The sequence below is a fragment of the Phytoactinopolyspora mesophila genome (assembly GCF_010122465.1).
In the GTDB taxonomy this organism is placed as follows: Bacteria; Actinomycetota; Actinomycetes; order Jiangellales; family Jiangellaceae; genus Phytoactinopolyspora; species Phytoactinopolyspora mesophila.
Genome location: NZ_WLZY01000010.1, coordinates 1 through 115,343, shown reverse-complemented (window position 1 = coordinate 115,343; position 115,343 = coordinate 1). Strand labels below are relative to the sequence as shown.

Genomic DNA, 115,343 nt, shown 5'->3' with positions numbered 1-115,343 from the left:
GACCCACCGCCGTCTCGGCGTCGCCCTCGCCGCGACGACGTCGTCACCTACCGCGTCCGCGTCGACGTCAAGGGCACCAAGCCGCCACTGTGGCGCAGGCTGGAGCTCGCGTCCGACCTGTTTCTCGACGACGTGCACGACGTCATCCAGTTCGCGTTCGGCTGGACCGACAGCCACTTGCATCGTTTCGCCTCCGGGCCGACGTTCCACAGTCCCGAGACGGAGTACTACCTCTGCGAGTTCGAGGTGGACGAAGGCGAGGTCGGTGTTCCTGAGGGGGACGTCCGTCTTGACGAGGTCTTGGTCGAGCCGGGCGACAAACTCCTCTACAACTACGATTTCGGTGATGACTGGGAGCACGTGGTCAAGCTCGAAGCGATCGCGCCCAGGGACGACGACGCGCCGCGGGCGTTGTGTACCGGAGGCAAGCGGCCTGGTCCCGCTGAGGATTGCGGTGGCGTGCACGGCTACGAATTGTTCGTGGCAGCCAACGAGGCATCGAGCCCCGAACGCGAGCGGGCCATCGCCGAACTCAACCGGATCTACGGCGACGACATCGACTTCAGCTGGCACGCCCCGACACCGTTCGACATCGCTCAGATCAACGACGCCCTGGCCGAGCTCGGGGTAGACAGCGCTGGCGAGTCAGATGTACCCGGGCCGTTGGCTGAGGTTGTCGACGCTGTGCGCACCACAGCCGGCCGGCGGCAGCTGCGTACGCTGCTCGCTCAAGCGGCGCTGGACGAGCAGGTTAAAGTCGACCCGGAGACCGCGGCGCGAATGTCGCGGGGATATCTCTGGCTGATGAACCGCGTCGGGGACGACGGCATCAAGCTGACCGAATCCGGCTATCTGCCGCCGTCCGTGGTCAAGGCCGCGCTGAGCGAACTGGAACTCGAGGACGAGTGGCCGGGCTCCGGCAGCCGCGAGCACCAGACCGCTCCGGTGTTGTACCTCCGGGAATCGGCGCAAGCGGCTGGCCTGGTGCGCAAGTACCGCGGAAAACTGCTGCTGAGCTCCCGTGGACGTGCCCTGCGCGACGATCCCGTCGGCCTGTGGTGGCGACTGGCCGAGCAGACACCGTCGCCGAAGTTGAAGGACCCGGCCGAAATGCACGCCGGGCTGTTCTTCTTGCTCGTTGTCGCTGCCGGTGTCGCGGAGGATCGTGAGGAGGTCGTGGCTGATCTGCTCGGAGCTGTCGGCTGGCGGAATGCCGACGGCACGTTGCTGACGCCGTTCATGGCCTCCGATGCCGCCTTCGAGACCAAGGCCATGCTCCGCCGCGTCGGTGGTTTCGCCCGGGCACCGGGCTCGCCGTTCGGGCGGGTGACGCCGGAGGGAGTGTTGTTCGCGCAGGCGGCGCTGCGCACCTGGCCCTGACGGCTACCGTCGGGTGAGTTGCGTCCTGCAGGGCGTGGCTTCCGGGGCACGGTGTGCAGGACGCACGGGCGGCGGCGCTGTCACGCGGGTGGGCGTAGAGATTCGAGCATCCTGGTGAGCGCCGTCATGGTCTCCTCGAGATCGGCGTCGCGGTTCTCCGACCGGGCGAGCCAGAGCGCGGCCTCGTTCATGGCACCGGATAGCAGGTGCACCAGGGGCCGTACCGGCTGCTGAACGATGATGCCCTCGGCCATCAGTTGCGTCAGCCCCATCTCCAGTTGCTTCATGGATGTGCTCGCGTCCAGCTCGCGCCAGGCGCCCCACCCGAGCACCGACGGGGCGTCGACCAGCATGATCTGGTGAATACCGGGCTCGGTGCTGGCGGCCAGGAAGGTACAGCAGCCGGCGACGAGCTGCGTCCACGCGTCGGCGTCCGCCGCGGCGTCGGCGACCTTCGCGGCCACCTCTTCATGGATCTGCAGCAGCACGGCACGGAAAAGATCGTCCTTGCCGGAGAAGTGGTGGTAGAGCGCGCCCTTGGTGACACCGGTGGCATCGACGATCTGGGCCAGGCTGACGTGGGCGTATCCGTGCTCGGCGAACAGCCGGCGGGCCTCGGCGACGAGCGCGCGGGTGGTCGCTTCACGTTGCTGGGCCTTGGTGCGAGTGGGGCGTCCAGTGCTCGGCATGGTCCTGATTCTAGCCTGTTGACATACCGACGGTACGCATCTACAGTTGGGGGCATCGCGAACACATACCAACCGTAGGTATCGTTCTAGTCCAAGGAGTGCACCATGAAACTCACCGGCTTCTACCCCGTCATCCAGACCGCGAAGCTCGCCGAGACCACCGCCTTCTACGTCGAGCACTTCGGCTTCACCGTGGTCTTCGAGGCCGACTGGTATGTCAGCCTGCGTCGTGAGGGCGATGACGACGGCCCGTCCTACGAGCTGGCGATCCTGGACCACACCCACCCGACCATCCCCGACGGCTATCGCAAGCCGGTGGCCGGCATGCTGCTGAACTTCGAGGTCGACGACGTCGATGCAGAGTACAAGCGCCTGGTGAAGATCGCCGGGCTCGAACCCAAACTCGAAATCCGCACCGAAACGTTCGGCCAGCGCCATTTCATCGTCGCGGATCCCTCCGGCGTGCTGGTCGACGTCATCACCGAGATCCCGCCTGGTGAGGAGTACGCCGAGAACTTCGTCGAGTAACCGAACCGACCTCCACAAGCGTGACGCAGAAACGAACGAGCCTGCTCCCGGGTCGTTGTGCTAGCCGGGAACAGGCTCGTCGAGGTTTGGTCCTACGCGGCCAGAACCGCAGGGGAGTCGAACCACAGGTCGGCCACCTGTTGGCCATGTTCGACGAATGAGGCCACGTAGGAACGTACTTCGGTTGCGAACTGAGAGATCTCCTCGGAATCGAAGCCCGCGATCATCGCCAGGGCCTCGATGTCGGGAACCTCGGCATCGATCAGCGATTCCTTCATGTGCTCCACGTCGAGTCCACACGCTCGGGTCACCGTGGCGATGGTCTCGCCTCGTTCCAGCGCCGCCTCGAGGGCGTTCGGCGTCACGCCGAGGATCTCTGCTGCTGTCGGAATCGCGTACATAGTCACTCCTTCTCCGGGAGGGTCACTCCCGTCGTCATGAGGTCAATTCTCCGTCTCCGAACCTGAGAAGAGCCGGAGAAAAGCCTGATAGTCGGGTGTGACTTCGGCCTCGTTCGACCGCCGCCCGCCCGGTGATCGTCAGTACGAAATGGCTGTAGAGCGGCAACCACGGCGTACTGATGATCACCAAATCGCGACCACAGCGTACTGACGATCACCGAGTGGTTGGGCGGCGTCAGGTGAGGATCGGCCCAGGGGCAGATGTGGTTCAGGCAGGGGCTGGTTCACGTCAAGAAGTAATGACATGCTGATGGCTAGCACTGACCGGTAGTCAACGTCGCCTGCACCGGGAGGAAGATATGAACCGACCATCGCGAGCACTGCCGCTCCTGCTGGGCCTGGGGCTGCTGGTCGCCGCGTGTGGAGGAGAGACGGCCGATCCCTCGGCGCCGGAGGAAGTCGATCCGGAGGAAGTCGAAGACGTCGAGGAAATCGAGGTCGACATCGACGACGACTCACTGGTCATCTACGGTGCGCTGCACGAGGAAGAGATCGCCCGGCTGGCCGCGGCGTTTGAGCAGGCCACCGGCATCGACACGGAGTTCATCCGGGGTAGCGCGGGTGAACTGGCCGCCCGTATCCAGGCTGAAGGTGACAACCCGCGGGGCGACATCGTCCTAGGCGGGCCGAGCGAGATCCACGAGGCGTTGGTGCCGGAGATGCTCCGGCCCTATGAGTCGCCCGTCGCGATCGAGGAGTACGACGCCGAGTTCTACCACTCCGAGCATTACTGGCACGGCTTCTACGTTGGCGCGCTGGGGCTAGCCATCAATACTGAGCGCTGGGAGGACGAGTTCGGCGACCGGGAGTACCCGTCGACGTGGGACGACCTTCTGGATGACGACTATGAGGGCTCGCTGGCCATCGCGCTGCCGGCATCGTCTGGAACCGCCTACAACTTCCTGGTGACACAGGTCTTCCGGCTCGGGGAGGACGAGACCTGGGACTGGTTCGAAGACTTCAACAACACCGTCGGCCAGTACACCACCAGCGGCGCCGCGCCCGCCCGCATGGCCGCCGCCGGCGAGTTCCTGATGGGGATGACGTTCGGCCACGACGTTCTCAAGCCGATCGACGCCGGCTTCCCGCTCGAGCTCGTGTACCCGGAAGAGACGGGGTTCGAGATCGGCGCCGTGTCGATCATCGAGGGCGGGCCCAACCCGCAGGCCGCGGAGGTGTTCGTCGACTGGATGCTCGGCCAGGAGGCCAACCAGCTGCACACCGATCTGAGTATGCGGGTGCCGCTGCGTGAGGATGTCGCCTTGCCGGAGGCCGCCACGGACGTGAACGAGCTCAGCCTGGTGGAAGGCTTCGACGCCGAATGGGCCGGCGAAGAACGCGACCGGTTGCTGGACGAGTGGGAGGAACGGATCGGCGGCTGAGGTGAACGGCACGGATCTCACATCTGAGGTGTTATGACCACCCCCTTGCTGCCGCCTCGACGGTCGCGCACGTCGCGGGAGATCGGCCGTGCTCGCCAGGATCCGTCGTCGTACATCATCGCCTTCCTGCTGGCCGCCGCGCTGTTGATCTTCGTGCTGTGGCCGATGCTCAGCATGTTCCTCGAGCCCTCGGGTGCGGACTGGCAGCAGTACCTGACCAGCGACCGGCTGCGCGGCGTCACCTGGAACACGGCCGTGATGGTGATTCTGTCCACCATTACGGCCACCGCGATCGGGTTCGTGTTCGCCTACGGACTCACCCGCGACGATATCCCCGGCAAGCGATTCTTTCGGCTGATCTCGCTGCTGCCGCTGATCTCGCCACCCTTTGCGCTGGGCCTGGCGCTGATCCTGCTGTTCGGCCGCAGCGGCCTCATCACCTCTGACCTGCTGGGTCTCAGCGTCGATGCGAGGGGCCTGATCGGGTTGTGGGTGGTGCAGACGTTCACCTTCTACCCGGTCGCGGTGCTGACCATGGTCAGCGTCTTGCGCAACCAGAACCCGGCGATGGAATGGGCGGCGCGGGATCTCGGGCAGAGCTGGTTCGGCATCATGCGCACCATCACCGTGCCGCTCGCGCTGCCGGGCATCCTGGGTGCCGCGCTGCTGGTCGCCATGCTGGTTCTTGCCGACTTCGGCAATCCGCTGATCATCGCCGGCGACTTCCGGGTGCTGGCGGTCGAGGCCTACATCCAGGTGATCGGCCGCTTCAACTTGGGCCTGGCCGCTGTACTCGCGATCATGCTGCTGGTGCCCGCGCTGCTGCTGTTCCTGCTGCAACGACGCTTCCTGGGCCGCCGCTCCTACATCACCGTCACCGGGAAGGAAAGCACCTTACGGCCTATCCCGACGCCGCGCGGTGTGCGCTACGCACTGGTGACGTTCATGAGCTTGGTGGCGGCCTTCGTCATCATCACCTACGCCAGCATCTTCGCCGGGGCGGTGACGCGGGTATGGGGCGTGGACTGGTCGTTGACGTTCGAGCATCTGGAGTTCGTCGTCTTCCGCACCGGCGACCTGCGTAACAGCGCCGCGTTCGCCGCGATCGCGGCCATCTGCTGTGCGGTCATCGCGACGACAGCCGCGTACTTCCTGCACCGGCGGCCCGTGCCCGGGCGGGGTGCGCTGGACATTCTGGCTGTTCTCCCAGCGGCGCTGCCGGGCACCATGGTGGGCATCGCCTATGTGGTCACGTTCAACCAGGCGCCCCTGATCTTGACCGGCACCGGCGCGATCATCGTCATCTCCATGGTCGTGCGCGCGCTGCCGGTCGGGTATCGCGGCAGTGTCGCCGCCCTGCACCAGATCGGGCCGTCCATCGACGAGAGCGCCGCCGACTTGGGAGCCGGAGCGACGCGCACCTACCGCACCGTCATGTTGCCGCTGATGAAGGGTGCGTTCACCGCGGCGTTCATCTATGCGTTCGTCGAGTCGATCAATACCGTCAGTGCGGTGATCTTCCTGGTCAGCCCTGGCAACCAGCTCGCGTCGGTCACCATCATGGGCCTGGCTGAGCACGGCTATTGGGGTGAGGCGACCGCGATGTCCGCGGCGCTGATGCTGGTCACCTTCGCCGCACTGGGGATCTTCCGGCTGGTGACGCGTGGCCGGGTCCGTCTGTTCGAACTATGAGAGGTCGTGCGGACCTCGTAAGGAGGCGTCATGGCGCACGCGCATCTGCGGCTCGCCGGGCTGCGTAAGACCTACGGCGACGCCGTGGCCGTCGACGACGTGAGCCTGGACATCGAACGCGGCGCGTTCACCTGCCTCCTCGGACCGAGCGGCTGTGGAAAGACCACCACGTTGCGGATGATCGCCGGATTCGTCGAGCCTGACGCCGGAGACATCCTGATCGACGGGGTGTCGCAGCGCGGCCGCTCCGCGCACCGCCGGCCCACGTCCATCGTGTTCCAGGACTACGCCCTGTTTCCGCACATGAAGGTCTTCGACAACGTCGCCTACGGGCTGCGCGCCAAGCGGTTCAAGGCCGGTGAGGTGACACAACGGGTCAACGCCACACTCGAACTGATGGGCCTCGACGAGCTGGCCGAACGTTTTCCCCGGCAATTGTCCGGTGGTCAGCAGCAGCGGGTGGCGCTGGCGCGCTCGGTGGTGACCGAACCTGAGGTGCTGCTGATGGACGAGCCGTTGTCCAACCTCGACGCGAAGCTGCGGGTGCGGCTGCGCACCGACCTGCGGGCGCTGCAGCAGCGGCTCGGCATCACAACCGTGTACGTGACCCACGACCAGGAAGAAGCCTTGGCCATGTCCGACGAGGTCGCGGTGATGCTCGACGGCCGGCTGGAACAAGTCGGCCAGCCGTACGAGCTCTACGACCGCCCGCGTACGCCGTTCGTCGCCGACTTCATCGGGTTGAACAACTTCCTGCCGGCGACGGTCCGCAAGGTGGCCGAACAGGCCGTCGTCGTCGAGCTGTCCGATGGTCAGGCGCTGGAAGTGTCGCGGGAGAAGACGGTCGAGGACGTGTCGCAGGGCGACGACGTGGTGGTGGTCGCCCGCCCGGAGGCGCTCAGGGTGCTGCCCATGACTGCCGATACCGGCGCCGCCTCGCCATCCGAGCAGAGCGTCGCCGCATCGCTGATCGACAGTCAGTTCCTGGGCCCGCTGCGGCGGCATTGGGTGCACGTGAGCGGCACGGACGTGATCGTCGACGAGCACGACCCGGATCCGGCGCCGATCGCCGCTCCAGGTGCGGACGTGAAGTTGCGGATGCCCCGCTCGCGGCTCACCGTCATGCCACCGCGCTGATTCATGGTTGAGGGATTGGTGTCGCCAGGGCTACACCAATCCCTCAACCACCCTTCGCGCAAGAAGCGGGGGTTAGCTGGCGCGGTCCATGCGTGCTTGGTAGCGGGCCCGTGCTTTGGCGGCTTCGACCTCACGGTCGCGGGGCGGTGCGTTGGTCACCAGCGAAGCCAATAGCTTCCGGGTGGACGCCGTGATTTCTTCGACCGCCTGGTCGAAGGCCTCCTGGTTCGCTTGCGACGGTTTGCGCGTCCCAGCGATCTTGCGCACGTACTGCAGCGCGGCGTCGCTGACTTCGTCCGGAGTGGCCGGCGGCGCGAGGTTGTTCAACGGTTTGATGTTGCGGCACATACCTTCGAGGGTAGGCGAAACGCGCACGGATCGGCAGCGCAGCAGGGCTGACCGCCTGCCCGGACAGTCGGTTGAGCCCGTCAGAGCGGGGGCCTACGAGCCGGCGCTCAGCTCGCGTTCCAATGGGGTTCGGAAGCTGGGAACGACGGACGCGGCGTCCAGCCGTTCCTGCAGCCCAGCAGCTACCGACGCTACCGCCGTCTGCGCTTCGGAGCCGACGTCTTCGAGGAACCGCCAGACGATCTCGGGACCCTTCATCGCCCAGCCGCCCACGATCCGCCCGTCCCACCACACGGTAGGGCCGATGTTGCCGTTGCGGTCAAAGAGTGGCTCGCGGTGCGGGCCCAGATAGAAGGCGCGCTCCTGCCAACCCATAGGGGTGGGATCAAGGGCAGGCAGCAACGCCGCCGACGGCTCGACCGGGGGATCCGGCTCGGTGTCGTCGGCCAGCACGATGCCGGGCACACCTTCGAGGTCAGCGGCGACGACGTCGAGTTTGGCGACGACCTGACGGGTGGCGCCCAAGGTCCAGCCGGTCCACCACTTGAGGTCGGCGACGGTGGCCGGACCGAACGCCCGGAGCCAAGCTCGGGCCAGCGTCACGCGGGCGTCCAGCTCCGCAACCTCCGGCATGCCGTCGGGCCAGACTTCTTGCGCCGCGCGCCATCGGTGCATCCGGGATAACCACGTTCCCGCAGGCCGGCCACGTACGATGCGCCCGTCGGCACCCATGAGGGTCAGCACCTGGCTGGTGATGTTCTGCTTGACATCCCATTTCTTGTCTGACGTCGGTAGCAGCGCGGTGCGCAGCCGCGGCTCAGCCTTGGCCAATTCACTGGCCAGCGATTCACCGCGGGCGAGCAGCACCTGCTCAACGCTGGCCTCTAGGTCAGCGAGCCAGGTACCTACGTCGCCTTCGACGGCCGGCTCGGTGGGAATGGTCTGCAGCTCTTTGATCAGCCGACGACGCAGCCGGGCGGCGATCTCGAGGCCAGCGGCGCCGTGCACCACCGGCGCGAGCTCGGCAGGAGCCACGAACATGGTCCGGCGCATCCCGATCATCTTGACCAGCGCTTCGTCGTGGTAAATCGCGGCGGAAACGTCATCCAACGACGTGCCGGGGCAGCGGGCGAGCACCGACAGATACACCGTGGCGGGATCGGTGGCATGCAAAACGACGACGCTGGACGTGGCCTCCACCGGCGACGACGCGGCATGACCTGCCGCCAGTCGGTGCCGCCGCACCAACCGGGCCCGGCGCTGATCCGTGCTGAATCTGACCATTGCCTCACATTAATGGCTCGCTACGACAACGTCGTCCTTGATCATTGTGCGCTTTTAGGTGCCAGGGCACCCAAAAGTGCACAATGATCATGAGGGCCAGGGGCTCAGCGGTCGCTGCGCCGCCGCTCGGGCGACTCGGGTAGCTCTTCTTCGAGCTCGGTGTGGCGACGCACGGAGTCGAGGTAGATCTTGTCGGCCCGCTCCTGCATACGCTCATCCGCCTCGATCTGCAGGCGGGCCCGCTCGGTGGCCTCGCGTTCGCGCAGCACCTTCAGCTCGTGTGCGCGCTGGCGGCTTTGGATGACGCCCCACACGATCCAGCCGCCGCTGCTGAGCAGCACGATGAAGAGCAGCCCGAGGATCAACTCCAGACCCACTTTGCCTCCTCAACTCGTCCGGGCAACCGGCGTTCGGGTCGGGCGGCGCGCCGCCTCATGCCGCCTGCTTGCGACGCTGCTGCCAGCGTATGGCCCACGCGATGAGCAGCGCGACCAGAATGGCTTCACCCACCAAGATCGCCACCGCCCCCGTTGCCCCCACCAGGTCGGCGAGCGTCTGGTACCAGAGCCGCACCAGGAAGACGAGCGCCGTGCCGATGATCCCGATGGCCAGCGCGGCGTAGCCGACATAGATGACTCGAGCGCGGGAGGGGTACGTCGAGACGCCGGCCGGCCCGCGCCGCAGGAAGGCCCCCACGAACCGGAACGCCTCGCCCTGCAGGTTCATGGCCGAGAGCGCGTGTTCGAGCATGTGGTAACCGTCGAGCCGGAACACCGGCACCAGGTTCGCCGCGGTGGCCACGGTGCCGATCAACAGCAGTGCCCCGGCCAAGCCGTGCCACCAGCCGGATTGCGGGCCGAGCCACCACAATGCGGCGAAGGGCACCAGTGCGATCAGGTTCACGTAGACGCCGGCGAACGCTGTTGCCACCCGATGCGAACGACGACGGAACGTGACGGCGTCGTCGGCCTTGCAATACAGCGCGATCAACGGAAACCGCCACATGATGCCGATCTCGGTGGGCCGCCCGCCATAGCGGTAGCAGGCCACGCCGTGGCCGAACTCATGGCAGGCGAGCACCAGCCAGATGACGACGAACGCGACGACCGACACCGACCACCGCGTGGGTGAGGCCGCCAGGGCGTCGTACATCGAGGACCAGTTCAGCGCGGTGAACACCGCGATCGCGATGCCGAGCAGGGTCAGCGGCACCGCGACGCCCGGGTGCAGGAGCCAGCTGGTCCGCCGGGCGACGGCGGGTACCCGGCCGGCCAGGCCACGAGCCGGCATCCGCCACAGCAGCGGTGATCGTCCGCTCTGATGCCGCGCCTCGGCAGCTCGTTCCCGGATGGCGTCGAGCTGATCGCCGGTCGCCGGTTCGATCAGGCCGCGCTCGTACAACATGCCGAGGAGCTGTTGCCAGTGTTCGGCGGCGAGACGTTTGCCGAACTGCTCGGCGTATACGGCACCGATGTCGGCCAGGCTGCGCCGCCCATCGAGGTGCCGCATCAGGAACGCCTCGCGCGGCCCCACTCGCAGGTACGCCTGGGTCTCGCGGTCGCCGACGACGTGCACCCGCGCGTCACCCTTCATGAGGGCGGGACCGACGTACACGGCATCGCGGATCTTCGGCCGGGCTTGATGCAGCCAGTCCGCCGTGGGGCTGGGGTGGCTGACGGAAGTCATGCCGTCTCCATCAGCTCTGACTCGCTTGCCAGCGCCCGTTCTACCAGGTAGGACAGATAGATCTCGTCCAGGATCGCAACCCCGAGCCGGTTGTTGGTCATGTGGATGTACGAGCTGAGTAGCACCGTGGCCAGTGCCTCCGGATCGTCGATGGCCGCCCGGCCATCGCCCTGCCGGGACGGGAACACCAGGTCACCGCGGGCGGCGGCGTCGAGCACCCGCTGCCGGAGTTCGGCGCAGTGCGTGAGCCAGCGCTGTTCGATATTCGACAGCCCGGCCCCGGCGTCGCCGGCCGCGCCGGTGATCGCGCGGATCCGTTCGATCCGTGGCGCCAGGGTGTCGCGGGTGCGGTCGAAGCTCTTGTCGAACGAGCCGTGGTAGTCGTCGGAGGGTTCCTGGTACGACGTCTCCCAGAAGGTGCGGTAGCGCTGGAAGAACTGCCGCACGGCGTCGTCGGTGGGAAGGAACGTGTAGGCGGTCATCAGCGACAGCTGGGTCGCCAGCCCCAGCAGCACGGGGCGAACGTGGGTGTTCGAGGTCGCCAGCAGGGTGGCCACCATGTCGCTGGAGTGCTCGAAGTGCCATTCGGCTATCTCGAGCCCGCCAGGGCCGCCGTACCGGTCGTGCTCGGGTTCGTACGGCATCAGCACGACGCTGTTGTTCGGCCGGAAGGGCATCTCGCCGTCGCCGTAGCGCTCGTTCCAGCTGTCCTCGCCGTATTCGGCCAGGTACATCCGTTTGTACAGGTCGCTGAGGCCGTCGATGTCGGTGTCGTACAGCGCGGGCCGGCGGCGCAGGAACTCTTCGAGTGCGCCGGTTGCGCGCTGGGTGACCTCCTCCCGCAGCTCCGGCGACGACGGTTTGAACCGGACCCGCACATGCGGGCCTTCCATCCAGTACTTGATGAAGAACCAGCCGCTGATCAGTTGTTCCTCGCGCAGCTGCGCCACGAGCGGGCGCACCGCTTCCACGATGATCGGGTTGGCGTCGCTGGCGTAGAAGACGTGCAGCGCGACCCATCGGTCGTCAGGCATGGTCATCCCTCCCGGTGTGGTACAGCTCGACCAGCAGTTCGCTGACGTGGGGCCGGCCGTGCTCGTCGTGCAGCCACAACCCGTCGAGGTCCGGGTACGGCTCGGTCAGCACGATGCGCGACGACGCCCCCAGCGCCATCTGCTCGAACAGCTGGAGCGAGGCCCAGCTGCGGAAGTCAACCGGCAGCGGTTTGCGGCCGCTCTTGCGTTCCGGCCCGCCGGCACCCGCAGGGTCGTCACCGGTGTCCGCCGCGTCGCCGTCGTCGGCGGTGGTTCGGGCGGCAGCGGCGTCTACCTGGGCGAACAGCCGCTCCGGGAGGCCGTGGCGGCGTCGCCAGCGGTGCAGTTCGAGGAAATGCTCGGCCTCGGAGCGCTGCGGATCCCGGAAGGGGAAGGCATCGGTGCTCAGCTTCCACATCCGCCGCTGCAGCACGAGTTCGCCGAGCAGCAGCCGCGGATACATGGTGATGCCCTCGGCCGGCACCGGTTCTCCGGTTCCGGCCCACAGGTCTATCTGCGCCATCCCGGTGGGGGACAGACACATGAGAACCTGCTGCACCTCGGGCAGTGCCATCGGCATCAAAAAGCCCAGGTAGATCGGGATGACCTCGCAGCCGAGCCGGTCGGACACCAGAGTCAGCCGGTCCGTCTCGGCGTCGTGCACCAGCGCGAGATCCTCCAGGGAGATCAGCTCGTCCGGTGGCCGGGTGCTGGCGTCCCCGGGGCAGACGATCTCGTAGCGTGTCACGCCCGGGTGCACGTTGAGGTTGGTGGTCTCGTAGCCACCGCGCAGTTCAGCGAGAACGGCACCGTCCGGAGCGTAGTCGTCCAGGACCTCGCGGATGAGCTCGCTGGCCCCCACCCCGGCGGCGTCGAGGCTGTGGGCGAACCGGGAGAACATCAGCGTCATTCCGGCGTAGGCCTGGTTGAGCACCAGCCGGCCCGGCTCCGGCCCGGATTCTCCGGTGGCGAGCTGGACGAAGAAGGACCACGGCTGGGCCACCCGCTCGTCGGGGGGCAGGTGCCGGGTCACAGCGTCGACGAACTCCGGCCCCAGCCGGATCTCATCGGTGGCTCCCGACGACGCCTGCAGGTCGCGCAGATGGAGCGACGCGGCCTCGCGCGCCTCGTCTACGGCGGCGATGTCGGGCAGCTTGAACCAGTTCTCCTGCGGCACGAAGGCGTTGTCGTCGTCGAACTGGCGGCGGCGCATCGCCCGCTGGGTGTACGGCGAGAAGAAGTCGCGCTGGAACTCGTGGCAGAAGCGCACGACGTCGTCGCATCTGCCGCCGGCCCCGTAGCGGGCCCGGAAGAATCCCGTCGCGGTCAGCCGCCGGGGCAGATTGAGGTCGAAGGCCGGGAGGATACGTGCGACGTCGGCCAGATCGGGCAGGATCGATGCGTCCCACGTGTCGCGACTGACATCCAGCCCGTCTCCGGCGATGACTGTGTCCTCGTAGATCACCGTGCGCGGCACCAGCGCCGGGGTGGCGCCGACACCGGCGAAACACTCGGTCACGAGGTCGCGGATGCTGGTCAGCACGTCACGCCGCTGCCGGGCGGTGATCCGCGGGTAGCGCTCCACCAGCGCCTGGACCTCTGCCAGCTGCGCGCCGACGTCACGCAGCACCGGGTGTGGCTGTGCCCGCAAGGATTCCACGAACGGCACGGCCGGATCGGCCGCGCGCAGGTCGATCTGCAGGTCAGGCGCCAGCAGGAAGCCCAGCCGCAGGAGGTGGCCGAGGAGTTGGTCCACCTCCTGCGGGGTCCGGGTGGCCGAGGCCGCGGTGATCTGGCCGGCGAGCTCGCTCAGCCGTGGCCGCCGCTCCCGGGTGAAGCCGACGACGTCGTCCAGTGCCGGGCCGCTGGGCAGGAAGAACAGGTCTTCGTGGACGCTGTCGATGGCGACGACGGCGTCCGGGTCGGCACCGGCCGACGTGCGCCGCCGCACGTAGCGCATCGCATCGCCCTCGGCGCTCGCTCCGGGCGCGAGGGTGACGTGCAACGACGAGCGCAGCTCCGGATCGGCCAGGATCACCGCTGCCAGCCGGGCCAGTACGGCGACGTTCAGCCGAACGGTGGGATGCTGGCGCAGCGACGCCGGTTCCGGGCGGACCCGGTCGGTTTGCGACGAGAATCGGCCCATCCCGACCGATGTCAGGGTGCTGAACGGGCTGGTTTTCAGCGCCGCCCGATAGAGCAGCTCGAGGAGGGTCCGCTCCACCTGCCGGCCGTGTTTGTCCAGCTTGGCCTTCTTGCCAGCGCGCTTGGCGTCGACGTACCGGTCCATGTTCTTCTCCAGAACCTCGGACTGGAGAAGGACAGCGCTGCGGAGATCGTCACCGGCGACGGCGGCACGGGCACGCTCGCGGGCGGCGGTGATGTCGGCGCCCAGGATCTCGCCGCCGGCGTCGAGGGTTTCGCGCAGCGTGGCCACGGTGGCGGTCCACTCGTCGAACAAGACCTTCGTGTCCGGCGGCAGGAGCGGATCGGCTTTGGCGACGGTGCCGGCGCGGGGGCGACGGGCGTTGAAGACATCGCGGCGCAGGTTGATCAGGCCCACCCGCCCGGGATCGGCGGCTCCAGTGGTGGCGATGAGCTCTTCGAGCCTGGCGCACAGGTCGGCGGCTGTCGTGTCCCGGGCGGCCTCGAGTTCGAAGACCCGCTCGGCCCATTCCACGGCGTTCTCGGTACGCAGCGCGGCGACGCTGCCGGCCGGCTGGCCGGCGACCCGAACCAGATAGCCCTGGCCGAAGCGCCAGACCGACGTGCCGGATGCCCGGCTGCTCGCGGCGCGATCGAGAAGTTCAGTCATGAGAGACGGCTCCCTTGCTCGGGGAATCTGTATGCGCCCTGGCCGGGTACCGGATGGCATGGTCGTAGCCGGCTCGTGGGCCTCGCTCGTGGCCGAGCAGGATGAACAGCATGCTCGTCTCGTCGGTGCCGTCGATACCGAGCATCGCGTCCACCGCAAGGTTGTCGATTCCGAGCACCGCTCCCACACCCAGCCCGCGAGCGGCCGCCGCCAGGTAGAGAGCCTGCGCGCTCTGCCCGACCTCGATGCTGAGCATCCGGTAACCGCGGCCGCCGTAGGTGCGCACGAGTGGCTTCAGCTGGCCGGTGACGACGACGACCACTGCCGCTTCGCGCAGGTTGTAGTTGGTGAGGGCGTAGTAGCGCTGGAGTTCGGCGCCGTCCACCGGTCGGGCGTCGGACAGCCGGTGCCGGTGGCCGTCGTAGACGTAGCCGCCCTGCTCCAGCCCGTCGACCTGGTTGGCGATGATCCGCAGCCGGATCCAGGGATGTGCCCGCGGCGCGGGGGCGACGTCGGTGCCGGTGCCCGCCAGCCGGTTGGTCATCGCCAGCATCCAGCCGAGATCGGCCGGGTCCAGCGGGCGGCTTGCGGAGAGTGCGCCGAAGCTGGACCGTCTGGCGCCGAGGCTCGAGGTGAGATCCAGGTCGCCGTCCTGGCTGGTAGCCGCTGGCAGCGTGACCACGGTGGAACCGTCGTCGCTGGTGACGGCGTGTAGGGCTCCCGCGACAGCGTCGGCGGGACCGGGGCGAGGCAGGCTGCCGACCAGCGTGGCCGCGTGGACCTCTTCCACCAATGGGAAACTGCGCACTCGCCGGGACTTCTCCCACACCTGATGTGGTTCGGACCTGCGGGTATCGCGGCGGATCAGTGGTTCGAGCGGGGTGGCTCGAGTGCCGGGCGTCGTGACATCTTTCGCCTGGGCGATGGGCCCGAGCGGAACGACGACGAACGGCGCTTCCGCGACCCCGTCGATCCCGATGAGGTCGCTGACCGCCGCTTCGTCGAACCACAGCAATGGCTCGACGGCGATCCCGTGCGCGCCGAGGACCAGCCGCCACGAGGCGAGCAGCGCACCGATGTCCTGGGTGACCACGTGGTAGCTGAATGAGTTGTACTTGAACGCGTTCTTCCAGAATCGCAGTGAAGCGACCAGGTACATCCCGGCGGCAACGCCGCTCGCCTGGGCGAGTTCCTCGACATGCGACCCGACGGCGAGCCGGTCGAGGCCGTGGTGCGCGGTGGCGTAGTGGTAGACACCGGCCGGCAGCGTGGCGTCGTTCCCGGTCACCAGGTAGGTCTCGGCTGGATACATGCCGCCGCCGGAAGGCGTCGGCCGCGCCCAGACGGCGTTCTGGGTCTGGAGCTTGCGGCGGCTGTCCTCGTTCCAGTTCGGCTGGGTACGGCGTCCCGTCAGGCCGTAACAGGCCAGCGCGGCGGCTAAGACGTCGAGGCTCGGGAGGAGGTCGCCGTGGGCCGCGCGGCTCGCCGTCACCGCCGCGTCGAGGCTGACCCGCGGCATCCGGTCGAACGGCGACGGTAGCGGCACCCGGGTCACGCCCTGGTAGAGCTTGTGGCGCGACGGCTGATCGGACCAGTCGACGGTGAAGCCGTAGGGCGGCAACGGAACCCGCTGCCGTTCGAACATCCGGCGTGCGTAGTCGAGCACGATGTCCGGCTCGGCCTCAGGGGTCGGGTTCGCGGGCGGGTTGTGCGCGGGTGTGTGGTCATGGTGATGCCCGTGGCCGTGTTCGTGGATCTGGTCCGTGGTGTTCACCGGCGCTCAACTCCTACGGGAAGGGGTGCGGCACGAGGTGCAGCTGGTCGGAGGTCAAGGGCCGCGTCGCGTGCCCGGCCCGGTAGGGCGCCCAGCGGGTCCGCGGCAGGGTCAGGGCGCGCTGACGGGCCCAGCCGAAATCGATCGGCACCAGCCCGGGCACCACCGTCGCGACCGTGTGCAGACCCATGTCCTGCTGTTCCGGCGTGGTCTGGTCCACCACCACGGTGTCGTGCCCACGCTCGGCCAGCAACGAGACGATCTCCGATACCGGCTGCCGCAGGTCGGTCACTGGCGGGCGCCCGGAAGTCCAGTCGGCGTACAGCTCATCGATCGCGACCTGTTCGGCCTGGCGCAGCCAGTGCTGTGCGTGTGGTGCCATCTCCGGCATGCCGAACAGCAGCGCGTGGTGGGACAGCTCGGTCACGTGCCGGTAGTCGGTGGTCATGAGTTCCAGGTGCTCGCGTGAATCGGCGACTCGATCGGCGAAGCCCGGCACGTAGGACGCGACCTCACAGACGGCGGCCCGGACCGCGTCCTCGGGATCCAGCGAGGCGCCACCGGCGAAGCACAGGGTGCCCAAGCCGTCGTCGCGGCGCACGGCGACGGCGCCGACGGCGGGAACCGGCAGGTCTTGGCGGATGTCGAAGCAACGTAGGTCGAAGCCGAGAAGATCTACCTGGGCCCGCATCTGCCGCACGAGCGGATGAGTCACCGTGTCGAGATCGATCTCGTCCGGGGTGAGCCCGCTGTACCAGGAGATCAGGAATGCGTCCCGCTCGATCAGCTCGAGCAGCCCGTGCAGCACCGCCTCGGTGGCGGAGCTGCCGGAGGCGCAGCCGTTGGAGCACTCTTGGACCGTGTTGCGGTGGTCGGTGCGGTGGTCGAGGTAGTAGACGATCTGCTCGGGGAGCAGGAGGGACCGGCGGTCGCGCAGCGACCATCCCCATACCCACGGGATGCTCGGGTTATCCGTCCAGGGGACGTATTTCTCCTGGTGGCGATCATAGAAATCGGACGTGTACAGGCCGCAGGTCTCCATCTCGACGTGCGGCACATCGAGGTCGGTCACCGAGGCGACACGGGCGATCCCGGTGCGTCGGGGTCGCTGCCCGGCGTCGCGCTCCAGTCCTTCCAAAGCTCCAAGGAGTTCGCTGAGGTGGTAGTTCTCCGCGTGCCCGCTCCACCACATCTCGTGCAGTCCGTACTTGCTGCGCACGTGGAACCGGCCGCTGACCGGAGCGGTGGCGGTGGCGTGGTAGGCCCGCATGGCGGGGGCGCCGAGCATCCCGCACACCGGATTCGCGAGGGCGTCCATGGGCAGTCGCAAGTCGTCCGGGGTCTTGGTACGGCTGGCGCCGGGTTTCACCGGTGGCGCGGGCCGCAGCCGGATCTCGGCGTCTTCTGCGGTGTCTGGCAAGGGGTCGGCGCAGTCCGGGCACGACGAGTCCCGGATCAGGCCGAATGCCTTGACCGACGAGGTGCGGGTGTCGATCTCCCAGACCGGATATCCCGGACCGCCGGGCTCGGCGGCGACGGCCGTTTCGGCCAGCCGAGCCGCGATGGCCAGCACATGTGGACCCGGCGGCGAAGCGTCCGTGGCCACCGCGCCGTAGGGATCGTCGAGGATACGTCGTTCGAGCATGGGCCGGCAGACTGTCCACCGGCGGTCCAGGCAACTGGGGCACGGGCCGGGTGCGCCGGGCGTGGCGGCCACGACGACGGTGCCCGCATACAGCCGAACGCTGACCCGGCTGGCACCTGTAGCGTCGTCGCCGGTATCCGTGGCCAGCGGGTGGTGAGCGTCCGCGGTGGGCACGGTGAGCCGAGCCGATCGCCCTGGAGTGCCGAGCATCGCGACGTCGAGCGCGCGGCACGCGGCGGCCGCGCGCGGCGAAAGCTGCATGGCGATCTGCTGGCCTACGTCGCTGAGCAGACTCTTCGTCCCCGGGTCGAGCTGCGCGTCGAGTGTCGTCAACGTCGTCATTCGGCTTACGCCTTTCTCACGCCGGATAGGGGAAACTGGGAGGGGATGCTGCGGGCCAGATCCGGTGGCCCGCAGCATCCTTCTTCAGCGGCTCAGAGGTTCGCGGAACCCCTCAGCCGCAGCTGGATGTGCTGGTGCTGCAGCTGCAACAGCTGGACGTGCTGCAGGACGAACAGCTGGAGCACGAGCACGACGACGAGCTGGCCGCCATGTCCATGGACGGGTCCGCGAGCTCCTCGATCTCGAACGTGACCGCTTCGAGATCGCGTAACTCCATGCCGAGTGTCTTGGCCGACATGTTTCCTCCTTTCGTTTCGTGCGACGGAGTACTTTGCGGTGCCGGCGATCAGCCGCCGCCACAGCCGGTGCTGGTACTCGTGGAGCAGCAGCTGGATGTGCTGCACGACGAGCAGCTGGAGCAGGAGCAGCTAGAGCTGCACCAGCCGGCTGCGTCTTGGCCGACATCGGTGATGTCTTCGACCTCGAACGTCGCTGTTTCTAGATCGAGTAGTTCGTCGTAGAGAGCCACGGTGGTCACCTCCTTCCCGATGAGTGCGGGTCCGCCGCGGGGGTGGCGGCGGAGCACGGGAGTCCCGCGAACTGCCGGGAACTACGCGTGGACGGTGCGGTAGTGCGGTGCCGTTGTCAGCTCGTGCTGCTGCAACTGCAGCTCGAACAGCCGCAGCAACTGGACGTGCTGCACGACGAACAGCTCGATGTGCTGGTGCTAGAGCTGCACCAGCCGGCCGCGTCCTGGCCGACGTCGGCGATCTCCTCCACTTCGAAGGTGACCGTCTCCAGCGCCAGGAGTTCGCTGCTCAGGCTGGTCGCGGTCTGCGTCATGGACATCTCCCTTCACTCGTGGGCCGGCCCGTGGCGATACACCAGGACCCGGGCGACCGATGTGATGCCGGCCAGATCCGGTGGGGTGAGATCCACGAGCGCGGCCCTCCTGCCCTGCTCGTTGAGGGCGAGCAGGATTCCGGTGGGGGCAGCGGGTTCGGGAAGTTCGATCGCCGGGCCGCCGACCATGGCGGCACCGAGGTCGATGCCTGTCAGCTGGCGGCTGGTGGGCCCGGCCGGTGGCTCACTCCGGTGGCCGTACCGGGGATCAGCCGACGCCTCGGCCAGTTGGCGGGCACCGGCGATGGTGAGCAGGGCGTCATGGATCGCCGTGAACCAGGAGGTCGATGCCCGGGCGACGGCGTGGTCCTGGCCGTCGCGAAGACGCACCGCCGCCACCGGGAGCACACTCCGGCCGGTGAACAGGTCCACCTTGGTCCCGTCGAGTTCGATCTCATTGATCAGCAGACGCAGGTGTTTGCGCTGTTCGGGCTCGAGCTGGCTGAACACGTCCGGACCGACTGGATGCAGTGGGAGCTCACCGCGGGCGACGGCGCCGACAGCTATCCCGGCCACCGCGTCCACCAAGGCACGTCCGGCCGCATGGGCCGGCGATGGCCCAGCGGCCAGCCCGGTCAGCGCCGGCTCGAAGACCGCGGCATCGGCATCCCACGGTCCGGCCAGCACGGCAGCCCGCTCGACGGCCAGCGGGACGCCCGCGGTCAGATCGACTGCGGCTACCGAGGCCGGCCGGGCCGGTTCCGCGCCGAGCCACGTCTGGACAGCTTCGGTGCGCACCTTGGTGGCGCCGGAGACCGGCGCTGGCAGAAGCTGGACGCGGCGCTGGATCGCGAGCGCGTAGCGGGCCGCGGCTTCTTCCAGCGCGGCCAGCCGGGTTTCGAGGACGGTCGCGGAGCCGAAAGTCACAATAGGCTCGGTCGCCGCCGACGGGCTGTCCAACCGGGCGACCTTGACCGGGATCTGCGCCACGGCATCGTCGTCGAATTCGCGCATGATGCCGACCGTGGCGGAAACGGCCCGCTCGAACCGCTTGTAAGCCTCCTCGACATCGACGGCGCCCAGATCGTCGAGTTCTTCCACGTCCTCGAAACCGACCGGCTGGCCCGCCAGCACGCGTGGGGTGTCCGCGCCGGTGACGGCGGGGTGAGGGAGTACTGGCTCGGTCGACACGGTCAGCCGGTGCGGATCCACGATCACCGCCGAGCCGGTGAGGTCGCTGGGGATCACCTTGGTGAGGATCTTGAAGATCTCGAAACCGGCGACACTGAGCGCGATCGGGGCGGCGTTACCGGGCAGCGCGGGCCCGGGCACACTGTGCTCGCTGCCCAGCCCCGCCGCCTGCCAGATCGCCTCGGTGCCGGCGATGCCGTTGTCGCTCATGCGGAGCAGGGCGGACGAGACGCCGGCCGTCGTCGTGGCGTCGTCGTGGGGGCCGAGCACGATCTGGTCGCCGACGCGGACCACGGAAACGAAATCCGCGCCGTGCCAGTGTGCGGTATCGCCGACGGTGAGCAGGCTCGGGTGCGGCCGGTCGATGGCCACGAGCACAACCAGATCGAGCCCTTCGACCAAGCAGTCCTTCACATCGATCGTGTCGACGACGCGGACGAATCCGTCGCCGCCGCTGCCCACGCCGTTGGCCGTGAGTGCCTCGGCGAGCATGCCAGCCGCCGCGTGGTCGTCGCACACGAGCGCGACCCGGGCGTTCACGGCGCGCGCGAAGCCGGTGCCGTCGTCGCCGTGATGATCGAGCAACGCGAGCTGGCTGGCGTATCGGCTGCGGGTCTCGGCGTCGTACAACTCCCGCAGATCCGGGCCGTCGGCGATCACCCCGCGGGCCGCGAGCGTGCCGAGGAGCGAGCGCACCGAGGCGCCGTGCCCTTCGGGCAGCCCGGACACGAGATCGTCGAGTGTGGTGGATCCGTCGAGGTGCGGTAGCAGGGCCGACAGGTAGCGATAGGCGCCGGCGCCGCGCAAGACGAATGCGTTGTCCGGGCTGCGCACGTACACACCGTCGAGCGTTTCGAGGAATGCCACGTCCTGACGCACCCGGGGGCGCGTCGTTGTTGGTACCGAGGGTGCGGTGGTCTGAGCAGTCACGGGGGCTCCCAGGGGGTGGGGGTTCAGGTGACGTCGCGGCGCCGGATGACGGCGACCGCGACCGTGGTGCTGAGCGCGATGTAGGCAGCCAGTACGAGGCAGGCGACAGGCGCGCTGACGTAATCGACGACGCCCGGGGTTCCGCCGTCGCCCTGGGTGCGGGCGCCGAGGCTGGCCACCAGCGATCCGCTGGCCGGTCCCAGAAGAACCGCTCGCAGCGGCTCGAGCATGCTGAACATCCCGGCCAGCCCGGAGACGGCGTTCTCCAGCCCGAGTGTCCACAACAGGCCGACAGCCAGAGCGACGGTGGTGCCACGGAAGATCACCCCGAGCGCGGCCCCGACGGTCATCCAGGCTGTGGAGATCAGCGTGGCGGCGCCGACCGAGGCCAGGACGTCACCCGCTGGTGGCAAGATCAGCGATTCGCCCTCGATGGTGGCGATCAGCATCGATGCGGCCGCCGACGCCAGAACTACAACCACCGCGATGACGAACACCGCGACGGTTCCGGCGGCGACCTTCGCCAGGATCACCTGCGTGCGGCTCGGGCCCTGGGTGAACCGGGCCGTCCACGTGTTCCAGCGATACTCGGGCCCGGTGATCAGCACGCCCAGGATCAGCATGAGCGCGCCGCCGAACAGCGGATAACTGCTGGCCGACGTAGCGTCCAGCGATGCTGGCACCAGGGCGTCGAGCAGGTCGGCACGATCCGCTTGCGCGTCGACGGGGTCCAGCGTGGAGTAGACGATGTACGGCACCCCGAAGGCGAAGGCGAGCACCATGGCGACCCATCCGCCGCCTACGACCAGCGGCATCGGACGGTTGCGCAGGAGCGTGGTCTCGGAAGCGAACGCGTTGATCACGGCTGGACTCCTTCCGGCGGCACGCTTGCGTCGGTGGTCTCGTCACGCGTCAGGCCGAAGAAGACGTCTTCGAGGCTGGGGCGTTCACGGCGGACTTCGTAGACCGCGATCCCAGCCTTGACCAGTGCGTTGACCAGTTCAGGGACGGTCTCGGGTGTGGTCTCCAGCCGCCAGTACGGATCATCGCTGTCTTCGACCAGCGTCACCCCCGCCTCGCTCGCGTGTTGATCAAGGACCTGGCCGGCCTGTTCAACGGGGGATACCCACACCTTGAGAACGGTGGTGCCTGAGTGGTCGCGCAGTGCGGTGACTGTGTCGTCCGCGATCACTCGCCCGCGATTGATGACGACCACGCGGTCGCAGATCTGCTGCACCTCGCTGAGCAGGTGGGAGGAGAGCAACACCGTGGTGCCGTCTTCGCCGAGCCGGCGGATGAATTCCCGCATCGAGGCGACGCCTTGGGGGTCGAGGCCGTTCGTGGGTTCGTCGAGGATCAGCAGCGGCGGATTGCCGAGGAGTGCGGCGGCTACACCTAGTCGCTGCCCCATACCAAGCGAGTAGCCGTGGAAACGTTCGTCGGCCCGATCCTGCAGATCCATGACCCGCAGCACGCGGGCTACCTCGTCGTCGGGCAGACCGCGGGCGCGGGCGAGCACCCGGAGGTTGGCTCGGCCGGACAGATGAGGGACGAAGGCGGGCGACTCGATGAGCGCGCCGATATGAGCCAACGCGCCCGGCTGCCCGGGACGGTGGCCGAGCACCGTGACCGAGCCGGCGTCGGGGCGGACCAGGCCGAGTACGACGCGCAACAGAGTGGTCTTACCGGCACCATTGGGACCCAGAACGCCGTAGACGAGTCCGGACCGCACCCGCAGGTCTACCTCGTGGAGTGCTTGGACGGACCCGAACTTCTTGCTGACGCCGGTGAACTCCGCGACCGAGCGACGGGCCGGTGCCGGAACGGATGACGTGGGGGAATGCGTACCTTCCCTCGCGTCGTCAGTTTCGGACTCTTCGGGCCTTGTCGCTGATATTCGCACGGTACTCACCTCCGGGTATATCTCAGGTCATGAGTCAACCGGGGCCGCTGACGGTCTCCGTGGTTGGGAGCGTTGTTTCGTTGTGAAAGCCGCTATTGCGCGATGCGGCAGACAGACCTGGTGAGAATTATTTTCTTGCCAGTGTGGCCAAGCCACTGCCGATCTCCGTGCCCTGGACGGCGCCTCAGATAACGACCTGACCAGGCATGTTGAGGGCAGCAGCGGACTGCGAGCCCTCCTCCCCTTGCTTCGTGACGGGCATCCCATCTCTGAGTAGAGATGAACATAACGGCTTGAAACGTTGGAAGCAACCCCTTCGACCGAAAAGAATTTTGAATACCCGGTGAATCGCCGCAGGATCTTCATGGCTGGGTCGGGGCGATCGAGAAAACATCGAATAGGGACGGGCTCAAGGAGTACATAAATCTGCGGTGGTCAAATAGCATGCAAGCCCTTTCCGCCTTGGTGTTGCTGGTGGCGGCATCCATGGCCAGGGCGCGCGCCGGGGCCGGTTGCTTGTACGGCGAGTGGGTGCGGCTACCGGATTCGCATTGCTACAGGTGAAGCGGATGGCGTGAGCAGGTGATCGGGTGAGTAAGCGCCGCGGTCCTGAAGGCGTTGTGGGGGCGGGGCCGGTCTCGCCGCGTCGAGTCATTGACGCAAGGCGCACCTTGTGCCGGGCCGCGCCATTTGTCGATAGGTGGGGCCATGGGCGGCGGGCACTAAAGCGTTGCCGAGCGCGCTCAGCCTCCTCGTGGGCGAATGCGCCCTGTGGCAATACGGGGCGAATCACCCGGCCGGCGACAGCCCGATATCCATTTTGTGACGCCTGTGGACAAGCCGATGGCGTCCGCATGCCGCAGCGTTTACTCTCCGTGCATGCATGATCAAGAAGGCGCCGCGGCTGAACCGGGCAACCGCAGGGTGCAGCGCGGTCGAATGGTCCGGTCCGGGTCGGGTATGCCGGTATTCGTCGCTGCCGCGCTGGCCGCCCTGTTGCTTTCGGGGTGTGCAGGGGGCGACGATTCCGCCGCCGCTCCGACCCCGACGTCAACACCCCAGGACACGGCCACCCCCGAGCCGACTCCCACGCCCGAGACAACCGCCGAGCCGACTGTTGATCCCACGGAAGCGCTGGAAGCCGAGATCACCGAGTTTTTCGAGGAATACATCGATCTCGTCAACGAAAGCTGGACCTCAGAAGAGGCGCTGGTGAGAAGTCGAGACTATTTCAGCGAGACATGTATGTCCTGTGCAGCGGTTTATGAATTGGCTGAACGCGTGCATAAGGATGCTCTAACGTACGAAGGTGACTTAGGAACGCTGGATGGCGTCGAGCTCTTGACCGTAAATGGCAATGTCGTGATTTTTGTTGCCACAACCTCTTCTGCCGACGCGAGGTTGCTCAACGAGGATGGCGTTTCCGTTCAGCGCTTTGAGAGTACCCAAGAACTGCAGGTAATCTACCACGCTGTGGATGATGCGCCGAATGGTTGGGTGCTAATTAAGGACGAGGTGCTTCCTTGAATAAGCATCTCTGGGGTGTGCTATTAGTTATAGCGTTTATATTTGCAGCTGCACCGGCCAGCCGGGCGGTGGATTGTGGGACCGATTCTTTCGGGCGCCCCCTGCCCTGTCCTGATGGTGGGGGTGTGGGATACAGGTACGACAGCGCGACACGCACGTTCTACCCGGAGGCTTCGAGCAATGAGGCGACCGAGGTGCATGGAGGCGTGGTGTGGACGGTTCGCTATGTGGTGACGTGCGGGAGGAACCATCCGGATCGGCCGGAGGACGACGTCTTGTGCGTCGATGCGTTGTGCGAGGCCGGCGATTCGATGGGGTATGACACCTTGGTGTTCAGGCGGCAGAGTGTTGAGGACACGTGGGAGCCGTGGCCCGGCCGGGAACGGATCTGCCGGGTGAGTACGGTGGGCGATCCGATTCCGCTGGCGGACTTCGAGGCGGAGATTACGACGATCATCGAGGAGCATTACGAGAATATCGCCCGCCCGGAGATCGATGTCGCCCCGGCGGTGAACGCGGTGGTGAATCTTCCGGTGCTGGCAGCCACCCCTGATCCGGGTGCGGTGGGGTTCGACATCGAGAATCCACTGCCCGGGACGGTGGACGCGGTGCCAAGTTTTGGCTGGCAGTGGAGCAATGGCGAGGCCGGCAGCGGCCCCGGGCGGGGCTACGACGGCACCGATCCGGTGGCCACTCCCGACCACTACCCGGTGCGCGCCGTCTTCACCGTCGCGGGGGAAGGGCGGGTGGAACTCACTGCGACCTGGACCATCACCCTGACCGTGGAGGGGATCCCGCCGATCACCGATATCGAGCCGCTCGTCTACGAAGCATCGGAGGGCTTCACGGTGCGTAGCGCCAGAACGGTGCTGGTGGACTGAACGGCACGGATTGCCGCCCGGGTCAGGACGTGTACGGCGCGCCGGACCAGTTCTTCTTGCTGAGCAGCCACTTGGCTTCGTCAACCGCTTGCTCCGGATCGAGGTCGGTGCCGAGGCTGTGACGTTCGGTGACCTCCTCGGATTCTGGGTCGAGGATGTGCAGGGTCCAGGTTTTGTCTTTCTCCGTGCAGGTGACGACTGGCAAGTTTCGAGGACCGGGCGGCTTCTCACCCGCATCGTCGCCTGCATTCGCCACCTGAACGGCCGGCTGGGTGGTTTCGGAGAAACACCGCAGGCACAGCCACCCGTATTTCGGCCCGCGCCATCTTGTGTGTTCGCCCAGGCAGCCGTAACAGAGATTCTGCATGTATGTGTGCTCCCTACCCGCGCCTCAGGGCGGTGATGCTGATGAACCGGAGTTGCGGAGAGCCGGAAAACGCCGTGGCTAGCAGTGGCCCCTCCCACCATCGCTTCGTGCCCGTAAAGTTCACCCCTGTGCCGCCCGCTGAGTGTTGACGCAAGTGCCCCTGCCGTCGGGTGACGACCATGATCCAAGTATAAGCTTTGCATAAGTCCGCATAGCTCCTATGACGTCTCTTAACGGCCAGACTCTAGAGTGAGCACATGAGTGACGTGCCAGTGTTCGGCCCGGAGCGCCACGAACTGCTCTACGTGGCAATTGCGGACCATCTCGCTGCGCGAATCAAGGGCGGCGAATTCGACTCTGGCTCCCGGCTGGCATCGGAACGGGTCCTTGCCGACGAGTACGGCGTCGCGTACCTGACCGTGCGGCGAGCGATGGTGGAATTGCGAGAGCGCGGCCTGATTCTGACCGTGCACGGCAAAGGAACCTTCGTGGCGCCCGGCCAGGGCTTGGGGTGCGGCAACGACGGCTGACGGAGCGGCGCCCGGCCGGACGCCGATGGGTTTCACGGATGCAGTCTCCACTGCGGCTCCTTCATGAGTTGATGAGCTGGTGCGCGCGCTGGAACGAAATGCCGAGGACGGTGCCGATGTCGCGAAGCGACAGCTGTGCCTCGGCCAGTGCCCGCGCGGCGGCGCGGGACTCCTCCGCCGCGGCTCGATTGGCCCGCGCCGCGTCGGCCCGGAGTTCACGAGCCCGGGCCATGTGTTTCTCGGCGCAAGCCGGCAGGATCGGCCGGACATCGACGCTGATACGAGCCTCCGGCACGCCGAGGAGTGCGGCGATGGCGTATCGCTGATGACGTACGCCCTGCGCCAGCAGCCGAACCTTGGAGCGCACGGACGGGTATTGGTCACACTGGACCATCCAGAACACGCCGTCTCGGGTGGCGGTGCTGGTGAAGGTGTAGGCGGGTGGGTTGTGCTGCACGTCCCTGCCTCCCTGTCAGGTTCCGTCGGCATGCTGCGCCAGGCATGCGATCCTGGCAAAGTAAGCCCGTGTGGAGAGCCGTTCTTAGATCATGTGTTCGAATCATGCCAGGTGGGTCTGACAGCGTTGAGATGATCCGAGAACTGCTCCGGGAGGCTGGATAAGGCTCCAGCTCAGCTGAATTGCCTCTTATTCACCCTGTTGGCGGCCAAGTGCCTGCTTTTGCTCGCATAGGCTCAGGCCACGGTCATTCGAACCGGAAACGTGCTGTGTGGATGCCTCCGTCGTCCGTGGTGAGGGTCAGCTGGCGGCACGAGCCGGACCACGAGCGGTCGGTGAGCCAGACGTATCGATACGTGCCGCTGCCTGTGTCATAAGGGATGCGGTACGTGTGCGGGCTGCGGGCGGGTACCTGTGCGCCGTTCGGGGCGCCCGATGTGCAGACGGCAACGGCGATGGCGACGTGGCGGCCGGTGATGCCACGCCGCTTGAGATCGTGGCGTTCCAGCCGCCTTCGCTCGGGGCATTTCTCCCCGCGGTGATCGCCGACCAACGCTTCGACCTCGAGCACGGACTGGACATCAGCTTCGTCCAGCGCCCACCGGACTCGTACAACACCGAGTTCGATACCGGACAATTCCAAGTAGGCGGCAGTGGTTCGCTGATGAGTGAGGCGGTGCGCCTCACCGAGGGTGTGCGGGCGGGAGCCAGGATGCGGTCATCACGTTCGATGACGTCAGCAAGGTCTTCGTCACCGGCGACGGCACCCGGGTGCAGGCGCTCGACGGGCTGAATCTGGCCGTGTCCCGCGGTGAGATGGTGGCCATCGTCGGGCAGACCGGCTGCGGGAAGTCAACGGCGTTCAACCTCCTTCTCGGACTGTTCGCCGCGTCGTCGGGAACCGTCAGCGTTCAAGGTATGGATCCGCACGGTGACTTCGAAGCTTTGAAGGGCCGGATCGCGGTGGTTTTCCAGGACGGGCGGTTGCTGCCCTGGCGCAATGCGCAGGACAACGTGGCCTTGGGCCTCGAGTATCAAGGCGTTTCCAAATCCGACCGCGCAGCGATCGCCCGCGACTGGCTGGCCCGGCTGGGGCTGGAGGGGCGCGAGAAGGCCTACCCTTACGAGCTGTCGGGGGGCATGCGCCAGCGGGTCGGAATCGCACGCTGCTTCGCACTCAACCCGGACATCATCTTGTGCGACGAGTCGTTCAGCGCCCTCGACGAACTCACGGCCGAACGGCTACGTGGCGAGTTCCTCCGGCTGGTCAAAGATGAGGGCAAGACCGGCGTCTTCATCACCCACTCGATCGAGGAGGCGCTGACCGTCGGCGACCGGGTCGCGGTCTTCCGGGCGCCAGGGCATGTCGCAGCCGAGTTCGAGCGGCCCGAAACGCTGTCCGAGGCGGACCTATCCCGCATGCGCAAATCGGTGCGCGACGTGATGGCCACCCACCCTTCCCCATGATCATGAACACTTCATGACCAATGTGGTCACGAAGTGTTCATGATCATCGGTGAGTTCTTGTCCCGGAACCGACGCCTACCACCAACGCGGCGAAGACGGCCGTCGGCCAGTACCAGCGCCTTGCCGGTGATCTGCTCCCATCCTGCGGTTCCGGTCTCGGTGGCTTGTATTTATGAACCACCGATCTCGTTGTCTGTCATGGCTCCGCCCTGAAGAACGATGACGTCGGGCGAGCCTAGGGGGAGTAGCGGGCCAACGGAAGGGACGAAGGTCCCTCGTTTCCAAAGCGTTTTCTAGTTCCCGCCAAGGCGTGATCGTGATGTGCCATATGTGCGACGGCTAATGGCGGCCGGTGGCGAGCCCTATACGGTGGGTGCGGCAACGGGAGCGTCGTCGTATGGAGGGCCGAAGATGACCGAGCCGGTTCGGTGGGGAGTGCTGGGCGTCGCGGCGATCGCCACCAAGAAGGTGATCCCCGCGATGCAGCAAGCGCAGAACTGTGTGATCCACGGCATCGCGTCCCGAGATGGTGATCGTGCCGCCGAGGCCGCGGCGCAGCTCGGCATCCCTCGTCACTACGGGTCTTACCAGGCACTGCTGGACGATCCCGAGATCGAGGCGGTCTATATCCCGCTGCCCAACAATCTGCACGCGGAGTGGACGCTTCGCGCGGCGGCGGCGGGCAAACACGTCTTGTGTGAGAAACCGCTGGCGATGAGCTCCGAGGAAGCCGTCAAGATGGTCACGGCCTGCGCGGATGCCGGGGTCATGTTGATGGAGGCGTTCATGTATCGCCACCATCCTTCCTGGGTGCGGGCCCGGGAGCTGGTGGCGGAGGGGCGCATCGGTGAGCTCAAAGCCATCCAGGGCATCTTCGCCTACAACAACACCGACCCGGCCAACATCCGCAACGTCGTCGAACTCGGCGGTGGGGCATTGATGGACATCGGGTGCTACCCGATCAACGTGGCACGGATGATGTTCGGCGGTGAGCCGAGCGATGTGCAGGCTGCGATCCATCGTGACCCGGTCTTCCAAACCGACGTCCTGACCTCGGCGGTGTTGACCTTCGGCAGTGGGCAGACGTCGTTCGTGTGCTCTACCCAGCTCGAGCCTGATCAGCGGATACATCTGCTGGGCTCGGAGGGACGGCTACTCGTGGAAGTGCCGTTCAACATCCCACCCGACCAGCCGACCCGGCTCATCCACACCGCGGGCGGGAACCCGCCGATGTCGCCCGGTATCGAGGTCTTCCACGTTCCCGCGGCCGATCAGTACCGCATCCAGGGTGAGTTGTTCGCTACCTCGATCCGCGAGGGTGTGCCGCAGCCGACGCCACCGGAGGACGCGATCGCGAACATGAGGGTGATCGAGCAGGTGTTTGCCGCGGGTGAGCGGTGAGAACTGCCTGGACGGGCATGGCGCGCCGATCGCTGCCGGCTCGGTGGTGAGCTGAGGTGCCGGGGAGTTCCGGGCCGCGCGACCTAGCGCACCATGCCGCCGGTGATGGTGTTGAGCAGGTCATTCACTGCGAGTCTTGACCGGTGATTTCAGCTCGACGGTGCGGCTGACGGTGCACAGGCGATCGTGCGACTTCGCGATCGCGTCCGGTAGCACCTTGCGCGCCTCGTCGCCGCGCTCACCCTCGGGGAACTCGACCTTGAACACGATCTCGAGATTCTCCATCCGGTTGCCGGAGTCGTCTCGGATCTTGTCACCGGTGGCTTCGATCGTGAACGAATCCGGTTCGGAACGTCTGCTGGTCAATGTGTCGACGTCGATCCCCGCGCAGCCGGCAAGTGCGGTGAGCAGCAGCTCGACGGGGGTGAACTCGCTGTCCCGGCCTTCGCCGAAGGTGATCATTCCACCCCGTGTGTTGGTGGCGATGAATTGCTTCTCGGCTATTCGCTGGACGGAAACGGATCTGTGGGTGTCTTCAGCCATGACTACACCCTGCCAGACCGGTCTTCACGCGGTATACACGTGGTGATCGTCTAGGTTGTCTCCGTCATCCGGTGATCATGGTCGCGCTGTTGCCCAGCGGGAACGTCCGGGCGTCCGGGCTGATCTGTCTGATCCGGCCCGGCCGGGTGAGCCGGCTGTCCGCCAGCCGGACGAATATGACCGCCGGCCTGAACCGTGACGAGGTTGGCCGCGGCTGTCAGGCACGCGGTGGCGCCGACGGCGAGAGCCGGCCCGAGGAAGGACAGGATCTCGTATCCATAGCGACCGGTGGCCGGCAACGAACCGGCGTGCCACTGGACCATCAGGACCACGGCTGTCGCGCCCGCCGCCAGGCCGAAGAGCACCAAGACGAGGACACCGACGGCGGTGTTCGCCTTACTCGCAGGTGGGCCCTCTGGGGCGGCTAGGTTCAGCCCTCGGCGCCTGGCGATGGCCGTACCCGCGACGACGAGTCCGGTCCACGTGGTGACGACCAGCAGCGCCATGATTCCCATCGACGGCCGTTGCGCGTACGACACGAGCTGAGCCGCCGTCAGGACGCCGACGAGACCCGCGCACAGCACCGCGACGACGGCACGGTTCGCGGGCCGGGTGGCCATGATGACGGCCACCGCCGCGGATGCGAACAATACGGTCATGAGGTCGACGGAGTCGGTGAACGGGAAGGACGTCAGCGCCTGAGGCTGGAAGAAGTTCGGGCTGAACTGGCCCATGAGCGAGCCCGTGGCACTAGCCCCGACCACGACGGCGACCACTTGCGCCGCGACCAGCCAGTGCCGCCGCGCTATCACGAGCAGCGCGGCAGCCAGGAGCAAGATGAGCGTAGCGAGTATCCGAAGGCTGCCGAGTAGTGTTTCGATCCCTCGTAGATCGTTCTGCTGCAGGAAAGTGATCAGGCCTTCAAAGGCCATCCAGTCCGTCAGCTGACCGTTGTGAGTTCGCAGCGCGAACCACCAGATCGTGAACGTGAGCGCGGCGCCCACCGCCGCGGTGCTGATCCCGACGGAAATGGCAGGGGGCATCGATCCGCGGCCGGGCATCGGATAAGTCTAGTTGCCGGTTTCCGCGATGCCGGGCCGGATGGAGCTTCTAGCGAGGTTCGGCGACGTCGTGAACACGACATCGGTCCCTGGCCGGCAACGGGCGTGCCGGGTGCGACACGTGCGTGCTCGGCGCGGGTGGGTAGCGTGTTAGACGCGACTACCCACTGTGTCCTGCAAGACGAGCGCTATGAGCCACGGTGTGCAGGACGCTGGCACAAAGTCCACGGAGACCAAAGGGGTTGAGACCGTGTCCGACCAAGAACAGGCAGTGCTGAGCCAGGTTCCGACCGGGTTGTTCATCGCGGGTGAATGGCGGGAGGCTCGTTCGGGCGCACGGCTCGACGTCGAAGATCCGGCCACGGGCAAGGTGTTGACCACTGTTGCGGACGCCTCGCCCGAGGACGGTATGGACGCATTGGCCGCGGCGGTAGATGTGCAGCAGTCGTGGGCCGCGACACCGCCCCGTGAACGAGGGGAGGTGCTACGCCGCGCCTATGAAGCGATCATGGACCGAATCGATGATCTGTCCCTGGTGATGACCTTGGAGATGGGGAAGGCGATCGCCGAGTCCCGGGCGGAGATCAACTACGCCGCGGAGTTCTTCCGGTGGTTCTCCGAGGAAGCGGTCCGGATCGCTGGGCGTTACTCGGTTGCTCCCGCGGGTGGCAGCCGGTTGCTGACGATGAAGCAGCCGGTTGGTCCATCGCTGTTCATCACTCCGTGGAACTTCCCGATGGCTATGGGCACCCGCAAGATCGGCCCAGCGGTAGCGGCGGGTTGCACGATGGTGGTCAAACCCGCGGCTGAGACGCCGCTGTCGATGCTGGCGCTGGCGTCCATCCTGGCTGAGGCCGGATTGCCGGCCGGTGTCCTGAACGTGGTTCCGACCAGTTCAGCGGGTCAGGTCTCCGAGCCGCTCATCCGCGACCCGCGGCTGCGCAAGCTCTCGTTCACCGGATCCACGCAGGTGGGACGCAAGCTGATCGAGCAGTCGGCCGAGCAAGTGCTCAAGGTCTCCATGGAGCTTGGCGGCAACGCTCCGTTCCTGGTGTTCGACGACGCCGACCTCGATGCCGCGATCGAGGGCGCGTTCAAGGCCAAGATGCGCAACGTCGGCGAGGCGTGCACGGCGGCCAACCGGTTCCACGTGCACGAGTCGGTCGCCGGGGAATTCGCTTCACGGCTGGCAGCGCGCTTGTCCGAGCTTCGGGTCGGCCGTGGCACCGAGGAGGGCGTCGAGGTGGGGCCCCTGATCAACGCGAAGCAGCGGGACGGGGTCGAGGACCTCGTGGGTGACGCGGTCAGCCGTGGTGCCCGGGTGCTCACAGGCGGATCCCGGACCGGGGAAGCCGGCTACTTCTTCGAGCCGACGGTCCTGGGCGATGTGCCCGCGGAAGCGCGCATCCTGGCCGAGGAGGTCTTCGGGCCAGTGGCTCCCGTCACGACGTTCTCCTCCGATGACGAGGCCGTGTCCATGGCGAACAACACCGAGTACGGCCTGGTCAGCTACGTGTACACGAAGGACCTGGAGCGCGCGATCCGGGTGTGTGAGCGGCTCGAGACAGGCATGATCGGGTTGAACGCCGGCATCGTCTCCAACGTCGCCGCCCCCTTTGGTGGCGTCAAAGCCAGCGGTTTCGGCCGTGAGGGCGGCTTCGAGGGTATCGAGGAGTTCCTGGAGACCAAGTACGTGTCTATGGCCTTGTCGTCTTGACCATCACGGATCCGGTGAGAAACCGGCGGAACAACGCCCGCTCCATGGCCGTCCACGCTGTCGTGGTCAACAGGTAGAGGCCGGCGGCCAGCGGGACGATGCCGGCGATGAGCATCGTCGCGTAAGGCAGGTATCGAACCACGGCACCGCCGGGCATGTCGGGCGATGCCGCTTGCGCCGCGGTGGCGAGGCGGACGCTGGCCCAAGCGACCACGCCGAGAAGAATGATCAGGAGCGCGAAGATCATCATGTCCGGGGTGCCGGCCGCGTCGGCGAACCGGAGACCGAGCGGCACACCGGCCAGAGGTGCCTCGAGTAGGTCGTTTGGCCGCCCGTGGATGTCGTCGGTGAGGAAGAGGCCGTAGACAACCGTGAACACGGGTGCTTTGGCCAGCGTCGGCAGGCAACCCGCGAGCGGCGAGGTGCCTGCGGTGGTGTAGAGCTTCGTGATCTCCTGCTGCAGCTTCTGGCGGTTGTGCTGATACCGCCTTTTCAGGTCACGAACCTGCGGGGCAAGCCGGAGCCGGTGTTGTTCGGCGCGTACCTGCGCGAAGCCGAACGGGGTCAGAATCAGGCGGATGGCGATGGTCAGGACGATGATCGCGCCTGCGGCGCTCCCCGTGCCGAGGAGCGGGGTGAGCAGCGTGATCAGGCCGGTCACGACGGTGTGGAGCGCGCCGATACCGGCGGCGAGAGGAGGAAACGAGTACACGGAACGAGCCTTTCGTCGGCGGAGAGATGGCGACGAGAAGGACCGTGGTGTTGCTGACAGTTGTGCCCGGAAGAGCGCGTCAGAGGATTCTGACTGCCGGTCCGAAGGGCACCGTCGATCGCGCGCCTCGGGAACAGCAGTTCACGAGACGTTCAGCGCTACCCGGCCCAGGCCGGGGTGGACGGTGCTCTGGGCCGGGGACGTCCTGGCGCGTCGGGATCACTCAGAGGGAGATGCGCGACGCGAGCTGATTGCTGGCGTATCGCCGAGGCGACGAAGGTGGTGTCATCCGGCAGCGGAACGGCCCGCTGTACGAGGACCAAGACGCACAACACCGCCGCGGCGGCGATGGTGATGGCCGCGAGGCCGGAGGGATCGGTAAGCGTGCTGACGGTACCGATGAGAACGGCGAGTCCGCCGAGCAAGCTGGGCACCGACATGACCACAGCCTATCCGTACCCGCGCCGGTACGGCCGCAGAGGACTGCGGCCGTACCGGCGGCGGAGTAGCGGCGCTGCCGTCAGAACCGGGTGATCCGTACTGCGTCGGCGACGACGTATCCGCTGGCGGCGCTCCATCTGCTCACACCCACGACGTTCCCGTCACCGGCGGGGAGCCGGAACGTGCCGAGGTCGACCCAGCGGCCTCCGTTGGTGCGCTGATCCACGGTGACTGTCTCGTTTCCGCTGGTGGTGGCGATGAGGTAGGGCGTGGAGCTGTTGTAGTCGGCGTGTGACGGATACCAGACTTCGACCCGGTAGTCGGCCGTCGCCGGGATCTCGGCCCGGAACCAGGCCGGGTCGCTCGCCGACACCGGCTCGGCGAACCGGTAGCTGTCGCCGAATCGCTCGGACGACCACGACGACGATCCCCAGCTCTCGCTCGCGGTGAAGGCGGCCGAGGTGGTGTCGACCGTGGCCGACCACGTGTCGCCGGCGCCGGCCGGTACCACCACGGCGTCGCTTGGTTCGCTCTCGAGGTGATTCCGGCTCAACGCTGTCGCATAGTAGGTGTAGGTCTGGTCTCCGGCCGTCGTATCGGTGAATGTCCCGACCGACCCGTCGGCCCGGGTGGTGCCGACCAGGTTGGACGCATCCGCGAAGTCACATGGATCGGCTGTCGTATCGCCATCCAAGCGGTAGATGGCGTACGAGCTGCCGGCCCCGTCGATCGTCAGCGAGACGCCGTTGCCGGTGCGGGTCGCATCGCTGATGGTGGGCGTGTTGGGTGCGCTGCTGCCCAGGTGCGGCATGGCCGGGGAGATCGCCGGCCGGGAGTAGTGGTCGTTGACGAGGCGATCGATGGCGCCGTGGCGGTTGGCCCGCACGTCGTTGGCGCTGAAGTAGACGTCGCCGAGCACCTCGGAGTGGTTCCGGTTCAGGTTCAGGTGGTCGCTCAAGACCGAAGCACTGTTCCACGGGCCGCCGCTGCCGATCTTGTAGGCGCCTTGCCCGACGTAGAGATGCACGTCAGTGCCGCTGACGACGTCGGACCACCACGGGACCAGCACCGCGTAGTCGGCCGCTGAATGGCCGATCTCCCAATAGATCTGCGGGGTGACGTAGTCGAGCCAGCCTTCGAGTACCCACTTGCGGGAGTCGGCGTAGATGGCGTCGTAGGACTGCAGGCCGCTGGTGTCTGAACCGTTTGAGTCCGTGGAGCTGTTGCGCCAGATGCCGAAGGGGCTGATGCCGAACTTGACGTGTGACTTCGATGCCTTGATCCGGTCACTCATCTGTTCGACGAGCAAGTCGATGTTGTTGCGCCGCCAGTCGTGGATATTGTCGAAGCCTGACCCGTATTGGTCGTACGTGGCCTGGTCGGGGATGTTCTGACCACTGGCCGGATACGGGTAGAAATAGTCGTCGAAGTGGACGCCGTCGATGTCGTATCCGTCGACCGCGTCCATCATCGCGTCGATGACGAACTCACGTACCGTCGGGATGCCCGGGTTGTAGTAGAGCTGGCCGTTGTAGGCGAAGGCCCAGTCCGGGTTCTGCCGCACCGGGTGGCTCGCGGCTAGCTGGTTCCGGTTGGTGTGGGTCGCGACGCGATACGGATTGAACCAGGCGTGGAATTCGATGTCGCGGCTGTGGGCTTCGGCGACCATGAACCCCAACGGGTCGTAGCCAGGGCTGTTGCCCTGGGTGCCGGTCAGCCAATGGGACCAGGGTTCGTGGTCGGACGGCCAGAATGCGTCGGCTGTCGGCCGGATCTGGACGACCACGGCGTTCATATTCCGTTCCTCGGCGAGGTCGAGCCAGGCTCGGAACTCCGACTGTTGTTGAGCGGCGCTCAAGCCGGTGTTGCTCGGCCAGTCGATGTTGTAGACCGACGTGATCCACATGGCCCGGAACTGCTGTTTCGGGGTGGCCGGATCCGGGGTGCATTGCTGTGGAGTGGCTTGTGCGGCCGAGGAGTTGTGGTGGGTGGTGGCGTTCGAGGATGCTGCGGCGCCGACCAGGCCGGTGGTCAGCAGTGTCGTAGCGGTCACGGCAAGAATGGCACGTAACGAGGCCATTGGCGTGCCTCCTCATTTTCGGGGATCGTCAATTTTGGCTCGCCTGTGAAAATGAGTCCTACCGACAGATCTTGTCTTGGCAATGCCCGATGGCATGACTTTTTCCGGTGACTAGCCGAGATGGCGGCAACATCGCTGAGTGATGCGATTGGTCGTGTGCGGTCTACGCAGGACCTACGCCGACGGACGGGGGACCGCCTGGACGCCGCGGCCGGGAGAGTTGTCAGCCGAGGATGTCATGCTCGAGGTATGTACGCCGAACGGCCTTCTCAGGTACCTCACACCGTTGTGTGGACGGGCCGGGCAGACACCCACCGGCAAGAAGTGCGGGTGCTGCCGGACGGTTGTATGGATCTGATCCTGGCCAGGGATGCGCTGTATGTGGCCGGGCCGGACACCACCGCGCATGTCACCACCTGGCTGCCGTGCACTTTTACCGGTCTGCGTTTCGGCAGCGGTGTTGGGCCCAGGGTGATAGGCGCGCGGGCACATGAGCTGCGCGACCAGCTTGTTCCACTTGCTGATCTGTGGTCCGCGGCCGAGGTCAGACACCTCCTCGAACGGGTGCACGACGCGCCTGACCCAGCTGGTGTCCTGGAGTCGCTGGCGGCGGACCGGTTGCGTCAGGCCGAGCCAGCGGACGCCCTCGCCGGATATGCGGTGCGCCTGCTCGAGCAGGGGAGCAGGGTCGACCAGCTGGCGGACGCAGTGGGATTGAGCTCGCGCCAGCTGTATCGGCGCAGCCTCGACGCCTTCGGATACGGGCCCAAGACCTTGGCCCGTATCCTCCGCTTCCATCGCGCGCTGCGCCTCGGCCGGGCTGGTCGTGCACCGGCCGAGGCAGCGGCGCTGAGCGGCTACGCCGACCAGGCGCACCTTTCGCGGGAGGTGAGATCCCTTTCCGGCGTGACGTTCGGTGAGCTCATGGCGTAGCTGGAAGCGGGGCGAAGAGGTCGACGTGGTTGCCGTCCGGGTCGGTCACCGTGGCGTAGCGCTGTCCCCAGAACGCGTCCCATGGAGCACGTTCGCCCTTGTACCCGGCGTTGGTGAGCTCGGCAAAAATTGTGTCGACGCCGTCCGGGTCTTCGCACTCGAAAGCGAGCGCGATCTGGCTCACGCCTGGCTGTTCGTAGTCCGGATCGAACGAACGGATCGTCTCCACCGAATCCCACGCCAGTTTCAGCCCACCGGGCAATGCCACTTCGACATGTGGTTCCGAATCCGCGTCAGCGGGGATGTCGAGCCCGAGCCGGCGGTAGAACGCGAACGACCTACCCATGTCTTCAACAACTAGTTCGATCACGGCGATACGTGGTGTCATGCCGTCAACGTTAGGCACCGCTTCGGCCCTGTGTATTGAATGAATCGGACATCGCAGCCGTGGATTGATTGCCGCCCGGCATGCCAAGGCCCTGTGCTCAGTGTCAGCTGGACCGCGTTGCTTGCTCTGAGCGCCGGAGACGTAGCGCCAGTGCTCCGTCCACGGCAGTCAGGGCCAACATTCCCATCGCACCGTATCGCGCGGTGGAATCACCGCTGGGCTGACGAGACTCGTTGAAGTAATGCCGAGCGATGACGAGATTAAGCGCGGTCCGGGCGGCCACCCATGGCCATCGAGGACGCCCACGGAATAGCCCTGGGGCGAGCACCAGATCGGCCACTCCGATCCCGCGGGCGAATCGGGCATGATCGCCGAGGCCGAGCCAGCGCGCTGTGCGCCGTGGGGCCACCGTCAAGGCGGCGCCCATCGCGAAGGTCACCGACCCGACGACGTCGGTGGCACGGTCCACGTCGAGACGCGTCATGTGATCATCTTGGCGCACGGAGTCCCAGGCTGTTCCCGCGGGTGGCGATTCCGGACGTGTGATGTCAAAGCGCCAGGTCCAGATTGGCGCGGCCGCCCTCTGGCGATGACGCGAGTGCTTCCTCCCTGCGTGGTATCCGGCCGGCCAGGTGTGCGTCCCGGCCTGCTTGGACGGCGAGTCGCATGGCGCGGGCCATCCGCGCCGGATCAGCCGCGCGGGTCACGGCGGTGGCGAGCAGGACCGCGTCGCAGCCGAGTTCCATCGCGAGCGCCGCATCGGAGGCGGTGCCGATCCCCGCGTCGAGGACAACCGGCACCGGTGCGTCCGCCACGATCGCGGCGATGTTGCGCGGATTGAGCACCCCCAGGCCAGTACCGATGGGAGCGCCCAGGGGCATGACCGCGGCACACCCGACGTCGGCGAGTTTGCGTGCCAGGATGGGGTCGTCATTGGTGTAGGGCAGCACGGTGAAGCCGTCGTCGACCAGCGTGCGCGCGGCGGAGACCAGCTCGATCGGGTCCGGGAGCAACGAGGTGTCGTCGGCGATCACCTCGAGCTTCACCCAATCGGTCTCGCATGCTTCGCGACCCAGCTTGGCGGTCAACACTGCTTCGCTGGCCGAGAAACAGCCGGCGGTGTTCGGCAGGGCGCGGATTCCGTTGCGCTGCAGCAGATCCCAGATCGAACCTTCAGCACCGGTCTGGACGCGGCGCAGCGCCACGGTGGTCAGCTGGGTGCCGGACTCGATCAGCGCTGTTTCCAGGCCCAGCAGGCTCGGCGCGCCGCCGGTACCCATGATCAGCCGGGAGGAGAACGTCTCTCCGGCGATGACCAGCGGATCTTCGACGGCTAAGCCAGGCTCGGACATGTTCATATCAGCCTCCCTGGGTGGCGGTGAGGATCTCGATGCGGTCTCCGGTGCGCACCGCTGTGCTCGCCCAGGTGCCGCGTGGCACTACTTCCTGATTGACGGCCACGGCGATGCCTTTACCACTTGGCGCGGCGTCTGTGCCCTGCAGCTTGCGCGCTACGACGTCGTGGAGCGACGTGGGCCCGTCGAAGGCGGCCGGTTCACCATTGATGGTGACTTCGGTACTCATGCGGCGTAGTCCTTTCTCCCTCCCATGATCGTGAACACTTGCCGGGTCACACGGCCGAGTGTTCATGATCATGGGTGTGGGTGAATCGTGATGGGTTCGCGGCGGCGACGGAGTCCGGGAACGTGCCCTCGAGCACGCGGCTGGTCACCGCCCCGGCGGTCAACGGGGCCAGCAGGATCCCGTTGCGGTAGTGCCCTGTCGCCAGGATCAGGCCGTCGACACCGGACTCGCCGATCAGCGGCACATTGTCCGGGCTGCCCGGGCGGGCCCGAGCGGTCAGCTCGGTGATCGGCAGTTCGTCGATGCCCGGCACCAGCGCGCGTGCGTCGCGGAGGAGTGAGAACACGCCCCCGGCGGTGACGACCCGGTCGTCCGGCTGTTCTTCACTGGTCGCGCCGATGATGATCTCGCCGTCGTCTCGTGGAACCAAGTAGACCTGCCGGGCCTGGACGAATCCGCGCACGACCCGCGTCAACCGGAATGCGGGCTCGTTGCTTGAGTCGAGGCGGACGACCTGGCCCTTGACCGGGCGGGTAGCCGGTGCCGGGGGCTCCGGCTGGACCCGGCCAGCGTGCGGGAGGAATCCGGCGGTGGGAATGAGCTGACGACTGTTCCAGCCGGCCGCCAGAACAACAAGACCGCCATGGTGTGCCTGGCCGGAATCGTCAACGACACCGGTGACGGTGCCGGCGTCCGCGTCGTCGTGCTGGTTATCCGTCATCAGCCGGACGACGCGACGATGGACGATGTCAACGCCGCGGGTGCTCAGGGCCGCAAGCAGTCCTTTCTGAACGGCACGCGGGTTCACCTGATGGTCGCCGGGCGCCCAGACCGCGCCGGCGATCCGAGGTCCTAACGACGGCTCCTTGCGGCGGGCCTCGTCGGGGGTGATCGTTTGGGCGTCGAGGCCCCATTGGTGCTGCAGATCCCGCAGCCGGTTGAGTTGCTGGCGGTCTCCGCCGTCGAATGCCACGGTCAGGGTGCCCGTCCGCCGGAGGCCGGGTGACCGGCCCGTCTCCGCCTCCAACTCGGCGGCGAACCCCGGCCACAGGGCAGCGGACCGGACATTCAGGCGCATCAGGTGGTGCTCGCCGAACGTGGTCTCGGTGACCGCCGCCAGCATTCCGGCTGCGGCATACGTGGCGCCACTGCCGGGGGCCGGATCCACGCAGCGGACCCGGAGACCGTGGCACGCCAGCTGCCAAGCTATCGACGCCCCGATGATTCCGCATCCCACGACGAGGACGTCGGCGGCATCGCCCTCGTTCACCACTGAGCGCTCCCTCCGCTGGTATGACCCAGGTCAGGTACGACGGTCGGCCCAGGGGCGATTCCCCTGTTCTGGCCCTCTCAGCCCCATGGGCAGGGCTCCCGTGCACGGTTCCAGACTACGACGCACCCGGTCGATGCAGCTCATGGGCGTGGCACACTCGTCGTCGTGAATTCGAATCCGACCGAGCCCAGGCGCGAGCAGCTCGCGGCCGCCCAGGTGTATCTCTGCACTGACGCCAGGCGAGAGCGGGGTGACCTGGAGAGCTTTCTGCACGCGGTGTTGAGCGGAGGCGTCGACATCATCCAGTTGCGCGACAAGACCCTGGACGTGCGCGACGAACTCGAGTTGCAGCCGCTGGTCTTCGAGATCGCGGCGGAATACGGCGCCCTGGTGGCCGTCAACGACCGAGCCGACGTCGCCCGGCTGACCGGCGCGGCGGTCTTCCACACCGGGCAAGGCGATCTGCCCGTCATGGCTTCTCGTCAGCTTCTGGGCCCGGACGTTGTTCTTGGTCGCTCGACGCATTCGGTCGAGCAGGCCGCAGCCGCGGACGCCGACCGGAACGTGGACTATTTCTGTGTGGGCCCGGTCTGGCCGACCCCCACCAAACAGGGCCGGCCAGCGGTGGGGCTGGACACGGTGCGCGCTGTTGCGCAGACCCAGCCGACGACGCCGTGGTTCGCCATCGGCGGTATCGATCACCAGAACATCGCGCAGGTCGTGGCCGCCGGCGCGCGGCGCGTGGTGGTGGTCCGGGCCATCACCGACGCCGCCGACCCACACGAGGCCTCGCTTCGGCTACGCGAAGCCCTCCCGGCCTGAACAGCACCCACCCCTCCGGTGATCGTGAGCGGATTTGGTCGTGAATCCGGGTGATAAATCGGGCATTTAGGTGCTGCTGGCCACCGAAATCCGCTCACGATCACCGGGGTGGGGCTACTCGCCGAGCGTGAGCGACTCCACCGGTGACGAGTTCCAGGCCGCGTCGATCGCGCGGTACTCCACGGTCTGCCCGTGGCTCAGCCGGACCGGGCGGGCATACGTCGTCCACGTGCCCTCGTCGATCCGGTAGTGGATGGCCGGTGCCGGATCGACGTCGTCCGTAGCAGTCAGCCGGACGGTGACCGCTTGTCCGGGCCGCGCGGAGGGCGGGTGGACGGTGGCCGTCACCTCGGGGGCGGTGCGGTCCTCGGGTAGCGCGTACTGGACGAGCCGGGTGCTGGCACCGACGACGTACAAGTCACCATGGCGATCCTGGGCCAGCTCCTGCACCCGTTGTGCCGGATCGCCGCTCGCGCCGCCGTGCAGCGTCGTCACGTCCCCCGTGACCTGGTCGACGACGAACAGCCGGTTGGCGGTAGACCCGAACAGCCGATCATTGTCGAACAGCAATCGGCTGCTGTTGCCATACCGGTCGGCGGGGAAGTCCGGATCGATCTCGATGGTGCGGACGGTCTCGCGTGCCTCCAGGTCGAACTCGAACACCGTGGTGCTGCCCGCGATGCCCCACAGCCGGCCCTCCTCGCTCAGGGCCAGGCCGGAGACGGTGGGCAGGCCCGGCACCGGCGCCGTCTGCCAGAGCGTCTCCGCGGTAGCTGGGTCCCAGCCGAAGAGCAAGCCCTCCTCGGTGACCGGATCGATGCCGTACCCGCCCTCGATGGACGTTCCACCGATCAGGATGCCCTCGTGCTCGACGAGGGACACGGGTGTCTGGTTCTCAACGACGTGACGATGGACCTGATGGGTGCGCTCGTCCGGCTGCCACAAGGTGATGGCCCCGCCGTGCCGGCCACCGGTGGCCACGGAGGCGACGGCGACCGTGCCGGGGACGGAGTCCAGCTCGACGAAGGCTTGCGGCCGGCTCTGCTCGTCACCGATCTCCAGCGGTGTGGCCGGGTTGCTGCCTGTCTGCCAAGGGCGCGACGGGTCGTAGCGCCATAGCGAGCCTTGCGGGTACCGGCCGAACACCAGGTCGTCGCCGAAGGTGCCGTAACCCTCGATCTGGCCGGAGCCGGGCAGCAGGTCGAAGCCCTCGCCGTCCGGATCGAAACGTCCCATTCCCGGCGGGCTCAGGTACGCGCCGGTGTAGATGTTGCCGTCCGGGCCGGTGCCGAGACTGATGATCTGCGCGCCGGCGCCCATCAGACCAGGCACCTGATAAGACGTCTGGCCGGTCTCCGGGTTGTAGCCGTAGGTCCGGCCCTCGTTCCAGAACGTCATCGCCAGCCACGGCCCGCTCCCGTCGCGGTCGATCCACGACCACGATTCGGGCGTGGCATTGGGCCGCCACCCGGTGGGTGTGCGCTCGCCGGTCCGGAGGTCGTAGCGGTTGATCTCGCCGCCGAGACGGAGGTAGACCGCGTCTGGGTCGTCCGGGGAGATCGGCGAGACTCGTGCGCTCGCGTTGGTGAACCGGTCTACCCAGTCACCGGTCTCCACGTTGAGCACGTGCAGGTTCGCGGTGCTGACGAAGAGAAGATCGTCGCGTAGGTCGAGTGCGACGATGTTGTTCGCCGAGTGTCCGGCCGGCATCGCGATCTCGGTGAACTCGCCGTCCGCGCGGCTGTAGGCGGCCAGCCGGGCGTTCGACTCGGTGCCGACATAGACAGTGTCGCCGGCTGGTTCGATCGACTTGATGTACTGCTCGCCCGCGACGGCTTGCCCGTGATCGGTTATTTCCGCCGTGTCTGGATCCATGGAATACAGGCGTCCGCCTGGATAGGTGCCGAACCAGACGGTGCGGTCCTCGCCGACCGCCATCGACCAGACTCGCTGATCGTCCGGTGCCGCGCCGTAGTGCACGATGTCCGCGGCACCTGGTGTGTAGCTGTAGAGATGGCTGATGTCCGAGGTGGCGAAGTAGACGGTGCCGTCTACCGGTGACATGCCCATGGTGCGCTGGCTGGCGTTGCCGTGCGGCACCCGGGTCTGGAAGACCGTGTCGTTCGACCGCAGGTCCGTCACTGTGAACTCGGCGTTCGTGGTCGGATTGCCCTCGACGACGTAGAAGCCGAGCGGTTCGCCGTCGGGGCCTTCGCCGACCGCTGAGCTCAGCGTCTGCACCTTGTGCACGGGCTCGCCGAGGTCGGTGATCGGTGTCGCGTCGGAGCCGCCGGTTGGCTGGATAGCCGGTCCGGCCGCTCCTGCTCCCGTGGTGAGTAGGCCGCTCGCGAGAGCCATTGAGGCTGCGAAACAAAGCAGTGTCCGGGTCGATCTCGTCATGTAGACCCCTTTTCGACTAGCTACGGAAAATAATTCCGTCTCGTCCGAAATTATTGACGAGTGTGCTCGGATCCGGCGCTGCCGTCAATCCCCACCCTCGGTGATCGTCAGTGGGATGTGGTCGCTGCAGGCGCCAATTTGTCCGGTTTGTGGCCGGGGGTAACGACCACAACCCACTGACGATCACCGAGGGTGGGGGGTGGGTGTCAGAGGTGGGCGGTGATGTCGGCGAGGATGCTGACGGGAGGGATCAGTTGCTCGTAGGGCATCGGCGGTGTGCCGGACCGGGCGGCATCCACGAAGCGGTCCAGGCCGGTGCCGTGGTCCAGAGTCGACGTGGTGATCTCACGAGCGACGACGCCGTTGCGCGCGGCTACCGTCGCATGCCAGGGGATGGAGCCGTTGCCGTTCTTGCGGATGAACGCCAGGACCAACTGGACACCACCCGCCCGCACGAACGCGGTCACGGCGTGCTCGGCTGCATGAACCGAGACGTCGCTGTCGAGGCCCGGGTTGCCGAGGATCTCGAGGGCGGGCTCGACGATGTGTGGCCCGTAGAAGAACAGCCCGGCGTGCGGGTCTGCGGGGTCCGCGGGGCCCACCACCGTAACCACCGACGGCTCCTCGAGTCCGGCAGCGGCCGAGCGCAGTTCTTCGATCCCTGGGGCGGTGCGCAGGATCGACCAGGAAGCCAGGACTGCGCCACCGGAACGAGCCGCATCGATCATGTCTTCGACGTCGGACACCGAAGTGGCGGTGGGCTTGTCGACGAAGACGTGTTTACCTGCCTCGAGCAAGGGCACGGTGTGCTTGCGGTGCTCGCCGCCTTGGCGGTGGCAGATGATGGCCGCGTCGATTTCGCCGGCGAACTCCTCCGGGGCGTCGACGATGATGTCGATCTGCCCTCTCTCTGCCAGCGTGCGATTGCGTTCGGTGGCGCCTCCCGCGAGGGCGACCACCCGTGCATCCTGACGGTTCTGCTCGATGTTCAGGTGGCGGATGAAGTGGTCCGTGTGGCTGTTCTCGGTGCCTGCGATGCCTATCCGTAGCACGGGCGCCCTCCTGGATCGCGATTGTGCAAGCGGTTGCAGTCACTCTACTGTATCGCTACGGTAGGGGCCTGGGGTCGAAGGAAGGAGCGCTCGTGACCGAACCGATCGGCGTCGGCTTGGTGGGCATGGGCAGCATCGGGCTCCGGCACGTTGAGGTATTGGGGGAGCTCGACGGCGCTGTTCGGCTGGTCGCCGTGAGCGGCGGGACCGCTGCGGAGCTGGTCGAAAGCGGCCAGTCCGACGTGCGACACGGCGCGCCGGAAGAGGTCATCTCCCACCCGGACGTCGACCTCGTCGTCGTGTGCACGCCTAGTGGGCTGCACGGCCACAACGTCCTGCGTGCCCTGCACGCGGGTAAGGACGTGGTGGTGGAGAAGCCGCTGAGCGTCGATGTCGAGTCGGCCGAGGAGATCGTCCGGGTCGCGGATGATCTCGGCCGGTTCGTCAGTGTGATTTCACAGCGTCGGCTGGAGCCACAGAACCAGCATCTCAAGCGGCTTCTGGCCGAGGGCCGGCTCGGCCGGCCGGTGCTGGGAGAGACGTTCTGCCACTGGTACCGGGATGACGACTACTACAGTCAGGCCGGGTGGCGCACCCAGCAAGACCAGGGTGGCGGCTCGTTGATGAACCAGGGCTTGCACAGTGTGGATCTGCTGGCCTGGCTCATGGGACCGGTGACACACGTGACAGCGGAGTGCGCGACGCTCGGTCGCGACATGAATGCCGAGGACACGACCGTCGCTACCCTGCGCTTCGCCTCGGGCGCCCTGGGCTTGGTCGCGACGTCGACCGCGACGCCACCGGGGCTGCCGGCAACCATGTCGGTCTTCACCAGCAAGGGTACGGCCGAGCTCAACAACGGCACCGTCGTCCGGTGGGAGTTCGCCGGTCAGCCGGCGCCGGCTCCCGCGTCAGAAGGCAGCGGTCCAACCGGAAGCGGAGCCGCCGACCCGCTGGCCATTGGGCAGGCGGGTCACCTGGCCCAATGGCGTGACATCGTCGAGGCGTACCGGACTGGTCGTGCCCCCGCCGTCACCGCGCGAGACGGCTTGGCCACGGTCAAGCTCTTGTGCGGGATGTACGAGGCGGCGCGGACCGGGCGCCAAGTCCGGTTGGGTGATGGGTCGTGATCCGGCTGGCCGTGGCTGGCATGGCGCACCAGCATGTGCTGTACGTCCTTGACGAGCTGGCTTTTCAACCGGCTATTCAGCTGGTCGCCGCATCCGAGCCCGACCCGGCCTCGCGAGCGCGCTACCAGAACCGGACCGCCGGCATCGCGGTCTACCCGGACCACCTGGAGATGCTGGCCCGGCACGACGTCGACGTGGTCGCCGTCAGTGGTGTGTACGCCCAGCGCGCCGACGTCGTCGTCGACGCCCTGAACGCTGGCGCCGACGTGCTGGCCGACAAGCCGTTGTGCACCTCGCTGGATCAGCTGGCCGCGATCGAGGAGGCGGCGGCTCGTACCGGGAGGGTCGTTTCGGTGATGTTCGAGAAACGCGGCTACCCCGTCACGCTGGCCGCGCGGCGGCTCGTCGCCGATGGTGCTCTCGGTGAACTCACGTTGATCGCCAGTACTGGTCCCCACAAACTGCGCTACCCCGAACGGCCGGCTTGGTTTTTCACCGGGGATTACGGGGGAATTCTCGGTGACCTCGCCGTGCACGACGTGGACATGGTCCTCGCGCTCACCGGTGCAGCCAGCGGCTACGTCGTGGGCTCGGCAGGCAACCGGGCCTATCCAGAACGCCCGGCATTCGGCGACCACGGCGCGATGCTGCTGGTCGCCGGCGGGGTAAGCGCGACAATCGACGCCCATTGGCTCGCGCCCGAAGCGGCGGCCAGCAACGGCAAGTACGTCATGCGTCTCGTCGGTACCCAGGGGACGGCGGAGATGAGGTGGACCGACGCCGAACTCGAGGTGTGCACACACGAGCGTGATACCTGGATGGAGAAGCTCCCGGCCGGCATGCGGCCGGCGCAGGACTTCTTCGACCAGCGGCTGGCCGGTGCTGCGCCGGAAGTCGGCACTGCCGAGTCGGTACTGGCCACGCGCGTCGCGTTGCTGGCACAACGCAGTGCTGACAACGGGGGCGCTGTTGAGTATTGGAGGCGAAGGTGACGTCCTGCCGTGGAGGTTCCGATACAGGTCAAGCGTGATATGGACAGTGCATAACCTGATTTAAGTCGTCAGATTTTGATGGGACTCGTCTCGATGGTGCTCACGTTGTCAGCGTGACGAGATGCCCAGAGTCCCTTTTTCCAGCGTCAATGCGAGGCCGTGCCCACGGCTGTGGCGTTTGGCGAGCGGAGCGGCACACGATGACGAGTTTCAGACAATCAACTAATTGACTTTAAGGCTGTCGTAAATCAGAATCGAAGAACTGCTCGAGTCGAAACTCTCGACCAGCGGGTCCGCGCCCGGCATGACTCCGTCGGGTGAGACAGGAACGAAAGGGGCATGGTGCGTACGGTCGAGGAGCTTGAAGAACGCCTCTCGCGGCCGAGAGCGGCGCTGATCGAGGACTTCCGCCGCCTCGAAGGCGACATCGTCGTGCTGGGCGCGGCCGGCAAGATGGGGCCGAGCCTGGTGCGGCTGGCTACTCGCGCCATCGCCGAAGCGGGCACTGGCGCCAAGGTCACCGCGGTGTCGCGGTTCTCTCAGCCCGGATCGGCCGACGCCATGCGCGCCACGGGTGCCCATGTGCACCCGGCTGATCTGTCCGATGACGCCGCGATCGCGGGCTTGCCGGCCGCAGCCAACGTGATCTTTCTGGTGGGAGCAAAGTTCGGCACATCGGGCCATGAATCCGCTACCTGGGCGACGAATGCGTATCTCCCCGGCCGGATCGCTCAGCGATACCCTGGATCCAACATAGTGGCGCTGTCCACGGGCAACGTCTATCCCCTGACGCCTACCGGATCCGGTGGCCCCACCGAAGAGCATCCGGTGGGCCCCGTCGGTGAGTACGCGATGTCGTGCCTCGGCCGGGAACGGATATTCACACATTTCGCCGGGCTGACCAACACGCCGCTGGCCTTGATCCGGCTGAACTACGCCGCCGAGCCGCGGTACGGCGTTCTTGTCGACATCGGCCTCAAGGTCCGGGCCGGCGAGCCGGTGGACGTCACCACGGGGTACGCCAACGTGGTCTGGCAGGGGTACGCGAACGAAGTGGTGCTGCGCAGTCTGCTGCATGCCGGCACGCCGCCGTTCGTGCTCAACCTGACCGGGCCGGAGACCGTCTCGGTCCGCGGCGCCGCCGAACAGTTCGCCAGAGCTTTCGCCACCGACGTGACGTTTTCCGGCAGCGAAGCCCCAACAGCATTGCTGTCCAACGCGAGCCGGTGTCACGGCCTCTTCGGCTATCCCGATGTGCCGCTCGCCGAGCTGGTGCAGCTCACCGCCGGCTGGATCAGCGATGGCCAGTCGCTGCTCGGCAAGCCAACCAAGTTCGACGTCCGGGACGGCCAGTTTTGACCACCACCTTGATCCCCGCCCCCTCGACGATCGGTCAGCATTCGATGGACGCATTCCGAACCGGAACCGTGATCCCCGCGCATCCGCTGGCGCTGGATGCCGAAAGACGTCTGGACGAACGCCGCCAGCGGGCATTGACGCGTTACTACCTGGAAGCAGGGGCAGGCGGTGTCGCTGTCGCCGTGCACACCACTCAGTTCGGCGTTCACGAGCCCGAACGTGGCCTGCTCGCTCCCGTGCTCGAACTGGCTGCGACGACGGCCGCGGAGTACACCGATAGATCGCCGGTGCTGGTCGCGGGGGTATGCGGTCCCACCGAGCAAGCGGTGGCAGAGGCTGAGCTGGCGGCTTCGCTGGGTTACCAGCTCATTCTGCTCGCTCCGTACGGCGCCACCCACCTCAGCGACGAAGAGCTCCTCGACCGCACGCGCGCCGTGGGTGAGATCCTGCCCGTCATCGGCTTCTACTTGCAGCCCGCTGTCGGGGGACGGGTGTTGCCCCGCGCGTTCTGGCGGCAGCTCGCGGACATCCCGTCCGTGGTCGGCGTCAAGGTGGCGCCATTCGACCGGTACGCGACCCTTGACGTCGTACACGGTGTGGCCGACTCCGATCGCGCCCGCCAGGTCGCGTTCTATACCGGCAACGACGACCACATCGTCGGCGATCTACTGGCCACGTACCCATCTGGGACGGAGTTCGTGGGCGGCCTGCTGGGCCAGTGGGCAGTGTGGGCGCGTAACGCGGTTGACCTGCTGGAGCTGGCCCGGAAGGCGAAAGCGGGCGACGACGACGCGCTGCGGCGCCTCGTTCAGACCGACACAGCGCTCACCGATGCCAACGCCGCGATCTTCGACGCCCGCAACGGGTTCCACGGTTGTGTTCCGGGCATCCACGAAGTGCTGCGCCGGCAGGGTTTGCTCGCCGGGATCTGGTGCCTGGATGAGAAGGAGACGCTGGGAGCGGGGCAGCTCGAAGAGATCGACCGGATCTGGGAAGCCTACCCGTACCTGCGTGACGACGCGTTCGTCGCGGCGAACCTGGACCGCTGGCTCGGATGAGGGGCGATCAGCGGCGTCCGCGGGGTCCGGCGACACTGGGTCCTGGCTGACCGGTTCCTTCTGACCAAGACGGGTCCCTTCCGAAGGAGGTAGTGGTGATCGTCGTGACCGGCCGCCTCGCCGACGGCGCCGCGGTTCGAGTCGGCTTGGAACAAGAGCGCATCAGCTTCGTCGAGCCGGCTGATTCCGCGGAGCAGGCGGCCGATGCGCGGGCTACCGGTGAGTCCGGTGCGCTCCACACCGCCGGCCAGCAACTGCCATGGATATTGCCCGGCATGGTGGACCTCCAGGTCAACGGCTATGCGGGCCTGGACATGAACGCCGAGAACCTGACCACCGACGTCGTTCATGAACTCGTTCGTGCCCAGTGGCAACGCGGCGTCACGGCCTTCTTGCCGACTCTGATCACCGCGCCTCCTGAGCGGATCACCGCAGCTCTGCGGGTAGTCGCGCGGGCAAGGGCGGAAGATCCGATGACGCGGCACAGCGTGCCTGGCGTCCACATCGAAGGCCCGTACCTCTCGATCGACGACGGCCCGCGGGGCGCGCACGAGGCCGCGCACATCCGCCCTCCCGACCCGGATGAGCTGGCGCGCTGGTGCGAAGCGTCGGAGAACGGGGTGCGTGTGATCACCCTGGCACCTGAGACGGCCGGCGCCATCGACTACATCCGAGCCGCCGTGAACAGGGGGATCGTCGTCGCGCTGGGCCACACCGCCGCCACCGCCGATCAGATCCGCGCTGCCGCCGACGCCGGCGCCACGCTCTCGACGCATTTGGGCAACGGCTGCCACCAGATGCTGCCCCGGCATCCGAACCATCTGTGGGCGCAGCTGGCGGACACCCGGTTGTCCGCGAGCTTCGTGGCCGACGGCTACCACCTGCCCGCTGACGCCTTCGTCGCTATGGTGCGAGCCAAAGGCACCGGCTCGGCGATCATCGTCAGCGACTCGGTGACGCTTGCCGGTTGCGCTCCCGGCAACTACACGACCCCGGTAGGTGGGTCGGTGACGTTGCATCCCGACGGCCGTCTGACCATGGCCGGGTCCGAGTTGCTGGCCGGCGCGGCGGCTTCGCAGGCCGAATGCGTCACCTGGGCGGTGTGCTCGGCCGGACTCGACCTGCCCACGGTAGAAGCCATGACGTCGGCCAACCCGGCCCGGCTGCTGGGGCTCGGTGACAGGGGCCGGATCGAGGCAGGAGCGCTCGCGGATCTGACGGTGTTCTCGCCCGACGTCACGAGCGTGCACGCCACCGTGGTGCGCGGCGACGTCGTTCACTGGGAACAGCCTCGCTCTTACCCGCCGGCGCTCGACCCGCCCGTGGAACGATCCGCGGCACCGAACGGCCGGGCAACATCCGAGAGAGGACTGGGGCATGACAGCTGAGCGAATACCCGTAGGAATCATCGGCCTTGGCCGCAGTGGCTGGAACATCCATGCGGCCGGTGTGGCTGAGCTGGATCGTTATCAGGTGGTCGCCACGGCTGACCCAATGGCCGAGCGCAGCGCCGAGGCGGCGGAGAAATTCGGCTGCGCCACCTATGCGACTCCGGAAGAACTCATCGGCGACGCCGCCGTGGAACTCGTGGTGGTGGCCACGCCGTCGCACACCCATGTGCCGATGGCCGTGGCGTCGCTCGAGGCGGGTAAGCACGTGGTGGTCGAGAAGCCGTTGGCTCAGAACACGGCCGAGGTCGACGTGATGATCTCCGCGGCGGACAAGGCCGACCGGATTCTCACGTGTTTCCATAACCGGCGGTTCGACCCCGAGTTCATGCTCATTCAGCGGATCATCGCCTCCGGCCGGCTCGGCGACCTGGTTCAGATCCGCCGCTCCGTTCACCAGTTCACCCGGCGCAAGGATTGGCAGACACTGCGCAGGCTCGGGGGTGGCGAACTGCCGAACACCGCCTCGCACTTCCTCGACCAGCTACTCCAGCTGATGGACGACGGGCCCGTCGAACTCTTCGCTGACCTGCGGCACACGGTTTCTGCCGGCGACGCCGAGGACCACGTGAAGCTGTGCCTCAAGGGCCGGACGGGGCCTACGGCCGATCTGGAGTCCAGCTCGGTGGTAGCCACTCCGCAATCGGGCTGGCTGATTTCTGGTACCACGGGCGGCCTGGCCAGTGATGGCAGCCGACTGACCGTGCGCTGGTTCGATCCGGCTGGTCTTGCCGAGATCGAGCCCGACGACGGCGTCGCGGCCGGACGGCGCTACGGCTCGGACGAGCAGATCGACTGGTCCGAGGAAGTCATCGACGTGGAACCAGCCGGCGGCGACCGTACGCTGCACTTCTATCGACACCTGGCCGAGACGCTGCGAGACGGTGCGGAGTTGTTCGTCACCCCGGAGAGTGTGCGCCGCCAGATCGAGATCATGGAGCGTGCGCGGGAACAGACCGGATTCCGCTGACGCGGGCGAGCCGGGGCGGCCGTCGGAACTGGAAATCGGCTACGTCGCGTTGCGGGTCGGCGGCGGGCACACCAATTCACCAGTGATTGAGCACCCGCCCGAGTAGAAGAGTCGCCGCTCGCGGTACCAGGCCTCCTGGCGAGGGGTTGTCGTCGGCCGACGACAACCCCAGCGCGACTACATCCTCCGCCTTCGCGGAAATTGGCCCGATCGTTGATGACTTCACGCCTGAATGTGCGCGAGTTGGGCGATAACTTGTCGTTTCCTGACCCTTGACAGGACATTTCAGGCGAATAGAATCATATTCAAACATTAAGAAAGTTTCTTTAATAAATGAACGCGCGATCCATTAGCTCATACCGGCAACCCCCTGGAGGGACCATGTTGGGTAAGCGATCCGTGTCCGTTCTCCTCTTCTCCGTGCTGGTGATGTCAGGCCTTGTGAGTGTGCCGGTCGCCGCGCAGGTGACTGCAGAGCCGGAGGACCTGAACTCCACCTTCGCGGAGCTGTCCGCGGGTGATGAGTTCGAGAAATTGCTGCTGACGCCTGATGTCCCGGAGCCGATGGCCATGGACATAGCGCCTGATGGCAGGGTGTTCGTGGCCAGCCGCGACGGTGTGCTCCGGGTGTATCACCCGGAGACCGAACAGGTGACCGTGGCCGCCGAGATGAGCGTGTTCGACGACCATCCGTTGCCGCCGAACCCTGATTTCGAAGGATCGAAGAACAACGAAGGCGGGCTTCTGGGGCTGGCGCTGGATCCGGACTTCGACTCCAACGGCTGGGTGTATGTCTATTACACCAGCCGAGACGAGGACAACCATTTCCTGTCTCGGTTCGCGGTTGAAGACGACGAGCTTGACATGTCCTCGGAAATCGTCATGTTGAAGGTGCCATACAACAAGACGCACTGCTGCCACGTGGCGGGGGACCTTGAATTCGATTCCGCGGGTAACTTGTACCTGAGCACCGGTGATGAGTCGCCGCCAGATCTGAACAACCAGTATTCGCCGCTCGATAACCGCCCGACTCATTGGTACAACGATGACCGGCGGACGTCGGGTAACACGAACGATCTGCGTGGGAAGGTACTGCGGATAACACCGCAGCCGGACGGTACCTACACGATCCCTGACGGCAACCTGTTCCCGCCGGACGAATACGACCCTGACCTGACCCGGGCCGAGATCTTCGCAATGGGTTTCCGAAACCCGTTCCGGATCTCGATCGACCCCGAGACCGACCGGCTGCACATCGGCAACTATGGCCCTGACCGCTTAGGTGAATGGACCGAGCGCGGTCCGTGGGGATTTGATCTGTACCACGCGACGTCGGAGGCGGCCAACTTCGGGTACCCGTTCTGTATCGGGAACAACTACCCGTACCGCCCTTGGGACTACGAGACGAACGAGCCGCTGGGCGATTTCTATGATTGCGACAACGGTCCGATCAATGACTCGCCGAACAACACCGGGCTCGAGCAGACCCCGCCGGTGAAGCCGGCGACGATCTATTACCCGCGGAGCTGGGCGGGTTGGCCGACAACCTGGGTCGGATGGCCGGATCGTGAGATCAACCCGATCCCGGAGCCGTTCCTGAACATGGGGTCCGGTGCTGGTGGTCCGATGTCGGGTCCGGTGTACCGCTATGACGAGAGCCTCGACTCCGAGACCAAGTTCCCTGAGCACTATGACGGACTCTGGTTCATTCTCGACCTTCACCGCGGCCACGTGAAGACGGTCGAGCTCGACGAGGATGAGACCGTGACCGCGATCAACGATTTTCTTCCCGGGCAGAGCTGGGTGCGCATGATGGATGGCGACTTCGGCCCGGATGGTTCTCTGTATGTGCTGGAGGGAGGCGCCTTCGGGCCCAGCCCGAGCGCAGGGCTCTACCGGGTTGATCACGTGAGCGACGACTCTCCTCCCCTTGAAGAGTGCGTGTTCGACGAGTTCGCCGGGACCGAGCTTGATCGGGAGATGTGGCCGACGATCATCCGCGAGGATGCCGACGGCTACCGGGTCACCGACGGCGCGCTCGAGATCGACATGCTGCAGGGCGACATGATCAGCAACCATATGAGCGGCAACATCAACACAGATGGGCAGAACCTGATCCTGACTCCGGTTCCGGATGAACGTTGGGTAGCCGAGGTCACGGTCGAGCTGCCGGAGGAATCGGTCAGTCATGACCAGGCCGGGTTCATCATCTACGCCGACGACGAGAACTTCACGAAGTTCGCGTTCTTCCCGCCGTACATCGGCCAGGCGAATGGCAGGTTCGAGTACCTCTATCACGAGAACGGGGAGATTCGCTTCCAGAGTGGCGTCGACAACCGCACGCTGACCAATGCGCCACACACGCTCAACCTGCGGTTGTCGAGCAATGGCTCGGACGTCGCCGCCGCGTATTCACTGGACGGCGAAAGCTGGATCAATGCAGGTAGGCCGGCGCCGATCTCGCAATACGACGATCCCGAGTTCGGCTTCTTCGCGGTGCATGGTCCAAATGAGATCGATATCCCGCTGACCGCGATGTTCACCGATTTCTCGCTGTGCGTTGGGGAGGACGACCCGATCGAGGAGTGCGAGGCACCGTCGGTCGACGCGGGATACCGGGCGCTGTGGGACGGCGCCACGCTGGACGGCTGGAACCAGGCTGGTCCTGGCGGGTTCGCCGTCGTCCCGGACGAGGACCGTGAGGGCGCATGTGCTCTCGAGTCGATCGGTGACCCAGCGGGGCTGGGGATGCTGTGGCACGAGGACGAGTTCGAGTCCTACCGGCTGCACCTCGACTTCAAAGCAGTCGCTGAGGACGACAACTCCGGCGTGTTCGTCGGGTTCCCCGACCCGGGCAACGACCCGTGGGTCGGCGTGAACGAAGGCTTCGAGATCCAGATCGACGACTCCGGCGGATTCCCCGGCGCGGGGGATGAGCATAAGACCGGGGCGATCTACACCTTTCAGGGGCCGACCTCGTTCCCAGCCGTAGCCGGCGAGTGGAACAACATGGTGATCGAGGTCGAAGACCCGATGATCCGGGTGTGGATCAACGAGGAACTGGTCAACGAGTTCGAGAATCCCGATGATTCGGGCCGTGACTTGTCGTCCGGCTACATCGGACTCCAGAACAACCGCGTGTCCGACAACGTGTTCTTCCGTGACGTCTGGGTCCAGGATCTGACCGATCCCGGATGCCCGGACCCGGCGACGCCACCGGAGGGCTACGAGTCATTGTTCGATGGTGAGACGCTCGACGGCTGGACCCACATCGGTCCTGGCGGCTTCGAGGTCGACGAATGCGGCTTGCTCCAGCCCCATGGTGGGATGGGTCTGCTGTGGTATCACGAGCAGACGTTCGATGACTACGTGATGCAGGTGGACTTCAGGGTCCAGGACCCCGCCGACAACTCCGGTGTCTTTGTCCGATTCCCGGATCCGCAGGGCGATCCGTGGAACCCGGTCGACGAAGGGTACGAGATCCAGATCTACGAAGCCACCGACGATCCGTTCACCAGGACCGGAGCGATCTACACCTTCGCCCCGGCCGAGCCACTCGCCACCAACCCCATCGGTGAATGGAACACGATGGAGATCGAGGCGATCGGCCAGGACTACCGCGTGATCCTCAACGGCGTCGAGGTCACCACATACACCGGTGACGGCAGTCGGCCTCTCGACGGTTACGTCGGCCTGCAGAACCATGCCTCAGGGCAAGCACCCGGCGAGAACGTCGAGTTCCGCAACGTGTGGCTCAAAGAGCTGGATGACGATCCGGGGGATCTGACGGTGGAGGCATCGTTGGACCCAGCGGAACCCGACGGCGCCAGCCCCTGGTACGTCTCGCCAGTCACGCTCACCCTGGAGTCGAACCACCGCGATGCGGTGTTGCAGTGGCGTCCAAGGACCGATGAGTCCGAGTGGCACACGTGGACCGAGCCCTTGCTGTTCGACGAGGACGGCATCTACAACATCGATTACCGGGCAGTGCTGCCGGGCAACGGTGAGCCGTCCGAGAAGGAGATCCTTGTTGGGGAGAACGGATTCGATTTCAGTGAGACCGAGTTCAGTGTCCAACAGGGCGATGTGATCAAGTTCCAGTATGTTCCTCCGTTCCCACACGATGTGGTGATCACGGATGAGAACGGTGTCGAATTGGCCTCTCGCCCGGTTGGGTCCGATTGGGAGGATGATCCGTTCTACTTCGAGGCGGTCGATGAGGGCACGTTCTACGTGTACTGCACCCCGCATACGAACCTCGTGGATCCGGATGATCCGACGACGTGGACCGGGATGGTGTCGACGTTCGAGGTGACGCCGTCCAGCGGTACGCCGCCGATGGAGACCGGGATCGAGGAGATCGAGTTCCTGATCGACCAGACGCCGCCGGCGACGGAGGCCTCCTTGGCGGGCGACCAGAGCGGCGACGTCTTCACTGGCGAGGTGACCGTCACTCTCACGAGGGATGATGCCACCTCGGGCGTCGCGGCGACGCACTACCGGATGGCCGGCGACGACGAGCACGACGTCTATGCCGGGCCGTTCACCGTGACGGACCCAGGAGAGCACGAAGTGGAGTTCCGGTCGGTCGATGTGGCCGGCAACGTCGAAGACTGGCAGTCGGTCGAGTTCAGCATCGGCGACGGCGATCCCGGTGCGTGCCCCGAGCCGGATCCACGAGAGAACGTCGTCATCGGTGACATCGACAGCGGTGTGCCCAACTACACACTCGAGGACGGTTGCACCATCAACGACCTCATTCTGGATGAGGACGACTGGCCGAACAGGGGAGCGTTCCAGGGCCATGTCCGGGACGTGACCCGTCAGCTGGTGGAGGAGGGCGTCATCACTGCGCGGGAACGTGCTGCCATCACCCAAGCCGCCGCACGCAGTGGTGTCGGCGGCCCGCAACGAGGTGGCGGCCCGCGAGCAGGAAGCGTAGTGATGATCTAGAACATGCCGGCTGGCGGATCATCGGGCGGCGGCTCGAGGTATGGGGCCGCCGCCCATTGTTCCTGTCATCTCGCGGGCGGGCCCGGTGATCTTTTTAGCCGGGGATCTTCTCGACGAGGAGCTGGTAGGGCCGCGGCGGCCGGCCGACCTTGCTGGACCGGGCCGGCGGCATCGGCCAGGCCAGTCCTTCGTCCACCAGCGTGTGCAACGTACGCCGGGCGGTGCGTAGCGTGACTCCGAGCAGTTCGGCGACCCGCTCGGCGTCGACGATTCTCTCGCCGTCTTGCTCGTCGTCCAACTTTTCCGCGAGCCGGCTGAGAACGTCGATCGCCTTCGAGTCTTTCGCCATCGAGGGCGCCGGCTGGACGTTGCCATGCCGGTCGGCCGGCAGCTGGAGCACGGTGTCGCCAGGCCCCACCAGGAAGGCGGTGCCACCTCCGGCCGCCGACGCTTTGTCGACGGCGGACTGAGCATTGAGCTCGGCTTCCCGGGTGGAGCGGCCCAAACCGATGCCGACCTCCAGCTGCAGGCCCAGCTCCGCGGTGATGCGCCCGAGGAACGGCGCCACCGTGAGCTCGTCGGTGGCGATGTTCAGCGATCCCATGGTGGTCACCACGAGGTAGCTGTGCTCGTCCCGGGCCAGTACCGCTGCGTCCATCGGCCGGGCGTCGCGGAGGAGTTCTCGGTGCAGCGAGAGTTTCAGCTCCTGATACCAGTAGTTGCTGGGGCTCGCGTGTGCCGGGAACGCCCCGCTGGGCACCCGCACGATCATGGTGACGATCCGCGACTCTTCGAGCTTGGCGCCGCTGCCGATCAGGGCCGCGGTCTGCAGGGTGTGCCGGATGGTGGTGCCGGCGGCGGTCATCTTCAACGACGGGATGCCGGCCTCGGCCAAGGCTGCCGCCACCGTCGGCACCGTCGTGACAGCGCCAGTCGTCTCGCCACGGTCGTAGAGCTCTCGATGGAAGCTGAGGAACTCGTCCGCCGATTCGGGTTCTGTATAGGGTTTGACGTGCACGTGGGACGGATCGAGCCCGACCTCGCGATAGGCGGTGCGGACGTCATTGGTCGGCACCGAGTCCACGCTCACCCGCAATGGATCGAAGATCTCGTCGAGCGCACCACGGAGCAAGGTGCCATAGAGGGCTGATCCACCAACTGGCACGTAGGTGGCCGGAACCGGCAGGTCGCCAGGGCGGGTGGCGATGTCGTAGGGCAGGGGACCGGCGAACAGGCAGACATCGATGCGAGAGGCGATCTTCATCGCCTGAGTGTGTGCTTCTTGTTCCACTCCATAGACGGAGGCGATCAGCCGCCACGAAGGATTCCCGGATTCGCGGGCGACCGACACGATCCGGCGCACGATCTCGTCGGCGCCTACCACTCCGATCGTGATCTCCTCACGGGTGCCGTTGCCTGGCTGATGCATGATCTGCTCCCGCGTTCGAGATGCCGTCGACGAGTTAATTTTGACCGGTACCTATTATGCCCGTTGACCGCCATAATTCGCGCTCATGCGCCGAGCCGGTTCAGAACCCGGTGAGCGATCATGCTGACCTTGTCCGAGAGCACCACTTCCCCAGACGCGTGCGCGTCGAGCAGAGCGTGGGCTTGATCAGCTGTCGGCCCGGTGAAAACCTCACGTATGGTCACGCCGTGCGACGGCCGTCGGCTGACCTCTATCCGATCACCCGCACGGACCAGTCCATTGCTGACCACACGCAGGTAGGCGCCGGTGGCTGCCACCTCGGCGAAGCGTCGCACCCAGCGTTTCTCCCCGATGCGCCGGGCGAATGTCGCGCAGGGTGTACGCGGCATGGTGGCCTCGAGTACCAGGCCGTCGGCCCCGATCGTCCACTGCTCACCGACCACGGCGTCGCTGGTCGGCAACCCCGTCGTCCGCAGGTTCTCACCGAACAGCCCCGGCGGGACATCTCGGCCCAGCTCGGCTGCCCACCAGCTGGCGTCCTCGTCGGCATATGCGTACACCGCCTGGTCGACGCCGCCGTGATTCTCCCGGTCGGCTTGGATGTCGGAATAGAGGCCCAAGGAACGAACCCGGACGGGTTCTTCCACGGGGCGTTTGTCGATGGCCGTGATGCCGACGGTTCCGGCATCCGGCATGAGCCGGTGGACTCGGCACACGGCTGTCACCTGGGGCATACACGCCATTCTGCCCGAGGTTAGGGCAGCCTGACCGATTGTCATCGAGTGGAGGCTGCGACGATGCGTGTCATGCGGCTCGATCACGTCTCTTACGCGGCAGGACCAGATGGACTCGACGCGACAGCGGCCCGCCTCGCTGATGAGCTTGGCGTCCCGTTCGGCGACGGTGGCATTCACCCGCGGTTCGGCACCCGGAACCGGGTGCTGCCTCTGACCCGTGGCCACTACCTCGAGGTCGTCGCCGTCCTGGACCACCCGGCAGCAGACACCGTGCCCTTCCGGCAGGCGGTGCAAGCTCGCTCCGATTCCGGTGGCGGATGGCTCGGATGGGTCGTCGCGGTAGACGAGCTCATGCCAGTCGAGCGCCGGTTGGAGCGCCCTGCCGTGCAGGGTAACCGGAAGCGCCCGGACGGCTTCGAACTGTTGTGGAAGCAAATCGGCATCAAGGGTCTGATCAACGACCCACAGCTGCCCTTCTTCATCCGCTGGGAGTCGGACCCGGCTGAGCACCCGTCCAAAGGCGGCCACGACGTCGAGCTGGTGGGTCTTGAGATCGCGGGCGATCCGCACCGGGTGGCCGATTGGCTCGGTGAGCCGGAATCGCATCCGCTCGAGGACGTCAACGTCGTCTGGACCAATCCCAACGGCCAACCGGGTCTGCAGTCCGTAAGTTTCCGCACACCCGGCGGCCTGGTCACCATCTGACTCTCGGCCGCCCCTCACCTAAATGATCATGTTTGGTGGGTTTTCTCGTGCGTCACCATGCCTGCGGGCATCGTGAGGCCCGAGAAAACAACGTAACGTCTGGCGGCGTCGGCAGATGGTCACCTGGTTCGGCGGGGCGGGCACTCGATGCCGGCCGGAGTTATCCACAGACGGGCCGGGTTCTCTCGCAGTTATCCACAAACCAGGGCACCGCGCTTCCGTCGTTGGTCCGGGATCGCGACGATCGTACGTATGGATCCTCAACTGCAGGCACTAGCCGCACAGCAAGGCAACGTCATCCTCCGCCCGCAGTTGATCGAGGCCGGTTTTACCGACGACGAGATCATGCGCCTGCGGCGCAGCGGCGTCCTGACGGCCATTCGGCGCGGCGCATACGTTGAGACGCCGGTCTGGGAGGCGCTCGACGATGTGGGTCGTCATCGATCCATGACGTCCGCAGTGGTCCGGCAACTCAAGGTACCTGCCGTGCCCAGTCATGTGTCGGCAGCGGTCATGCTAGGCCTGCCCACCTGGGGCGTGGATCTTTCCGTAGTGCACGTCACGCGTGCTGACCTGCACGCTGCCAGGCTCGAAGCCGGTGTGATGCACCACGCGGCCGCGTTGCCGGGCGAAGATCTTTGCGTCGTCGATGGCATGACGTTGACGGCGCCGGCGCGCACGGCCGTCGACATCGCACGCGACGTGCCCTTCGAACAGGGTGTCGTGACGGCTGACGCCGCCCTCGCGCGGTTCGGAAATGATCACGATCGGTTGCTACGGACACTTGATCGCATGCGCACCTGGCGTGGTGCACGCGCTGCAGGGCGTGTCGTCGCATTTGCCGACGGGGCCGCGGAATCTGTAGGTGAGTCGCGGGCACGTGTGCAGTTCGAACGGATCGGCCTTCCCCGGCCGCGGTTGCAGGTGGTGATACCTGGTCCCGATGGACAGATATTCCGGCCGGACTTCCTGTTCGAGGAGGAAAGAACGCTCGGCGAGTTCGATGGAAGGTCGAAGTACGAGCGTTCACTCGGCCCGGATGACGATCCCGCAAGCGTGGTATGGCGCGAGAAACAACGCGAAGACCAGCTGCGCCAAATGGGCTACGAACTCGCCCGGCTTGTGTGGCGCGACCTCGGCCGAGATGTTTCAGTGCGGGATCGGTTTCAGGCCGCGTTCGGCCGCGCACGGCGTCGTCGTGCTGTGAGAGCGGCGTAGCGTCGTACGAGAGTTTCGATGCTGGTTGGACCACTGGCCGGAACCGGCGGCGCGGTTGAGCCGCGCGCATCGCATCACCAGGGCCTCCCGTGCGTCACGATGCCTGCAGACATGGTGACGCACGAGAAAACCCACCAAACATGATCATTTAGGTGAGGGCGGGTGGGTCAGGCGTCGCGCTTTTTGAACAGGAACCACGCGACCAGCAGGATGATCAGCGTGAACCCGGCGAACACGCCACCGGAGGCCCACCGGTCCAGATAGTCGAAGTCGGGCCCGCCCATCGGGTCGTAGTCTTCCATCGCGATCAGCCGCTGCCCGGCGCCGAACGGCAGGAACTTCAGGACCGGCTGCAGCCAATCCAGGGCGTCGACGGTCGACAACCCGGCGACGAGCGACTCGACGACCAACGGGACGACGAACAGCACGACGATGGCCGACGGGATCCCCCGGAACAGCTGAGCGAGAGCCAGTCCGAGCACGCCGTAGATCATGACCATGATCACGTAGCCGAACAGCGCCTCGCTGAGCGGACTGCCGGTCAGATCCGGGATCTCGCCCCAGAAGATCGAGCCGACGAGCAGGTTGATAGCTATCGACAGAACGGTGACGATGACGGCGGTCACGAGAATCAGCGCGATCTTGGCCGTCAGGATGGTGGAGCGCTGCGGGATTGCCAGCAGAGTCGGCTGGATGGTGCCGTGCCGGTACTCGTGGCCGGTGGCGAAGATGCCGATGATCGCGATGAAGATAGGGATGAACGTCGCGAAGTCGCCACCACCGGTGAGTACATCACGCACGAGTACGTCGTCGAGCGTGTCATCCCTGGTGGCAATGGCGATGATGAGTGCCACGCCAGCCGTGAGAATCAACCCGAGGCCGATCAGCCAGTACGTGGACCGAAGCGTGCGGATGCGGACGGACTCGAATCGCAGTGCGTCGGTCATGCCGTACCTCCGGAGGGCTCGTTCGCGTCGGTCCGCTGACCGCTTCCGGTGCTGGGTTCTTGCTCCCGGCCGGCCGCGGGCGGACTGGAATCGACGCCGCTCGATTGGGTGGCCTCCGGCGCGGTGAGCCCGTGAGCCACGTACTCTTCGGAGGCCCCTGTTGCGGTGATGAAGGCCTCTTCGAGTGAAGCGCTCTGAGTGGCCAGCTCATGCAGGATGATGTTGTCGCGGTGGGCGAGCTCGCCGATGACGGACGCGTCGGCGCCCGAGACCAGCAGTCCGCCTTCTGGAGCCGGATCGATCGTTGCCCCCATGCCTTTCAGAGTCTCGGCGAACTCGCTCGCGGAAGGCGTCTTCACGAGCACGGTCGACTGGGTGAACTGGCGGACGAAGGTGTCGACGTCGCCATTGAAGATCATCTTTCCGCGACCGATGACAACAAGCTCGTCGGCCATGAGCGACATCTCGGAGAGGAGGTGGCTGGAGACGAATATGGTGCGCCCTTGGGAGGCGAGAGTCTTCAGCACATCCCGCAGCCAATGGATACCGTGTGGATCGAGTCCGTTGGCGGGTTCGTCTAGGATGAGCGTGCCCGGCTCGCCGAGCAGCGCCTGTGCCAGGCCGAGGCGCTGGGCCATGCCCAGCGAGAATCCACGCGGCTTCTTCGATTTCACATCGGATAAGCCGACGAAATCCAGGACCTCGTCGACGCGTTTCCTCGGTATCCGGCTGCCCGCGGCGAGCATCCGCAGATGGTTGCGGGCCGTCCTGGTCGGGTGGAACGCCTTCGCCTCGAGGACCGCGCCGATCTCGTGCATGGGGTGGCGGATCTCGTCGAAACGGCGCCCGTCGAACCGGGTCTCGCCGGCGCCGTGGTCGAGATCGAGCATGAGCCGCATGGTGGTCGACTTGCCGGCCCCGTTCGGGCCGAGGAACCCGGTGACCACACCGGGGCGAACGTTGAACGAAAGATCGTCTACGGCCGTCTTGTCCCCGTAGCGCTTTCGCAGGCCTTGCGCGGTGATCATCGATAAACTCCTGTGCTTGTTGTGGGCAGCGCAATAAACCGCCCCCGCCGAAAATAGCGGTTCTCCGGGCGCCGTGTGGTCATTCCAGGAAATGGATGTTGGCCTCCTCCGCAAGGTGGAGACTGGCCTCAGTACAAGCCGCCGGCTGCGCTCGGCCGCGGACGTTATCCGCTTAACGCCAGCCGGGCCAGCTGTCCGGCTCGCGGGCCGTACGAGCCTCCGAACAACACCGCATGGACCAGGATCGGGTGCAACTGGTGGACAGGCACGCGGTCGCGCCAACCATCGGCCAGTGGTGATGCCTCGTGATAGCTGGACAAGACACGTTCGAGGTGGGGGAGGCCGAAGAGCGTCAGCATGGCCAGATCCGACTCCCGGTGACCGCCGTGCGCCGCGGGGTCGACGAGCCAGCATCGTCCGTCCTGGCCCCACAAGACATTGCCTGCCCACAGATCCCCATGGATAAGTGCAGGCGGCTCCGCCGGTCCGGCCAGGTGCGAGATGTTGTCGATGACTCGGCTGACGTCCGCGGCGTCTCGTTTGCTGACCGAGCCGTTGTCGCGCGCCGCGCGAAGGTACGGTTCGAGGCGACCGGCGGCCCACATCGTTGGCCAGTCAGGCCACGGTCCACCCGGCAGGTGCAGAGTGCCGATCCAGCCATCGCCGGTGTCTGAGCCGAAGACTGCGTTGCCGCTGCGATGAGTGGCGGCAAGTGCGCGGCCGAACCGTTCGGCGGCCAGGGCTGACGGCGGTTCCGGCGCGATCCACTCGAGCACCAGGCATTCAGTATTCGCGGCCAGTACCCGCGGGACAGGCGCGCCGCCGGGCGCGGAACCAAGCCTAGCCAGGCCGTTGGCCTCGGACTCGAAGAATCCCTCCGGTGCTTGCGAACGAGTCTTGACGAACACCGCTCGCCCATGGCCCATGCTGGCCTTGTGTGCCTGGCAGATATCGCCGCCGCCTACTGCCTCGACATTGACGACCTGCTCGCCGAGAAGGTCACTCAGCCTGGTTGGGTCGAGAGAATCGACAGGCAACATCGAGGCCTGCTTCCTGCGATAGTTGTCGGACGACGTTCACGGGGCCTTCGGAGAGTCTGTTCGGCTCGCTGGATCCAACTCAGCCTTGATTTGGGCGGTGAATCCGGCGCCCGCGGCTTCCACAAGCCGAAGCACGTGCTCGAAGCCGGAATCGTCTCCGTAGTAAGGGTCTGGCACATCAAGATCGGAGGTACCGTGCGCCGCGGGGTCGTAGCTGCGGAGCAATCGGATCTTGTCTCGGGCGGATTCCACCGGAGCGAGTCGGCGCAAGTCAGCAGCATTGGCGCGGTCGAGCGCAATGACAAGGTCGAAGTCGTCGAACCACGAGGCCTGGAATTGTCTGGCGTGGTGCCGGGAGGCGTCGTAACCGTGGGCACGCAGCGTGGCAAGCGCACGAGGATCGGCCGGCTCACCGACGTGCCAGCCGCCGGTGCCGGCCGACTCGATCCGCACGTATTCGGCCATACCGGCGGCAGCCAGATGTTCGGTGAACACCGCCTCCGCTATGGGAGAGCGGCAGATGTTTCCGGCACAGACGACGCATGCCCTGATATGCGTGTCCGGCCGTGTTGTTGCCACGACGATGTGATCCGATCAGCTCTGTTGCCGCGCCAGTTCACCGACGGCCAGCGCGAGCTCGGTCGCCAGATCGAAGGAGCGCTCGTCATTCGGATGGCTGCGCATCCACAGACAGACGGTTTGGACAACCGCACCGGCCCACGACGGGTCGCGGCGTAGCGCGAACCGCACCGTGACAGGCCGTGGAGTGTAGGAGGTCATGTCCCACCATTGGCCGTCAGTGAACGCCAGTAGCGGGCGGCCCTCGGCGTCGTCATACACGACCTCGTACTGCTGGTGAAGAGCTGAGTTTTCGGCGGTATCGCGGTGCGAGCGAGACTGTCGCGGAAGCTGCCCGATGAGATGCTCCTCAGGCGGGCGCTCTGTCAGCAGCGACGCTACGGGGGCGTGGCCAATTGTCATGTCGTTGTCCACCATGCTCATAAGGGAATGAGAACTGGCACTACGACCCCCGCGGCCACCGGCGCGGCAGCCATCGTCGTGCGTTGTCGGACACCAACATACGCGACGGTACAGGGGTAACGGAAGGCCTGGCGTCAGCCGTTTGGTTCCTATTTCGGCAACAAAAGGTTGAGGATCCAGCTGACGAACGAGACAACCAAAGCGCCCAGCACAGCGGACCAGAAGAAGTCCGTGACTTCGAACGGAACGTTCAGTTGATCCGCTACCCACCCGGTCAGCCACAGCATCAGCGCGTTGACGATGAACGTGAACAAGCCCAGCGTCACGATGAACAGCGGCAGCGTGAGAATCTGCACGAGCGGTTTGATGAACGTGTTGATCAGGGCGAAGATCAGCCCGATCACCAGCAATGTCAGGACTCGGTCAGTGGTGGAGTCTGCGCCGGTGACGTTGACGCCCCCGACGAGCTCGGTGGCCACCCACAGAGCCAGGCCGTTGATGACGATGCGTATCAGGAAGGAGAACACGGGGGCTGAGCGTATATCGTGCGTCAGCATGACGCCATCGAATGACTCCGTTAGCAACGAAGCCGGCCCCGATTCGAGGCGCGTCCGGCTGCGCTCGGCGCTAGACGGCTTGCCGTCGTACCGCCCTGGGCGTTCGGCGACGGGAGGTGGCGCCCCCGCGCCGTTCAAGATCTCGTCGAACGAGAACCCGTATCCACCGCTGCCGGGGGTCGAGGACGCCGTCGTCGCGGCCGCTAGATCGATGAACCGTTATCCGGACATGTTCGCCACCGAGCTCGTGGCGGCGTTGGCGGATCGGTTCGAGGTGCCGGCTGAACACATTGCCACCGGTACTGGCAGCGTTGGTGTGCTGCAGCAGATAGTGCAGGCGTGCGCATCCGAGGGCGACGAAGTGGTCTACGCCTGGCGCTCGTTCGAGGCCTATCCGATCGTGGTCGGAGTGTCAGGAGCCACGTCGGTCCGGGTACCGCTCGACCAGGACGCCCGGCACAACCTCGACGCGATGGCCGATGCGATCACGGAGCGCACCAGGCTGGTGCTGGTCTGCAGCCCCAACAACCCCACGGGGCCGGCGGTGTCCAGATCCGAACTGGACGCGTTCCTGGAGCGAGTGCCACGGGACGTACTGGTGGTTCTGGATGAGGCCTATCGGGAGTTCGTGCGAGATCCGGAGGCCGCGGACGGGCTCGAGGTGTATCGGCGGCATCGGAATCTGTGTGTCCTGCGGACCTTTTCGAAGGCCTACGGTCTGGCCGGGATGCGGGTGGGTTTCGCGATCGCCCATGACGAAATCGCCGACGCGCTCCGGAAGACGGCTGTGCCGTTCGGCGTGTCGGCACTGGCCCAGGTGGCGGCTGTGACATCCCTGGCGCAGGAAGAGCACCTGTTGGAGCGGGTGGAGGCTCTGGTGCGGGAGCGAGACCGGGTGGCCGTGGCGTTGCGGGATCAAGGATGGAACATTCCTCGCACCGAGGCCAACTTCGTCTGGCTGGATCTAGGTGACGAAACGGACGAATTCGCGCAGAAGTGTGCGGAATCCGGAATAATCGTTCGACCTTTTAGTGGCGAAGGATGTCGAGTGACTGTTGCCGAGCCTGAAGCCAACAACATTGTCATCCGGGTTGCCGCCGAATGGATCAGGCAATAGGCAATGCGACATAGTCACTGAGTGTGAGTAACTGGTGACAGTCAGTGAGAAAGTACTGAGGTCACAGGGCGCAAAAAGGCACGGACGACATACCTGCGTTCGGGGGGCGAGACGCAGCTAGTCGTCCGTGCGTCTTCAATGCTACTGCTAGCAGCACATAGTTGGCCAGTTGGGCTCGATCGTGTCAGCAGATGCCGGTGCGGCAACTGTTGCAGCAGCCGCCGTCAGGGTAAGTGCCGCGAGTGTGACAGCCAGTACGCGCCTGAGACGGGCCACCGAGATCGACCTCCTGGTCACTAGGACTAGCAAAAAATGACTACCTGTAGTGCAATAGTGTCATGACAGAGCAGCCACAAGCAACACTTGACGAGGCGCCGGTCCCAACGCCCGTCGGTCAGCGTATTCGCACACGGCGGGTGGAACTGGGCCTTTCCCAGGCGGATATCGCCGAGGGAATGTTGTCTCCCAGCTATGTTTCGCTCGTCGAGAGCGGTCGCCGTCAGCCCGCTGCTGCCGCGCTGGCGCATATTGCGGAACGCCTGCGCATTGATGTCGAGTATCTGCGGGACGGTGTCGACGCCTCGGTTCGTACTCGTGCCCGCCTGGCTCTTGGCCGGGCCGAGAAGGCGCTTTACGACGGCCGGGCCGACGACGCATACGACGGCTTCACGGCGTTGATCGGTGACCCCGGCCTCAACGACGAGCAGAGCCGTCAGGCTCGCCTCGGGCAGGCGCAGGCGCTGGAGCGCAAGGGCGACATCGAGGGTGCCATCGACCTCCTGGGTGGGCTGGCCGACGAGGCCCGGCAGGCGCCCGAGGTTCAGCCGTGGCTCGACGTCGCGTTGGCAATGTCTCGCTGCTACCAGAGCGCGGGCGACCTCGACATGGCTATCCAGATCGGCGAGGAAGCAATGCGTTCGGCCAGCGAGATGGGGCTGGAGCACACCGACGAATACGTCCGGCTCGGTTGCACGGTGCTCAGCGCCTATCACGGCCGCGGTGACATCGTCCGTTCGCGGACGCTCGCGGCCGAGCTGGTGCGGGCCGCTGATGAGATGGGCGCGCCTCACACCCGGGGAGCTGCCTACTGGAACGCCTCCGTGATCGCTGAATCCCGTGGTGACCTCGCGCAGGCGCTCAATCTGGTTGATCGCGCACTAGCGTTGTTCGGCGAGGGTGACGACCGCCGCAACCTGGCGCGGCTGCGGATGGCTTACGCCTGGCTACTCCTGCAGGGAGACGAACCCCGGGCCACTGAGGCCCTTGATCTCCTCGACAGCGTTCGCCGCGAGATCACCACGCAGGGTGGCGTGGACGACATCCGGCACCTGGACAGCACTCGCGCGGATGCGCTGCTGACTCTCGGACGGCTGGACGAAGCTCATGAAGCCGCGCAGTCGGCCCTGCGTGATCTGGATGACCAGCCGCGGATGGAGGCGGCTCGGGCACGTTTGGTTCTCGCTCGGGTACTCCGTGCTGAAGGTGACGTCGACCAGAGTGCGCGCGAAGGTGCTCTGGCGGCCTCCATGCTGGAGGCCATGGGTGCGTCCCGGCGGGCCGCCGCGGCCTGGCGCGAGCTCGGTGATCTCTACCGGGATCTCGGCCGGACGGACGAGGCGCTCGAGGCATATGATCGCGCGCTTCAGTCCATGCGGATCATGCACTCGGTCGGTGCCGGCGTGGTGCTCGATGCCCCGGCGCAGGAGCATGAACTCGCGCTGAACTGAACAACTCAGCACGCTACGTGGCGGGACGGCAATACCGCCACGTAGCGTGCGGTTGAACGTGGCATGGATGATCAGCCTTTCGCTGGCAGATAGGCCTCAGCCGGTGCGTTCGCTGGCCAGGTCGGCCTGTCCCGGCGGGGGCTCCTCGTCGTCCTCAGGTGTCGGCCGGGCCGTCCTCTCGGACGTCATGACCAGTGCGACGCCGCCCACGAGAAACGCGCCGCCGACGACGACGATGCTGGTGACCGGCTCGGCGAGGATCGCCCAGCCGAGTAGTACGGCCACAACCGGATTGACGTACGCGTAGGTGCCCACGAGAGACAACGGGGCGTGTGCCAGTGCGTATACGTACGCGGTGAACCCGAGCAGCGATCCGAGAACCACCAGGTATGCCAGGGCGATCCAGCCCCGTGCGGGTACAGCGCCGACGTCGAGGCCGCTCGCCTCACCGGTGATAACCGAGATGGTGACCAAGATGACGCCCGCCGCGAGCATCTCGTAGGTGGCGGCGGCGAATCCGTTGCGGGGCAGGCCCAGACGTGGCGAGATGAACGAGCCGAACGCCCACGACACGGTCGCGCAGAACAGAAGCAGCACACCCCAGGTCTCGACGCCGTCGATGCCACCACGAGACAGGCTGATGACGGTCAGCCCACCGAGCCCGACCAACACTCCCAGCCAGGTCAGAGAACCGGGGCGCTCGCCTGCCAGGACTCTGAGGAGTACGAACCACAGGGGGATCGCGCCGATGATCAACGCGGTGAGTCCGCTGGGGACGGTCTGCTCGGCGATCGCGACCACACCGTTGCCGAGGACGAGCAGCAGTACACCCATCACGGCCGTGGCGCGAAACTCCCGCGCCGAGATGCGCCAGATAGGGCGGGAGCCCTCGACCCGCGGACGGCGGCTGAAGAGGAGCAGGATTCCGAGGAGTAGCAGTCCGGCGATGAGAAATCTGATACCCATGCCTAGGAACGGCGGGATGCCGGAATCCACGACGACTCGGATCGCGAGATAGGTGGAGCCCCACACGATGTAGACCGTGCCCAGGGCGGCCCAGATCATGGCCGATCTCGGCGCCGTACGCGTCATGAATGTCTCCGTATGTGAGTGATGTACGCAGACATTCTCGTGGCGCCGGGTATCCAACCGATAGCGAATAACGGACGACTAGCACTCACTTCCCGCCAACGTGCGACACGCCACAACATATAGGTGACTTGCATCGTCGTAACTACAAGATAGTGTGGTCAGATCAGCTGGTGCTTCAGGTCATCCAGAGTTGGAGCGGCAACAGGGAACCCGGTGAGAGGCCGGGACTGCCCCGCAGCGGTGTACGGGAACGAACCCCGTCAGAAGCACTGGGTCGGCAGGCGTTCGATCTTCACGAGATCGGCGACGCCGCCAGCCTGGGAAGCGACGGTCAGTAGGCCGGCGTCCTCGGTATGAGGGGCGTCATCGCCCGTGAGTCCGAAAACCTGCCAGCGCGTCGCATTCAGTGGTGCGACAGTCCGTGGTCTCGAGGGAAGGCCAGGGGACGAGACTGCCAAGCTACCGGCGGCTGAATCTGCCACCGGCGGTATCTGCCGTCGCGATCCCTTGCCCTGCCTCGAGTTCTACGACCCTGGAAACGACGAACTCGCAAGGAGAGCGCATGAACATCACCGTCGTCAAGCGGGACGGATCGGTGGAGCCGTACGACGGCTACAAGATCGCCCGGGCCATTGAAGCGGCCAGCACGGGTCTGGACGACCGAGTAGTTCGAGTCACCCAGCTTCAGTCGGAGCTGGAGATCACCCTCTTCGACGGCGTGACCAGCGAACAGCTGGACGAGGCGGTCATTCAGGTAGCTCTGCAGAACGTCAAGGATGACCCGGCCTTCGACACGGTGGCCAGCCGGTTGCTGCTCAAGACCGTGTACAAGCGCGTTCTGGGCGACTACGAGAGTGGTGATGAGCTGGTTGCTCTGCACCGCCGGCATTTCGCCGGTTACGTCCAGAGCGGGGTGGCCGCCGGGATGCTCGACGCCCGTCTGGCCAGCCGATTCGAGATGTCGCGGCTCGCGAGTGCGCTGGATCCTGGCCGCGACGACCTCCTCCGCTATATCGGTGCCGTGACCATATGTAACAGGTACCTGGTACGTGGACCGGCCGGCGAACTGCTCGAGGTGCCGCAGTTCTTCTGGATGCGGGTGGCCATGGGCTTGGCACTCAACGAGCCCGACCCGACGACGTCGGCTCTGGAGTTCTACGACAAGATGTCCCGCCTGGAGTATCTCGCTGCCGGATCGACTCTGGTCAACGCCGGCACGTCCTACGCGCAGCTGTCGAACTGCTTCGTCATGGAGATGCACGACGACATCGATCACATCGCGAAGAGCGTTCGTGACGTGATGTGGCTGACGAAAGGCACCGGCGGTATCGGGCTCTCGGTCACCAAACTTCGAGCTGAAGGGTCGCCGATCCGCAGCAACAACACCACGTCGACGGGACCGATCCCGTTCATGCACACGATCGACTCCACCTTGCGGGCGGTGTCTCGCGGCGGCAAGAAGTTCGGTGCGCTGTGTTTCTACATGGAGAACTGGCACCTGGACTTTCCACAATTCCTCGACCTCCGGCAGAACGCCGGAGATCCGTATCGGCGCACCCGTACGGCGAACACCGCGGTGTGGATCTCCGACGAGTTCATGAAGCGAGTCGCCGACGACGATGACTGGTATCTGTTCGATCCGCTCGAGGTCCCCGATCTGACCGAGCTTTACGGAGCGGACTTCTCCCGGCGTTATGCGCAGTACGTTGCCGCTGCTGAGGACGGTGAGCTCCGCACGTATCAGAAGATCAAGGCACGGGAGCAGTTCAAGGCGATCCTGATCAGCTTGCAGACGACGTCGCATCCGTGGCTGACCTGGAAAGACACGATCAATAACCGGGCTCTGAACAACAACACCGGGACCATTCATCTCTCGAACCTCTGCACCGAGATCTGCTTGCCGCAGGATCGGGACAACGTCGCGGTGTGCAACCTGGCATCGATCAACCTGGCCCGGCACGTCCGGCCCGACCCAGGCGGTTCGATCGACGACGCCATCGAATGGGACCGGCTGCGGCAGAGCGTCCGGCTCGCGGTCCGGCAGCTGGACAACCTGATCGACATCACGATCTCGTCGGTGCCGGAGGCTGAACGGTCGAACGAACTCAACCGGGCTGTCGGGCTGGGAGTCATGGGGTTCACCGATGTGGTCGAGCGGCTGGGATGGTCGTATGAGAGCGAACCGGCCTATGAGCTGATCGACCGGTTGATGGAGTTCGTGAGCTGGCACGCCATCGATGCGAGTGCCGACCTGGCTCGTGAACGCGGCGCCTATGCGAACTTCCAGGGCTCTCGCTGGAGCCAGGGCATGGTGCCGTTCGACACAGTGGGGATCACCGAGAAGCGACGTGGCCGGCCGCTGACGGTGGACCGCACGGCGCGGCTGGACTGGGACTCGTTGCGGACGAAGGTGCGTGGCGGCATGCGTAATGCGACCCTGCTGGCAATCGCGCCGACCGCATCCATCGGATTGGTCGCGGGCACGACCCCCGGCCTCGACCCGCAGTTTTCGCAGATCTTCAGCCGGGCGACGAGTTCCGGCAAGTTCCTCGAGGTGAACCGTAACTTGGTGAGCGACCTCAAAGCGCGTGGCCTCTGGGAATCGGTTCGGGAAGATCTGCTGCGCGCGCAGGGTGACGTGTCCGCCTTGAAAGACGTCACCGACGATCTCAAGGCTGTGTACAAGACCTCGTTCCAGCTGTCGCCGTACGCATTTATCGAAGTGGCGGCTCGGGCTCAGAAGTGGATCGACCAAGCGATCAGCCGGAATATGTACCTGGAGACCCGTGACCTCGGCGACATGGTGGACATCTACTCCGAGGCGTGGGCCAAGGGCCTGAAAACCACGTATTACCTGCACATGAAGCCACGGCATTCGGCCGAACTCAGCACGGTGCGAGTCAACAAAGCAGAGACCTCGCCGGGTGCGGGTGGTCATGGTCCGCGGCCCGCGGTGGCGACGGCCACCGGACACGGGCCGGTAGCCGGATCGGGGCGGCCGTCAGCCGTGGCTTCCGGTGCACATGCCGGTCCGGGCTCGAGCCGACGTCGCGGGTTCGGCTTCGCCTCCGCGGTGAGCCGACCCGCCGAGGACGCCAGTTCCGGCGCGGAGGCGCCTGCGCACGAAAGACAGGAAGTCGTCGAACAAGAGGTAGCGGATGTGGTCGGTGACGTCGCATGCCCGGTCGATCCCCAGGAACGTGTCGAATGCGACTCCTGCCAGTAGCCAGGACCCCGGACTACTACGACGAGGAGCACAACTATGACGCAGACGATTCTCGGTACCGGTATTCAGGAAGGGCTGCTGCTCAAACCGGTCGCCTACCCGTGGGCATATGAGCTGTACAACCAGGCCGTGGCCAACACGTGGTTTCCCCACGAGGTGCAGCTCGGCGAAGACTTGGCGGACTTCAAGAAGATGTCCGACGAGGAACGTCATGCCCTGACCTTCCTGATGAGCTACTTCAATCCCAACGAGCTCCTGGTCAACAAGGCCCTCGCCTTCGGCGTCTATCCGTACATCAACGCGGCTGAAGCGCATCTCTACCTGGCCAAGCAGATGTGGGAAGAGGCCAATCACGTCATGGCCTTCGAGTACGTGCTCGAGACCTTCCCGATCGATCGCCAGCAAGCGTACGAGGCACACGTGAACGTCGCCTCGATGGCGGCAAAGGAAGAGTTCGAGGTCCGGTACATCCGCCGGATGACCGAGCAGCAACTGGACATCACCACGACCGAGGGCAAGCGTGACTTCGTCCGCAACCTGGTCGCTTACAACATCGTGCTGGAAGGCATCTGGTTCTACAGCGGCTTCATGGTCGCGCTGAGTTTCCGGCAACGCAACCTCTTGCGCAACTTCGCCTCGCTGGTCGACTGGATCGTCCGGGACGAGAGCCTGCACCTGAAGTTCGGGATCAACCTCATCTTGACCGTTCTCGATGAGAACCCCGACCTGCAGACGGCGGACTTCGCCGCCGAGATCAAGCAGATGATCATCGACGGGGTCGCGATGGAAGAACGGTACAACCGTGACCTGCTGCCACGCGGCATACTCGGCATGAACGCGGAATACATCAACCAGTATGTGAAGTACCTCGCGGATCGCCGTCTGGAGGAGCTGGGCTTCGAGCCTCACTACAGGGTCGCCAACCCGGCGAAATGGATGGCGGCGGCGAATGACACCCTGCAGCTGGTCAATTTCTTCGAGTCGATCAACACCAGCTACGAGGTCGACGCGCGGGCACACTGAAGATCGGGGCGCAAGAAGGTCCGGTAAAAACGTCCGGCAATCGGGCAGTCGGGTGCCGCTCTGGATGATGCCCCTCCTCGCCCGCGAAAGGCTCGGATTCCGCCCGAAGGAGTTCCTCGCTGGCGCTCGGATGTTTCTCGGGGGCTGGTCCTCGCCTTTCGATGCCCACCGCACCATGGAGGGGCATCATCCAGAGCAGCACCCGACCACCTGAGTGCCGGTGCCCGGCTCTTGCTCGCCTCGTGCCGGGCGCGAGCATGGCCGGTGGTGCGCGGTACATTGGAGCCAGCTCGGGCGTCCGGCGAATTGGCAACGGGAGACGTGGTGGAAGCTAAGTTCGGCCGACCGAACTACTATTTTCGGGTGAGCGTACTCGCGGTCTCAGGTCTGGTCCTTGCGGGATGTGGGGGCGGAGCGGCCGCGAGCGGTGACGACGACGGCCGGCCCACGGTCATGACGACGTTCACCGTGCTGGCCGACATCACGCGCAACGTCGGCGGTGACGCCGTCGTCGTCGAATCGATCACCAAACCAGGTGCGGAGATTCACGGCTACGAACCCACTCCGGGCGACATCCGCCGAGTCTCCGACGCGGACCTGATCCTCGAGAATGGCCTAGGCCTCGAGTTGTGGTTCGACGACTTCATGGCCAGGGTCGACGCGCCACGCGTCGTCGTCAGCGAGGGCGTCGAGGTGATGGCCATCCAGTCCGGGAACTATGCCGGGGACGCGAACCCGCACGCCTGGATGTCGCCACTCGAGACGATCGTCTACGTGGAGAACATCGCCGAGGCGCTGAGCGAACTCGACCCGGACAACGCCGAGCTCTTCGACGCGAACGCCACCGCATACGCCGAAGAGCTACGCGACGCTCATGACGAACTCGTGGCGGCAGTTGCCGGCCTGCCGGAACACCAACGCGCGTTGGTCACGTGCGAAGGCGCGTTCTCGTATCTCGCGCGTGACGCCGGGCTTGCTGAGGCGTATCTGTGGCCGGTCAACAGCGACGCCGACCCGACACCCCGGCACTTGGCCGACACCATCGATCTCGTGCGGGACAACGAGATCCCCGCCGTGTTCTGCGAGTCGACGATCAGCGATGACCTTGCCGAGCAGGTGGCCCGGCAGTCCGGCGCGCAATACGGCGGCGTCCTGTACGTCGACTCGCTGTCCGAGCCGGACGGCCCGGTCCCCACATATCTGGATCTGATCAGGCACGACATCGATACGATCATCGCCGGGCTGACCGATGAAGCGGGCCAGGGGCGGTAGCTATGGGATCGCCGGTTGAGATCGAGGACGTCACGGTCCGTTACGGGCGCGTGCTGGCCTTGGAACAGGCGTCGCTGGTGGTGGGGCCGGGGCGGATTTGCGGGTTGATCGGGATGAACGGATCCGGCAAGTCGACGCTATTCAAGGTGATCATGGGCTTGGTGCGGCCGGAATCGGGCAGCGTCCGCCTCTTCGGTGCCGACCCGTCGAGGAGCCGGCAAGTGGGCCAGATCGCCTACGTCCCACAGTCGGAGAACGTCGACTGGAGCTTTCCGCTGCGGGTTCGCGACGTGGTCCTGATGGGCCGGTATGGCCGCATGACTATGCTCCGGCGGGCCGGCCGGGAGGACCGTTCAGCCGTCGACGACGCCCTGGAACAGGTCGAGCTAACCAGCCTCGCGGGCCGGCAGATCGGCGAGCTGTCGGGCGGGCAGCGCAAGCGCGTGTTCGTAGCACGGGCCATCGCTCAGGACGCGCGGTTGCTCCTGCTCGACGAGCCGTTCTCAGGAGTAGATCAACAGTCGGAAGCGACGATCTCCAGTCTGCTGCGCCACCGCGCGCAGAATGGCAGCGCGGTGCTGATCGCCACCCATGATCTGCAAGCCCTGCCTGAACTCGCGGACGAAGCGGCGCTGCTCTACCGGCGAGTGTTGATGCACGACACGCCAGACGAGGTGTTGCGCCCGGAGAACCTGGCCCGGGCCTTCGCTGCCGGCGCTGACCGGGTTGGTGGGGGCCGGGGACCGTGATCGAGTTCTTGCTGGATCCGTGGCAGATGGAGGCGATGCAGCGCGCCTTGTTGGTCACCGTCGTCGCGAGCGTGGCATGTGCGATCCTGTCGTGCTGGCTGGTGCTCATCGGATGGTCACTGATGGGCGACGCGGTCTCGCACGCGGTGGTGCCGGGCGTCGTCCTGGCCTACGTCGTGGGGGCGCCATTCGCGGTAGGGGCCTTTGTGTTCGGCTGCTTCGCGGTCTGGCTCATCGGTACCGTCCGGGCGACGTCACGGGTGAAGGAGGATGCGGCGATAGGGGTGGTGTTCACCACGCTGTTCGCGCTCGGGCTGGTCCTGATCTCGGTGACGCCCAGCCACGTGGACTTCGGTCACATTCTGTTCGGGAACGTGCTCTGGGTATCCGACGCGGACATCATCCAGGTGGTTGTCCTGGGGGTCGTGACGGTCGCTGTGTTGCTGCTCCGGAACCGGGACCTGACGTTGTACGCCTTCGATCCGGATCATGCGCACACGATCGGGATCAGTCCCCGGCGGATGCAGATCATGCTGCTGGGATTGCTGGCGTTGACCGTCGTCGTCGCGTTGCAGGCCGTCGGGGTGATCTTGGTTGTGGCGATGGTGATCACCCCGGGCGCCACCGCGTACCTTCTCACCAACCGGATGGAACGGATGCTCGTCATCGCTCCGGCGCTGGCTGTGACGTGTGCGTTCACCGGTCTTTACGTGGCGTATTACGCCGACGTCTCACCCGGTGGCGCTGTTGTGTTGTCTCAGGGCACGCTGTTCTTCATCATTTACCTGTTCGCCCCGCAACGCGGCGTCGTTGCAGCTTACCGGCGTCGTGCAGGCGCCATCCGGAGAGTCTCGGGGCCGGTCGAGTGACCACTGCGCGCTGTGCGCGCAACACTGCCTGGCCGATGAGCCCTGGCACGCACTGTTCACGCTCCGTGCGGCTGCTGGCGCCGTGATCGTTACCGGGACGGAAATGTGACTGCCCATGCTCAAAACCGTCATTGAGGACGGTCGACGAGAGGCGGGCATATCGTGAGTGAGAGTCCTCGGCAGCAAGACGGTCTGGACAAACCGGGCATTTCCCGGCGAGCATTGCTGCGTACTGGTGGCGGGGGCGCAGCGGTTGCGGCGATCGTGGGTCTGGGCGGCGGCTCGGCCCTGGCCACCAGGGAACAGCCCACCCGAGCGGTCAAGCGGACATCGGCGGAAGGTCTGCTCGACGCCGATCCACACGCGCACACGGCGCGGACGGCAGCGTCCAAGGCGCGTCGCCCGTCGTCACCACAGATTCGGATTCTGCCGATCGACCGCGCGAAGTTCTTGGCCGGCGCTCGATTCGACCTGCGGGTAGAGGCGAGCGGTGTCGACCCGCAGACCGCCCGGATCGACATCTCGGTTCAAGGGCCGAACGGACCGGCGCCGGTCCTGATCGGCGAGCCGGTGCGCACCAGCATCGAGGAGGACAGCCTCGAAGTCACGTACGAAGGTGTCTCCTACGAGGAGCCCGGTCAGTACAAGGTGTGGGTGAACGTGCGTTCACGTGGACGTACGGCTCGCGCCGAGGCCGGGCACGAGGTCGTTGTCGCCAAGGCCGGTGAGAAACAGGCCAAGAACATCATCTTCTTCCTGGGCGACGGCATGGGCTCACCGGCCATCACCGCCGCCCGCATCCTCTCGAAGGGCATCAGCGAAGGGAAGTACCACGGTCTGCTCGAGATGGACCGGATGGAGTATCGCGGCCTGGTCGGTACCTCCGGCGTGGACTCGATCGCGACCGACTCCGCCAACTCCATGTCGGCATACATGACCGGCCATAAGTCGTCGGTCAACGCGATGGGCGTGTACGAAGGCAACGAGCCGGATCCGAACAAGCACCCACGCGTGGAGAACATCGCGGAGCTGCTGACGCGCACCCGCGGGATGTCGATCGGCGTGGTGGCTACCTCCGACGTCCAGGACGCAACGCCGGCCGCCGTGTTCGCCCACACGCGCCGGCGCGCCGAGTATCAGGTGATCATGGACCAGTTCCTCGAGCAGGAGCTGGACGTCTGGATGGGAGGGGGTGCGTCGTTCTTCTGGCCGCAATCCGAGCCAGGATCCAGCCGCGACGACGACCGCGACGTCGTCAAGGAGTTCGAGCAGGCTGGATATACACACGTCGGGAGCCGCGCCGAGCTCAAGTCCGCGGTGCAGGGTGGTGTTCCGGACAAGCTGCTGGGGCTGTTCCATCCGCGGAACATGAACGTCTATGTGGACCGCCAGCTGATCAAGCAGCCGGAGGTCCTCGGCGAGTGGGACGATCAGCCGACGCTGATGGAGATGACCGAGGCAGCGCTCAAGGTGGTCGAGCGGAACGAGAACGGCTTCTTCCTGATGGTGGAGGCTGCCTCGATCGACAAGATGGAGCACCCGCTGGATGGGCCCCGCGCGACGTACGACACCATCGAGTTCGACCAGGCGATCGGCGTGGCGAAGGCGTGGGCCGAAGGGCGCGACGACACCTTGATCGTGGTCACCGCCGATCACAACCACTCGATGAGCATCGTCGGCACCCACGACCGTCGTAACGCCGAGGGCCGCAATGCCAACGGTGTGTACGGCGACGCCGGATTCCCCACCTACTCCGACGATGACGGCGACGGGTTCCCGGACGATCCGAACCCCGACGTCGGCCTGTTCTTCGGCTGGTCCAACCACCCCGACCACACCGACGACTTCCAGCACAACACCGTGTTCCAGGCCCCAGCCTTGATCGATCCGGACACCGGCGAAGCCGTGGACAACCCGGAGCGTGATCCTGATGCCGAGCTACAGACTGGCAATCTGCCCGTGACGTCCACGACCTGTGTGCACACGGTCGAGGACGTCTCGATCTTCGCGTCCGGTCCTGGCGCGGCCCGGTTCAACGCCTTCCTGGACAACACCGAGGTGTTCTACGCCATGGCAGACGCGCTCGGGCTCGACCCGCTAGCAGAATCCGGCTGAACCCGATCACCGAAGGGGTGGCGCCGTCAGCGGGACGGCGCCGGAGTGCTGGACTCCGTGGCGCGCAGCTTGGCGAAGAGCACCGCGAGGACGACGGCGACCAGGATGCCGTTGATCGGAGGGATGCCCCAGCCCCACTCGTCGGATGCTTTCGCTACCAGTGCTCCGAGCGCATAGGCCGCCACGTTCTCCCATCGCACGGCTGGGAATGAGTAGCTCGAAGGGTCCGGGAGGCCGCGGCGCCACCGGGCCCACCAGTCGCCGACGATCACTCCGCCGATCGGCGGTATGAGGATGCCGAGCCAGCTCAGATATGTGATGAGGTTGTCGTAGATACCGGTGACGGCGAGCAGCGTCCCGATGATGACGCCGCCGATGATGTACGGCTTCTTGGACCGCGAGTTGGCGATCTCCGCTCCGGCCACCCCGAAGTTGTAGGCGGTGTTGTCATTGGTGGTCCACAGGTTGCCGACCAGGAACACCAATCCCCATGCGACGAGGCCGAGGTCGAAGAGGACGAGAACGAAGTCCGGCTGGCCGAAGGCGATCGCCCCGATCGCGCCGAAGAACAGCATGAGGAACTGGCCGATGAAGAACGCGACCAGAGCAGATCCGAAGCCCTGCTTCGGAGTGCGGGCGAACCGGGTCCAGTTCGGTGCCTGGGTGCCGCCTGATGCGAAGGTGCCCACGATGATGGTCACTGCGACCGCGACGCTCATGGTGGCCGTAGGTCGCTGGTCGAGCATGCCGGACATGCCGCCCACTTCGTCGAACGAACGCGAGGTGACCCAAACGGCGAGGACGAGCAGCAGCGGCACTGACACGATGGAGAGGCCGTACATACCGCGGTAGCCGTAGTAGGCGGTCGCGCCCATGACGAAGCCACCAAGCACCATGAGCAGGCGCTGCACGCCGTCGCCCTCCCAGCCGGCAGCATGGGCTACGAGCTGGGCCAGCGTGGCTACGGTGACGCCGTACCAGCCCACCTGGGTGCCACCGAGCAGAAGTGAGCTGAGTTTGGATCCCTTGCTGCCGAAGGCGTACCGGCACATCATCACGGTGGTTAGGCCGGTGCGAGCTCCGATACCGCCGATGACGGCGACGTAGCCGCCCAAGACGACACACCCGAGCAGCAGCACACCCATGAGCGGCCAGAATTCAAATGCGGCGCCCACCTGTGCCCCGGCGAGCATGGTGGGCGTGAAGAACGTGAAGCCGAGCAGGACAATGGACAACGAGAACAGGGACTTGCGGGCATGCTGCGGGACTGGGTCGATCGGGTAGTCGGGGTCGACGTAGCTGTCTTCAGAGCTCATCGTCATCGCCGATGTCCTCCATCCACAGGGCCGGATTGGCCGCGATGAATTGCTCCATCATCTCGACGCATTCCTCGTCGTCGAGCAGGACGATGTCAAAACCGTGCTCGGCTAGCCACTCGTGCCCGCCGCTGAACGTTCGGGCTTCGCCGATGACCACTCGGGAGATCCCGAACTGTCGCACCAGACCGCTGCAATACCAGCACGGAGACAAGGTCGTCACCATCGTTGTGTCGCGGTACGAGCGCCGGCGTCCGGCTGCCCGGAACGCGGCGGTCTCCGCATGTAGCGACGGGTCGCCATCTTGAACCCGTCGATTGTGACCGCTGCCGAGGATAGCCCCGTCGGCGTCGATCAAGGCCGCGCCGATGGGGATGCCACCTTCGCTCAGTCCGCTGCGTGCCTCCTGGACGGCGGCGTGCAGCCACTGCCGCATTCGCCCGAGGTCGGGTTGTGAGTTCGGTGTCACCAGCTACCTCCAGTGATCAGGCGACGCGTGGGCCCTTCGACGTGCCGGCTAATGGGCCCGGAACGCGCCCGTTCCCGGCCGCTTTTCAGATCCTGGCGGGCTGGGCAGCCGGTGTGAGGGGCGGGCAAGGATCCGGAGCATGACCGGGAACAGACTGCTACACAGCTTGGTGGTGGCGCAGCGTGTGAGGGAACGCACGAAGCGTCAGTTTTCGGGAGATCGATATTTTGCGAAAAGTCATTGACCTGGAGCCCAGTTCACGGCACCGTCATGACATGTCCATGACGGTACGTGAAATCCTCGATCTGCCGGCGGTCAAAGCTGCCGCGCCGTTGCTGACCACGAGCGCCGAGGGATTGAACCGGCAGGTGATGTGGGCGCACTCGAGCGAGATCTTCGAGATCGGCCCCCTGCTGTCCGGAGGTGAGCTGCTGCTGACCACGGGACTGGGCTTGTCCGGGGCCGATGCCGGGGCCAGGCGGTTCTGGATCCGCGACTTGGCCGAGCGGGGGGTCACGGCGGTGGCCATCGAGATCGGCCGTTCGTTGTCCGATTTGCCTGTGGAGTTGGTCGACGAAGCCGACCGGCGTGAGATCCCGTTGATCAGGCTCGATGACGTCGTCCCGTTCGAGCGGATCTGCCGGGCCGTCAACACCGTGATCCTGGACCGCGAGGGCACCGAACTGCGGGTCGTCGACCAGTTGAGCGACGCCCTGTTCGCGGCGCTGGCAACCGGCGGTCTGGACGGCGTGGCGCGTATCGCCGCCCGGCATATCGGCTGTCCAGTCATGATCTCCACCGCGTCGGGCCAGATGGTCGCCGCCGGAGGTGTCGCATCGAAGCAGGTGTTGAGCAGGCTGGCCGCCGAGGCCGTCGTGCGTGCCCCGGTGCTGGTCGACGGCAGCCCTTGGGGTGATGTCTTTCTCGGCCACAATTCCGGATGGGCGCCGGGAGCATTGTCCCTGGCCGCCCGCCGGATCGCGGCCGCTGCAGGCGTCGCTGTGGTTCACCTTCGTGACGCGCCTGGCGAGCCGGGATCGGTGGCTCCTGCGCTGTTCGAGGATCTACTGAAGGGAAATGTCGCCAGCGAGCACGAGTTCATCGTCAGGGCGGGGTTGGCCGGGTTGCACCCTCCTGCGGGCGCAGCGCTGCTGGGCCTGGCGGCGTCGACGACCGACCCGAAGGCCACCACCGCGTTGATCCGTACCGTTGGTGCTCACTCGGGCGGAGCACTCGCCGGGCGGGTACGTGACCAGGTGTTCGGGATCGTCGTGGCCGATGGCGAGGTGGCTGATCCGGCTGGGGCGCTGGCCGAGCGCCTGCGTCGGCATGGCGTCGCGCCCGGCCATGACCTGACGTGTGTGATCGGTCCGCCGGTGTCCGCTGACGAGACCGGCCGGTCCCTGCGAGAAGCCCACGCGGCCCTCGACCAAGGTGCACCGGGCATCCGGGTGTGGCGCGAGAGCTTGCCTGATCGGTTGCTGGGGCTTGTCGACGAAACCAGTCGGCGTCAGCTCGTGGACGACCTGCTGGGGCCGTTGCAACGCTGGGACGCCGCGCATGGCAGTGACCTGGTGCGTACGGTCGACATCTATTTGCGGCACGGGTGCAGCCCGACGCGTGCCGCTGACCATCTGCACGTCAGGCGCCAATCGTTGCATCAAAGGCTTCGGCGGGCCGAAGAACTGCTAGGACACCCGGTGGATGATCCCACTCTGATGGTGCCCATGTTGCTTGCTATTCGCGCCGCCGACCGCTTCTCCCTGAGGACGGGATGACGACACACTAGTCTGTCCCTGTGGCCGAAGAGCACCGCCCAGGCAGGGTGTCCGTGGCGGCAGAAGACTGCGTGAAGGTCATCTATGCCGCCCAGGAGTGGGACAACGTTCCCGTGACCGCGTCGTACCTGAAAACGCGCCTCGGCGTGGGCGCCCCGGCGATCTCTGAGATGGTGCGCCGGCTGCACGACCAAGGGCTGGTGACACATCAGCGTTATGGTCCGGTGGATCTGACCGATGCCGGTAAAGCGCTTGCCTTGCGGACCCTGCGCCGGCACCGGCTGGTGGAGACCTATCTGGTGGCAGAACTCGGCTATCGGTGGGACGAGGTGCATGACGAAGCCGAGCAACTCGAGCATGTGATCTCCGACCGCCTGCTGGAACGGATCGACGAGCGGCTCGGCCACCCGGTCCGGGATCCGCACGGTGACCCGATTCCGGCGCCGGACGGCACGGTCGAGCGGCCCGACGCGGTGCGGTTGTCGGTCCTCGCGCCAGGTGATGCGGGACGCGTAGCCCGGATCTCCGACGACGAGCCGGAATTGCTGCGCTACTTCACGGCCAACGACATCAGGCTGGACCAGCGGATCCAGGTGCTCAGGCGGCGAGCGTACGCGGGGTCTTCGACACTGCTGGTGGGTACCGGGCCCGGAGCCGAAGAGCTGGAGCTCACCGACGTCGCTGCCTCGGCCCTTTGGGTCGTCAGGGAAGAGCAGGGATGATCAGGTGACACGGACTCGCGCGAGCTGGCGCGACTGCGCCACCAGCGAGCCGTCGGCGTCATACACCTCGGCTTCCTCGTCGAACCATCCGTCCCTGACCAACCGGCCCCGCAGATGTACCGTCAACCAGCCTGGCGCAGGCAGGCTGCGAGTGGTGACTGAGAGCTCGACGGTGGGGGCCCAGCCCAGCCGTCCCAGGCCGAATACCGTGGGCGGCAGCGAGTCGACGGCTAGGGCCAGCACCAACGGGTCAGGCTGAGTGCCGTCGGCCAGGCGGACATGACCGCGCATCGACAGTTGCCCTGCGGGCCGGCCGGAGAACCAGCCGAGTGTTTGGGGATCGAGGCGCAGGTCCACATGCTCCAGGAGCCCGACGTGGGTCCCGTCGGGCAGGTCGACCACGGCCGGGATGCACTCGTCGACGGGAGCGACCGGCTCCGGAGCCGGGCCGGCCCATTCGACGTCGGCGTTGCGGTCGAGAGTGGCGGTGGTGATTAAGGCCTCGACGCGGGAGATCCCCTCCTGGATGACCGTCGCCCGCAAGGTGGCGGTGGTGCGACCGGCTCGCAGTAGATCGACGCGGATCCGGGCCCGGCCGCGCGACGGCGGAGCGACGAAATGGGCGCTGGTGCTGACCGGGTGTGGGTGCGGCGATTCGGAGATAACCGCCCGCAGGATCAGCGCCAGGAGATAGCCCCCGTTGGGCACGTCGCCCACGGACCAGGTGCCGTCGATATCGACGTCATAGCTTCCTGGCTCTACATACTTGACGGTCGTCGCTTCGGTGAAGTCGGCCACGGGAATCGACCCTATGCTAACGATCAGTTGCTGCCTAGGCACCCTCCGTGACTATCGCACTATAAGTGCTGGTGAGACCCAAAAATCTGACTTCTGGCCCGGCGTCCGATTTACCCCACACGGGGGTGCTTGAGCCGGGTCTGTCGCTCTTCGGTAGTATCCCGCGCGGCGGGGGAGTGATCTTGACTTAGCGTCTGTCCGCCCCACGGGGCGGCGGATGCGACCAAACAAGGGAGAAAGATGCCAACGCCAGTCCGCAGGGCCACCCTCATAGCGGGTGGCCTAGCGCTGTCCTTGGTCGGGATGGGTGTGTCCGCCGCCGCCCTCACCACGGCCGAACCGGACAAACGAGCAACTCTCGATAACGACAACATTCAAGGCCTCCGGGTGAACCTGGACGGTCGCGGCAGCCTGAGCACCATGTTGATCGGGCTCAGCCTGCCCGACGGCGCCGCACTGAAGACGTACTGCGTCGAGATCGACGTCGAGATCGATCGCGACCACCCGAACATGGACGAAGTCCCGTGGGACCAGTACCCCGACCCCGACTCGCTGTTCCACGAGAACCGCGACCACATCAACTGGATCCTGCACAACTCCTATCCGGCGGTTGATCTGGAGGAGATCGAAGAAAGCGTCGACCATTCGTTCCAGAACGGGCTCAGCCGGCGGGAAGCCATCGCGGCCACCCAGGCAGCCATCTGGCATTACAGCGACGGTGCCAACCTGGCTCGGGGCCTCGTCACCCCAGGGCACCCTCAGTCCAGCGGCGACGTGCGGGCCCTCTATGAATTCCTGACCGGCGACGAAAACGAAGGGCTGGATGAACAGCCCGCACCAGAACTTGCCCTGACACCGGATGAGGTCTCGGGGGAGCCGGGCACCGTGCTCGGCCCGTTCGAGGTCGCCACGTCAGCTGAGATCGCTGAGCTGTCGTCGACGCTGCCGGAGGACGTCACGCTTGTCAACGGTGACGCCGAGCCCTTGGGCGGCGAGGTCAGCGACGGCGCGGAGATCTATGTCGACGTTCCGGAGGGTGCGCCGGACGGCGCGGGAACCGTCGACTTGAGCGCGTCGGCCACGCTGAACCTAGGCCGGCTGTTCGTGGGCGCTGACTATGAGAAGCACCCGACCCAGTCGCTGATCCTGGCGTCTTCGGAGAACACCAAGTTGAGCGTTTCCGGCGAGGTCTCGTGGGTCACGCAGGAGCCTGAACCCACCGAGGAGCCGACGGACACGCCGGAGCCGACCGAGACGCCGGAGCCGACGGACACGCCGGAGCCGACCGAGACGCCGGAGCCGACGGACACACCCGAGCCGACGGACACACCCGAGCCGACCGAGACGCCCGAGCCGACCGAGACGCCCGAGCCGACCACTCCGCCCGAGGACGACGAAGACGATGAGGACGAGGACGAAGAGCTGCCCGACACCGGAGCGGCCTCGACGCTGATGGTCGCTGCCGGACTGGTGGCGCTGATCGGTGGACTCGGACTCACCGGATTCGCCGTTGCCGGCCGGAACACCCGGTCCTGACACCTTTAGAGGCCGCGCAGAATGGGAGTCGCCTGGCTCGCGGGCCCGAGCATCCTGGCTGGCGGCGTTGTCGTCAGTCGTCGCACAAACCCAGTGCGACTCCTTCCTCCGCCTTGCCATCCAGGCGCCCGACCCCGCTCGCTGTCAGGCGCCCCATTCTGCGCGGCCTCTTAGGGTCGTGAACGCCTGACGACTCGGTCAAGAACAACCGAAGAGGCCCCGCGAGGAGCAATTTCCTCGCGGGGCCCTCTTCTTGTCGTTGTTACAAGGCTCTACAGGCGTCAACCGGAGCTTCTGGACCGTCTCAGCCCCATGCCAGGGCGTTGCCCGGGTCTTCCAGCAGCGCCGCCACGTCGGCGATGAACTGCGAACCCTGGGCGCCGTCGACCAGCCGGTGGTCGAAAGACAGCCCTAGCGTGGTGATCCAGCGAGGTTTGACCTTGCCCTTGTGGACCCACGGCTGTTGCCGGATCGCACCCAGCACGAAGATGGCTGCTTCCCCCGGATTGATGATCGGCGTACCGGTATCGACCCCGAACACGCCTACGTTCGTGATGGAGAAGGTTCCCCCGAGCATGTCCGACGGCGGGGTCTTGCCGTCGCGCGCGGTGGCGGCCAGCTCGTTGATGGCGACCGCCAGATCGCGCAGGGGCAGCAGATGAGCGTCCTTGACGTTCGGCACGACGAGGCCGCGCGGGGTGGCCGCCGCGATGCCCAGGTTGACGAAGCGCTGAGTGACGATCTCTCCGGCGTCGTCGTCCCACCGGGAGTTGATCTCCGGCGTACGTGGCATGGCCAGGCAGATGGCTCGGGCGGCGAGTGCCAGCGGCGACAGCTTGACCTCGCGGAACTCCCGGGACTCGCGCAGGCGTTCGATCAGCCGCATGGTGCGGGTGACGTCCACCGTGATGAACTCGGTGACGTGCGGCGCGGTGAATGCCGACTGAACCATCGCCTCGGCGGTCTTGCGCCGGACCGACCGGATGGGGGTGCGCTCTTCGCGGGCCAAACCATGCCAGCCGGTGCCCGTGCCGGCGCGGGGACGTTCCTGGGTGGACGTGGCTGGTTCGGCGGTCGCGGCGGCTGCAGCTTGGACGTCGTCACGGGTCACGGTGCCATTGGGACCGGTCGGTGTGATGCTCGAGATGTCGACGCCGAGGTCTTTGGCCAGCTTGCGAACCGGTGGCTTGGCCAGAACCCGCGCCCTGCTCTCCGGTGCGCGCAGCGTCTGTTCTGCTGCCTCGGTGCCGGAACCGTTGCTCTCAGGCTGCTGAGTACGCGTTGCCTCGGAGCCGTGAGCAGGGGTGGATGCGCCCGATGGGGCCGAGACCGGCTTGCGAGCCCGGCGCTTGGCCGCGGAGGTGCGGGGACCGTAGCCGACGAGCACCGGCTGGCGGCCGTCCTCGGTCGGTGCGGGGGCGCCCGCGTCCTCGGCAGGAGCTTCGGGAGCCGGTACTAGGTCTTCACCCGGACTGGCGGTGTCGGCCCGGGAAGCTTCTCCTCCGGTGCGCACGGCGATGATGGGCGTGCCAACCGGTACCGTGGCGCCTTCGTCGACAAGCAGGCTCTCGACGACTCCCGCGAACGGGCACGGCAACTCGACCAAGGACTTGGCGGTCTCGATCTCCACGATGACGTCGTTGACCTTCACCGTGTCTCCTGGCTCGACCTTCCAGGACACGATTTCCGCCTCGGTCAGGCCTTCGCCGACGTCGGGAAGGTTGAACTGCGAAACGCTCACTCTGGTCGTCCTTTCGAAGATCAGTAGGTCAGTGCGCGGTCGACGCCGTCGAGTACGCGGTCGAGGTCGGGTAAGTAGTCATCCTCGACCCGGGCCGGCGGGTACGGCGTGTCGTAGCCGGTCACCCGGACCACCGGAGCTTCGAGGGAGTAGAAGCACTCTTCAGTGACGCGGGCCGCGACTTCGGCGCCGACACCGAGGGTTCGCTGAGCTTCGTGAACGACGACGAGCCGGCCCGTGCGCCGCACGGATTCGTACACCGGGTCAAGATCGAGAGGGGACAGCGAGCGAAGATCGATCACTTCGAGCGAACGGTTGTCTTCCGTGGCCGCGGCCGCGGCTTCCAGACAGGTCTTGACCATCGGGCCGTAGGCGACCACCGTGGCGTCTGTGCCCTGCTGTACCACGCGGGAGGTGTGCAAAGGCAGCGGCGGCGATCCGTCGAGCTCGAACTCTGCCTTCTCGTAGTAGCGACGCTTCGGCTCGAAGAACATCACCGGATCGTCGGACTCGATGGCTTGCTGGATCATCCAGTACGCGTCTTCGGGGTTTGCACACGAGACGACTTTGAGCCCAGGGGTGTGGACGAAGTAGGCTTCCGGGCTTTCGGCGTGGTGCTCGACGGCGCCGATGCCACCGCCGTAGGGGATCCGGATGACAATCGGCAGCCGGAGCCGTCCACCGGAACGGAAATGCATCTTGGCGACCTGGCTGACGATCTGGTCGTAGCCGGGGAAGACAAACCCGTCGAACTGGATCTCGCACACCGGCCGGTAGCCGCGCAGGGCGAGACCGACGGCCGTGCCGATGATGCCGGATTCGGCCAGCGGAGTGTCGATGACGCGATCCTCGCCGAAATCTTTCTGCAGACCGTCAGTGACTCGGAACACGCCGCCGAGCTTGCCGACGTCCTCACCCATGATGAGGACTTTGTGGTCGTTCTCCATCGAACGCCGGAGCCCGGCATTGATGGATTTGATGATGTTGAGCGAGGTCATTGGGCCTCCTCGTCGGTGAAGGAGTCCAGGTAGGTCTTCATCTCGTCACGCTGCGCGAGCAGCGGGGGTGTGGGGTCGACGTAGACGTGATCGAAGATCGACTCCGGGCTGGGGTCGGGAAGTTGCCGGCAGGCGGTGCGTAGATGCTCTGCGAGCGACTCGGACTCGGCCTCCACGTCGTCGAAAAAGGCTTGGTCAGCCATGTCGCCACGGACCATGTAAGCCTTGACCCGCTCGATGGGATCTTTCAGCCGCCAGTGCTCGAGCTCAGAGCCGAGACGGTATCGGGTGGGATCGTCGGTGGTGGTGTGCGCGCCCATCCGATAGGTGAAAGCCTCGATCAGCGTCGGCCCTTCGCCGTCACGGGCGCGCTGAAGTGCCTCTCGGCTGACGGCCAGGCAGGCCAGGACATCGTTGCCGTCGACCCGGAGCCCCGGGAATCCGAAGCCGTATGCCCGGCGGTACAGCGGAACGCGGGTCTGGCGCTCGAGGGGCTCGGAGATGGCCCATTGGTTGTTCTGGCAGAAGAAGACCACCGGCGCATTGGTGACGCTGGCCCAGATAAAGGCTTCGTTGACGTCGCCCTGGCTGGTGGCGCCGTCACCGAAGTAGGCGACGACGGCGGTGTCGCGATCGGGGTCGCCGGTGCCGAGGGCACCGTCGCGCTGGACACCCATCGCGTAGCCGGTGGCATGCAGCGTCTGAGCGCCGATGACGATCGTATAGAGATGGAAGTTGTTCTCGCGGGGGTCCCACCCGCCTTGGTCGACGCCACGAAACAGCCCCAGTAGCTGTGCGGGGTCGACACCTCGGCACCACGCCACGGCGTGCTCGCGGTACGTCGGGAACACGTGGTCTTGCTGCCGCAGCGCGCGACCGGAGCCGACCTGGGCTGCCTCCTGGCCGAGCAAACTGGCCCACAGCCCGAGTTCGCCTTGCCGCTGCAGCGCGACGGCTTCGCTGTCGACGCGCCGTGACAGGACGAGATCGCGGTATAGAGCGCGGATCTCAGCTGTGCCGATGTCATCGATCAGCGCGTCATAATGCTCGTTCGGTACTCGCTGACCTTCGGGAGTCAGGAGCTGGACGAGCTCGGGCTCGCTCGCAGCTCCGCCACCGGCCGGGTCAACCGCCGTATCGACAGTCATGTCTCTCCTTCACGTCGTCGGCTCCGCGGGGTCGCCGCGCCAGCCTGGCCGTGTCCTGACCACCTGCCAGAAACACGACTTGGGTGCGCCGTGGTCCGGGCCGGAGGTATGTTCGTGACTCGCGTCACGAAAGATGCTACTGACACGGTACCTATGTCGAAGCGGGTCTGGGTACCAGTGCCCTGCATCGCAGGACACGAGTGTCCCAGCCGCCCTGGCTGCCTTGTGCGTCCGTGCACTTCAACGTGCCGGTGACCCTTCCCTCCAGCCTGCACACATCAGGCGGTTTCCGGGCTCGTCGACCCGCACAAGTTCACCCGGTCCGGCCTGATGTGAACGCACAAGTCCTCGGGCGTCCGAGCTTTCCCGCTGGCCGGTCCCGTAGGTGATCGTCAGTGGGTTGTGGTCGCGATTTGGTGATCAACAGTGCGGTGCGGTTGCTGTCCCGTAGCCACAACTTACTGTCGATCACGGGGAAGTGGCAGGTGGAGGACTTTCGTCATTTCGCGCATGTGGCGAAATCGTTACCGCTTCGGTGTCTTTAGTCCCTTGAGTTTTGAAAGCGTAAACGTTTTCGTTGTGCTTCACAGGCAGCGACATGCGTGCCTGGCTGGCCGGGTGAACGAGAGCGCCCGGCTGGACTTTCTGAAGAGGGGAGGCACCACATGACCCAGAGCAAAAGGCGGACGGGTGCGGTGATGATCGGCTGTATCGCCGGATTGTCGCTCGTGTTGACGGCATGCGGCACCGACGACGCCGGTAACGGTGACAACGCCGCTGCGGAGGAAGCCGACGAGAACGGCGACCCGGCCGACGACCCCAGCGACTGCGCCGCATACGAGCAATACGGCGACCTGAGCGGAACGACGGTCCACGTCTACACCTCGATCGTCGCGCCGGAGGACACCGCGCACATCGAGTCGTACCGGCCGTTCGAAGAGTGCACAGGCGCCACCATCGACTACGAGGGTTCCGGCGAGTTCGAAGCACAGCTCACCGTGCGGGTTCGCGGCGGCAACGCCCCGGACATCGCCTATTTCCCGCAGCCAGGCTTGCTCGAGACCGTCGTCAATGACACCGACGCGGTCCAGCCGCTGGACGGAACGCTCGCCGAGGAATACACCGCGGAGTACTTCGCCGAAGACTGGAAGGAACTCGGCACGGTCGACGGAACGTTCTATGCCTCCCCGATCGGGGCGAACGTGAAGTCGTTCGTCTGGTACTCGCCGGACATGTTCGCCGACGCGGGCTACGAGATCCCGGAGACCTGGGATGACATGATCGCGTTGTCCGACCAGATTGTGGCCGACGGCGGAAAGCCGTGGTGTGCCGGTATCGGCTCCGGCGACGCCACCGGGTGGCCGGCTACCGACTGGATGGAAGACGTCATGCTCCGTATGCACGGTCCCGACGTCTACGACCAGTGGATGACGCACGAGATCCCCTTCAACGACCCGCAGGTCGCGGAGGTCCTCGCGGCCGTAGGCGACATCCTCAAGAACGACGACTACGTCAACGGCGGGCTCGGCGATGTCACCAGCATCGCGGCCACCGAGTTCCAGGCCGCGGGCCTGCCGATCTTGGACGGCAACTGCTGGATGCACCGCCAGGCGTCGTTCTACCAGGCCAACTTCGACGAGGCCGGCGCCACGGTGGCCCCGGACGGCGACGTGTACGCCTTCTACCTGCCGCCGATGTCCGAGGAGTTCGGCAACCCGGTGCTCGGCGGCGGTGAGTTCGCTGCGGCGTTCAACGACCGCCCGGAGGTCCAGGCCTTCCAGGCGTTCCTGGCTTCGCCGGAGTGGGCCAACCTGAAGGCGGCCGAAGGCAACTGGATCTCGGCCAACACCGGCCTTGACCCTGCCAACGTCGACACCGAGATCAACCGGCTCTCGGTGGAGATCCTGCAGGACCCCGAGACCATCTTCCGGTTCGACGCGTCGGACCTGATGCCGGGTGAGGTTGGCGCCGGAACGTTCTGGACCGAGATGACCAACTGGATCGCCAACGACAAGCCGGACAACGAGGTTCTCGACGCCATCGAGAACTCCTGGCCGTAAGCAGATTCGCGTGGCCTGAGAATGTAGCGGGCCGCGGCTTCCGGGACGGGCACGCCTGGCCACAAATCGTTGGGCGTGCCCCATGGCCGAGGCCACCGGCGCTCCGGTGGCCTCGGTCGATCAGGTCCCGTTCCTGGATTCGCCCGCGGAAAGGATGTCGTCTTGTCTGAATCTCGACCCGGTGGCGGAAACCCGCCGGGTGGCAGCACAACTGTGACAGAGGGATCCGGTTCCCCGGACCCTCGCCAACGGGGCACTGGGCCGGATCTGAGAGGCTCGATCCCCTGGACCATGACGCTGATCGCGCTCGGCGTCTTCGCGGCAGTCGGTGGCGGCGTCTTCTTGCTGTCCGCCATCGGCGTCGCGCCTTTCAACGAGTTCTCCGTCCCCTGGCCGGGATGGCTGCTGGACACCACATCGACACCGCAGAAGCTCGGCGTCATGGTTTTCGCCATCCTGCTGTTCGTCGTCGTCATGGCGCTGATCCTGATGTCGGTGGACCGGGCGCGTTCGGTGCCGAACTGGGCCCTGGTGGCCGCGTTCCTCGGCCCCGCGCTGCTGATGCTGGCGTTCGGCCTGTTGTATCCGATGGTGCGCACCATCCGGGAGTCGTTCTTCGACCGCACCGGCACCAACTACATCGGCTTCGACAACTACGTGACCATGTTCAGCCAGAGCGAGTTTCAGACGGTGCTGCGCAACACCCTGATCTGGGTGATTCTGGTGCCGATCCTGGCGACCTTCATCGGTCTGGTCTATGCCGTGCTGGTCGACCGCACCAGGTTCGAGGCCCTCGCCAAAGGGCTCATCTTCCTGCCGATGGCGATCTCCCTGGTGGGCGCCTCGATCATCTGGCGCTTCGTCTACGCGTACCGGCCGGATCAGGAGGGCGTCGCACAGATCGGCCTGATCAACCAATTCCTGGTGTGGTTGGGATTCGAACCTCAGCAATTCCTGATCAACGCACCGAGTAACACGTTCTGGTTGCTGATCGTGATGATCTGGGTGCAGACCGGATTCGCGATGACGGTGCTTTCGGCGGCCATCAAGGCTATCCCTGACGACATCGTCGAAGCCGCTCGTCTCGACGGTCTGACCGGCGCGCGGATGTTCCGATACATCACCGTGCCCAGCATCCGGCCGGCCCTACTCGTCGTGCTGGTCACCGTGACGATGACGACGCTGAAAGCGTTCGACATCGTCCGCACCATGACCGGCGGCCAGTTCGAAACGAGCGTCGTCGCCAACGAGTTCTACACGCAGAGCTTCCGGCAAGGGAACTTCGGCCTCGGCGCTACGCTCGCCGTCTTCCTGTTCATCCTGGTCATACCAGTAGTGATCTACCAGGTGCGCCAGTTGCGTCTCTCGGAGGAGATCCGATGACAACCACACCGACTCCTCCCGTGCTGCCGGCCGACACGCCGGCCGTCCCCCGGCCGCTGACTCCTGCGGAGCGGCGTGCCGCGATGGCCAGAGCGAAGCTCTCGTCGCCGTGGGCATCCGGCGTGGCGATCGTCATCGCGGTCGTCTGGACCGTTCCGACGATCGGGCTCTTGGTCAGCTCGTTCCGGCCGCAGCAGTCCATCAACACCTCTGGATGGTGGACTTGGTTCCGCAGCCCCGAGTTCACCCTCGGCAACTACAACGAGGTCCTGTTCGGCGCGCGTGAGTCCTTCTCGACCTACTTCATCAACTCAGTCGTGATCACCCTCCCGGCTGTGGTCATCCCGATCACTCTCGCGCTGCTCGCCGCCTATGCGTTCGCCTGGATCGACTTCCGCGGCCGGGACATCCTGTTCGTCGCCGTCTTCGCGCTGCAGATCGTGCCGTTGCAGGTGGCGCTGATCCCGCTGATGCAGCAGTACGTCCGGTGGGAGGTAGCCGGCTCGTTCTGGACGGTGTGGTTGTCACATTCCATCTTTGCCTTGCCGCTGGCGACGTTCCTGCTGCACAACTTCATGAAGGACATTCCGCCGTCATTGGTCGAGGCAGCTCGAGTGGACGGTGCCGGGCATGTGAAGATCTTCTTCAAAGTGCTCATGCCGTTGCTGGTGCCAGCGATCGCGGCGTTCGGCATCTTCCAGTTCCTCTGGGTCTGGAACGACCTGCTTGTGGCGTTGACCTTCGCCGGCGGGACCCCCAACGTCGCACCGTTGACCGCCCGGCTTGCCGAACTCGCCGGCAGCCGCGGGGAGGCGTGGCATCTGCTCACAGCGGGGGCGTTCGTCGCGATGGTGGTTCCGCTGATCGTCTTCTTGGCGCTACAGCGTTACTTCGTGCGAGGGCTGCTGTCCGGTGGCGTGAAGGGTTGAACAGAGCTGGCTGGTTGGGACCTGGGAAGCTGGTTCGATGACGGGCATCGTGGACGTCGCGGCGCGGGCCGGGGTGTCCGTTGCCACCGTGTCACGTGCGCTCCGGGGGTTGCCGGGGGTTTCCCCGGCGACCCGCGCGGCGGTGCAGGCCGTGGCCGCGGAACTCGGCTACGTGGCCTCGCCGAGCGCGGCAGGCTTGCCCACGGGGCGCACCGGGGCCGTAGGAGTTGTGTCGCCGGTAGCCCGTGGCTGGTACTTCAGCGCGATAGCCGAAGGGGCGCAGGAAGCGTTCTCCGCTGTGGGGTACGACGTGCTGCGTTACGGTCTGGCCGACGTCGAGACCCAACGGCGGCGCGTCGTCGATACTCACTTGCTTCGCAAACGCGTCGACGCGCTGGTGGTGCTCAGCCTGCCGCTGACGCCAGACGAAGTGCGCGCGCTGCTCGCCATGCAACGTCCGGTGATCGCCATCGGGCCGGTGATGCCGGGTATCCAGACCGTACGGATCGACGACGTCGAGGTCGGGCGATCGGCGACCCGCCACCTGGTCGAACTGGGGCACCGCCGGATCGGTTTCGTCGGCGGCGACCCCCACGATCACCTGGGTTTCCCCGTCGCCCCGGACCGGAAACAGGGTTACCAAGAAGTACTCGGAGAGGTTGGTGTCGAACCCGATCCCAAGCTCACGGTTGGCGGGAAGTTCTTGGCCGAGTCCGGCGTGGAGGCGTACGCGGAGTTCAAACGGCGTGGCCCGTTGCCGACTGCCGTATTCGCCGTCTCGGATGAGATCGCGATGGGGTTGATACACGCGGCGCGCAGCGACGGGGTACGCGTGCCGGAAGACATGTCCGTGGTAGGCGTCGACGACCACGACCTGTCGTGGCTGTTCGGGCTGACCACGGTGGCACAGCCGGTGCGGAAACAAGGCCGGATCGCGGCGTTGGCGTTGCTGGACCGGCTACGCGGAGGTGACACCGGCAACGAGGTCACCACGGTGCCGACACAGCTGAAAGTTCGCGCGACAACCGCGCCGCCTGGTGCGCCGTCGTCAACCAGGCAATCCGCGCCCGGCACCGACGGGGCGGGCCACGGCCCGCCCCCCGGTTTACCGGACGACGACGAAGATCAGGTCTCGATCCCCTGACGCTCGGCGGTGCCTGTTTCGACGTTGTGGCGGGAGTTGGCCCGCGTGACATCGATCCGCCGGGGCCGGGCCTGCTCGGCCACTGGCAAGGTGACGGTCAGCACGCCGTCGGCGTAGGTGGCGTCGATGTCATCCAGGGAGAACCCGTCGCCGAGGTTCAGCTGGCGGGCGTAGGTTCCGGAGGGGCGCTCCCTGGCCAGCCACTGAGTGTTTTCGTCGTCGCGGCTCGTGCGCTGGGCCTGGATGGTGAGTGCCCGGTTCTCGACGCTGACGTCGATGGAACCCGGGTCGACCCCCGGAAGGTCGAAATGCATGACGTAGTGGTCACCGGACCGGTAGAGGTCCATCGGCATCGCTGCGGCACTTCGCGCGGTACCGAGCACCTGCTCAGCCAGCCGGTCCATATCACGGAACGGGTCGAAACGTGTCACCACAACAACCACCTCCAGACGTTAACGTGCTCCGCCCAGTGCGGAAACACCAACCGTTGTGGATGCCGCCGTCGCCCCGGGCATCCCGGACGACCCGGGATGACAGGCGGTTGCCGAGTCCTAATTTAGCACTCCTGCGTGGAGAGTGCTAAGTCCCATCCGGGCTCAATTGGCGGTGATCGTTGGCGGATCACCGAGCTCTCCCCGGACGGTGCCGAGACGTGATAGGTAAGTGAGGGTGACTGATGTGCAGGCGGAGACCCCGCAGACCCCCACCCCATTTCACGATCTGGATGCCTACCTCGCCCTTCCCCGTTCCGGCGGGCTGACCATGTCCCTGGACGGACGCCGCCTCGTCACGGCGGTGGCCACCCTGAACCCGGAGAAGACGAAATACGTCTCCGCTCTTTGGGAGATCGATCCGGATGGCGCGCGGCCGGCCCGCCGGCTGACGCGCAGCGCCAAAGGTGAAAGCGGCTCGGCGTTCCTGCCCGACGGTTCGCTGCTGTTCTGCTCCGCCCGGCCCGACCCCTCGGCCAAGGACGACGACGAAGTCCCGCTGCTGTGGCTGCTTCCGGCGGCCGGTGGTGAAGCACGCGTCGTCGCACGGCGACCCGGCGGCATCGGCGGCGTTGTCGTGGCACGTGAGGCCGGAACCGTCGTCGTGTCGTCGTCCACCTTCCCTTCGTCGGCGGACGTCGAGTCCGAGGAGTCCAAGCGCAAGGAGCGCAAGGAAAAGAAGGTCTCAGCCATCCTGCATGAGAGCTACCCGGTGCGGTTCTGGGACTCTGACCTCGGGCCGGCCGCTCCGCGCCTGTTCGCAGGCCGCCTAGCCGAAGGCGACGAACTCGCCGATCCTGCTGTTGAGTTGCGCGATCTCAGCCCGGACGCCGGCCGTGGCCTGGAGCGTTCCGATTACGACGTCAGCGCCGACGGTTCGGTGATCGTGACGACGTGGAATGTTCCACACGCCGGCGGATACCGGCAGTCGTTGGTGGTCATCGACACCATCACAGGTGAGCGACGCATCCTCGTCGACGAGCCCGACTACGAGTACGCGGCACCGCGCATCAGCCCTGACGGTACGGCCGTCGCCGTGATCCGGGAGCGGCTGACCTCGCCACACGACCCCGGTGACCGTGTTCTGGCCATCGTGTCGATGACGGACGGATCACTGCGAGAGCTCACGACCGACTGGGACCGCTGGCCGGCGGGTCCACCGGCCTGGACGCCCGACGGCGCCGCTCTGATCGTCGTTGCGGACGAGAACGGACGGGCGCCGGTCTTCCGGGTCGATGCTGAAAACGGATCGGTCACGAGGCTGACGGGGGACGACTACGCGTACTTCGACGTTGTTGTCTCGCCGGACGGAACTCGCGTCTATGCGATGCGTACGTCCTATCTCGAACCGATGACGCCGGTTCGGTTGAGGGCAGATGCTCCCGACCAGGCGTCCGAGCCGCTGCGAGGGCCGGCACCGAGCCCCGAACTGCCCGGCCGGCTCGAAGAGGTGGAGGCGCAGGCCGAGGACGGCGTCCGTGTCCGGGGATGGCTGGCACTGCCCGAAGGCACTACCGCCACGACTCCGGCCCCATTGCTGTTGTGGATACACGGTGGTCCGCTGAATTCGTGGAATGCCTGGTCCTGGCGGTGGAACCCGTGGATCATGGTGGCTCAGGGGTACGCCGTGCTCCTGCCCGACCCGGCATTGTCCACCGGCTACGGGCGAGAGTTCATCAGTCGCGGCTGGGGCAAGTGGGGCCAGGCGCCGTACACCGACCTGATGGCCATCACCGACGTGACGGTGGCGCGCGACGACATCGACCACAACCGCACGGCTGCCATGGGTGGTTCCTTCGGCGGCTACATGGCCAACTGGGTGGCGACCAAGACCGACAGGTTCGATGCCATTGTCACGCACGCGAGCCTGTGGGCGCTTGACCAGTTCGGGCCCACCACCGACGCGGCCTGGTACTGGGCCCGTGAGATGACGCCCGAGATGGCCCGGTCCAATTCGCCGCACCACGGCGTGGACGCGATAGAGACACCTATGCTCGTTATCCACGGCGACAAGGACTACCGCGTACCCATCGGTGAGGCCTTGCGGCTCTGGTACGAGCTCGCTGCCCGGGCCGAGGCGGACAACGGCGAGATGCCGCACAAGTTCCTCTACTTCCCGGACGAGAACCATTGGGTGCTCACGCCCCAGCACGCCAAGGTCTGGTACCAAACCGTGCTCGCGTTCCTGGCGCACAATGTGCTCGGCAAAGACTGGGAGGCGCCTGCCATCCTGCAATGACGGCGCGACGGCAGCGGCTGTGCGCTGAGCGTAGGCCGCTGCCGTCCGGCTCCGCGCAACCCGGGTCGAGAACGGTTAGAGTTTGGGCGTGCCAGCTAGCAAAGATCGTTATGCCTATTTGGGGCCGGCCGCGACGTTCACCGAGGCCGCGGCTCGTCGCCTCCATGCCGTCGCCGGAGCCGAGCTCGAACCGTACTCCACGGTGCATGCGGCCATCGATGCCGTGCGGACGGGCGACGTGGCCGGTGCCGTCGTTCCGCTGGAGAACTCGGTGGAGGGTTCGGTCAACGCCACCCTTGACGATCTCATCCGGGGTGAGCCGGTCATGATCGTGGCGGAGCATCTGCTGCCTGTCACCTTCTCGTTGATGGCGCGATCCGGCACCGAGCTCACCGGCGTCCGGAAGGTAGTGACTCATCCCGTGGCGGAGGCACAGTGCCGGTCGTGGATGAGCAAGGCGCTGCCGGACGCGGTCACGGCCGTGACGTCGTCCACAGCCGCCGCTGCCGCGGCCGTGTCGGCACGGACCCACGACACTGACGGGGAGCTCTTCGATGCCGCGATCGCCGCGCCCATTGCCGCGGAGCATTACGGACTCGACACGCTGGCTGACGATATCGGCGACAACAAAGAGGCGTTGACCAGGTTCGTGCTCATCACTCAGCCGGGCCGCCCGCCACGTGCCACCGGCTCGGACAAAACCAGCCTGGTGGCCTACATTCGCGACGACCACCCCGGTGCGCTACTGGAGATCCTGGAGCAGTTCGCCACCCGCGGCGTGAATCTGACGCGCATCGAGTCCCGGCCGACGGGCAATGGCATGGGACGGTACTGCTTTGTCATCGACGCCGAGGGTCATCTCAACGACGCAAGGGTTGGCGAAGCGCTGATGGGTTTGCGCCGGGTATGCGCTGACGTTCGATTCCTCGGCTCATATGCGCGCGCGGACGGTGTCCGCCCCCCGGTCGGGCGGGGCATGACCAACGCGGAGTTCAACGACGCCGCCGTTTGGCTGGATTCGCTCCGCGACGGCTGACTCCTAGATGATCATGTTTGGTGGGTTCCCTCGTGGATCACCATGCCTGCAGGCCTGTCAACGCACGAGTAAGCCCACCAAACATGATCATCTAGGTGGGGGGTGGGTATTCGGTTGGTGGGGCGGTGGGCCGGGCCGATAGGCTCTGTGGGTGCTTGACCTTCGTGTGATTCGTGAAGACCCCGAGCAGTTGCGTGCTTCGCAGCGTGCGCGTGGCGAGAACGTGGACGTGGTCGACGAGCTGCTCGCCGCGGACGAGACCCGCCGCGCGTCCCTCGCCGAGTTCGAGAAGCTCCGAGGTGAGCAGAAGAGCCTCGGCAAGGAGATCCCGAAGGCTTCTGGCGACGAGAAACAGGCGTTGCTGGCCAGGGCAAAGGAGCTGGCCGCGGCTGTGAAGGCCGCGGAGGCCGCCGCGGCTGAGGCCCAGGAACGGCTGGACCGGCTCGCCATGGTGCCGTCCAACATCGTCCTCGACGGTGTGCCGGCCGGTGGCGAGGAGAACTTCGAGGTCCTGCGGGAGGTAGGTGCCCGCCCGGACCTGCCGTCGGTCCGCGACCACCTGGAGCTCGGCGAGGGGTTGCGGGCGATCGACACCGAACGGGGCGCCAAGGTGTCCGGCTCGCGGTTCTACTTTCTCACCGGAGTCGGCGCCCAGCTTGAGCTCGGCATCTTGAACCTGGCGATGAAGACGGCCATCGACGCCGGTTTCACGCCGGTCGTCACGCCGACACTGGTGCGCCCCGACGTCATGGCCGGCACCGGGTTCCTCGGGGCGCACGCGGACGAGATCTACCGGCTCGAGCGCGACGATCTCTACCTGGTGGGCACCAGCGAGGTGCCGCTGGCAGGTTTCCACGCCGACGAGATCATCGATCTCGACGGCGGGCCCCTCCGGTATGCCGGCTGGTCGGCGTGTTACCGGCGCGAGGCCGGCTCGCACGGCAAAGACACCCGGGGCATCATCCGCGTGCATCAGTTCCACAAGGTGGAGATGTTCGTGTACTGCCGCGAAGAAGACGCCGCAGCCGAGCATGAGCGCCTGCTCGGCTGGGAGGAGCAGATGCTCGCCGCTGTCGAACTCCCATACCGGGTCATCGACGTCGCCGCCGGAGATCTCGGTTCGAGTGCTGCCCGTAAGTTCGACTGCGAAGCCTGGCTACCCTCGCAGTCGCGCTGGATGGAAGTGACCTCCACGTCGAACTGCACGACGTTCCAGGCCCGGCGGCTAGGGGTGCGCGAGCGGGCCGGCCAGGGAACTCGGAGTGTCGCCACACTCAACGGCACGCTGGGCACCACGCGCTGGATCGTGGCCATTCTGGAGAACCACCAACACCCCGACGGCTCCGTGTCGGTGCCGAAGGCCCTGCGGCCTTACCTGGGCGGCAAAGAGGTCCTCGAACCCTCCGTAGCCTCGAAGTGATGCCGCACCGGTATGCCCCGGTTGATGTGCTGGGCGGCTGTGTGATCCGGTAGCGGGTGATTTACAGTTGCATTCGCACGGGGGCGACATGGTCATTTCGAGATGAAGGACGTAATACGTCATGGCAGACACGTTGCAAGAGATCCTGCTCGCTCCGGATCGCCGTCCCGCGGTGGTGAAGGATGTCGAGAACCTGGTTGACGCCGAGGTCGCGGGCAAGAGTGGGGTATCGGGCCTGGCCGTCAAGAGCGGGTACGGATTGATCAAGAAGATCAACTCGACGTTTGTGTCGGATGCTGTGGACAGTATGCTCGACAACTTCGTCGCTCGGCTCGAGCCTTACTACGCCGAGCACGTAAAGGCGGGTTCCGGCTCCTTCGCAGATCGCCTGACCGGGAACTCGTCCGATGTGGCGGACGCCCTGCTCGGGGTCACCGACGACCGCGCAGCGGGGTCGCGCCGGGACAGCGTGAAGAAGGTCTACTCCAAACTGCGCCCACAGGCGAAGAAGCACGTCGAAGAAGCGCTGCCCCGCCTGGGAGAGCTCATCGACAAGCATGCCGCGGCCGTCAACGCCGGCTAGTGAGTCAGTAACCACCAGATTCGATTGACCTCTGCGGGCCTGTGTCGGAAATCTCGTCGCCGGATTTCTGACACAGGCCACCGTCTGAGCAGGTCGGCTTTCCGTCAGAGATACATGCCGCTGCGCTGCTCGCCTTCGCCGCTGGCTTGGCCGGGAGGACCTGCCTGACCCGGTGCCATCTGCACCCCCGGAGGCAACGCCCGGCGCATCTGCTCCAGTTGGGCACGCGCGGCCATCTGTTGTGCGAACAGCGTTGTCTGGATCCCGTGGAACAAGCCTTCGAGCCAGCCTACGAGCTGTGCCTGAGCGACGCGCAGCTCGGACTCCGAAGGCACGGTGTCGTCCCCGAATGGCAGCGCCAGCCGCTCCAGCTCAGAGACCAGTTCCGGCGCCAGGCCGTCCTCGAGCTCATCTAGCGACTTACGGTGTATCTCACCGAGCCGGCGTCTGCTCGCTTCGTCGAGCGGAGCCGCTTTGACCTCGTCCAGCAGCTGTTTGATCATGCTGCCGATCCGCATCACCTTGGCGGGCTGCTCGACGAGGTCGGTGAGCGACCCCGGCTCGCTGTCATCGTCCTTCTCATTCGGCGCCGATCCCACGGCCATACCTTCCGGACCCACGACAACAACCCGTGGGTTCTCGGTGTCCTGGTCTTGATCGCGCTGTTCGGCGTTCTCGTTCGACTCCGTCATCCCCCCATCTTGACGCAGATGGGCTCCGGCATGTTAGCGAGCCCCGGTGGGGACGCCGGCGGCGCTGGTGACCGCTCACAAGTCACGTGGTCAGCAGAACTTTGCCGACGTGGTCGCTTTGCTCGACAATGCGGTGCGCCTCTGCCGCGTCGCGCATGGGGAGGTGACGGTCGACGACGGGCGCGACGTCGCCCCGGGAGATCATCGGCCACAGCTCGTCCCGGACTGCGGCGACGATGGCGGCCTTTTCGGCCGCTGGTCGGGCCCGCAACGTGGTGCCGATGATCGAGGCCCGCTTGCTCATCAGGCCGCGTAGGTCAAGCTCGGCTTTTCGCCCACCCTGTAGGCCGATGACGACGAGCCGGCCTTGCACCGCCAGCACATCGAGGTTGGCGGCCAGGTATTTGGCTCCCATGATGTCGAGAACCACATCCGCGCCGTGCCCGCCGGTGGCCGACCTCACCTCTTCGGCAAAGTCTTGCTCCCGGTAGTTGACCAGGATTGAGGCGCCGAGCTCGGCACATCGGTCGAGCTTGGCCGCGGAGCCGGCGGTCACGGCGACCGTGGCGCCGAGCGCGACGCCGATCTGGATGGCGGCGGTGCCGATGCCGCTGCCGCCGCCGTGGACCAAGAGGACCTCACGTGGCCGCAAGCGAGCTGCCATGACGACGTTGGACCAGACGGTGCACATCACCTCGGGGAGCGCCGCAGCCGTAACGAGATCGACGCCGGTGGGTAGGGGCAGAAGCTGTGCGGCGGGAACGGCTACGCGTTCGGCGTAGCCGCCACCTGCGAGCAAAGCGCATGCCTCATCTCCCACCGCCCAGCCGGTGACCGAGGCGCCTACCTCGCGGACCACCCCGCTGCATTCGAGTCCCGGCCAGGGCGGGGCACCGGCAGGCGGCGGGTAGTGGCCCTGCCGTTGCATGATGTCGGCTCGGTTGACCGCGGAGGCGGCGACATCGAGCACGACCTCGTCCGGGCCACATACCGGGTCGGGTACCTCTTGCCAGGTGAGAGTCTCCGGGCCACCTGGCGCTTCGACGACAACCGCGTACATCAGCGCTCCGCCGAGTTCGATGCGGACGGGTCAGTGGAGTCGTTGCCGGTGGAATCCAGGGTGACCGTGGCGTCGGCCGGGCCTGCCGTCGGGGCAACTCGTTCGGGCCACCCGGTGGCGAGAACAGCGGCCTGCTCGATGGCTGCGTCTACTGCCGCGGAACCACCGCCGCTCAGCGCCGCGGCATATCCGGCGATGAACGTCGTCACCGGCGCGGCGGGGCGCTCCACGTTGTGCGCCGCCTCCTTGGCGAGATCGAGAATCGCGCTGACATCGACGTCGTCGATCGGCACACCCAGCTGTTCGCAGAGGGTGACGATCCATGGATCCATGGTCATGTTCCCTGATGATCCTTCCGTGCGGGGTCGTCCTCATCGGGAGTCGTGGCCGGGTGCCCGGTGTGGTGCTCGGTCCATCGTGCCAGGTCTTCGGTGGTGTCTATGTCTTCCGCGGCACGTGGATCGGCGAGTGTCGCCACGCTGAGGTACTTGAGCAGCGACCGCATGGACTGGCCGGTGGGGTTGCCGACGTCGGACAGCGCGCGTGTCAGGGCGGATGCACGGTAGACCGCGGTCAGCGGCTGGCGGCGGCCGGTGCCGTCGGTGAGGAGTGCCGCATCGGCGTCGTGGCTCGCGAGCGTCTTGTGGAGTTGGTCGACGACGTCCGCGGTGATCGCGGGCAGGTCGGCGGCGAGGACGACGACGCTGCGGGCCGACGGTGGCAAGATGGCGCTCCCGGCGCTCAGCGCCGCTACCGGGCCGCTCCCGGCCGGTTCCTCGATGGTCCAGTGCACCGGTCTCTCGGTGGGCCGTAACGGGCCGACGACGATGACGTGGGCGCACGTCACACATGCGCCTATAGCGGTGTCGAGCAGAGGGCGGCCGCCGACGACGAGCCGCGGTTTGTCCATGCCACCCAGCCGGCGCCCGGCCCCGCCGGCCAAGATCACGGCAGCGCGGGCCGGATCAGCCATCGTCCGATGGGATAGACGGCCAGGCGCGACGGTGTTGAAGCGCTGGGTTGCGCTCACGGGTGGCACTGATCCGTCCAGCGTCGATGTCGCCGTGGATCACGCCTTCGGCTTCGCCGGCCGCGGCGACGGCGACGCCCATGGGATCGACCAGCATGCTGCGTCCGCAATAGGCTCTTCCGCATTGGGCGGCGGCGGCGAGGTAGACGGTGTTCTCGATGGCTCGGGCCCGGACGAGCGTGGCCCAGTGGTCTTCCTTGAGCGGGCCACGCACCCACGCCGCTGGCACCACAAGGGTGTTGGCGCCCGCGTCGACGAGTGCCCGGGAGTGCTCCGGGAATCGCAGGTCGTAACAGGTCAGCAGCCCCAGTTTGTGCCCGGCCACGTCGAAAACCGCCGGCACGACGTCGCCCGCGAGCAGCCGATCGGATTCGCGGTACCCGAACGAGTCATAGAGGTGGGCTTTGCGGTAGGTGGCCAGCAGGTCGCCGTCCGGGCCGAGCGCGACCAGCGTGTTGAAGGGGCGCGTGTCGTCGCCGGACGCCTCGAACATGCCGGCGATCACCGTGGCGGCGCGATCTTTGGCCAGCCCGGCGATGTGGGCCACAAACGGGCCGTCGAGCGGCTGTGCTACTGGCCCGAGCGGCGTGGTAGGTGTGCCGAAATCATGCATCACGGCCTCGGGCAGCACGATGAGATCGGCGTCGATGCCGGCGCTCAGCCGCTCGATGGTGGCCAGATTCTCGTCGACGTCGAGACCCGCGGCCATCTGTACCAGTGCTACACGCATCCTGACATTCTCACCCCTTGGGCCCCGGATCTCCCACCGCGGCCCCGTCACGCGGGGCACTAGGGTGGGCATGTCGGTGCGAGCCACAGACCGCCGAAACGACGGACACGAGCCAAGGACAGCGGAGAAGCGCGTGAGCCAAGAACAGTGGACCCAGGTCGATCGATACTTCGGCGAGCGGATGATCCCGCCGGACGAGGCGCTGGACGCCGCGTTGCGCGCCAGCGACGAGGCCGGGCTGCCGGCCATCAATGTCGCGCCTAACCAGGGCAAGTTGTTGCAGCTGATCGCCGAGGTTCGCGGGGCGAGACGGATCTTGGAGGTCGGTACCCTCGCCGGTTACAGCACCATCTGGCTCGCGCGAGCATTGCCCGCTGACGGCAAGCTCGTGACGCTGGAGGCCGACCCGCACCACGCTGATATAGCACGCTCCAATCTGGAGCGGGCCGGGGTAGCGCATCTGGTGGATGTTCGCACCGGACCAGCGCTTGAGACCTTGCCGAAGCTGGCCGCGGAGTCAGCTGAACCGTTCGACCTGGTATTCATCGACGCGGACAAAGAAAACACCGCTGAGTATTTCCAGTGGGCGCTGAAACTCTCCAGGGCGGGCAGCGTGATCATCGTCGACAATGTCGTCCGCAAGGGCGCGGTCGCGGACCTGTCGAGCACCGATCCCAGTGTGCAAGGCATCCAGCGCTTCGTTGAGGTAGCCGCGGCGGAGCCCCGAGTGAGCGCTACATCTATTCAGACGGTTGGGGGCAAGGGTTACGACGGTTTCACGATGGCCGTCGTCACAGCGTGACACGAGGAACCGTGCGGCAGGTCCGCCGCGCCACGGCCGAACGACATGAGCCGCGCCCCTACGTGGGACGCGGCTCATGTGGATCGTTCTGGGGCGGCGGGGTCAGCCGGTTGCCGGGCTGGCCTCACCCTCACCGGCATTGATCGGCCGTTTTGCCTTGGCCGAGGCGGGCGCGGTAGCTGGCGCCTTCCCCAGTTGGGCGGTCGCGGCCTCATCGCCGACCCGGGCCATCACATCTTCCGGGATGTCCTCGGGGCCGATCTCGTAGCTGGACTCACCGTGGTGCACCTTGTCCACACCGACGATTTCGTGGTCGTCGTGAACACGGAAGCCGATCGTCTTCTCGAGCAAGGTCGCGATGATGTACGTGACCACGAACGAGAATGCCATCACAGCCACAGCGCCGATGATCTGGCGGCCGACCAGGTCGATGCCGCCGCCGAAGAAGAGCCCGTTGACGCCGTCGGGGGCGTTGGCGGTGGCGAAGAAGCCGATCGCCACCGTGCCGACCAGCCCACCGACGAGGTGCACGCCGACGACGTCGAGCGAGTCGTCGTAGCGCAGCCGGAACTTCAAGCTGACCGTCAGCGAGCAGACGACACCGGAGATCGCGCCGATGGCCAGTGCTCCCATCGGGTTGACCGAGCCCGCGGCGGGGGTGACCGCCACCAGGCCGGCGACCACACCGGAGGCGGCGCCGAGCGAGGTCGCATGCCCGTCACGCAGCTTCTCCACGATGATCCATGCCAGCAGCGCTGCCGCCGTCGCGCCGATTGTGTTGACCAGCGCCACGCCGGCCGCCTCGTCGGCGGCATACGCCGAGCCAGCGTTGAAACCGAACCAGCCGAACCACAGCAGCCCGGCGCCGATCATCACCAGCGGGAGGTTGTGCGGACGGTGCGAACCCTTGCCGAAGTCGCGCCGGCGTCCGAGGACGATGGCTAGTGCCAACCCCGCGGCCCCTGCGTTGATGTGAACGGCTGTGCCGCCCGCGAAGTCGATCGCCTCCAGGGAGTCGATGATCCATCCGCCGTCGCCCCAGACCCAGTGTGCGACGGGCGAGTAGACGACGGTCATCCAGATGGCCGCGAACACCAGCCAGGTCCAGAAGTTCGCCCGGTCGGCGATGGATCCGGCGATGAGTGCGACCGTGATGACCGCGAACATGCCCTGGAAGCCGACGTCGACCAGGGTCGGGATGTTGCCGCTGATGTCATCCATCAGCCCGGACAGACCAAAGAAGTCGGTGGGGTTGCCGAGTAGACCGCCGATGCTGTCGCCGTAGGCGATCGAGTATCCGTACACGATCCACAAGATGCTGACGACACCTAGCGCGCCGAAGCACATCATCATCATGTTGATGACGCTCTTGGCGCGCACCATGCCGCCGTAGAACAGTGCGAGTCCTGGGGTCATGAGCATGACCAGTGCTGTGCACACGAGAATCCAGGCGGTATCTCCCGTATCCATCTGCCGTCCCTCCAACGCGAGCAAGCGGGACCGGACGCGACTTGTTCACCGGTAGTCGCGCCCGGGCCGCCTTCATATAGCCGCGACGTTGCGGCAACCGGACACCACGAGGGTGGAGGCCGCAGATTTCACGAGCTGGCCAGAATCGTTACAAGCGGATGTCGCCATTCCGCGAATGTGTCCGGTTGGTAAACAGGCCACACATCGTGTTGCCGCCGCGTCACATTTCCGGCATCTTTGCGCCCGCCGGCCGCGGCCGGTGCCGAATGGCTGCCGGAGAGCCACGGAGGGCTTCTGCCCAGGCAGAAATCCAGCGGCGCTACGGCAAGGGAACTAAGCTGAACCGGTGCCAGTCGAGTTCATCGGAGCCAATCCGAACGCGACCCTGTTCCGGGGGGAGACCAAGGCCGGCTTCGTCTCCCTCTGGCAGGCGGACTGGAGCGTCCGGGGGCCGGGGGTCGCCGTGCTGGCCTGGATCGAAGGTGACGACACCGTTCGCCTACTGACACCTGAACCGAGCCTGGGCGGATGGCTGGCACATGCGTTCAGTCGCCACTTTCCGGAGATGTCCGGCCTTCCGGGTATCAGTGAACCGGTCCACTGCGAGATCCGTGAGTGGCGAATCACCGCCGAACACGTACGGGCAAAGGTCACCGGCGAAGACGGATCCAGGGTAGCGGTCACCATCGGTCAACCATTGGCGTCGCGTCCGGGGCACGTCATCGACTGGCAGCTCGGCACGAACGTCTACACGTTGACCAACATGCTGACGTTCTGCGCTGATGCCACTCTCGAGATCGACGACGCCAGGGTACTGGGTCGCACGGTCGTCACCGGCGACGAAGACCAACTTTCCTCGTCAGCGTTCATCGCCACCCACGAAACCTGGACTCGATCCGAACCCGGATAAACCCCACCCCTGGTATTCACCGAAGGGGAGCGGCGAGAAGCCCGGTACTCGAACCCGCTTGAGAACCGGCGCCCTAATCGCGCGGATTCTTAGATTTCTTCAATGCGACGCCCGCGTGAGACCCGGTCGTTCCACAACCGGATACCACCGAGCAGGCCATTCTCGTTGCCCACCGTAGTGACGTCGTCGCCGAGTTCGAGTTTGATGTGCTTGGCACCGCCACCACCCACATACAGCCGATCCCAGTTCAGCACCGGACGCAGACCGTCGACAGCCTTGACTACCCGGCGTGACCACCGCCGGTTGCCGAGCCTGCGCCTCGCATGGTGGCCCAGCTGCTGGTCGTAGGTCTGTCCCTTACGGAATGGCGCCTGCGAGAGCTCGACCTTGGGCAGCAGCACGCCGTCGTCGAAGAGCGCGCATCCGAGCCCGGTTCCCAGCGTCAAGACCACCTCGAAACCCTTGCTCTCGATAACGGCGAGACCGGCGATCTCGGCGTCATTCAGCACGCGCGTCGGCCGCCCGAGGGCGTCTTCGAGGGCCGCCTGAATGTCGTATCCCGACCAAGCCGCCACCAGGTCCGCGCGTGGCGGGGTGAACGGGCCCGCTTCGGTGACATAGTGAGGAGTCGCATGCACGACGCCGAGCCGTACCATGCCGGGAAAGCCGACGGATACCCGGTCGAAAGCTTCGCCGGTTGCGTCAGCGAGGGAAGTGACCGCATCGACGAGGACTTCGGGCGGGCATGGGTATGGTGTGCGCAGCCGGGCACGCTTATGTAGAGGCGTGCCGTCCGCACTGAGCACGGTGGCTTTGAGGCCCGTTCCGCCGCAGTCTACGGCCAGAGTGCGCGGGCCTTCGCCGGCGGAGGTCATCACGAATGAGACGGTAGCTTGATATTGTCCTTCGCCGGAAATCGGGGGACGCGAATCGCCATGAAGGCCATGCTGGAGTGTGGCGGATATCAAGGGGCTGTTGCGATGAGTGTTCTGATGGGCCCGGACGAACTCCACGGTCTGTTGACCGACGGTTTTCCGGTGGTGCTCCTCGATGTGCGCTGGAAACTCGGTGCTCCTCACGGCCTTGAGCAATACCGCTCAGGTCATCTGCCGGGAGCGGTTTTCGTCGATCTCGAGACTGAACTGGCCGCGCCCGCGTCGCCGGAAGAGGGCCGCCATCCGTTGCCGGCCATCATGGATCTCGAGCATGCGGCCAGGCGGTGGGGCGTGTGCGGCGACAGCCTCGTGGTGGCCTACGACGACAACGCCGCGATGTCCGCGGCCCGCGCGTGGTGGTTGCTGAGGTGGGGCGGGTTCTCAGAGGTGCGGCTCCTGGACGGTGGCCTCGGGGCTTGGCGTCGTGCCGGCTATCCACTCGAATCCGGAGATGTGCGGCCTGAACCCGGTGATGTCGTCCTGCGCCCGGGCGCCATGCCCGTCCTGGACGCCGACGACGCCGCCGTTATGGCGCACGGCGGTGTGCTGCTCGATGCCCGGGCGGCCGAGCGCTACCGCGGCGAGACCGAACCGGTCGATCCGCGGGCCGGGCATATTCCAGGTGCATTGAGCGCCCCGACTACCGAGAATCTGGATGCCGACGGCCGGTTTCGTCCGGTTGCCGAACTCCAGCAGCGTTTCGCGACGCTCGGGGTGGAAGCCGGTGCCCCGGCCGGCGTGGGCGTTTACTGCGGTTCTGGCATCACCGCCGCCCACGAGGTCGCGGCGCTGGAACTGGCCGGAGTGCGAGCCGCGCTATATCCGGGCTCATGGTCGCAGTGGTCGTGTGACCCGGAACGGCCCGCCGCGGCGTCGCGTCGTTCCGGTGATCATTGATGCGTGATCACCGGGGTCCACGGCGTTTCGGTCAAGAGGCCGCGGGGAGGTCAGTCGATCTCGACGGTGCTTTCGTGGCACACTTGCGTGTGCCGGGAGGGCTGCCGGAGTGGCCGAACGGGGAACTCTTGAAAAGTTCTAGGGCGGGGCCCTCTCCGTCCTCATGGGTTCGAATCCCATGCCCTCCGCTCACGGACGTCGACATCCTCGCTGGTCGGCGCCCACGGACGGGTGGCGGATCTCTGTCACTGAGGCAACGTTGTGTGTGTGACATGGAGATCCGCCCAGTCCGGTTGCGAGACAGTCCCGCGGCTAACGGCTGAATCGAAAAGGCGACGGCTGTACCGCTCCGGAAGTGGCAAATTTCGCCTACCTCCGTGCAGACTCGACTGGATGCGTGCTCGATCTTTGTGTTGCTTCGCCGCGATGGTCGCCTTCATGGTGGGCGCCTGTAGCGCTGACGAAGATTCTTCGGTGCCGGGTCCCATTGAGCCTGGTGCCACGTCGTCACCCGATGATCAGCCGTCCCGGGACCAGCCACCACAGGACGAGCCCACGCCGGAACCCGAGCCGGAACCGACGCTGCCCAATGGAGCCACGTCGATCTTCCCCGAGCACCGCCTGGTCGGCTTCTCGGGCGGGCGCTCACCGGCGTTCGGGCGCTTGGATGCCGAGGACCTCGACGGAGCGGCTGCCGAACTCGACGAGATCATCCCGGACTACGAGGTGGACGGCCGTACGGTGCTGCCCGTCTACGAGCTGATCGCGATCATCGCGCATCCTTCACCCACGGCGAGCGGGCTCTACAGGACTGTCGAGCCGGACGAGGTGATCCGGGACTATCTCGAAGCCGCCCGGGAGCACGAGGCGTTGTTGTTGCTCAACGTGCAGCCGGGCCGCTCCGGATTCCTCGATGATGTGCAGCTTCTCGAGGAATGGCTGCGTGAACCCGATGTCGGTTTGGCGCTCGATCCGGAGTGGGCGGTCGGCGACGGCGAGGTACCGGGTCAGACATATGGGAGCACAACCGGTTCCGAGCTCGACTCCGTAGCCGAATACGTTTCCGCGCTGGTCGCCGAGGAGAACCTCCCGGAGAAGGTGATCGTCTTCCATCAGGTGCACGAGTCGGTGGTTGAAGATGAAGACGATCTCGGCGAGCACCCTGGGGTCGAGATCGTCAAGAGCGTCGACGGCATCGGGGCGCGGGCTGACAAGGAAGCGACCTGGGATCGCGTCATCGCCACCATGCCGGAGCACGTCCGCGCCGGTTTCAAGCTCTTCTTCGAAGAAGACACCAGGCACGGGCCGCTGATGACCCCCGAGCAGGTTCTGGCGCTGGAGCCGTTGCCGGAGTACGTCCTCTACGAGTGAGCGGCCGGAACCGGAACCGATCTGCCGGCGTCGAACCTAGTGTGCAGTCATGGTGGGTGCGCTGCTCGAACCTGGAGGTCGTCGATGCTGTCCAAGCGTGCGTTCGTGGGTGTGGCAGCGATCGCGTTGCTGTTCACCGGGTGCGGTTCGGACGGGCCCCCGGGAGACGCCGCGAGGATCGACTTTGAACTAGTGGCCGATCTCTCTGCTGACGACGCGTGGGCGGTCGGCGATTCGATGAACAGGTTTGGGTTCGATCTGCTCGGCGTGGTTGCCGAAGAAGACGAGAACACGGTCATATCGCCGGTCTCGGTGGCGACCCTGCTGGCGATGGTGCTGGCCGGGGCGGAGGGTGACACCGCTGAAGCGATGGCCGGTGGGCTGCACCTCGACGAGTCCCGTGACGTGCGCGTCGGTGCGCTGCTGCGGAACCTCGCGGATACCGATGACGTCACCCTGTCCGTGGCCAATGCCCTTTGGGCCGACGACGGGATACCGTTCGAGGAGGAATACGTCGACTTCGTCACCAACACGTTCGGGGCGACCCTCGATGAGGCTGATCTCAGTTCACAGGCGACTGCTGACGAAATCGACCAATGGGTCGATGATCGTACCGAAGGGCTGATCGAAGACATCGCCGAGAGCCTCGGGCTACCGTCGACAACCGCTGTCCTGGTCTTGATCAACGCCGTCTACTTCCTCGGTGAATGGACTACGCCGTTCGATTCCGGCAACACTCTGGACGAGCCGTTCACCTTGGCTGACGGTAGCGAGTCCGAGGTAGCGATGATGTATATGCGCTACGAGGACTTCAGCCACACGACGCGCGATGGGTATCGCATGCTGCGGATGCCGTATGGCGACGATGAGCGTTACGGCATGGAAGTGCTCTTGCCCGACGAGGACTCCAATGTGGACGCCCTGCTGGCATCGCTCGACGCCGACGAATGGCGTTCCGCGGCGAATGATCTCACGTCGTCATTGTTCGAGGAGCTGGTGCTGCCAAGGTTCGAGCTCGAGTGGGAGCTTGTCCTCAACGACGCCTTGATCGAGCTCGGTATGGGCGTCGCATTCGGAGGGGGTGCCGATTTCCGGCCGATGTCACCAATCGGGCCGGTTCTCAACAGCGTCGTGCACAAGACGTACATCCGGGTCGACGAGGAAGGCACCGAGGCTGCCGCTGTCACCGCGTCGGACATGGTCGGGTCCGCACCGGTCGAGCCGATGGTGTTCCGCGTCGACCGGCCCTTCGTCTTCACGATTTCTGATGCGGAGACCGGCACGATCCTGTTCCTGGGTACCGTCGTCGATCCGCGCGGCTGAACTCACGTTCGCGGGAGGTCCTACGGCTCCTGTGCGGCCGGCAAGGCAGCTGTCGGCGGCCCGGCCTCGTCGGGTCGGCGCGGTGATTCAAAGCGGTCGCCGTCCTCAGCGAAGTGGGAGCCGCGAAGGGCCTCGATTCGGCGGTTCACAAGCAACCCGCGCCGGGCGGTCCGCGTCGAACTTAGTATGCAGCCGCGGTGGGCGAGCTGAGACTGTGGAGGTGCTCGATGGTACCGATTCGAATGCTCACGGGACTGATCGCTGGCGCGCTCTTGCTCGCCGGCTGCGGTTCGGACGGGCCGCCAGGTGACGCGGGGCGGATCGACGTCGAACGTGTCGGCGATTTCTCTGCGAGCGACGCGCGTGAGATCGGGGAAGCGGTCAACACCTTCGGGTTCGAGCTGCTCGCGACGGTGACGGACGGTAGTGAGAACACGGTGACCTCGCCGGTCTCCGTGGCGACTTTGCTGGCGATGGTGCTGGCCGGCGCGGGCGGTGACACCGCTGATGAAATGGCGGGAGTGCTGCACCTGGACGAGTCACGAGACGTACGTGTCGGAGCGCTATTGCGTGCCCTGGCGGACACCGAGGACGTGACTCTGTCCGTGTCCAACGCGTTGTGGGCCCGGGAGGGAACACCTTTTGAGCAGGACTATGTCGACTTCGTCACCGGCACCTTCGGGGCAACGCTTGACGAGGCCGACCTGGCTGCACAGGACACCGCCGACGAAATCGACGAATGGGTCGATGAACGCACCGAAGGGCTGATCGACGGTATTGCCGACGACTTGGGCCTTCCCTCGGCGAATGCCGTGCTGGTCCTGCTCAATGCCGTCTACTTCCTCGGTGAGTGGACCACGCCGTTCGATCCCGGCAACACCCGAGACGAGCCGTTCAGCCTGGCCGACGGGAGCGATGTCGACGTCGCGCTCATGCACCTGTGGGACGAGGATTTCAGCCACACCGAGCGGGACGGTTACCACATGCTGCGGATGCCGTACGGGGAGGACGAGCGCTACGGCATGGAGGTCCTCCTGCCCGATGAGGACAGCAGTGTCGAAGAGATGCTGGACGGGCTTGAAGCCGCCGAGTGGCGTGCTGCCGTCGTCGAGTTGTCGACGGACACCTTCGACGAGGTGGCGATGCCGCGTTTCGAACTCGAATGGGATCTGAATCTCAACGACGCGCTGGCCGGCATGGGGATGCCGTCTGCTTTCGGCGCCGGTGCCGACTTCCGGCCGATGTCGGAGGTCAACCCGTTCCTCGATGTCGTCGTCCACAAGACCTACATCAAGGTGGACGAGGAAGGAACCGAGGCGGCCGCCGTCACAGGTGGTGTCATGGCTGAATCGGCGGTGGAGGAGCCGCTGGAGTTCCGTGTCGACCGGCCGTTCGCGTTCACGATCTCCGACCAGCAGACGGATGCGATCCTCTTCCTCGGTGTGGTGGCCGATCCGCGCGGCTGACATGTGCCGTGCCTGCGTCCTGCAAGGTGAGCGCCAGAGCCCACACCCTGCAGGACGCAAACGGCGATGGAGGCGTGTCAGGTCGCGTTGCCCGCGGTGTCGGAGTGGCCCGATCCCTGCAAATCGAACGGGGTTGTGTCGTAGCCGCCGCGCACGTCGTTGTTCGGATAGAAGATGTCCGCCGAGGCCGCATCGGACGAGATCGCGTGAGCAGGCCGTGGCGACACCGATGTCACCTTGTTGCCTTGGACATTCGCCGCCGAGACTCCGTTGAAGCGAATTCCGGCCCCGTCGCCTCCCGATCGTGCCGCATTGGCGACCGAGTTGCCCGTCACCTGGTGGCTCTCGCCGCCGGTGACGGCGATCCCGTCCTGGTCCAGGTCGCGCACGTAGTTGCTTCCGACCACGGAGGCGGGGGAGTTCAGGACCTCGATGCCGTAGACCTTCGCACCCAGCACGGTGTTGTTGCTGACTTGCGCCTCCGGCGCCCACCGAACCACGATCCCGGTCCTTTCGGCGTTGCGCACGACGTTCCCGGTGACCGAGCTACCGTAGATCCGGCCATCTCCGAGCACGTCATCAACGATCCCACGTACCCGAATGCCCTCGTCGCGAGTGGTGGTGTCCACGACGTTGTCCGACACGACGATGCCGGTGTTCGCCCGGTGGTTGTCGTAGTTGGGGTCGTCGTGCGGGCGGACCCAGATGCCACCGCCGACGTCGTTCATCGTGTTTCCGGTGATGACGGCCCGGTTGACGTTGCGAAGACTGACGCCCCAGTACGACAGGTCGCGCATCGTATTGTTGGCGATGATGAACTGCTCGTGGCTGGAGTTGGTGTAGCCGCTGTGGTCGCCGGCGAAGGTCGGCCATCCGGAGCAGTAGTTGTTGGTGATCCGGATCATTTTGCTCTGGGTGTAGTCGGCCGCGCCGAACGGCTGTAGTCCTGGCCAGGCGAGATCGATGCTCAACGCCTCCTGATTCCACGCCGCGGAGGGCCGTTCGATCGATCCGATCGCGGTGCACGAGTCGATCACTCCGTTGAAGACGGCGTTGTACTCCACCGCGTGCCACTCGGATACGTCGAGGATCTCCATGTGCTGGAGGACGATGTTGGCGGCATGCCCGAAGACCAGGCCCCAGCCAGGGCGCGGCACCTCTCGCGCATTGAAGTCCCAGGTGCCGCCTTCGACGATGATATTGCCGGGGCCGTCGTAGCCTGTGGTGGTCGTGTCCGAGCCGTCCCGCGGACCGTTGCTCAGCATCGCGGTCAGCGCGCCGGTGCGGAGCAGGACAGTGCCGGGCGAGAGAGTCAGCCGGGTGTTGGCATAGATGCGCAGGTGCTCATTGTGGATGCGCCAGGTTCCGGGTCCGACGTTCACGTGGCCCCCTCCGGCATCCCGGGCGTTGTTCAGGGCCGCCTGTATGGAAGTCTCGTCGGGGTCGCCTCCGGGATGGTCGACGCCGAAGCGTTTCCAGTTCGGCGGGGCCGCGGCGGCCGGCGAAGCACCCAGTATGGATCCGGCGGCGAGGCCACCACCACCGATCAATGCTCCACTCAGGAGCGAACGCCGCGATGGCTGGGCGCCGGACTGCCGGGACGATACGAGACTCGATCTCCACATGTTTCCGCTCCCTTTGTTTGGACAGCGTCGAATGTTCCGGAAATTCGGCTGGCGATTCCGGAAGAGATATCTACTATTGTGGAGAAGAAATCGTGCAATGGTCTATGGGTGAGGTGAAGGTGTGCAATCTACATTGCACATTCTCGCATTCTGGTCATGTCCTTGCCTTGCTGCTTCAGTCGACACTCGGACACCGCGACGCTCAATATCGGATATTACGCGCTGATCGGCGGAATCGTCGGTGACGAGTTCGTCGATTTCGGCGATTCCGCAGACTCTGGCGGCGGCGACCCTGCCAACCTTCGTGCCGTCGGCGACGACGATCACCCGTTCGGCACGCGACATCATCGCGGCAGTGCCGACCGCTTCATCCCGATGACCTATGGTCAGGCCGGACTCGATGGATATTCCATCGATGCCGACGACGGCGACGGTCAGACTGATCCGGTTGAGGAACCGGATCAGGTCCGGACCGAGTAGTTGGTGCGACGCCGGCCGGCTGAGCCCACCTGTCACGCGCAAACTCACAGTGGTCGACCCGGCCAATTCGGCGGCAATACTGAGTGAATTCGTCACGACGGTCACGCCAATTCTTTGAGCGAATATCCGGGCGACCTGAAACGTGGTGCTGCCACCATTGAATCCGACAGTGAGAGCACCGTGAGGTATCGAGGCTCTTCACAATCGAGGGTGTAGTTGGCGTCTGAAGCCGCCGGTCTCGAGTAGGGATCGGGCGATGTAGTTGGTGAGGTTGCGGAATCCGAGGGCGGAGCCGCGGAGGTGTTCGAGGCGTCCGTTG

At 65.9% G+C, this 115,343-nt stretch carries 103 protein-coding genes, 1 tRNA gene and 1 riboswitch (1 of these 105 running past the window's edge); of the genes, 49 read left to right on the top strand and 55 right to left on the bottom strand.

Annotation, left to right across the window (positions count from 1 at the left end):
• A protein-coding gene (locus F7O44_RS24230; protein ID WP_222851648.1) for a plasmid pRiA4b ORF-3 family protein crosses the window boundary here: on the top strand, positions 1-1,380 show its 3' portion. The gene continues 156 nt to the left of window position 1, outside the view; 1,380 of the gene's 1,536 nt are visible here — the last part of the coding sequence; its start codon lies off the left edge, out of view; it ends in the stop codon at positions 1,378-1,380.
• Positions 1,381-1,460: 80 nt separating this feature from the next.
• Here the strand turns inward: F7O44_RS24230 and F7O44_RS24225 are convergent, their stop codons facing one another.
• On the bottom strand, positions 1,461-2,069 hold the full coding sequence (locus F7O44_RS24225) for a TetR/AcrR family transcriptional regulator (RefSeq protein ID WP_162452882.1): 609 nt from the start codon (positions 2,067-2,069) through the stop codon (positions 1,461-1,463).
• 105 nt (positions 2,070-2,174) lie between these two features.
• Here F7O44_RS24225 and F7O44_RS24220 point away from each other — a divergent pair, with 105 nt between their 5' ends.
• Entirely contained in the window at positions 2,175-2,597 is a 423-nt protein-coding gene (locus F7O44_RS24220) for a VOC family protein (protein ID WP_162452881.1), read from the top strand.
• 92 nt (positions 2,598-2,689) lie between these two features.
• On the opposite strand, the gene F7O44_RS24215 is transcribed toward F7O44_RS24220, so the two are convergent.
• Positions 2,690-2,998 carry a hypothetical protein gene (locus tag F7O44_RS24215; protein ID WP_162452880.1) on the bottom strand — a complete coding sequence of 103 codons (309 nt, stop codon included), beginning with the start codon at positions 2,996-2,998 and terminating at the stop codon, positions 2,690-2,692.
• A gap of 359 nt (positions 2,999-3,357) precedes the next feature.
• On the opposite strand from F7O44_RS24215, the gene F7O44_RS24210 reads away from it, so the two are divergent.
• From F7O44_RS24210 to F7O44_RS24200, 3 genes are read left to right on the top strand one after another with little or no spacing between them, the layout of a single operon-like run.
• Positions 3,358-4,440, top strand: a complete 1,083-nt coding sequence (locus F7O44_RS24210) for an ABC transporter substrate-binding protein (RefSeq protein ID WP_162452879.1) — start codon at positions 3,358-3,360, stop codon at positions 4,438-4,440.
• A gap of 33 nt (positions 4,441-4,473) precedes the next feature.
• Positions 4,474-6,132, top strand: coding sequence for an ABC transporter permease (locus F7O44_RS24205; protein WP_162452878.1), 1,659 nt, complete (start codon positions 4,474-4,476; stop codon positions 6,130-6,132).
• 30 nt (positions 6,133-6,162) lie between these two features.
• Positions 6,163-7,269: an ABC transporter ATP-binding protein gene (locus tag F7O44_RS24200; protein WP_162452877.1), complete on the top strand. Its 1,107-nt coding sequence runs from the start codon at positions 6,163-6,165 to the stop codon at positions 7,267-7,269.
• Positions 7,270-7,341: 72 nt separating this feature from the next.
• Here F7O44_RS24200 and F7O44_RS24195 read toward each other — a convergent pair whose 3' ends face one another.
• The 13 genes from F7O44_RS24195 to F7O44_RS24135 all read right to left on the bottom strand — a co-directional run bounded on the left by F7O44_RS24195 (position 7,342) and on the right by F7O44_RS24135 (position 23,064).
• Complete coding sequence (locus F7O44_RS24195) at positions 7,342-7,617, bottom strand: DUF2277 domain-containing protein (RefSeq protein WP_162452876.1); 276 nt, start codon at positions 7,615-7,617, stop codon at positions 7,342-7,344.
• 93 nt (positions 7,618-7,710) lie between these two features.
• Positions 7,711-8,901, bottom strand: coding sequence for a winged helix DNA-binding domain-containing protein (locus F7O44_RS24190; RefSeq protein WP_162452875.1), 1,191 nt, complete (start codon positions 8,899-8,901; stop codon positions 7,711-7,713).
• A gap of 104 nt (positions 8,902-9,005) precedes the next feature.
• Positions 9,006-9,278, bottom strand: coding sequence for a hypothetical protein (locus tag F7O44_RS24185; RefSeq protein ID WP_162452874.1), 273 nt, complete (start codon positions 9,276-9,278; stop codon positions 9,006-9,008).
• Positions 9,279-9,333: 55 nt separating this feature from the next.
• Positions 9,334-10,587, bottom strand: coding sequence for a M50 family metallopeptidase (locus F7O44_RS24180; RefSeq protein WP_162452873.1), 1,254 nt, complete (start codon positions 10,585-10,587; stop codon positions 9,334-9,336).
• Entirely contained in the window at positions 10,584-11,621 is a 1,038-nt protein-coding gene (locus F7O44_RS24175; protein WP_162452872.1) for a thiopeptide-type bacteriocin biosynthesis protein, read from the bottom strand. The genes F7O44_RS24180 and F7O44_RS24175 overlap by 4 nt, the downstream gene beginning before the upstream one ends.
• Positions 11,614-14,436: a lantibiotic dehydratase gene (locus F7O44_RS24170; protein ID WP_162452871.1), complete on the bottom strand. Its 2,823-nt coding sequence runs from the start codon at positions 14,434-14,436 to the stop codon at positions 11,614-11,616. Before F7O44_RS24170 ends, F7O44_RS24175 begins: the two co-directional genes overlap by 8 nt.
• Entirely contained in the window at positions 14,429-16,210 is a 1,782-nt protein-coding gene (locus tag F7O44_RS24165; protein WP_162452870.1) for a SagB family peptide dehydrogenase, read from the bottom strand. Before F7O44_RS24165 ends, F7O44_RS24170 begins: the two co-directional genes overlap by 8 nt.
• A 13-nt stretch (positions 16,211-16,223) precedes the next feature.
• Entirely contained in the window at positions 16,224-18,197 is a 1,974-nt protein-coding gene (locus tag F7O44_RS24160) for a TOMM precursor leader peptide-binding protein (protein ID WP_162452869.1), read from the bottom strand.
• A 112-nt stretch (positions 18,198-18,309) separates the two neighbouring features.
• Positions 18,310-18,474 carry a thiazolylpeptide-type bacteriocin gene (locus tag F7O44_RS32420; RefSeq protein WP_484549600.1) on the bottom strand — a complete coding sequence of 55 codons (165 nt, stop codon included), beginning with the start codon at positions 18,472-18,474 and terminating at the stop codon, positions 18,310-18,312.
• Positions 18,475-18,842: 368 nt separating this feature from the next.
• Positions 18,843-19,040: a thiazolylpeptide-type bacteriocin gene (locus tag F7O44_RS24150; protein WP_162452867.1), complete on the bottom strand. Its 198-nt coding sequence runs from the start codon at positions 19,038-19,040 to the stop codon at positions 18,843-18,845.
• Between the two features lie 12 nt (positions 19,041-19,052).
• Complete coding sequence (locus F7O44_RS24145; protein WP_162452866.1) at positions 19,053-21,161, bottom strand: hypothetical protein; 2,109 nt, start codon at positions 21,159-21,161, stop codon at positions 19,053-19,055.
• 23 nt (positions 21,162-21,184) lie between these two features.
• Positions 21,185-22,024, bottom strand: a complete 840-nt coding sequence (locus F7O44_RS24140) for a hypothetical protein (protein ID WP_162452865.1) — start codon at positions 22,022-22,024, stop codon at positions 21,185-21,187.
• The gene (locus F7O44_RS24135) at positions 22,021-23,064 is read right to left on the bottom strand and encodes an ABC transporter ATP-binding protein (protein WP_222851647.1); all 1,044 of its coding nucleotides are present in this window, start codon (positions 23,062-23,064) and stop codon (positions 22,021-22,023) included. Before F7O44_RS24135 ends, F7O44_RS24140 begins: the two co-directional genes overlap by 4 nt.
• Positions 23,065-23,943: 879 nt before the next feature.
• Between F7O44_RS24135 and F7O44_RS24130 the strand changes: the two genes are divergently transcribed.
• A complete protein-coding gene (locus tag F7O44_RS24130) occupies positions 23,944-24,591 on the top strand; it encodes a hypothetical protein (protein ID WP_162452864.1) in 648 nt (215 codons plus the stop codon).
• Between the two features lie 125 nt (positions 24,592-24,716).
• The gene (locus tag F7O44_RS24125; RefSeq protein WP_162452863.1) at positions 24,717-25,472 is read left to right on the top strand and encodes a hypothetical protein; all 756 of its coding nucleotides are present in this window, start codon (positions 24,717-24,719) and stop codon (positions 25,470-25,472) included.
• A gap of 22 nt (positions 25,473-25,494) precedes the next feature.
• On the opposite strand, the gene F7O44_RS24120 is transcribed toward F7O44_RS24125, so the two are convergent.
• Complete coding sequence (locus F7O44_RS24120) at positions 25,495-25,839, bottom strand: hypothetical protein (protein WP_162452862.1); 345 nt, start codon at positions 25,837-25,839, stop codon at positions 25,495-25,497.
• Positions 25,840-26,096: 257 nt separating this feature from the next.
• Here F7O44_RS24120 and F7O44_RS24115 point away from each other — a divergent pair, with 257 nt between their 5' ends.
• The gene (locus tag F7O44_RS24115; protein WP_162452861.1) at positions 26,097-26,369 is read left to right on the top strand and encodes a GntR family transcriptional regulator; all 273 of its coding nucleotides are present in this window, start codon (positions 26,097-26,099) and stop codon (positions 26,367-26,369) included.
• Between the two features lie 61 nt (positions 26,370-26,430).
• On the opposite strand, the gene F7O44_RS24110 is transcribed toward F7O44_RS24115, so the two are convergent.
• Both F7O44_RS24110 and F7O44_RS24105 read right to left on the bottom strand, forming a co-directional pair.
• Positions 26,431-26,826 (bottom strand): hypothetical protein, encoded by a 396-nt coding sequence (locus F7O44_RS24110; RefSeq protein ID WP_162452860.1) that lies wholly within the window; start codon positions 26,824-26,826, stop codon positions 26,431-26,433.
• A 247-nt stretch (positions 26,827-27,073) separates the two neighbouring features.
• On the bottom strand, positions 27,074-27,469 hold the full coding sequence (locus F7O44_RS24105; RefSeq protein ID WP_162452859.1) for a PxKF domain-containing protein: 396 nt from the start codon (positions 27,467-27,469) through the stop codon (positions 27,074-27,076).
• A 128-nt stretch (positions 27,470-27,597) separates the two neighbouring features.
• Here F7O44_RS24105 and F7O44_RS24100 point away from each other — a divergent pair, with 128 nt between their 5' ends.
• Both F7O44_RS24100 and F7O44_RS24095 read left to right on the top strand, forming a co-directional pair.
• Positions 27,598-28,293 (top strand): ABC transporter ATP-binding protein, encoded by a 696-nt coding sequence (locus tag F7O44_RS24100; RefSeq protein WP_222851646.1) that lies wholly within the window; start codon positions 27,598-27,600, stop codon positions 28,291-28,293.
• Positions 28,294-28,704: 411 nt separating this feature from the next.
• Positions 28,705-29,694: a Gfo/Idh/MocA family protein gene (locus F7O44_RS24095; RefSeq protein WP_162452858.1), complete on the top strand. Its 990-nt coding sequence runs from the start codon at positions 28,705-28,707 to the stop codon at positions 29,692-29,694.
• Positions 29,695-29,814: 120 nt separating this feature from the next.
• Here F7O44_RS24095 and F7O44_RS24090 read toward each other — a convergent pair whose 3' ends face one another.
• Both F7O44_RS24090 and F7O44_RS24085 read right to left on the bottom strand, forming a co-directional pair.
• Complete coding sequence (locus F7O44_RS24090; RefSeq protein ID WP_162452857.1) at positions 29,815-30,237, bottom strand: OsmC family protein; 423 nt, start codon at positions 30,235-30,237, stop codon at positions 29,815-29,817.
• Between the two features lie 50 nt (positions 30,238-30,287).
• Positions 30,288-31,298: a hypothetical protein gene (locus F7O44_RS24085; protein ID WP_162452856.1), complete on the bottom strand. Its 1,011-nt coding sequence runs from the start codon at positions 31,296-31,298 to the stop codon at positions 30,288-30,290.
• Between the two features lie 190 nt (positions 31,299-31,488).
• On the opposite strand from F7O44_RS24085, the gene F7O44_RS24080 reads away from it, so the two are divergent.
• On the top strand, positions 31,489-33,015 hold the full coding sequence (locus F7O44_RS24080) for an NAD-dependent succinate-semialdehyde dehydrogenase (protein WP_162452855.1): 1,527 nt from the start codon (positions 31,489-31,491) through the stop codon (positions 33,013-33,015).
• Here F7O44_RS24080 and F7O44_RS24075 read toward each other — a convergent pair.
• From F7O44_RS24075 to F7O44_RS24065, 3 genes are all read right to left on the bottom strand, one after another.
• On the bottom strand, positions 32,996-33,727 hold the full coding sequence (locus F7O44_RS24075) for a membrane protein insertase YidC (protein ID WP_162452854.1): 732 nt from the start codon (positions 33,725-33,727) through the stop codon (positions 32,996-32,998). The two genes, F7O44_RS24080 and F7O44_RS24075, sit on opposite strands and share 20 nt — an antisense overlap.
• Before the next feature lie 158 nt (positions 33,728-33,885).
• Entirely contained in the window at positions 33,886-34,167 is a 282-nt protein-coding gene (locus F7O44_RS24070; RefSeq protein ID WP_162452853.1) for a DUF6412 domain-containing protein, read from the bottom strand.
• Between the two features lie 80 nt (positions 34,168-34,247).
• On the bottom strand, positions 34,248-36,248 hold the full coding sequence (locus F7O44_RS24065; RefSeq protein WP_222851645.1) for a family 10 glycosylhydrolase: 2,001 nt from the start codon (positions 36,246-36,248) through the stop codon (positions 34,248-34,250).
• A 249-nt stretch (positions 36,249-36,497) separates the two neighbouring features.
• Here F7O44_RS24065 and F7O44_RS24060 point away from each other — a divergent pair, with 249 nt between their 5' ends.
• The gene (locus F7O44_RS24060; RefSeq protein WP_162452852.1) at positions 36,498-37,181 is read left to right on the top strand and encodes a helix-turn-helix transcriptional regulator; all 684 of its coding nucleotides are present in this window, start codon (positions 36,498-36,500) and stop codon (positions 37,179-37,181) included.
• On the opposite strand, the gene F7O44_RS24055 is transcribed toward F7O44_RS24060, so the two are convergent.
• The 5 genes from F7O44_RS24055 to thiO form a co-directional block, all read right to left on the bottom strand.
• The gene (locus tag F7O44_RS24055) at positions 37,171-37,569 is read right to left on the bottom strand and encodes a VOC family protein (protein WP_162452851.1); all 399 of its coding nucleotides are present in this window, start codon (positions 37,567-37,569) and stop codon (positions 37,171-37,173) included. The two genes, F7O44_RS24060 and F7O44_RS24055, sit on opposite strands and share 11 nt — an antisense overlap.
• Positions 37,570-37,672: 103 nt before the next feature.
• Positions 37,673-38,053: a hypothetical protein gene (locus F7O44_RS24050; protein WP_162452850.1), complete on the bottom strand. Its 381-nt coding sequence runs from the start codon at positions 38,051-38,053 to the stop codon at positions 37,673-37,675.
• Between the two features lie 64 nt (positions 38,054-38,117).
• Positions 38,118-38,927: a thiazole synthase gene (locus tag F7O44_RS24045; protein WP_162452849.1), complete on the bottom strand. Its 810-nt coding sequence runs from the start codon at positions 38,925-38,927 to the stop codon at positions 38,118-38,120.
• A 1-nt stretch (position 38,928) separates the two neighbouring features.
• On the bottom strand, positions 38,929-39,153 hold the full coding sequence (gene thiS, locus F7O44_RS24040; RefSeq protein ID WP_162452848.1) for a sulfur carrier protein ThiS: 225 nt from the start codon (positions 39,151-39,153) through the stop codon (positions 38,929-38,931).
• Between the two features lie 46 nt (positions 39,154-39,199).
• Positions 39,200-40,426 (bottom strand): glycine oxidase ThiO, encoded by a 1,227-nt coding sequence (gene thiO, locus F7O44_RS24035; protein WP_222851644.1) that lies wholly within the window; start codon positions 40,424-40,426, stop codon positions 39,200-39,202.
• Between the two features lie 165 nt (positions 40,427-40,591).
• Here thiO and thiE point away from each other — a divergent pair, with 165 nt between their 5' ends.
• Positions 40,592-41,248 carry a thiamine phosphate synthase gene (gene thiE / locus F7O44_RS24030; protein ID WP_162452847.1) on the top strand — a complete coding sequence of 219 codons (657 nt, stop codon included), beginning with the start codon at positions 40,592-40,594 and terminating at the stop codon, positions 41,246-41,248.
• A 114-nt stretch (positions 41,249-41,362) separates the two neighbouring features.
• On the opposite strand, the gene F7O44_RS24025 is transcribed toward thiE, so the two are convergent.
• Both F7O44_RS24025 and F7O44_RS24020 read right to left on the bottom strand, forming a co-directional pair.
• The gene (locus F7O44_RS24025; RefSeq protein ID WP_162452846.1) at positions 41,363-43,648 is read right to left on the bottom strand and encodes a Vgb family protein; all 2,286 of its coding nucleotides are present in this window, start codon (positions 43,646-43,648) and stop codon (positions 41,363-41,365) included.
• A gap of 206 nt (positions 43,649-43,854) precedes the next feature.
• Entirely contained in the window at positions 43,855-44,700 is an 846-nt protein-coding gene (locus F7O44_RS24020; protein ID WP_162452845.1) for a Gfo/Idh/MocA family oxidoreductase, read from the bottom strand.
• Between the two features lie 92 nt (positions 44,701-44,792).
• Here F7O44_RS24020 and F7O44_RS24015 point away from each other — a divergent pair, with 92 nt between their 5' ends.
• From F7O44_RS24015 to F7O44_RS23985, 7 genes are all read left to right on the top strand, one after another.
• The gene (locus F7O44_RS24015) at positions 44,793-45,830 is read left to right on the top strand and encodes a Gfo/Idh/MocA family protein (protein ID WP_222851643.1); all 1,038 of its coding nucleotides are present in this window, start codon (positions 44,793-44,795) and stop codon (positions 45,828-45,830) included.
• Positions 45,827-46,822 (top strand): Gfo/Idh/MocA family protein, encoded by a 996-nt coding sequence (locus F7O44_RS24010; protein ID WP_162452844.1) that lies wholly within the window; start codon positions 45,827-45,829, stop codon positions 46,820-46,822. The genes F7O44_RS24015 and F7O44_RS24010 overlap by 4 nt, the downstream gene beginning before the upstream one ends.
• A 339-nt stretch (positions 46,823-47,161) precedes the next feature.
• Positions 47,162-48,181 carry an NAD-dependent epimerase/dehydratase family protein gene (locus F7O44_RS24005; RefSeq protein WP_162452843.1) on the top strand — a complete coding sequence of 340 codons (1,020 nt, stop codon included), beginning with the start codon at positions 47,162-47,164 and terminating at the stop codon, positions 48,179-48,181.
• A gap of 44 nt (positions 48,182-48,225) precedes the next feature.
• Positions 48,226-49,239 (top strand): dihydrodipicolinate synthase family protein, encoded by a 1,014-nt coding sequence (locus F7O44_RS24000; protein WP_162452842.1) that lies wholly within the window; start codon positions 48,226-48,228, stop codon positions 49,237-49,239.
• A gap of 95 nt (positions 49,240-49,334) precedes the next feature.
• Positions 49,335-50,627 (top strand): amidohydrolase family protein, encoded by a 1,293-nt coding sequence (locus F7O44_RS23995; protein ID WP_162452841.1) that lies wholly within the window; start codon positions 49,335-49,337, stop codon positions 50,625-50,627.
• Positions 50,617-51,657, top strand: a complete 1,041-nt coding sequence (locus F7O44_RS23990; RefSeq protein ID WP_162452840.1) for a Gfo/Idh/MocA family protein — start codon at positions 50,617-50,619, stop codon at positions 51,655-51,657. Before F7O44_RS23995 ends, F7O44_RS23990 begins: the two co-directional genes overlap by 11 nt.
• Positions 51,658-52,038: 381 nt before the next feature.
• Positions 52,039-56,610, top strand: coding sequence for a 3-keto-alpha-glucoside-1,2-lyase-like domain-containing protein (locus tag F7O44_RS23985; RefSeq protein WP_222851642.1), 4,572 nt, complete (start codon positions 52,039-52,041; stop codon positions 56,608-56,610).
• Between the two features lie 94 nt (positions 56,611-56,704).
• On the opposite strand, the gene F7O44_RS23980 is transcribed toward F7O44_RS23985, so the two are convergent.
• Together F7O44_RS23980 and F7O44_RS23975 are read right to left on the bottom strand one after the other, a co-directional pair.
• Complete coding sequence (locus tag F7O44_RS23980; protein ID WP_162452839.1) at positions 56,705-58,039, bottom strand: transcriptional regulator; 1,335 nt, start codon at positions 58,037-58,039, stop codon at positions 56,705-56,707.
• A gap of 83 nt (positions 58,040-58,122) precedes the next feature.
• Complete coding sequence (locus F7O44_RS23975; protein ID WP_162452838.1) at positions 58,123-58,773, bottom strand: MOSC domain-containing protein; 651 nt, start codon at positions 58,771-58,773, stop codon at positions 58,123-58,125.
• A 72-nt stretch (positions 58,774-58,845) separates the two neighbouring features.
• On the opposite strand from F7O44_RS23975, the gene F7O44_RS23970 reads away from it, so the two are divergent.
• Positions 58,846-59,481, top strand: coding sequence for a VOC family protein (locus F7O44_RS23970; protein ID WP_162452963.1), 636 nt, complete (start codon positions 58,846-58,848; stop codon positions 59,479-59,481).
• 252 nt (positions 59,482-59,733) lie between these two features.
• Positions 59,734-60,699 carry a type IV toxin-antitoxin system AbiEi family antitoxin domain-containing protein gene (locus F7O44_RS23965; RefSeq protein ID WP_162452837.1) on the top strand — a complete coding sequence of 322 codons (966 nt, stop codon included), beginning with the start codon at positions 59,734-59,736 and terminating at the stop codon, positions 60,697-60,699.
• Between the two features lie 167 nt (positions 60,700-60,866).
• Here the strand turns inward: F7O44_RS23965 and F7O44_RS23960 are convergent, their stop codons facing one another.
• The 6 genes from F7O44_RS23960 to F7O44_RS23935 form a co-directional block, all read right to left on the bottom strand.
• Positions 60,867-61,646, bottom strand: a complete 780-nt coding sequence (locus tag F7O44_RS23960; RefSeq protein WP_162452836.1) for an ABC transporter permease — start codon at positions 61,644-61,646, stop codon at positions 60,867-60,869.
• Positions 61,643-62,674, bottom strand: a complete 1,032-nt coding sequence (locus tag F7O44_RS23955; RefSeq protein ID WP_162452835.1) for an ATP-binding cassette domain-containing protein — start codon at positions 62,672-62,674, stop codon at positions 61,643-61,645. Before F7O44_RS23955 ends, F7O44_RS23960 begins: the two co-directional genes overlap by 4 nt.
• A gap of 164 nt (positions 62,675-62,838) precedes the next feature.
• Positions 62,839-63,714, bottom strand: coding sequence for a fructosamine kinase family protein (locus F7O44_RS23950; protein WP_162452834.1), 876 nt, complete (start codon positions 63,712-63,714; stop codon positions 62,839-62,841).
• Between the two features lie 36 nt (positions 63,715-63,750).
• Positions 63,751-64,266 (bottom strand): arsenate reductase/protein-tyrosine-phosphatase family protein, encoded by a 516-nt coding sequence (locus F7O44_RS23945; protein ID WP_162452962.1) that lies wholly within the window; start codon positions 64,264-64,266, stop codon positions 63,751-63,753.
• 42 nt (positions 64,267-64,308) lie between these two features.
• The gene (locus F7O44_RS23940; protein WP_162452833.1) at positions 64,309-64,695 is read right to left on the bottom strand and encodes a hypothetical protein; all 387 of its coding nucleotides are present in this window, start codon (positions 64,693-64,695) and stop codon (positions 64,309-64,311) included.
• Between the two features lie 149 nt (positions 64,696-64,844).
• On the bottom strand, positions 64,845-65,252 hold the full coding sequence (locus F7O44_RS23935) for a phage holin family protein (RefSeq protein WP_187361608.1): 408 nt from the start codon (positions 65,250-65,252) through the stop codon (positions 64,845-64,847).
• Here F7O44_RS23935 and hisC point away from each other — a divergent pair.
• Positions 65,251-66,369: a histidinol-phosphate transaminase gene (hisC, locus tag F7O44_RS23930; RefSeq protein ID WP_162452831.1), complete on the top strand. Its 1,119-nt coding sequence runs from the start codon at positions 65,251-65,253 to the stop codon at positions 66,367-66,369. The genes F7O44_RS23935 and hisC overlap by 2 nt on opposite strands.
• Positions 66,370-66,707: 338 nt before the next feature.
• Positions 66,708-68,096, top strand: a complete 1,389-nt coding sequence (locus tag F7O44_RS23925) for a helix-turn-helix domain-containing protein (RefSeq protein WP_162452830.1) — start codon at positions 66,708-66,710, stop codon at positions 68,094-68,096.
• A 96-nt stretch (positions 68,097-68,192) separates the two neighbouring features.
• Here F7O44_RS23925 and F7O44_RS23920 read toward each other — a convergent pair whose 3' ends face one another.
• Complete coding sequence (locus F7O44_RS23920) at positions 68,193-69,188, bottom strand: EamA family transporter (RefSeq protein ID WP_162452829.1); 996 nt, start codon at positions 69,186-69,188, stop codon at positions 68,193-68,195.
• Positions 69,189-69,339: 151 nt separating this feature from the next.
• Positions 69,340-69,596, top strand: a riboswitch (cobalamin riboswitch).
• Positions 69,597-69,750: 154 nt separating this feature from the next.
• Between F7O44_RS23920 and F7O44_RS23915 the strand changes: the two genes are divergently transcribed.
• The 6 genes from F7O44_RS23915 to F7O44_RS23890 all read left to right on the top strand — a co-directional run bounded on the left by F7O44_RS23915 (position 69,751) and on the right by F7O44_RS23890 (position 78,442).
• The gene (locus F7O44_RS23915) at positions 69,751-72,414 is read left to right on the top strand and encodes a ribonucleoside-diphosphate reductase subunit alpha (RefSeq protein ID WP_162452828.1); all 2,664 of its coding nucleotides are present in this window, start codon (positions 69,751-69,753) and stop codon (positions 72,412-72,414) included.
• A gap of 36 nt (positions 72,415-72,450) precedes the next feature.
• Positions 72,451-73,437: a ribonucleotide-diphosphate reductase subunit beta gene (locus tag F7O44_RS23910; protein ID WP_162452827.1), complete on the top strand. Its 987-nt coding sequence runs from the start codon at positions 72,451-72,453 to the stop codon at positions 73,435-73,437.
• A 363-nt stretch (positions 73,438-73,800) separates the two neighbouring features.
• The gene (locus F7O44_RS23905) at positions 73,801-74,709 is read left to right on the top strand and encodes a metal ABC transporter substrate-binding protein (protein ID WP_222851641.1); all 909 of its coding nucleotides are present in this window, start codon (positions 73,801-73,803) and stop codon (positions 74,707-74,709) included.
• 2 nt (positions 74,710-74,711) lie between these two features.
• Complete coding sequence (locus F7O44_RS23900) at positions 74,712-75,458, top strand: metal ABC transporter ATP-binding protein (protein ID WP_162452826.1); 747 nt, start codon at positions 74,712-74,714, stop codon at positions 75,456-75,458.
• A gap of 26 nt (positions 75,459-75,484) precedes the next feature.
• The gene (locus F7O44_RS23895) at positions 75,485-76,327 is read left to right on the top strand and encodes an iron chelate uptake ABC transporter family permease subunit (RefSeq protein ID WP_162452960.1); all 843 of its coding nucleotides are present in this window, start codon (positions 75,485-75,487) and stop codon (positions 76,325-76,327) included.
• A gap of 162 nt (positions 76,328-76,489) precedes the next feature.
• Positions 76,490-78,442, top strand: coding sequence for an alkaline phosphatase (locus F7O44_RS23890; RefSeq protein ID WP_222851640.1), 1,953 nt, complete (start codon positions 76,490-76,492; stop codon positions 78,440-78,442).
• A gap of 26 nt (positions 78,443-78,468) precedes the next feature.
• Here the strand turns inward: F7O44_RS23890 and codB are convergent, their stop codons facing one another.
• Positions 78,469-79,764 carry a cytosine permease gene (gene codB, locus F7O44_RS23885; RefSeq protein WP_162452825.1) on the bottom strand — a complete coding sequence of 432 codons (1,296 nt, stop codon included), beginning with the start codon at positions 79,762-79,764 and terminating at the stop codon, positions 78,469-78,471.
• Positions 79,748-80,194: a nucleoside deaminase gene (locus tag F7O44_RS23880; RefSeq protein WP_162452958.1), complete on the bottom strand. Its 447-nt coding sequence runs from the start codon at positions 80,192-80,194 to the stop codon at positions 79,748-79,750. The genes codB and F7O44_RS23880 overlap by 17 nt, the downstream gene beginning before the upstream one ends.
• 308 nt (positions 80,195-80,502) lie before the next feature.
• Here F7O44_RS23880 and F7O44_RS23875 point away from each other — a divergent pair, with 308 nt between their 5' ends.
• Together F7O44_RS23875 and F7O44_RS32080 are read left to right on the top strand one after the other, a co-directional pair.
• Positions 80,503-82,005 carry a PucR family transcriptional regulator gene (locus tag F7O44_RS23875; protein ID WP_162452824.1) on the top strand — a complete coding sequence of 501 codons (1,503 nt, stop codon included), beginning with the start codon at positions 80,503-80,505 and terminating at the stop codon, positions 82,003-82,005.
• A gap of 20 nt (positions 82,006-82,025) precedes the next feature.
• Positions 82,026-82,727 (top strand): iron dependent repressor, metal binding and dimerization domain protein, encoded by a 702-nt coding sequence (locus tag F7O44_RS32080; protein ID WP_162452823.1) that lies wholly within the window; start codon positions 82,026-82,028, stop codon positions 82,725-82,727.
• Here the strand turns inward: F7O44_RS32080 and F7O44_RS23865 are convergent, their stop codons facing one another.
• Positions 82,728-83,525 (bottom strand): acyl-CoA thioesterase domain-containing protein, encoded by a 798-nt coding sequence (locus tag F7O44_RS23865; protein WP_162452822.1) that lies wholly within the window; start codon positions 83,523-83,525, stop codon positions 82,728-82,730.
• 240 nt (positions 83,526-83,765) lie between these two features.
• Between F7O44_RS23865 and F7O44_RS23860 the strand changes: the two genes are divergently transcribed.
• A complete protein-coding gene (locus tag F7O44_RS23860; protein WP_162452821.1) occupies positions 83,766-85,061 on the top strand; it encodes a thioester domain-containing protein in 1,296 nt (431 codons plus the stop codon).
• 304 nt (positions 85,062-85,365) lie between these two features.
• Here F7O44_RS23860 and F7O44_RS23855 read toward each other — a convergent pair whose 3' ends face one another.
• From F7O44_RS23855 to pdhA, 3 genes are read right to left on the bottom strand one after another with little or no spacing between them, the layout of a single operon-like run.
• Positions 85,366-86,802, bottom strand: a complete 1,437-nt coding sequence (locus tag F7O44_RS23855) for a 2-oxo acid dehydrogenase subunit E2 (protein ID WP_162452820.1) — start codon at positions 86,800-86,802, stop codon at positions 85,366-85,368.
• Between the two features lie 20 nt (positions 86,803-86,822).
• Positions 86,823-87,800 (bottom strand): alpha-ketoacid dehydrogenase subunit beta, encoded by a 978-nt coding sequence (locus F7O44_RS23850; protein WP_162452819.1) that lies wholly within the window; start codon positions 87,798-87,800, stop codon positions 86,823-86,825.
• Positions 87,797-88,948 carry a pyruvate dehydrogenase (acetyl-transferring) E1 component subunit alpha gene (gene pdhA, locus F7O44_RS23845; protein ID WP_162452818.1) on the bottom strand — a complete coding sequence of 384 codons (1,152 nt, stop codon included), beginning with the start codon at positions 88,946-88,948 and terminating at the stop codon, positions 87,797-87,799. Before pdhA ends, F7O44_RS23850 begins: the two co-directional genes overlap by 4 nt.
• 665 nt (positions 88,949-89,613) lie before the next feature.
• Here pdhA and F7O44_RS23840 point away from each other — a divergent pair.
• The 5 genes from F7O44_RS23840 (at position 89,614) to F7O44_RS23825 (ending at position 94,464) form a co-directional block, all read left to right on the top strand.
• On the top strand, positions 89,614-91,008 hold the full coding sequence (locus tag F7O44_RS23840; protein WP_162452817.1) for an ABC transporter substrate-binding protein: 1,395 nt from the start codon (positions 89,614-89,616) through the stop codon (positions 91,006-91,008).
• Between the two features lie 82 nt (positions 91,009-91,090).
• The gene (locus F7O44_RS31325) at positions 91,091-91,225 is read left to right on the top strand and encodes a hypothetical protein (protein WP_281353663.1); all 135 of its coding nucleotides are present in this window, start codon (positions 91,091-91,093) and stop codon (positions 91,223-91,225) included.
• Positions 91,226-91,449: 224 nt separating this feature from the next.
• On the top strand, positions 91,450-92,391 hold the full coding sequence (locus tag F7O44_RS23835) for an ABC transporter permease subunit (RefSeq protein WP_162452957.1): 942 nt from the start codon (positions 91,450-91,452) through the stop codon (positions 92,389-92,391).
• Complete coding sequence (locus tag F7O44_RS23830) at positions 92,388-93,320, top strand: carbohydrate ABC transporter permease (RefSeq protein ID WP_162452816.1); 933 nt, start codon at positions 92,388-92,390, stop codon at positions 93,318-93,320. Before F7O44_RS23835 ends, F7O44_RS23830 begins: the two co-directional genes overlap by 4 nt.
• A 37-nt stretch (positions 93,321-93,357) precedes the next feature.
• The gene (locus F7O44_RS23825) at positions 93,358-94,464 is read left to right on the top strand and encodes a LacI family DNA-binding transcriptional regulator (protein ID WP_162452815.1); all 1,107 of its coding nucleotides are present in this window, start codon (positions 93,358-93,360) and stop codon (positions 94,462-94,464) included.
• Here the strand turns inward: F7O44_RS23825 and F7O44_RS23820 are convergent.
• Complete coding sequence (locus F7O44_RS23820) at positions 94,446-94,898, bottom strand: Hsp20/alpha crystallin family protein (RefSeq protein ID WP_343073915.1); 453 nt, start codon at positions 94,896-94,898, stop codon at positions 94,446-94,448. The two genes, F7O44_RS23825 and F7O44_RS23820, sit on opposite strands and share 19 nt — an antisense overlap.
• 235 nt (positions 94,899-95,133) lie before the next feature.
• Between F7O44_RS23820 and F7O44_RS32075 the strand changes: the two genes are divergently transcribed.
• From F7O44_RS32075 to F7O44_RS23800, 4 genes are all read left to right on the top strand, one after another.
• Positions 95,134-97,194, top strand: coding sequence for a S9 family peptidase (locus F7O44_RS32075; RefSeq protein ID WP_222851637.1), 2,061 nt, complete (start codon positions 95,134-95,136; stop codon positions 97,192-97,194).
• 88 nt (positions 97,195-97,282) lie between these two features.
• Entirely contained in the window at positions 97,283-98,230 is a 948-nt protein-coding gene (pheA, locus tag F7O44_RS23810) for a prephenate dehydratase (protein ID WP_162452813.1), read from the top strand.
• A gap of 151 nt (positions 98,231-98,381) precedes the next feature.
• Positions 98,382-99,650 carry a serine--tRNA ligase gene (gene serS / locus F7O44_RS23805; RefSeq protein WP_162452812.1) on the top strand — a complete coding sequence of 423 codons (1,269 nt, stop codon included), beginning with the start codon at positions 98,382-98,384 and terminating at the stop codon, positions 99,648-99,650.
• Between the two features lie 121 nt (positions 99,651-99,771).
• Entirely contained in the window at positions 99,772-100,233 is a 462-nt protein-coding gene (locus F7O44_RS23800) for a DUF6918 family protein (protein ID WP_162452811.1), read from the top strand.
• A gap of 104 nt (positions 100,234-100,337) precedes the next feature.
• On the opposite strand, the gene F7O44_RS23795 is transcribed toward F7O44_RS23800, so the two are convergent.
• The 5 genes from F7O44_RS23795 to F7O44_RS23780 all read right to left on the bottom strand — a co-directional run bounded on the left by F7O44_RS23795 (position 100,338) and on the right by F7O44_RS23780 (position 103,745).
• On the bottom strand, positions 100,338-100,925 hold the full coding sequence (locus tag F7O44_RS23795) for a bacterial proteasome activator family protein (RefSeq protein WP_162452810.1): 588 nt from the start codon (positions 100,923-100,925) through the stop codon (positions 100,338-100,340).
• Between the two features lie 82 nt (positions 100,926-101,007).
• On the bottom strand, positions 101,008-101,985 hold the full coding sequence (locus F7O44_RS23790; RefSeq protein WP_162452809.1) for an NAD(P)H-quinone oxidoreductase: 978 nt from the start codon (positions 101,983-101,985) through the stop codon (positions 101,008-101,010).
• A complete protein-coding gene (locus tag F7O44_RS29765) occupies positions 101,985-102,323 on the bottom strand; it encodes a DUF6457 domain-containing protein (protein WP_222851636.1) in 339 nt (112 codons plus the stop codon). Before F7O44_RS29765 ends, F7O44_RS23790 begins: the two co-directional genes overlap by 1 nt.
• Positions 102,320-102,958, bottom strand: a complete 639-nt coding sequence (gene mobA, locus F7O44_RS23785) for a molybdenum cofactor guanylyltransferase (protein WP_222851635.1) — start codon at positions 102,956-102,958, stop codon at positions 102,320-102,322. Before mobA ends, F7O44_RS29765 begins: the two co-directional genes overlap by 4 nt.
• Complete coding sequence (locus tag F7O44_RS23780) at positions 102,951-103,745, bottom strand: carbon-nitrogen hydrolase family protein (RefSeq protein ID WP_162452808.1); 795 nt, start codon at positions 103,743-103,745, stop codon at positions 102,951-102,953. Before F7O44_RS23780 ends, mobA begins: the two co-directional genes overlap by 8 nt.
• A gap of 133 nt (positions 103,746-103,878) precedes the next feature.
• Here F7O44_RS23780 and F7O44_RS23775 point away from each other — a divergent pair, with 133 nt between their 5' ends.
• Entirely contained in the window at positions 103,879-104,547 is a 669-nt protein-coding gene (locus F7O44_RS23775) for a class I SAM-dependent methyltransferase (protein ID WP_174255978.1), read from the top strand.
• A gap of 102 nt (positions 104,548-104,649) precedes the next feature.
• On the opposite strand, the gene F7O44_RS23770 is transcribed toward F7O44_RS23775, so the two are convergent.
• Positions 104,650-106,017 (bottom strand): ammonium transporter, encoded by a 1,368-nt coding sequence (locus F7O44_RS23770; protein ID WP_162452807.1) that lies wholly within the window; start codon positions 106,015-106,017, stop codon positions 104,650-104,652.
• Positions 106,018-106,363: 346 nt separating this feature from the next.
• On the opposite strand from F7O44_RS23770, the gene F7O44_RS23765 reads away from it, so the two are divergent.
• Positions 106,364-106,927 (top strand): hypothetical protein, encoded by a 564-nt coding sequence (locus tag F7O44_RS23765; RefSeq protein WP_162452806.1) that lies wholly within the window; start codon positions 106,364-106,366, stop codon positions 106,925-106,927.
• Between the two features lie 89 nt (positions 106,928-107,016).
• Here the strand turns inward: F7O44_RS23765 and F7O44_RS23760 are convergent, their stop codons facing one another.
• Positions 107,017-107,802: an ROK family protein gene (locus tag F7O44_RS23760; protein ID WP_162452954.1), complete on the bottom strand. Its 786-nt coding sequence runs from the start codon at positions 107,800-107,802 to the stop codon at positions 107,017-107,019.
• 105 nt (positions 107,803-107,907) lie between these two features.
• Here F7O44_RS23760 and F7O44_RS23755 point away from each other — a divergent pair, with 105 nt between their 5' ends.
• The 5 genes from F7O44_RS23755 to F7O44_RS23735 all read left to right on the top strand — a co-directional run bounded on the left by F7O44_RS23755 (position 107,908) and on the right by F7O44_RS23735 (position 112,919).
• A complete protein-coding gene (locus tag F7O44_RS23755) occupies positions 107,908-108,759 on the top strand; it encodes a sulfurtransferase (protein ID WP_222851634.1) in 852 nt (283 codons plus the stop codon).
• Between the two features lie 95 nt (positions 108,760-108,854).
• A tRNA-Ser gene (locus tag F7O44_RS23750) sits at positions 108,855-108,947 on the top strand.
• Positions 108,948-109,152: 205 nt separating this feature from the next.
• Complete coding sequence (locus F7O44_RS23745; protein WP_162452804.1) at positions 109,153-110,130, top strand: hypothetical protein; 978 nt, start codon at positions 109,153-109,155, stop codon at positions 110,128-110,130.
• Positions 110,131-110,214: 84 nt separating this feature from the next.
• A complete protein-coding gene (locus tag F7O44_RS23740) occupies positions 110,215-111,453 on the top strand; it encodes a serpin family protein (protein ID WP_162452803.1) in 1,239 nt (412 codons plus the stop codon).
• A 227-nt stretch (positions 111,454-111,680) separates the two neighbouring features.
• Entirely contained in the window at positions 111,681-112,919 is a 1,239-nt protein-coding gene (locus F7O44_RS23735; RefSeq protein WP_162452802.1) for a serpin family protein, read from the top strand.
• Positions 112,920-112,996: 77 nt separating this feature from the next.
• On the opposite strand, the gene F7O44_RS23730 is transcribed toward F7O44_RS23735, so the two are convergent.
• A complete protein-coding gene (locus F7O44_RS23730) occupies positions 112,997-114,544 on the bottom strand; it encodes a right-handed parallel beta-helix repeat-containing protein (RefSeq protein WP_162452801.1) in 1,548 nt (515 codons plus the stop codon).
• Between the two features lie 102 nt (positions 114,545-114,646).
• Positions 114,647-115,135, bottom strand: a complete 489-nt coding sequence (locus F7O44_RS32365; protein ID WP_425501432.1) for a DeoR/GlpR family DNA-binding transcription regulator — start codon at positions 115,133-115,135, stop codon at positions 114,647-114,649.
• Between the last annotated feature and the right edge of the window lie 208 nt (positions 115,136-115,343).

Bases quoted from the DNA above. Each gene is read 5' to 3' on its own strand.
- F7O44_RS24225 (WP_162452882.1), bottom strand. From the start codon at position 2,069: ATGCCGAGCACTGGACGCCCCACTCGCACCAAGGCCCAGCAACGTGAA.
- F7O44_RS24220 (WP_162452881.1), top strand. From the start codon at position 2,175: ATGAAACTCACCGGCTTCTACCCCGTCATCCAGACCGCGAAGCTCGCC.
- F7O44_RS24215 (WP_162452880.1), bottom strand. From the start codon at position 2,998: ATGTACGCGATTCCGACAGCAGCAGAGATCCTCGGCGTGACGCCGAAC.
- F7O44_RS24210 (WP_162452879.1), top strand. From the start codon at position 3,358: ATGAACCGACCATCGCGAGCACTGCCGCTCCTGCTGGGCCTGGGGCTG.
- F7O44_RS24205 (WP_162452878.1), top strand. From the start codon at position 4,474: ATGACCACCCCCTTGCTGCCGCCTCGACGGTCGCGCACGTCGCGGGAG.
- F7O44_RS24200 (WP_162452877.1), top strand. From the start codon at position 6,163: ATGGCGCACGCGCATCTGCGGCTCGCCGGGCTGCGTAAGACCTACGGC.
- F7O44_RS24195 (WP_162452876.1), bottom strand. From the start codon at position 7,617: ATGTGCCGCAACATCAAACCGTTGAACAACCTCGCGCCGCCGGCCACT.
- F7O44_RS24190 (WP_162452875.1), bottom strand. From the start codon at position 8,901: ATGGTCAGATTCAGCACGGATCAGCGCCGGGCCCGGTTGGTGCGGCGG.
- F7O44_RS24180 (WP_162452873.1), bottom strand. From the start codon at position 10,587: ATGACTTCCGTCAGCCACCCCAGCCCCACGGCGGACTGGCTGCATCAA.
- F7O44_RS24175 (WP_162452872.1), bottom strand. From the start codon at position 11,621: ATGCCTGACGACCGATGGGTCGCGCTGCACGTCTTCTACGCCAGCGAC.
- F7O44_RS24170 (WP_162452871.1), bottom strand. From the start codon at position 14,436: ATGACTGAACTTCTCGATCGCGCCGCGAGCAGCCGGGCATCCGGCACG.
- F7O44_RS24160 (WP_162452869.1), bottom strand. From the start codon at position 18,197: ATGACGACGTTGACGACACTCGACGCGCAGCTCGACCCGGGGACGAAG.
- F7O44_RS32420 (WP_484549600.1), bottom strand. From the start codon at position 18,474: ATGGAGTTACGCGATCTCGAAGCGGTCACGTTCGAGATCGAGGAGCTC.
- F7O44_RS24150 (WP_162452867.1), bottom strand. From the start codon at position 19,040: ATGACGCAGACCGCGACCAGCCTGAGCAGCGAACTCCTGGCGCTGGAG.
- F7O44_RS24130 (WP_162452864.1), top strand. From the start codon at position 23,944: ATGCATGATCAAGAAGGCGCCGCGGCTGAACCGGGCAACCGCAGGGTG.
- F7O44_RS24120 (WP_162452862.1), bottom strand. From the start codon at position 25,839: ATGCAGAATCTCTGTTACGGCTGCCTGGGCGAACACACAAGATGGCGC.
- F7O44_RS24115 (WP_162452861.1), top strand. From the start codon at position 26,097: ATGAGTGACGTGCCAGTGTTCGGCCCGGAGCGCCACGAACTGCTCTAC.
- F7O44_RS24095 (WP_162452858.1), top strand. From the start codon at position 28,705: ATGACCGAGCCGGTTCGGTGGGGAGTGCTGGGCGTCGCGGCGATCGCC.
- F7O44_RS24090 (WP_162452857.1), bottom strand. From the start codon at position 30,237: ATGGCTGAAGACACCCACAGATCCGTTTCCGTCCAGCGAATAGCCGAG.
- F7O44_RS24085 (WP_162452856.1), bottom strand. From the start codon at position 31,298: ATGCCCGGCCGCGGATCGATGCCCCCTGCCATTTCCGTCGGGATCAGC.
- F7O44_RS24080 (WP_162452855.1), top strand. From the start codon at position 31,489: ATGAGCCACGGTGTGCAGGACGCTGGCACAAAGTCCACGGAGACCAAA.
- F7O44_RS24070 (WP_162452853.1), bottom strand. From the start codon at position 34,167: ATGTCGGTGCCCAGCTTGCTCGGCGGACTCGCCGTTCTCATCGGTACC.
- F7O44_RS24065 (WP_222851645.1), bottom strand. From the start codon at position 36,248: ATGGCCTCGTTACGTGCCATTCTTGCCGTGACCGCTACGACACTGCTG.
- F7O44_RS24060 (WP_162452852.1), top strand. From the start codon at position 36,498: ATGTACGCCGAACGGCCTTCTCAGGTACCTCACACCGTTGTGTGGACG.
- F7O44_RS24055 (WP_162452851.1), bottom strand. From the start codon at position 37,569: ATGACACCACGTATCGCCGTGATCGAACTAGTTGTTGAAGACATGGGT.
- F7O44_RS24050 (WP_162452850.1), bottom strand. From the start codon at position 38,053: ATGACGCGTCTCGACGTGGACCGTGCCACCGACGTCGTCGGGTCGGTG.
- F7O44_RS24045 (WP_162452849.1), bottom strand. From the start codon at position 38,927: ATGAACATGTCCGAGCCTGGCTTAGCCGTCGAAGATCCGCTGGTCATC.
- thiS (WP_162452848.1), bottom strand. From the start codon at position 39,153: ATGAGTACCGAAGTCACCATCAATGGTGAACCGGCCGCCTTCGACGGG.
- F7O44_RS24025 (WP_162452846.1), bottom strand. From the start codon at position 43,648: ATGACGAGATCGACCCGGACACTGCTTTGTTTCGCAGCCTCAATGGCT.
- F7O44_RS24005 (WP_162452843.1), top strand. From the start codon at position 47,162: ATGGTGCGTACGGTCGAGGAGCTTGAAGAACGCCTCTCGCGGCCGAGA.
- F7O44_RS24000 (WP_162452842.1), top strand. From the start codon at position 48,226: ATGGACGCATTCCGAACCGGAACCGTGATCCCCGCGCATCCGCTGGCG.
- F7O44_RS23990 (WP_162452840.1), top strand. From the start codon at position 50,617: ATGACAGCTGAGCGAATACCCGTAGGAATCATCGGCCTTGGCCGCAGT.
- F7O44_RS23985 (WP_222851642.1), top strand. From the start codon at position 52,039: ATGTTGGGTAAGCGATCCGTGTCCGTTCTCCTCTTCTCCGTGCTGGTG.
- F7O44_RS23980 (WP_162452839.1), bottom strand. From the start codon at position 58,039: ATGCATCAGCCAGGCAACGGCACCCGTGAGGAGATCACGATCGGAGTG.
- F7O44_RS23975 (WP_162452838.1), bottom strand. From the start codon at position 58,773: ATGCCCCAGGTGACAGCCGTGTGCCGAGTCCACCGGCTCATGCCGGAT.
- F7O44_RS23970 (WP_162452963.1), top strand. From the start codon at position 58,846: ATGCGGCTCGATCACGTCTCTTACGCGGCAGGACCAGATGGACTCGAC.
- F7O44_RS23965 (WP_162452837.1), top strand. From the start codon at position 59,734: ATGGATCCTCAACTGCAGGCACTAGCCGCACAGCAAGGCAACGTCATC.
- F7O44_RS23960 (WP_162452836.1), bottom strand. From the start codon at position 61,646: ATGACCGACGCACTGCGATTCGAGTCCGTCCGCATCCGCACGCTTCGG.
- F7O44_RS23955 (WP_162452835.1), bottom strand. From the start codon at position 62,674: ATGATCACCGCGCAAGGCCTGCGAAAGCGCTACGGGGACAAGACGGCC.
- F7O44_RS23950 (WP_162452834.1), bottom strand. From the start codon at position 63,714: ATGTTGCCTGTCGATTCTCTCGACCCAACCAGGCTGAGTGACCTTCTC.
- F7O44_RS23940 (WP_162452833.1), bottom strand. From the start codon at position 64,695: ATGACAATTGGCCACGCCCCCGTAGCGTCGCTGCTGACAGAGCGCCCG.
- hisC (WP_162452831.1), top strand. From the start codon at position 65,251: ATGACGCCATCGAATGACTCCGTTAGCAACGAAGCCGGCCCCGATTCG.
- F7O44_RS23935 (WP_187361608.1), bottom strand. From the start codon at position 65,252: ATGCTGACGCACGATATACGCTCAGCCCCCGTGTTCTCCTTCCTGATA.
- F7O44_RS23925 (WP_162452830.1), top strand. From the start codon at position 66,708: ATGACAGAGCAGCCACAAGCAACACTTGACGAGGCGCCGGTCCCAACG.
- F7O44_RS23920 (WP_162452829.1), bottom strand. From the start codon at position 69,188: ATGACGCGTACGGCGCCGAGATCGGCCATGATCTGGGCCGCCCTGGGC.
- F7O44_RS23915 (WP_162452828.1), top strand. From the start codon at position 69,751: ATGAACATCACCGTCGTCAAGCGGGACGGATCGGTGGAGCCGTACGAC.
- F7O44_RS23910 (WP_162452827.1), top strand. From the start codon at position 72,451: ATGACGCAGACGATTCTCGGTACCGGTATTCAGGAAGGGCTGCTGCTC.
- F7O44_RS23900 (WP_162452826.1), top strand. From the start codon at position 74,712: ATGGGATCGCCGGTTGAGATCGAGGACGTCACGGTCCGTTACGGGCGC.
- F7O44_RS23895 (WP_162452960.1), top strand. From the start codon at position 75,485: ATGGAGGCGATGCAGCGCGCCTTGTTGGTCACCGTCGTCGCGAGCGTG.
- codB (WP_162452825.1), bottom strand. From the start codon at position 79,764: ATGACGATGAGCTCTGAAGACAGCTACGTCGACCCCGACTACCCGATC.
- F7O44_RS23880 (WP_162452958.1), bottom strand. From the start codon at position 80,194: ATGCGGCAGTGGCTGCACGCCGCCGTCCAGGAGGCACGCAGCGGACTG.
- F7O44_RS23875 (WP_162452824.1), top strand. From the start codon at position 80,503: ATGTCCATGACGGTACGTGAAATCCTCGATCTGCCGGCGGTCAAAGCT.
- F7O44_RS23860 (WP_162452821.1), top strand. From the start codon at position 83,766: ATGCCAACGCCAGTCCGCAGGGCCACCCTCATAGCGGGTGGCCTAGCG.
- F7O44_RS23850 (WP_162452819.1), bottom strand. From the start codon at position 87,800: ATGACCTCGCTCAACATCATCAAATCCATCAATGCCGGGCTCCGGCGT.
- pdhA (WP_162452818.1), bottom strand. From the start codon at position 88,948: ATGACTGTCGATACGGCGGTTGACCCGGCCGGTGGCGGAGCTGCGAGC.
- F7O44_RS23840 (WP_162452817.1), top strand. From the start codon at position 89,614: ATGACCCAGAGCAAAAGGCGGACGGGTGCGGTGATGATCGGCTGTATC.
- F7O44_RS31325 (WP_281353663.1), top strand. From the start codon at position 91,091: ATGGCCGAGGCCACCGGCGCTCCGGTGGCCTCGGTCGATCAGGTCCCG.
- F7O44_RS23835 (WP_162452957.1), top strand. From the start codon at position 91,450: ATGGTTTTCGCCATCCTGCTGTTCGTCGTCGTCATGGCGCTGATCCTG.
- F7O44_RS23830 (WP_162452816.1), top strand. From the start codon at position 92,388: ATGACAACCACACCGACTCCTCCCGTGCTGCCGGCCGACACGCCGGCC.
- F7O44_RS23825 (WP_162452815.1), top strand. From the start codon at position 93,358: ATGACGGGCATCGTGGACGTCGCGGCGCGGGCCGGGGTGTCCGTTGCC.
- F7O44_RS23800 (WP_162452811.1), top strand. From the start codon at position 99,772: ATGGCAGACACGTTGCAAGAGATCCTGCTCGCTCCGGATCGCCGTCCC.
- F7O44_RS23795 (WP_162452810.1), bottom strand. From the start codon at position 100,925: ATGACGGAGTCGAACGAGAACGCCGAACAGCGCGATCAAGACCAGGAC.
- F7O44_RS23790 (WP_162452809.1), bottom strand. From the start codon at position 101,985: ATGTACGCGGTTGTCGTCGAAGCGCCAGGTGGCCCGGAGACTCTCACC.
- F7O44_RS29765 (WP_222851636.1), bottom strand. From the start codon at position 102,323: ATGACCATGGATCCATGGATCGTCACCCTCTGCGAACAGCTGGGTGTG.
- mobA (WP_222851635.1), bottom strand. From the start codon at position 102,958: ATGGCTGATCCGGCCCGCGCTGCCGTGATCTTGGCCGGCGGGGCCGGG.
- F7O44_RS23780 (WP_162452808.1), bottom strand. From the start codon at position 103,745: ATGCGTGTAGCACTGGTACAGATGGCCGCGGGTCTCGACGTCGACGAG.
- F7O44_RS23770 (WP_162452807.1), bottom strand. From the start codon at position 106,017: ATGGATACGGGAGATACCGCCTGGATTCTCGTGTGCACAGCACTGGTC.
- F7O44_RS23760 (WP_162452954.1), bottom strand. From the start codon at position 107,802: ATGACCTCCGCCGGCGAAGGCCCGCGCACTCTGGCCGTAGACTGCGGC.
- F7O44_RS23755 (WP_222851634.1), top strand. From the start codon at position 107,908: ATGAGTGTTCTGATGGGCCCGGACGAACTCCACGGTCTGTTGACCGAC.
- F7O44_RS23745 (WP_162452804.1), top strand. From the start codon at position 109,153: ATGCGTGCTCGATCTTTGTGTTGCTTCGCCGCGATGGTCGCCTTCATG.
- F7O44_RS23740 (WP_162452803.1), top strand. From the start codon at position 110,215: ATGCTGTCCAAGCGTGCGTTCGTGGGTGTGGCAGCGATCGCGTTGCTG.
- F7O44_RS23735 (WP_162452802.1), top strand. From the start codon at position 111,681: ATGGTACCGATTCGAATGCTCACGGGACTGATCGCTGGCGCGCTCTTG.
- F7O44_RS23730 (WP_162452801.1), bottom strand. From the start codon at position 114,544: ATGTGGAGATCGAGTCTCGTATCGTCCCGGCAGTCCGGCGCCCAGCCA.